This is a genomic window from Microbacterium sp. F1-18 (assembly GCF_052921305.1).
In genome coordinates, this window is record NZ_JBREVD010000001.1 from 447,808 (window position 1) to 563,150 (window position 115,343).

The following is a 115,343-nucleotide window of genomic DNA, read 5'->3' on the forward strand; positions in this document are numbered from 1 at the left end:
GCGTGAGGGTGACCCGCCACCGCGGAACGGACTTCATCTCGCGCGTCCTGGTCGCGCACAGACCGGTGCATGCGGATCTCAGCGACGGCGTGGTGTCCTTCGGCACGCAGGCGCTCGATCGCCGCGACCAGCGTCCGGGTGCTCGTGGGTCCATCGGTTCCGGGGCGGAGGTCCTTCAGGTGCATCCCGACCCGGAGCTCCTCGCTCACGGCCACGACGGAGGGGCTCTTTCCCTCGTGGAGGATCGCCGGGTGCGGCAGCACGAGCGCATCGCGCCCCCAGCGATCCCGCACCTCGGCGGCGGCCCCCGGTGTCAGGGTGACGAGCGCATCGGCCAGCGGCACGAGCTCGTCGAGCTGCGCGGCGTAGGTGCTCTGGTCCGAGAGCTGCGGATGCGTCAGGTCATGAACGGTGAACACGACGGCCCATCCCGCCGCGTGTGCTTCCTCGACGCAGGCCGTCAGATGCTCGGCCGGGAACGACTCGGTGCCGAAGTGGACGTGCAGGATGTCGGCGCGGTCGGCGTTCCGACGGATCCAGTCGGGGTCGAGAGCCACGGGAGGCCACCAGACCCCCTCCGCCGCCCCCGGCACCGGCGGATCGGGCAGCAGATCGATGCCCGCGGCATCCGTCACACGCCGCACATACGGATGCCCGGCGGGCACCGCCACGACACGCACGTCGGGTGCACCGGACATCTCGTCCAGAGGCGCGCTCGCGGTCACGATGGTCACGGTTCTCCTTGCTGGAACCGCCGAAACGAGGCGATCCGAGTCGGACGCTAGCCCAGCGCATCCCCCGGCGCTTCGCACTTGCGCGAACCTCAGACGACCGGTAACGATGACCGGATGCCCGCCGCCGCCCCTCCTCTCTGCCTCGTCTGGGGTCCCGCCGGACACGGGGTCACCGATTACGGCTCCGACGTCGTCGCCGCCGCCCGCCGGCTCGACCCGAGACTGCGCAGCGTCGCTGTGTCCGATCTCGACGGCGCGCTGGGGGCGATCGCGCCGGGAGAGCACGTGCACCTCCACGCGACCGATCGACTGCTCGGCTCGAGCCTCGAGGCCGCCGCCGCGGCGGTCGAGGCGCTCAGCCGCGTCTGCCGGCTGAGTCTCACGCTGCATGATCTGCCGCAACCGTCCGACGGCACGAAGTACGACCGCCGCGTCTCGGCCTACCGCCGCTTCTTCGACGCCGCCGACGCCGTGGCCGTCAACAGCGACCATGAGCGTCTGCTCGTGTCGGAGCACCTCGGCGACGGGCTGCGGCCCCACGTGATTCCGCTCGGAACCCGCGTCGGTGCAGCTCCGGTGGTCGACGTTCCGGCCACCGTGGCCGACCTCGTCGTCCTCATCGCCGGGTTCGTCTACCCCGGAAAGGGCCACGAGCCCGCCCTCCGCGCCGCCGCCGCGGCGGTGGACGCGCTGCGCGCGTCGGGCCGGCCGGTCGGCGACGCCGTCGTCCGCGCCCTGGGCGCCGCTTCGCCGGGTCACGACGACGACGTCGCGGCTCTTCACCGCCTCGCCGCCGACCTCGGCGGCAGATTCGAGATCACCGGGTTCCTCGGCGACGACGACTTCAGCGCTCGGTTGCACGAGCCCGGCATCCCCGTCGCCGCGCATGAGCACGTCTCGGCGTCTCGGTCGATGCTCGACTGGATCGAGGCGGGACGCCGACCACTCGTCGTCCGATCGCGGTACAGCGACGAGATGGACCGGTTGCGGCCCGGCACGTCGATCCTGTTCGATCCGGCCGAACTCGCCGGTCTCCTCGCGGCGGCGTGGGAGGACCCGGCCACGACGCGCCTCGAACCCGGCCACCCGCTGCGTCCCGATCTCGCCGATGCGGCCGGGTCGTACCTCGCCTGGTGGCGGGGGATGTCGCGGTGACTGCGGCCACTCCCGCCGGCACCCCGCTGCCCGGTAACCGGTGGGATCTCCTCGACGGCCGCTGGCCCGACGAGCCGCCGACGGTGTCGGTGATCGTCGCGCACTATCGCCAGCCCGAACAGCTCGCCCGTACTCTCGCCGCCCTGCGGTTGCAGGATCATCCGGCCGACCGGCTGCAGATCATCGTCGCCGACGACGGCTCGCCCGAGCCTCCCGCCGTCCCGGCGGGCGTCGAGCTCGTGCGCCACGAGGACCGGGGCTTCCGGCTCGCCGCCGTCCGCAACCTCGGAGCCGCGGCGGCGCACGGCGACGTGCTCGTGTTCCTCGATGCCGACACCGCCCCCGAGCCCGCCTTCGTACGCGAGCTGACCCGCCTGCCCGCACTCGCACCCGACTGCGTCACGGTCGGGAGGCGGCGGCACGCCGACCTGTCGGGGGTCGATGCCGCCCGACTCGCCGACCAGGCGGAACAGCGGGCGTTGCCCGAACCCGGCTGGCTTGCCGCGGAATATCGCCGCACCGAGAACCTCCTTCTCGCCGACGACCGCAGTTACCGCCACGTCATCGGCGCGGTCATCGCGTGTTCGCGCGTCTTGTTCGACGCGACGGGGGGCTTCGACGAGACCTTCACGACGTACGGCGGCGAGGACTGGGAGTGGACCTATCGCGCGTGGCTGCACGGTGCGCTGCTCGCCCACGTGCCCGCAGCGGTCGCCTGGCACGACGGACCGGATGCGGCCGGGCGCGATGAAGGGGCGGTCGCGCGCCGGAACGCCGAGACGATCCGACTGAGCGATCTCATCCCCGTCGTGGGGTCCGCCGGCCGCGGCCTGCGTCCGACGCACCCCGACATCGCCGTCGTCGCACCGTCTGATGCGAGCGCCGGGCAGCGGTTCCTCGCTCTGGACAGCACGTTGGCGGCACTCGGCGCAGCCTCGGGCCGCGCTGCCGCGCTTCCGCAACGCCCTGATGCGGATGCCGACGCGGATGCCGCGTTCGACCGGGTCCGGGTCGTCATCGAGCTGCTGCGTCCCGTGCGTGTCGCCGCCGACGCCGATGTCCTCGCCGCGTCACTGGCGCGGATCGACGACGAGGTCCTCGGGCAGCTGACGCTGCACTCGCCCGATGGCGAGCCGCTGGTGCGGATGACCTCGGTGCGCGCCCGAGCCCGCGCGGAGCGCTGGCAGCGCTCCGACCTCTTCCCCGCTGCGTCGGCGACCACCTCGGCGATCCGTGTCGTCACCGACGAGCCGGACCTCGCCGCCTACCTCGGCGGCTGGGGCTGAGCGGCGGCGGCATCCCACCAGTGCAGCACGCGTGACGCGATGAACGTCAGCCACGGCGACGGTTCCCCCTCGGCGACGTCGATGTCGAACCAGACGCGCCCGGCCAGAGGCCTCCCCTGGTGCCACGTGCCGTCGGCCGCGCGCGCGGCGCGGACCATCTCGATCGCCTCCGCCATCCGCGGGTCGGGGGCCACACCCTCAACGAGCGCGGCGGCGCGAAAGTGGTCGAGGGCGACGAGCACGCTGTAGCGGTGGCGGTTGGGGTAGACGAACTCCGTCACGAAGTCGCCCACCGGCTCGCCGGTCGAGGCACGGAAGGCCAACCGTCGTGATAGCAGGTACTCCTCGCCCCGGTGCCGGCTCTCGCGGAGGGCCGGATCGCCCGTGATCTGCTCCCACGCGAGCATGCCCCGCAGCGCGTTGAGCGTCGAATGGAACGATCCGCGGGTCGACCGACCCTCCTCCGCCTCGCAGTTCCACCCGCCGTCGGCGAGCTGATGCTCGGGGAACCACCGCGCGAGCCGGCTCACGTCGACGCCCAGCCAGGCACCGGTTGCGAGCGTGTACGAGTTGATGCACACATCGATCTCGCCGTCCCAGTAGGGCAGGTCGTCGTACTCCCACCGGCTGTTGCGCCGGAGCCGTTCCGCGGTGTCGCCGAGGACGGCCGCATCCAGACCCCACTCCCGCAGGTCTTTCAGGGTCCAGGTGGTCGCCGTCCAGGGCTGTCCCGGCGCGCGCACCTCGGGGCTGTCGAAGAACCCCGCGGGGAAGTAGGCGCCGCCCTCCCACTGGCCGTCCTCGCCCTGCTCGCGAAGCAGGCGCGCACCGTTGCCCTCCGTGGCGACGCGGGCACGCGTTGCCTGCCACACCGCAGGTGGAGCGCCGATAAGGTCGCGCTCCACCTGCCAGCGCAGCGACGGGTCGGTGTCCAGAAGCCACGCCAGCGTGCCGTCCGTGTCGGTCATGCGGTCATTGTCGCGCGGCTCAGCCCTCCTGCGCGAGCACCGCGACTCCGCGCGGGGCGATCGTGACCGCGTCCGACGCACCGCGCTCGGCGGCACCGGCGAGCAGGTCACCGGCCGCAGTCACCACGACCTCCGCATCCGTGCGGTTCGCCAGGAACACGTAACGTCCGTCCTCGTGGCGGCGGACGATCACGTCGATGTCTCCGTCGGCCGCGAGCGGGTCTGCCGCGAGCGCCGGGATGTCGCCGGCCAAGCGCCGCATGACGTCAGCGGCCCCTGCGCGCCCGATCGCAGCCGACACGTACGTGGCGCTCCCGGCGCCGCCGTCCTGGCCGCCTCGGCGGCGCGTGACGGCCGGGGCGCCGTCGAGGTCGCCACCGACGTACACGTCGAGCACGTCGACATCCGGCTCGACACGCGCGATGCGCTCGCTCCAGTCGCGGACGACCGCGCCCGACGCGAGGGATGCCGTCTCGCCCGGCAGCATCGGCACGAACTCCTCGATCGTGATGCCGAGCAGGTCGCGCAGCGCACCCGGGTAGCCGCCGAGCCACACCCGGTCGTTCTCGTCGACGACACCCGAGAAGTAGGTGGTCACGAGGTGCCCGCCCGCCGCGACGAAAGCGGTCAGACGCTCGCGCAGCGCCGCCGGGATGACGTGGAGCATCGGGGCGACGACGACCTCGTAGCCGGCGAGGTCGGTCGCGACGGGAACGACGTCGACGCGCACACCGAGGTCGAGGAGCGCCCGGTACCACAGCAGGGTCTCGTCGTCGTACGCGGGCGACTCGGAGGGGTGCGAGTCGCGTCCGCTGACCCACCACGACTCGTAGTCGAACACCAGCGCGACGCGGGCCCGCTCGCGCCGGCTTCCGGTGACGGGAGCGAGGTCGCGCAACTGCGACCCGAGGTCGACGATGTCTCGGAACACCCGGCTCTCGGCGCCCGCGTGCGGGACCATGCCGGAGTGGTAGCGCTCGCCCCCGGCGCGCGACTGCCGCCACTGGAAGTAGCAGACGGCGTCCGCACCGTGCCCGACATGGGTCAGGGCATCGCGCACCAGTTCGCCGGGACGCTTGGGCGGGTTCACTGCACGCCAGTTCACCGCGCTCGGCGCGTGCTCCATGAGGAACCAGGGCCGGCCGCCGGCGATGTTGCCCGTGAGGTTCGACCAGAACGACAGGTCGTCGCGCCCGAGCTCGCCGGGACGCAGGTAGTGGTCGTTCGAGACGAAGTCGACGTCGCCGACCCACGAGGGGTAATCGATGTCGCGGACGTTCTGGGCGACCATGAAGTTCGTCGTGCGCGGGATGCCCGGGGTCACCTCGGCGAGCACCGCGTTCTCGGCGCGGAGGTGGTCGCGCACGGCATCCGACGAGAAGCGCTCGAAGTCGAGCTGCTGCCCGGGGTTGCGCTGCGTCGGGGCGGCGCGCGGGGGCAGGATCTCGTCCCACTCCTCGTAGTGCTGCGACCAGAAGGCCGTGCCCCAGGCCTCGTTGAGCGCGTCGAGGGTCGTGTAACGCTCCTGCAGCCACACCCGGAACGCGCGGGCGGCGTCATCCGAGAAGTCGTAGAGGTTGTGGCAGCCGAGCTCGTTCGAGATGTGCCAGGCCACGACAGCCGGGTGGTCGGCGTAGCGCTCGGCGAGCGCACGGGTCAGCCGCAGTGCGTACTCGCGGAACACCGGCGATGTCGGCCGCCAGTGCTGCCGCGCTCCCGGCCAGAGCGTCGTCCCGTCGATCGTCTGCGGCAGGATCTCGGGGTGCAGCTTGGCGAGCCACGGCGGCGGCGACGCGGTCGCGGTGGCGAGATCGACGTCGATGCCGTTGGTGTGGAGCATCTCGATGACCTCGTCGAGCCAGCCGAAGTCCCACTGGCCGGGGCGCGGTTCGAGCAGCGCCCACGAGAAGATGCCCAGCGAGACGATGTTGACCCCGGCCTCGCGCATCAGCCGGACGTCCTCGTCCCACACCTCGCGGGGCCACTGCTCGGGGTTGTAATCGGCGCCGTAGCGCATGCGTCCCGGGCCGAGCGCCCCGTCCTTCACCCAGCGGTACGTCGTGTCATCCGTTGCCATGCGATCAGCGTAGACCCAAACACGTGCAGATGCACGGGATTGGCGTGTTCTACGCTCAGGTCATGGCATCCGACCCCGCCCACCCTCGCGGGCCGTACGCGAAGAGCGCCGCTCGCCGCGCCGAGATCGTGGCGTCGGCGACCGTCGTGTTCGGCACCCACGGGTACCGCGGCGGGTCGCTCCGCCAGATCGCCAAGCAACTCGACCTGAGCCTGACGACCGTGATGCACCACTTCCCCACGAAGGTCTCGCTGCTGGCGGCGGTACTCGAGCAGGAGGATGCCGCCGACACCGACTTCCCCGCGCGCGCCGCGCGCGACGGGTTCATCCCGAGCGTGCTGGCGATCGTCGAACGCAACCTCGCGCGGCGCGAGCTCGTGCGCATGTTCTCGATCGTGTCGGCCGAGGCCACGCACCCCGAGCACGAGGCGCACGCGTGGCTGCTCGAGCGCTACCGCGCGGTCACCGAGACCTACGCCGCGGCCATCGCCGACGACTGCGCCCGCGGCCGCCTGGAGGCGCGAGACGACCCCCGCGCCCTCGCCGACCTCGTGATCAGCGGATGGGAAGGCATCCAGATCCGCTGGCTGACCGACGACACCGACCCGGTTGCGGCGATGCGCCTGCTGCTCGTCGGCCTGCTGCGTCCGCGCTCGGCCTGAGCCTGAACTCGCCGCGCCCGAGCCGATACATTCGTCGGACTGCCGGGGCTGATGTGGTCTCGGACCCCGCCACAGGCAACACCCGCACCGCCGATCCGACGGCTGTATCGGCTCCGACGGCCGAATCGGCGTCGCTGGGCGCGGCGATCAGCCGCGGTCGGCGATGACCTGTCCGTAGCCCTCGACGAACGTCGGGAACGTGAAGTCGATCATCGCGGCGAGGCGCGAGCCGTCGAGCACCTTGCCGCGGTCGGCGTCGGGGTCCACCTCCGCGCGCCGCGGAGCGTCGACCCCGAGGCGATCCGCGATGAACTCGACCACCTCACCGAGGGTCGCGGGTCGCCGATCGACCCCGTGCAACAACGTCGGCGGCGCATCCGCGTCGAGCAGCCGCACGAGAGCACGGACGAGGTCGACCTCGTGGATGCGGTTCGTGCGACGGTCATAGTCGACCGCCTCGCCCGCGAGCACCTGCCGGATCAGCCGCTCACGTCCGGGGCCGTAGATCCCGGCGGGCCGCACGACGATCGCGTCGAACAGCTCGCGAGCCGCATGCTCGCCGTCGACGAGCTGTTCGCCGCGCGCGCTCGTGGGCCGAGGCTCGTCGGCCTCGTCGAGAGCACGTTCCGGACCCCACCCCTCGAAGACCCGCGTCGACGACACGAAGACGGTGCGCTCGGGCGGCTTCGGCACCGCTCGCGCGATGCGCTCCAGCGCGGCGCGGTAGAAGCCGGGTTCATCCCCCGGCGGAAGCGTGACCACCATCGCGTCGACCGCGGGCAGCGTCGTGTCGAGCGGCGCTGCCAGATCGGCGACGATCGGCGTGAACGCAGGCCGGATGCCGCCGGCGCTCCGCCGGATCGCGACGACCTCCTGGCCCGCATCGACGAGACTCTCGCCGAGGCGAGTGGCGACCTTGCCGGATCCGACCAGGAGCGTGCGTCGAGCAGTCATGCCCCTATCCTCCCAGGGCGCGCCCGGGCGAAGGCCGTCGGGTCAGCGGCAACGCCATCGAGGCGCGCCCGCAGGGCCGCCGACACGTCGCCCCGCTGCGGCCAGGAGCAAAAAAGGCACGAATCCTTGAAGCATTCACATGCGGACGCGGGACCTCATGGCCACTCCAACTGGCCTCAAAGATACCCAGGACTGACCACGAGGTTCGGGGAATATGACACGGATATCTCTTACATAAGAAGCGACTAAGCGCGCGCTGTGCGCGAATCAAGAAGGTGCTCGGACCGGAACACAGTTCGAAATTGCTGATTTCCGAACGTCCGTGGCGCAGCAAGGTCATGTGTGATTGACTGGCACTGCCGCGATACCGAAACGACAACAAATGGAGCGCATTCATGCAAACTAAAAGGAAGAGACCAAGTCGCCTCGCCGCGGCGGTCATCACTGCTGTAACGATCTCAGCATCGCTTTCGGGGATCGGGGCCGGCGCCGCGAACGCCGCAACCATCACTCCAAAGCCGACACAAGAAGCGCAATCCATAGCGCAAGCCTCCACGAATCCCGACTCTGAGGTCATGGCAGCGATCGCGGCAGAGCTCGAGGCGAATGCCCTCTTGATTAGCGAGACGTCCAACCGCAACGAGAAACGCTCTACATACGAGTACAAGGGCGCGACTCTCACCGTGGTGTCCGAGCTCGCCGCGCCTGACCCAACGTCGCCTGGAGTGGCGCCGCGGTTCGGTATCGACACCCGCTTCCTTCCACGGTTGATCATCGTGGACCTCAGCCGGGCCGACCAACAAGCGCTCGCATCCGGCGGACTAGGCGCATTGAACGTCGCGCTCTGTGCCATCCCCGGCATAGGCTGGGTGTCTTGCGGCTTCATAACAGGAGCGATTCAGAGCGCCGGCGAGTACATCAAGAACAATGGGCTATGCCAGAACACGTTCTACATAACTTTCGATCTGCAGTCGAACCCCAAGCCGTGGGTGAGTTACCGCTGCAGTTGAGGACATCGGACAGATGAGATGAGTTTATGACGATCAATAAGCGCGCAAAAGGACTTCTTGCCTCACTGCTCGTCATCGCAGTCGTCTCTGGTGTGGTGCTGGCTGTATCCGCAGCGCTCGCACCGCGCCCCGTCGAGGAGTTGCTGCTGGGTTCGGTCATCCCTTTGGCGACCGTGCTTGCGGCGTTTGCGGTAGGTGTATGCATCTGGTGGGCTGTGCGGCGTCGGGGACAGTAGGCGTCAACGCGCGGCGGGGGTCATGTGCATAGAGCATGACCCCCGCCGCGCGTTGGGGAGCCGCTCCGTGCCCGCAACCCTCGTGACTTGTCACCGGCGTCTCGCTCGCGCAGTCACCGACTACGACGCCGATTCCCCGCCGAGGGCGGACAGATCAGGCACGACCCAGACGCACCCGTCCGGTCAGCGTAAGCACTCCCCTGCGGCTAGTCCGCCGCGGCTACGCGCTCCGCGCCATCCATCCCAACCGAGATCAGCGAAACAACGAGCCGGCCGTCGAGCACCGCCGGGTCGAGCGCGTCCGGGTCGCGACTGAGGAGCGCCAGCACCGCTCCGCGGCCGTCGGCTGAACGGGCGTCGTTCTCCGCCGCCGGGTCCCACAGGGCCAGGACGTGGGTCACGTCCGACTCTGTCGCGGGACGGCACCGCAGTGTCTCGATCTCGGCGCTCACGGCCAAGGTCTGAAGAAGGCACCCCCGCAGCACTGAGCGCCGAGAAAGGAAGAAGCCCCGGCGGACCGGGGCTTCTTTGGTGGCGGAGACGGAGGGATTTGAACCCTCGGTCCCCTTACGGGGACTCCACCTTAGCAGGGTGGTGCACTAGGCCTGACTATGCGACGTCTCCACGGCATCCGACGCGAGACGGCGCGGATGCACCCAGCAATCATAGCCCGCGCCGACGCAGGCTCCGAATCGAGGTCGGAAAGCCCCCGTCTCAGCGCGAGCTGACGGTGCAGGTCACCTGCGCCGCGGTCTGGCCCGTGACCGACTCGGGCAGCACGACCTGCGCACCGGCATCGGGCGCATCTGTCGCGGGCGCATCCGTGGTCGCCTCCGGGTCGGCGGGTGCTGCGGAATCAGTCGGGGCAGGGGCGGGCGGAGCGGCCTCACCAACGACCTCGGTCCCGTACCCGTCGCTCGTCGAGCCGCTCAGCTGCACCGGCTGGTTGGCGGCGAGCGCGTCGAACAGCACCTTCGCGGCGCTCTCGACCGGCTGCACGCGCGACCCCCCGTTGACGTAGGCCGTGGGGTACTGCACGAACACGATGTCCTCGTAGGGTACGCTGCGCATGGCGAGAGCGATCTGCACCATCCGCTGCGGGCTCGACAGCGACGAGCTGAGCTTGATCTGTCCGGTGGCGACCTGGTCGACGGCCGTGGTGGCGAGGTTGAGCAGCGCGGCCGGGTTGCCGAGCACGCCGTCGGACTGCAGCTTGCGCACCATCGAACTCATGAACTGCTGCTGGTTCGAGATGCGACCGAGGTCGGAGCCGTCGCCGATCGCGTATCGCGTGCGCAGGAACTGCAACGCCTCCGTGCCCTGGAGGGTGTGGTTCCCCTTCGCGAGGCTCAGACCCGTGTGCACGTCGTTGACGTCGTCGGAGACGCAGACGTCGACCCCGCCGATAGCGTCGGACATGTTGATGACGCCGGTCCAGCGGGTCGCCGCGGCGAACTGGATGTCGATGCCCGTCAGCTCTTCGATCGTGCTGACCGAGCACGCGAGGCCGCCGTACATGTACGAGACGTTGAGCATCTGCGCGCTCATCGCTGAATACTGGGTGCCGTCCTCGCCGGTGCAGGCCGGGATGGGCACGACCATGTCGCGCGGGAACGAGATGACGGTCACTCGTCGCGGCTCGTCGCTGATGTGCACGAGCATCGTCACATCGTTGCGCTCGCCCTCGGTGTCCTTGTTCTTGCAGGCCGACGAGAGTTCGGCGTTGGCGCCCTCGCACGAGTCCGTTCCGACGACGAGCATGTTCACGCCGCCCTCGATCTCGCCGATGGTCGGGGGCAGCTGCGTGTCGTCGTCACCGATCGAAACGCCGGCGTCGGCCACGACCTGGGTGGCGTTCCACACGTAGAAGCCGCTCACGGCGACACCACTGACGACCACGACGGCGACCATGACACCGAGCACCGCGAGGATCTGCGTCAGCGGATTCGGCGACCGCAGCTGGCCGTGCCGGGCGACGGGACGACGACGGCGCCGCGACGCCTTCGCATCGGAACGTGCGCTCACGGGTGTCCTCTCGACGGGCCGGTGAGGAGTGCGTTCGGGTGGACGCTGCTCGCGTCGTACGGACACTCCCGGGTGACCGACTCATCATAGGGACGGATGTCTGGAAAGTCCGTGAGCGCCCCGGACACGCGAGGCGGCGACGCCCCCCATTTTCAGTCGCCACCGCCTGGCGTGCTGGTCGCTCATGTGCACGCTAACGAGCCGCACGCCGCGTATGGGCCGAAGCGCCTCGAAACTGGTAGCCGCTCCCAGGGGGCGAGACCGCGATGGCGGTCAGGCGGGTTCGAGCAGACCGCGCTCGGCGACCAGCTCGGTGGCCAGCACCTTGTACCCCTGCGATTCGAAGAACACCGTGACGCGGTCGTCCTCCACGGCCATGACCGTCCCCTCGCCCCATTCGTGGTGGCGGACGACGTCGTCGACGTGGAAGGGCGCGTCCGCATAGTCGCGCCCGTCGTCCTCGCGCACGGCGCGGTCGTTCGCGGATGCCGCACACGTGTCGCAGCTCTCGCACGGCTCGACGTAGTCCTGCCCGAAATACCCGAGCAATGTCGCACGCCGGCACCGCCGGGTCTCGGCGTAGCTGCGGAGCATCTCGATACGGGACGCGTCGATGCGCTCCCGCTCCGCGGACCGCTCCAGCGCCGCGTCCACCGCGCGCTCGACCGTCATCCCCCGCCGCAGCGCCACCCCGGCACGACTCGTGCGCACCGCACCCGCGTCGACGAGGACGGTGAGCAGAGCCGTCACGCGACGCGCCGACAGCCCACCGGCCGCCGCGAGCTCGGCGCGCGACTTCTTCGAACCGGCGATCGCCTCCACGAGCCGCGTGAGCTCGCCGCGCTTGGGAGCGGATGCCGCGAAGAAGCGTCGCAGCGACAGATCCTCGGGCCGGTAATGGAGCGTGGCCGTCGCGGGTTCGCCGTCGCGACCGGCGCGACCCAGCTCCTGGTAGTACGCGTCGATGGAATCGGGGATGTCGGCGTGGACGACGAAGCGCACGTCGGCTTTGTCGATCCCCATGCCGAAGGCCGAGGTGGCGACGACCACGTCGACCTCACCGTCGTGGAAGGCCTCGTGCACGCGGTTGCGATCCTTCGACGACAGGCCGGCGTGGTAGGCGACGGCATCGATCCCGCGCTCCTGGAGCGCCTCGGCGTACTCCTCGGCGCCGCGCCGTGTCGCGGTGTACAACAGTCCCGGCGTCGGCAGGCCGGCGACCTCGTCGAGCACCGCGTCGCGTTTGCCCGACTTGTCGGCATGACGCCTGACGTTCAACTCGATGTTCGGACGGTCGACATCCCCGACGAGGATGGCGGGGTCGTCCATGCCGAGCCGCTCAGTGATCTCCGTGCGCACGGGGCTCGTGGCCGTCGCCGTGAGCGCGAGGATCGGCGGTCGCCCCAGACGCTCGGAGACCTCACCGAGCATCAGGTAGTCGGGGCGGAAGTCATGCCCCCACGCGGCGATGCAGTGCGCCTCGTCGACGACGAGAAGTGAGACCCCGGCCTCGGCGAGCTCCGCGACGACATCGTCCTTCGCGAGCTGTTCGGGCGCGAGCAGGACGTAGGAGGCCTCTCCCGACCGGATCGCGTCCCACGCCTCGCGCTGGGCCCGCGCGCCGCGGCTCGAGTTCAGGGCGACGCCGTCGGGGGCGTCGGGCGCTTCCTCGATGCGCGCGAGCTGATCCTCCTGCAGCGCGATGAGGGGCGACACGATCGCGGTGAGGCCGGGGCGGAGGGCCGCAGCCACCTGGTAGACCGCGGACTTCCCGGCGCCGGTCGCCCAGACGACCATCACGTCGCGCCCGGCCACCGCCGCCTCGATCGCATCGAGCTGTTGCGGTCGCAGCTCCTCGATGCCGAAGGACTCACGGGCGACACGGGCGATCTCGTCGGGCTGCACGTCCTCAGTCCATCGCGGAGGCCGCGACCTCGCATGCCGGTTGCGCCGGCGCCTCCGGTGTGGAAGACGCGACGCGGCCTGGCGACGCGTGCCGCTGCACGCGGTCGTACGAGGGCTGCCGCAGGGCGCGCACCCAGGGATAGACCCGGGTTCCGGGCAACACCCGTCGTCCGGCGTCGAATCGGGGCTGATCGCCCGGCCATACGTCACGGCGCAGCCCCAGCAGCGCGAACGGTCGCCAGGGGCCGAGCGGCGAGGCGAACGAGAGCACGAGCCGCCAGCCGTGGGCATCCGGACCGCCGTCGACGGTCGTCGCCGACAGGAGCACGGGCCCGCGGCGCCCCCGGTACGGCAGCAGGATGCCGAAACGCGCGCGCTCGGGTCGGCGCAGGGGCAACAGGGCGTATCGGAGCGGCACCCCGCGCCCCGTCGATGCGAACTCGATGTCGGCCGCATCGGTCTCGGGCGCTGCGGGATCGCCCGGGATGCGGAGGGCGAGCCCGAAGATGTCCGGCACGGCGTCGGGGAACCCGAGCGACCGCGAGAGCCGGGCGATGACGGGTGTCTCGCCCGAGGGTGGCGGATCGTCGATCCAGGAGATGCCGGAGTGACGCACGGGTCCCACCCAGCGCAGCGTTCCGCTGAACATGGTGCCGTGCACGTGGATGGGCCGGGGCCGCCGCACGGCCAGCGACGCGGCGAAGAGCCCGCGGAGCAGCGTCCCGGCGATGCGGGCGACAGGCGCTCGACGAAGAGCAGTCATGACACGATCGAACCCGGTCCGCAGGTTTCTGCGCACAGGGGTTGCGCTGACACGTCGATGCGCTATCGCGGTGGTGAGACCGCTCCCACTACACTCGGGGTCGCCCTTCCGGACGCCATGTGAACAGCCCGACGCTCCCGCACCCGACGCCGCGACGCGACATCCAAGGCCTTCGGGCCCTCGCCGTCCTCGCGGTCATCGGCGCGCACGCGGTCGGGTGGCCGCGCGGCGGGTTCGTGGGCGTCGACGTGTTCTTCGTCGTCTCGGGCTTCCTCATCACCGGAGCGCTGCTGCGCGAGGTGCAGCTGACCGGCGGCATCCGCCTGGCCGCGTTCGCCGGCCGGCGCGCCCGCCGCATCCTGCCGCTCGCCGTCGTCGTGCTCGCCGCCACGACCGCGAGCGCATTCCTCGCCTTCAACCGCCCGCGGGCCGAGCAGACGCTTCTCGACGGGCTGTGGTCGGCGGGCTTCGCGGCGAACTGGCGTTTCGCCGCGGTGGGCACGGACTACTTCCATGCCGACGACGCGGTCTCGCCCCTGCAACACTTCTGGTCGCTCGCGGTCGAGGAGCAGTTCTACCTCGCGTGGCCGCTGCTGCTCCTGCTGGTGGTCTCGCTGCTGCCCGCCGCCCGGCGGCGCAGTAGGGCGGCGGCCGGTGCCGTGGCGACGCTGGCAGCGGTCGTCGTCGCTGTGTCGTTCGCCTGGGCGCTGGTGCAGAGCGCGGATGCCGCCGTCCCGGCCTACTTCTCGACGCTCACCCGCGCCTGGGAGCTGGCGGCCGGGGCGCTCATCGCCGCGGCAGTGCCGCTGCTGCGACGCATCCCGCCCGTCGTCGGCGGGCTCGCGTCGTGGGCCGGTCTCGCGGGACTCGTCGCAGCGTTCGCCGTCATCGATCCCGAGGCGGGCGGTTTCCCGGCTCCGTGGGCAGCCCTCCCGGTCGCCGCGACGGCGCTCGTCCTGGCCGGCGGCGTGCCGGGCGATCCGCGGCACCGGCACCTCTTCCCGCTGACGAACCCCGCGAGCGTCTTCGCCGGCGACGTGTCGTACTCGCTGTACCTGTGGCACTTCCCGGTCATCGTGCTCGCCGCCGTGCTGCTGCCCGCCCGCGACGCGACGACGGCGCTCGTGCTCGCGATCACGGCCGTCCTCGCCGTCGCCTCGTACCACCTGGTCGAACGGCCGTTCCGGTTCGCGCCGTACGGGGGCTCAGCGGTACGAGGGGTGCAGGCGCCGCCCGAGGAGGTCGTGTCGGCCCCCGCGTCCGTTCCGGCTCCCGCTGCCGCGCCGATTCGGGATGCCGTACCCGCCCCGCGCGCGCTCAGCACCCGTCCCGCAGGCTGGACACCCGGGACGCGCTACTACCCGGGAGCGAGCCTGCCCGCATCCCCGAGCCCGTCGAGCCCGCCGAGCCCGGTTCCTGCGCCGCTCGAGGTCGCCGCCTCGCCCGAGACGCGCGAGCTCGCTGCGCCCCAGACTCTGGCAGGCCCCGAGCCGCATACCGTGCCCGCCGCCGCCCCCTGGGCCGCGTGGCGCGCCCGTTTCGGCCCGCCGGCTGTGCTCGCGGCATCCGGTCTCGGCATCGCCGCCCTCGCCGTCGTGCTCGTCGTCCAGAACGTGTTCGGCGGCCTCACGGCATCGCTCGTCGCCTTCCCTCCTGCGGGCGCGGCAGACGCCGCGGGCGACGCCGCCGCAGCCGACCCCGGCGACCCGGTCGCCGCCCTGCAGGCGGAGCTCGCCGAGGCCGCGACCGCGACCACGTGGCCCGAGCTGCACCCCTCCCTCGACGAGGTCATGACCCGGTCGTCGGCGAGCAACCCGGCGCGCGACTGCTTCTCACCCGACACCACTCCGACCGCGGCGGGCTGCAGCACCGGCGATCCGGACGCCCCCACGCACATCTACCTCGTCGGCGACTCGACCGCGATGGCCTACGCGCCCGCGTTCCGCAAGCTCGCCGACGACAGCGACGGCGGCATCCGCGTGACGACCGTGGGCCTCTACGGATGCCGCTTCACCGACGTCGCCGTGCAGAACGACGGCGCCGGCGTCATGACGGCGTGCCCGCAGCGGAAAGCCGACGTGCGCGCCATGATCCGCGCCGACGCGCCGACTCTCGTCGTGATGTCGAACGCGTACACGCTCGGCCACACGCCCGAGGGCGCAGACCTCTCGGCCGATGCCCTGCTGGCCGGCCAGGCGGCCGAGGCCGCCACCTACGGGATGCCCGGGCGCATCGTCCACCTGGCGCCGCCGCCCGAGGGCGCCGATCTCGGGCGCTGCTATTCCCCCGCCGCCTCGCCGTACGGATGCGCCGCAGGTGTCTCGAGCACGTGGGGCCAGATGGAATCCGCCGCCGAACAGGTGGCCGCAGCATCCGGCGACCACGCCGTGAGCTCGCTGCCTCTCACCTGCTGGGAGCTCGTGTGCCCCGCCTTCGCGGGCGACATCCCGACGCGCTACGACCGCACGCACCTGACGGTGGCGTACGCCGAGCACATCGTCCCGGCGCTGCGCGCCGAGCTCGCCGCCCGCGGGCTGCTCTAGCCTGCGGGCGGGGGCTCAGGTGAAAGCGAATCTGGCGGAGGGTGTGGGATTCGAACCCACGGGACATTGCTGCCCACCAGTTTTCAAGACTGGATCCTTCGGCCGCTCGGACAACCCTCCCAGCGGCGCGAACCGCTGAGCTTCGATCCTAGCCGCCCGCGACCGCGGTCAGAGCGAGCGGAGGATGGCCGCGACGCCGCCCTCCTGCACCGACACGGTCGTCTCGGACGCCTCGGCGAGCAGCTCCGTCGCGCCCTGCGCCATCGCGATCGCTCGGCCGCCGCGCTCTCGCGCCCACCGGAACATGCCGATGTCATTGCGACCGTCGCCCATGACGAGCACGTCGGCCGGCTCGATGTCGAGCCACGTGCGCACGCGCTCGAGCGCCGTGGACTTGTCGACGCCCTGCGGCGCGATGTCGAGCCAGGCCGACCAGCCCACGGCGTACGACACCTTGTTGAGCCCGATGCGATCGACGAGCTCGACGAAGTCCGAGTCGGTCTCGTCGGGAGAGACCACGACGACGCGGCACACCTCCTGCTCCGACAGCATCGCGAAGGCGACCTTGTCGGCGTCGTGGAGGTTCCAGTCGTGAAGCTCCTCGGTGTAGCGGCGGCGCCCGTCGGGCAGCTCGACCATGTACCGGGCGTGCGGGAGATGCTGGCGCAGCAGGCCGAGCACCTCGGTCGGGTCGAACGTCTCGATGAAGAAGCGCTCGTACGCGAGCACATCGGCGAAGTCGTCGTCGACCCGCTTGAGGATGACGGCGCCGTTCGAGCACACGACGTAGTCGGGGTTCAGCGCGAGCGAAGCGAGGATGCCGTGCGTGCCCTCCCACGAGCGCCCGGTCGCGAGCATCACCTCGTGGCCCGCGGCGTGGGCCTCGGCGACGGCGTCGACCACACCGGGGCTGAGCGTCTCGTCCTCCAGCAGCACGGTTCCGTCGATGTCGAGCACGATCATCAGTCGCGACGCACCGGCGACGGCCGGCATCCCCTCGGCGACGTCTTCGACGATCTCGACCGCGTCACGCGGGGCGACGACCTCGATGCCGCCCTCGTCCGGAAGCGCGTCGGGAACCGCGGTCATCCCGCCGTCGGCACCACCGGTCATGCGAGCGGCTCCGCGACCTCGAGACCGCCGACGTAGGGGCGCAGCACCTCGGGGATCACGACCGAGCCGTCCTCCCGCTGGTGCGTCTCGAGGAGGGCCACGATCCACCGGGTCGTGGCGAGCGTGCCGTTGAGGGTCGCCACCGGCTCGGTCTTGCCGCCGTCGGGGCGGTGACGGATGTCGAGGCGACGTGCCTGGTAGGTCGTGCAGTTCGAGGTCGATGTGAGTTCGCGGTACGCGCCCTGCGTCGGCACCCACGCCTCGATGTCGTACTTGCGCGCGGCGCTCGACCCGAGGTCACCCGCGGCGACGTCGATGACGCGGTACGACAACCCGAGGTCCTGCAGCATCCGCTCCTGCATCGCGACGAGCCGCAGGTGCTCGGCCTCCGCGTCGCCGGGCGTGGTGTAGACGAACATCTCGAGCTTGTTGAACTGGTGCACCCGGATGATGCCGCGCGTGTCCTTGCCGTACGAGCCGGCCTCGCGCCGGTAGCAGGTCGACCATCCGGCGTAACGCTTGGCGCCGCGCTCGAGGTCGAGGATCTCGTCCATGTGGTACCCGGCGAGGGGAACCTCGCTCGTGCCGACGAGGTAGGCGTCGTCTTCTTCGAGGTGGTAGACCTCGGCGGCGTGCTCGCCGAGGAACCCGGTGCCCCGCATGACCTCGGGGCGCACGAGCGTCGGCGGGATCAGCGGCGTGAACCCGGCGGCGAGCGCACGGTCGAGGCCGAGCATCATGAGCGCGATCTCGAGGCGCGCGCCGATGCCGCTGAGGAAGTAGAAGCGGCTGCCGGCGACCTTCGTGCCGCGCTCCATGTCGATCGCGCCGAGCTTCTCGCCGAGGGCGAGGTGGTCGAGCGGCTCGAAGTCGAACGAGGGCGGCTCGCCGTGCGTGCGCAGGGTGACGAAGTCGTCTTCGCCGCCAGCGGGCACGTCGTCGATGACGATGTTCTCGATGCGGGCGAGCGCGGCCTCAGCGGCCTCCTCGGCGGCGGTGACGGCCTGCTGAGCCTGCTTGACCCGTTCGCTGAGCTGCTTGGCCTCGGCGACCAGCGCCGCCTTCTCGTCCTTCGGCGCCTGTGCGACCTTCTTGCCGTGAGCGTTCTGCTCGGCACGGAGCCGTTCGAAGGTCGTGATGGCCTCCCGGCGCTCGCGATCGGCGGCGATGGCGTCATCCACGCTCTCCGACGAGTTCCCGCGCTTCACCTGCGAGAGTTTGACCAGGTCGGGCTGTTCACGGAGCAATGCGAGGTCGATCACGCGTCAAGTCTAGGGTCGCGCGCATCCGCGCAGCCGGACCAGCGCGCCCCCGTACCCGCAGCGCGCCCCGGCGCAAGAGGCAATCTCGTATCGGCGGGCGCCCCTATGGTGTAGCCATGGCGACCGAATCCGACGACACCTCCTCGCGCGAGCGTTCCGACGGTGCCACTCCCACGGCCCCCGATCCCGCGCAGGCCGCGGCCCCCGACGACGTCATCCGCGAACCCGAGGACGTCGCGCCCGACACCACCGACGGCGAGACCGGCGAAGCACGCCGCGTCGGCCCCGAGGGCGAGACGGAGCCGATGGCGGGCGGATCGGAGAAGCCCAACCCCAAGGCCGCGCTCGTCTACAACCCGATCAAGGTCGACGGCGATGCGCTGCGCGAGCAGGTGCTCCGCGCCGCCGAGGCCGCCGGGTGGGAAGAGCCGCTCTTCTACGAGACGACGGTCGACGACCTCGGCGACGACGTCACACGTCAAGCGCTCGAATCCGGCGTCAACGTCGTCCTCGTGGCGGGCGGCGACGGCACGGTGCGTGCGGTGTCGGGCGAGATGAGCGGCAGCGGCATCCCGCTCGCCATCGTCCCCAGCGGAACCGGCAACTTGCTCGCCCGCAACCTCGGACTGCCTCTCAGCGAGCCCGAGACCATGATCGAGGCGGCCTTCAGCGGGGATCGGACCGCGATCGACGTCGGCTGGGCGCGGATCACCCGCGAGAACGGCGAGGTCGAGAAGCACGCGTTCGTCGTCATGGGCGGCATGGGGCTCGACGCGGCCATGATCGCCAACACCAACCCGCAGCTGAAGAAGTCGGTCGGCTGGGTCGCCTACGTCGACGGCGCGACGCGCTCGCTCGTCAACGCCAAGCCGTTCCGCGTGGTGTACCAGCTCGACGGGCACCGCATGCACGCGGCTCGCGTGCAGAGCGTGCTCTTCGCGAACTGCGGGTCGCTGCAGGCCGGCATCGCACTCATTCCCGAGGCCTCCATCACCGACGGCCAGCTCGACGTCGTGATCATGCAGCCCAAGGGCTTCTGGGGCTGGCTGCTCGTGTGGCGCCGCGTCGCGTGGGACAACAGCTTCCTGAGGAAGTTCCGCGCCGGTCGCCGCGTCCTCGCGCTGCGGACGAAGGACAACGCGGTCGTCTACTCGCGGGGCCGTGGCGTCGCGCTCGCCCCGCAGGAGCCGCACCCCGTGCAGCTCGACGGCGACGAGTTCGGCGAGGCGAAGCACGTGCAGACCCGCATCGATCCGCGGGGCCTTATCGTCGCCGTGCCCGCCGGCCACACGCTGCCCGGCGACTGAGCCGGCCCGGCACACCCTGTCAACCGTTCGCCGTGGACCGGGCGGCCCGACAGGATGACGGGATGAGCTCGCCCTCGATCGTCTGGTTCCGCGACGACCTGCGCCTGGCCGACCACCCCGCGCTCCGAGCCGCGCTCGACCGGGGCGAACCGGTCGTCGGCCTCTACGTGCTCGACGAGGAGTCCGAGGGCATCCGCCCGCTCGGCGGCGCGGCGCGCTGGTGGCTGCACCACTCGCTCGCATCGCTCGCCGACGATCTGCGTCAACGCGGGTCGCACCTCGTGCTGCGGGGCGGAGCCGCGGCATCCGTCGTCCGCTCGCTCGTCGACGACATCGGTGCGGGCGCGGTCTACTGGAACCGCCGCTACGGCGGGCCCGAGCGCGCGGTCGACACCGAGCTGAAGGATGGCCTGCGCTCCGACGGCGTCGAGGTCGAGTCGTTCGCCGCCAACGTGCTGTTCGAGCCCTGGACGGTGAAGACCGGCAGCGGCACCCCCTTCTCGGTATTCACCCCGTTCTGGAACGCCGCACGCAACCTGCCCGCTCCGCGCGAACCGCTCCCCCGGCCCCGCGAGATCCCGGGCCTGCTCACCGCACCCGCGGGCGACGACCTCGACGACTGGGGGCTGCTGCCCACCGCTCCCGACTGGGCCGGCGGTCTGCGCGAGCGTTGGCAGCCCGGCGAAGCGGCGGCGCGTGCCCGCCTCCGCGAGTTCCTCGACGACGACCTCGGCACCTACGACGCCGCCCGCGACGAGCCCGCCGCCGGGGCGACCTCGCTGCTGTCACCGCGGCTGCGCTGGGGCGAGCTGAGCCCGCACACCGTCTGGCATGCGGGTGTCGAGACCGGCGGCGGAACCGGCGCCCACGCCACGTCCGCCTCGCGCTTCCTCTCCGAGCTCGGGTGGCGCGAGTTCGCCTGGCACACGCTGTACCACTTCCCCGACCTCGCGACGAAGAACTGGCGGAGAGGCTTCGACGCCTTCCCCTGGCCGGCCCTCGACCCCGCGCACCTGACGGCGTGGGAGAAGGGCGAGACCGGGGTGCCGATGGTGGATGCCGGGATGCGCGAGCTCTGGCACACCGGATACATGCACAATCGGGTGCGGATGGTCACGGCATCCTTCCTCACCAAGAACCTGCTGATCGACTGGCGGCTGGGTGAGCAGTGGTTCTGGGACACCCTCGTCGACGCCGACGGCGCCAGCAACGCCTTCAACTGGCAATGGGTCGCCGGCTCGGGGGCCGACGCGTCGCCGTTCTTCCGCATCTTCAACCCGGAGCGTCAGGCCGAGAAGTTCGACCCGAAGGGGCTGTATGTCAACCAGTGGGCCCCCGACAGCGCCGCCCGCGAGCCGATCGTCGACCTCGCCGCGACCCGCAAGGCCGCGCTGCAGGCGTACGAGGCGGTGAAGCGGGCGCGGTGAGGGTGGCGCGGTGAGGGTGGCGCGGCGACCTGGGGCCGTGAGGCGGGCGCGGGGAATGCGGACGGATGCCGCGAGGTTGAGCCGAGGGTTATGTCTGATGCATCCCGCCCCGCCCTGTCCGTGCTCGACCTCGTGCCCGTGCGCACGGGACAGACCAGTGCGCAAGCGATCGCCGCATCGCTCACCGTCGCGCAGCGGGCGGACGAGCTCGGATATCGCCGTTACTGGTTCGCGGAGCACCACAACATGCCCGCCGTCGCCTCGACGACCCCGCCGGTGCTGATCGCCGCCGCGGCGGCGCGCACCTCGCGGATCCGGGTCGGCTCGGGCGGCGTCATGCTCCCCAACCACTCGCCGCTCGTCGTCGCCGAGCAGTTCGCCGCGCTCGAGGCCATCGCCCCCGGACGCGTCGACCTGGGCATCGGGCGCGCCCCCGGCAGCGATCCCGTCATCACACAGCTCCTGCGCCAGTCGGGCACGACGAGCGACGTCGACCGCTTCCCCGACAACGTCCGCGACATCCTGGCCCTCGTCACCGGCGACGGCGCGACGGTGCGGTTCACCTCGGGCGGGACGTACGACGTCCACGCGACGCCCGCGGCCACGACGACCCCGGATGTGTGGCTGCTCGGATCGAGCGACTACTCGGCGCAGCTGGCCGCCGCCCTCGGCCTGCCCTACGTGTTCGCAAATCACTTCTCGGGCGAGGGCCTCGACCGAGCGCTCGGGCTCTACCGCGACCAGTTCCGGCCGTCCGAGACGCTCGAGGCGCCGCGGACGTTCCTGACCGCGAACGCCGTCGTCGCCGACAGCGAGGCCGAGGCCGAAGCCCTCATGCTTCCCCAGGCCCGCATGATGGCGCGGCTGCGCGGAAACCGCCCGCTGGTGGCGCTCGAAACCGTCGAGGAGGCCGCGGCCGCCGAGGCATCCGACCACCTCGCCACCCCGATGCTCGACGCCCTGCGTTCGCGCTGGTTCGTCGGCACCGGACCGGATGCGCAGGCCGCGCTCACCGCTTTCGCCGCGCAGCACGGCGTGGACGAGGTCATGATCTCGCCGGTCTCGGCCGCGCACGACGGCGAGCAGCCGGACGCCGCGCCCGCCCGCATCCGCACCCTGGAACTCCTCGCCGCCTGACCGACGCCCACCGCTCCCCCTGACCGCCCCGTCGAGTCGCCACGAACCGCGGACCCCGCACCCCCGCCACCCGCACTTTCTGGCGACTCGACCGCGCGCGGCGCCGGCCGGGGCCGGGCGCCGGCCGCCGGGCGCCGGGACTCGCGCCGGGGACGGACCCCGTGCCGGATACAGGCTGAGCACCGGCTCAAGCCGGCGGCGGGCCCGCATCACGCCGCTCAGCCTGTTGCCGGTACCGGCCGACCAGCTTCCCGAGCTCGCCGGCACCGCTGGACTCCGCGCACGGCCGCCGCTGGGCGGGTCTGTGGTCCGGATGTGCCGGGCACAGGCGGTGCCGGACACAGGCTGAGATCCGGCTCACGCCGCCCATATACCCCTGCGGCCGCGCTCAGCCTGTTCGCGGCACACAGCGCTCAGCTTCCCCAGCCCACCGCAGCAGACGGGGCGTGTCAGGCCTCGGGCTCGCCGGAGATCAGGGCACGCAGCCAGTCGCGCGCCTCGACGAAGACGTCGTCGGAGTACCGCTGCGGGTACCGCACGATAGCCCGGTCGGCGCGCGGGTACGACCCGAGGAACAGCACCTTCGGGCTGAATCGCCGCACGCCCATGAGAGCGTCGGCCATGCGCTCGTCGGCCACGTGCCCGTCGGCGTCGATGACGAACCGGTACCGGCCGAGCGCGTCACCGATCGGCCGCGACTCGATGAGCGAGAGGTTGATGCCGCGGGTCGAGAACTGCTCGAGCAGCTCGAGCAGTGCACCCGGGTGGTCGTCGGGCAGCTCCGCAATGAGCGAGGTCTTGTCGGCCCCGGTCGGCGACGGCGGGGCGACGGTGCGGCTCACGAGGACGAACCGGGTGACGGCGTGCTCGTTGTCGCCGATGTCGGACGCCAGCAGCTCGAGGTCGTGATGCTCGAGGATGCCGGGGGGCGCGATCGCCGCATCGGCGTCGCTGACCCCGTCGAGCAGTCCCACCGCAGCGGCCACGTTGCTCGCGGCCGGCAGATGGGCATGCTCGGGCCGAGCCTTCAGCAGCCACTGCAGGCACTGCGCGTAGGCGACGGGATGCGCGGCGATGAGCGAGACGTCCTCGATCCGCGTGCCGGGGCGCGCCACGAGCACGAAGTTCACGGGCACGAGGTACTCGCCGACGATCCGCAGGCCCGGCATCGTGGCCAGCGCGTCCTGCGCCGTCGAGACCCCGCCGTCGACGGAGTTCTCGATCGCGATCATCGCGGCGTCCGAGCGTCCGTCCACGACGTCCGCGAGGGCTTCGCCGACGTTGCGCACCGAGCGCCAGATCTGGTCGCGCGCCTCGGGCACCTGCGCGAGGGCGGCCTCGGTGAATGTCCCCGCCGGCCCGAGATAGCTGTAGGTGCGGCGGGCGGGCTGGTCGTCGTGCTCGGGCGTCACGCAATGAGCCTAGACCGGCGCACCCGTGGCACGCGCACCGTCGTCACCAGCACGCCGACCACGAGCACGGCTCCGCCGACGGTCTCGGCGGGGGCGGGGATCTGTCCGAGCAGAGCCGCGGCGGCCGCCATCGCCACGACCGGTGCCAGCAGCACCCAGGGAACGACGGCCGCCGAGGGGTTGCGCGCCAGCAGGCCGTTGAAGATGGCGTAGCCGACGAGGGTGCACAGCCCCGCGGTGTAGATGGTCGAGACGAGGGCGCGGATGCCGAAGCCGGCGAGCCCGGCGCCGATCGCCTCGGGCCCCTCGCAGATCATCGCCAGCCCGAGCGCGGGCACCGGCACGACGAGGGCGGACCAGACGGTGAGCGAGAGCGCCCCGAGCGGTCCGCGGCCCGTGACGACGCCCGCTCGGCGCGCGATCACGTTGCCGACGGCCCACGACAGTGCGGCGCCGAGCGCGAGCACGACCGCGAGGGCGGGGGCGTCTCCCCCGCGGCCGGCGGCCACGGTGGCGAGTCCGGCGATGCCGAGGCCGACGCCGATCACCTGTCCCGGCGTGGGGCGTTCTCGCAGTGCTCCGGCCGCGATGACGACGGTGAACACCGCCTGCGCCTGCATCAGCAGAGCCGCGAGCCCCGGCTGGAGCCCGAGGGAGAGGGCGAGGTACAGCAGCGCGAACTGGCCGAGGCTCATGAAGAGCCCGACCCCGACGATCGCCGTCCAGCGGGCCCGGGGAGGCGGCACGACGATCGCGAAGACGGCGACGGCCGCGAACCGGATCGCCACGAAGAGCAGAGGCGGGATGCCGGCCATGCCCCAATCGATGACGAGGAAGTTGAATCCCCAGAGGGTCGCCACCGTGGCTGCCAGGATCATGTCGCGTCGGTTCACGAGGCTCAGTCCACCGCGCGGGATAATGAACGACAAGCGATGTTTTCTCGACTCGAATCAGTAGCATTGCTTCATGATCGATCTGGATGCCGTGCACTCGTTGCGGACCGTCGCGCGGGAAGGCAGTGTCGCGGCCGCGGCATCCGCCCTGGGATTCACGCCCTCGGCGGTGTCGCAGCAGATCAAGCGACTCGAACGCGAGACCGGGGTCGCGCTGCTCGAGCGCGTCGGCCGCGGTGTCGCGCTCACATCGGCCGGCACGCAGCTCGTCGTCGGGTCGACACCGATCCTCGCCGACCTCGAGCGGCTGCGCGCCGATCTGCACGCCGGCGCCGTCGCGGGCGACGACGGCCGCGTCACCGGCGAGCTGCGGATCGCGGCCTTCTCGACCGTGGTGCGCGGCATGCTCGCCGCCGTGCTCGTCGAGCTGGCCGCCGATCACCCCGACCTGCGCCTCCCCGTCCGCGAGAGCGAGCCGTGGGAGACCGTGGCGCTCGTGGCGTCGGGGCAGCGCGACCTCGGCATCGTCCACCAGTGGGGCGGCGTCGCCCTCGCGATCCCTGAGAACGTCGTCGTCACGCCGTTGTTCACCGACGTCGCCGACGTCATCCTCCACCGCGATCACCCGCTCGCGGGGCGCGACGTCGTGCACCCTGCCGACCTGGCGGACGAGCGCTGGGTCGCCACCTTCGACACGACCATCTGCCGGCAGTGGCTGAGACGGCTGTTCGACGGCATCGGCGGAGCACCGCGGGTGCTCTACGAATCGATGGAGTTCGAGAACCACATCGAGCTCGCCCGCACCGGTGCCGTCGTCGCGCTCGTGCCGCGCCTCGGTCGCGGCGACCTGGGGCCCGATCTCGTCGCGGTGCCGACGGCAGCGCCCGCGTCGACGCGCGACATCGCCGCCGTCCACCGGCGCTCGCAGGCCGACTCCCCGGCGTTGCGCGCGGTCCTCGCCGCGCTGCTCACCGCAGCGAACGCGCACGACCGACCGTGAGTGCCGTGTCAATCCGCCACCGCCGAGCCCGGAAGCGGGCAGACTAAGCATCATGAGCCGTGCAGGAGCGCCCGCAGAAGCATCCGACCTCATCGACATCGATGAGCTGATCGCCGCGTACTACGACCGGAAGCCGGATGCCGCGATCCCCGGGCAGCGCGTGGCGTTCGGCACGAGCGGGCACCGGGGTTCGTCGCTGTCGACGAGCTTCAACGAAGACCACATCCTCGCCACGACCCAGGCCATCGTCGATTACCGGCGCGCGCAGGGCATCGAGGGGCCGCTCTTCCTCGGGCGCGACACGCACGGGCTGTCCCTTCCCGCCGAGCGCAGCGCCATCGAGGTTCTCGTTGCGAACGGCGTCGACGTCCGCATCGACTCCCGCGACTCGTGGGTGCCGACACCCGCGCTCAGCCACGCGATCCTGACGTACAACCGCGGTCGCGCGCTCGATGACGCAGGCCGCGCCGACGGCATCGTCGTGACGCCCTCGCACAACCCGCCGCGCGACGGCGGCTTCAAGTACAACCCCCCGCACGGCGGGCCCGCCGACACCGATGCGACTTCGTGGATCGCCGACCGCGCGAACGAGCTGATCGCCGCAGGCCTCGAGGGCGTACATCGCACGCGCCATGCCGACATCGACCTCGACACGCTCGGCCAGTACGACTTCCGCGACGCCTACGTGCGCGACCTCGCCACGATCATCGACGTCGACGCCATCAAAGCGTCGGGCGTGCGCATCGGGGCCGACGCGCTCGGCGGCGCCTCGGTGGAGTACTGGGCGCTCATCGCCGAGGTCTACGGCCTCGATCTCACGGTCGTGAACCCCGAGGTCGACCCGACCTGGAAGTTCATGACGCTCGACTGGGACGAGAAGATCCGCATGGATCCGTCGTCGCCGTCGGCGATGGCCGCGCTTGTCGCCCGTCGCGACGAGTACGACATCCTCACCGGGAACGACGCCGACGCCGACCGTCACGGCATCGTGACGCCCGACGCGGGCCTGATGAACCCGAACCATTTCCTCGCCGTCGCGATCGACTATCTGTTCGCGAACCGTCCGGGATGGCCGACGGATGCCGCGGTCGGCAAGACACTGGTGTCGTCGATGCTCATCGATCGTGTGGCCGAGTCGCTCGGCCGCGCGCTGCTCGAGGTGCCCGTCGGGTTCAAGTGGTTCGTGCCGGGCCTGCTCGACGGTTCGGTCGCCTTCGGCGGCGAAGAGTCGGCGGGGGCCTCGTTCCTCCGCAAGGACGGCAGCGTGTGGACGACCGACAAGGACGGCATCCTGCTGTGCCTGCTCGCCGCCGAGATCCTGGCCGTCACCGGCAAGACCCCCTCGCAGCGGTACGCCGAGCTCGAAGCGCAGTTCGGCTCGTCGGCCTACCAGCGTGTCGACGCCCCGGCCACGCCCGAGCAGAAGGCCGCCCTCGGCAAGCTCTCGGGCGACGCCGTGACGGCCACCGAGCTGGCGGGCGAGCCCATCACGGCGAAGCTCTCGCACGCCCCGGGCAACGGCGCCGCGATCGGCGGTCTCAAGGTGCAGACCGAGCATGCGTGGTTCGCCGCGCGCCCGTCGGGCACCGAGGACGTCTACAAGCTCTACGCCGAGAGCCTGCGCGGCCCGGAGCACCTGGCAGAGGTGCAGGCCGAGGCCCGCGCCGTGGTCGCGGCCGCGCTCGGCGCCTGATCCCCGCTGGGCATCCTCGCATCACCCCCAATGCACGGCTGAGCGCCGAGTGCACGACCTTCGAGCGTGAGTAGGCCGTGCACGCGCGGCGAAGCCGTGCGCTCGGGCGATGCCGCGGTCAGCGACGCCGGGATGCCGAACGCGGCGGCGCCGCGCGCAGGTGCGCCGTCACGCTGCGAAGGATGCGCGCGAGGTCGGCGGCATCCGCATCCGATAGCGGCGCGAACAGCAGCCGATGCACGGTCTCGATGTGACCGGGGAACACGGCGGCCAGAACGTCGCGCCCCGCACCCGTCAGCGCGACCACGGTGCTGCGCTCGTCCTCCGGAGACGGTGACCGCGTGACGTATCCGCGCTGCTCGAGCAGCGTGGCCTGGTAGGTCAGCCCGCTGCGGCTGTACACCACGCCGTCGGCGAGATCGGTCATGCGCAGGGTGCCGCCCGGGGCGTCGTTCAACCGTGCCAGCAGCTGGAACTGCACGTAGCTCAGGCCGCCGGCATCCTTCAGCTGCGCCTCGACGGCGGGACGCAGCAGGCTGCCCACCTCCGTGAAGGCGAGGTAGGCCTCGAGCTGCGTCGACGTCAGGGAGCGTGGCGCGTTGGTCATGGTCTCGATCTTACCCATTGCTTCACATTCGAAGCAGTGCTACGTTCTCCGTATCGCTTCGAATTCGAAGCAATTGAGCAAAGGATCGCATCATGAATGCAGTGCAGTTCTCTCAGACCGGTGGCCCCGAGGTTCTCGAGATCGTCGACATCGACCGCCCCGAGCCGGCCGCGGGGCAGGTCCGTATCCGGGTCGCCGCGTCGGCGTACAACGCGGCGGACGGCGGGATGCGCGCGGGCTTCCTCCCCATCCCGATCGATCTGCCCCACGTGCCCGGGTACGACGTCTCGGGGCGCGTCGACGCGGTCGGTACGGGTGTGACCGGCCTCACGGTGGGCGACGCGGTGGTCGCGTTCCTCCCGATGGAGCACGACGGCGGGGCGGCGGAGTTCGTGCTGGCCCCCGCCGACGCCGTGGTCGCCGCGCCCACGAGCGTTCCCCTCGCCGATGCCGCCGCGCTCCCCTCCGTCGCGCTGACCGCCTGGCAGGCCCTCGTCGACGACGGTCGCCTCGAGTCGGGCCAGCGTGTGCTGATCGTCGGCGCCGGCGGTGTCGTCGGAAAGTACGCCGTCCAGCTCGCCAAGCGCGCCGGCATCCACGTCATCGCCACCGCCAGCCCCCGCAGCGTCGACGCCGTCCGCGCCGCCGGAGCCGACCAGATCATCGACCACACCGCGGCCGACGTGCTGGGCGCGATCGACGGACCGGTCGACGTGCTGCTGAACCTCGCCCCCATCGAACCCGAGCTGTTCGAGACCTACGTCGGGGCCGTCGCGGACGGCGGCGCGGTCGTCAGCACGACGGCGTTCATGGCCACCCCGGGCGACGAGGGGCGCGGCGTCCGCGCCGCGACGGTGTTCGTCCGCCGCGATCGCGACCGGCTCGCCGAGCTGGTCCGCCTGGTCGACGAGGGCGCCCTCACCATCGAGGTCACGCGGCGCATCCCCCTGGCTGAGCTCCCCGCACTGCACGCTGAAGCAACCGAGAGCGGCATCGCGGGCAAGGTCATCGTCGTCCTCTGAGCGACGTCATCCTCGCATCACCCCCAATGCACGGCCGAGCGCCGAGTGCACGACCTTCGAGCGTGAGCAGGCCGTGCACTCGCGGCGAGGCCGTGCGCTCGGGCGAGTCAGCGCGCGAGGAGCTCGGCCAGGCGGGGCAGCTGCGACTCGTCTTCCAGGGCGGAGCCGACCGCGACGACGCGCACGCCGGCGTCGAGGAACGCCTCCGCGTTCGCGGCATCCATCCCGCCGGTCGCGACGAAACGCACACCCGGGAACGGCCCGCGGATGTGCCGGAACCAGTCGACCCCGAGCCAGTGCGCCGGGAACGCCTTGAGCCACGGGAGTCCGAGTGCCACGGCCCGCTGCACCTCACCCGGGGTCGCGACGCCGGGCAGGATCGGGATGCCGTGTCGCTGCGCCGCACGCACGACCTCGGGGTCGAGCCCCGGCGAGACGACGTAGGCCGCGCCGGCGTCGACGGCGAGAGCGACCTGGTCGACGGTGACGACGGTCCCGGCGCCGACCGCCTTGCCGCGCTCGGCCCCCAGACGCACGACCTCGCGGAGCGCCCGCTCGTCTTCGTCGGTCTGCAGCGGCACCTCGACCGAGTCGATACCCAGGTCCCACGCGGTGGTCGCGAGCCGCACGGAGCGTTCGAGACCCATGCCCCGCAGGATCGCCATGAGAGGGGCGCCAGCGAAGATGTCGTCGAGCGCCGTGTTCGCGTCGGTGTGCAGGGTGGTCATGAGGGAGTCCTCTCGCGGGATGGTTCGTTCTGGTCGGGCGCCGGGGCGGGGTCGGGGAAGTCGCCCGTCGTGGCCATCGTGAGTGCCGCACGCTCGTGCCCCGACCGCAGTCGGTCGTGCGGCGCGGCGCCGGCGAGCAGCGCCGCGAGGTAGCCGCCCGCGAACGCATCGCCGGCCCCGACGGGCTCGACGACGTCGACGACGAGAGCCGGCTCGAACACGACGTCATCGCCGGCGAAGAGCGTGGCCCCGACGGCGCCGTCCTTGACGACGAGCTGCGGGACGTCGGGCAGCAGCGCCCGGACGGCGTCAGCATCCGCCGTGGCCCAGAGCGTCTCGGCCTCGTCGCGTCCGACGAAGACGACGTCTGCACGTCGTGCCAGGTCGAGCAGCGGGCCGGATGCCGCGGTCTCGCTCCACAGGGGCGCGCGGTGATTGACGTCGACGCTGACAGGCACCCCCGCCTCTCGCGCGCGGTCGACGAGTCGTCGTACGAACGCCGGCGCCGTGCCGCCGAGCGCGGCCGTGATTCCCGAGACGTGCAGCATCGCCACACCGTTCCACGAGATGGCGTCGGCGTCGGCCTCGGAGAGGTGGGCGGCGGCCGAGCCCGCGCGGTAGTACGCGACGCCGTGGCCGGGGTCCTTCAGGTAGAGCCCGGTCGGGTGCTCGGCGTCGACGACCACGCGCGAGACGTCGACGCCGCGCCGCGCCACCCGCGACACGACGCGCCGGCCGAGGGCGTCGTCGCCGACGCGCGAGAACCACGCGGCGGGCTGACCGGCGGCGGCCGCGTGCGCGGCCACGTTCGACTCCGCTCCCCCGGCGTCGATGCGGAACACCTCGGCGCGCTCGAGCCGCTCGGCAGCGGCGGGCGCGACCATCGCCATCGTCTCGCCCGCCGTCAACAGCACACCGCCCACCGGACCGCTCACTTCAGGGTCGTGACGGGTGCGGCGTCCATGTCGTCGAACGCCTGGTTCTCGCCTGCCATCGCCCAGATGAACGAGTAGGCCGCTGTGCCCACACCCGAGTGCAGCGACCAGCTCGGCGAGATGATCGCCTGACGGTCGGCGACGACGAGGTGCCGCGTCTCCTCGCGCTCACCCAACAGATGGATGACGCGGGCGTCGTCAGGCAGGTCGAAGTACAGGTAGCACTCGGTGCGGCGGTCGTGGGTATGGGCGGGCATCGTGTTCCACATCGACCCCTCGTGCAGGGTCGTGACACCCATCACGATCTGGCAGCTCTTCACGCCGTTCTCGTGGATGTACTGGTTGAGCGTGCGGCGGTTGCTGGTGGCCTGGTCGCCGAGCTCGCGCACGGTGCCCTCGCCGGGCGAGACCAGAGCCGCCGGGTAGGCCGTGTGCGCCGGTGCCGAGAACAGGTAGAACTGCGTACCCCGCTGGCCATCGGCCGCGTCCGCGTCGGCGAACACGATGTCGCGGATGCCGCGACCGAGGTACAGGCACGCGCCCGTCACGAGCGTGTGGACCTCGCCGTCGGCGGTGACCGTGCCGGTGCCGCCGACGTTGATGATGCCGAGCTCGCGGTGCTCCAGGAAGTAGTCGCTGCGGATCTCGGGGTAGCCGGGAAGCGCCAGCTCGCGCCCGGCCGGGACCGCACCGCCGAGCACGATGCGATCGTGGTGGGTGTAGACGACGGTGATCTCACCCGGCACGAACACCTCGGGCACGAGATACTGCTCGCGCAGATCGGCGGTGGTCATGCCGGGGATCTGCGCGGGGTTGGTCGCGTAACGCTGCTGCATGGGGTTCCCTTCTGGGGCGGGCCGGCGGGAGTGCCGGGGGGGGTGAGACGGAGTCGGATCAGCGGACGAGCCAGCCGCCGTCGACGGGCACGATCGCCCCGGTGACGTAGGCGGCGGCATCCGAGGCGAGGAAGACGAAGGCGCCCTGCAGGTCGCCGGGCGTTCCCCACCGGCCGGCGGGGATGCGGGCGAGGATCGACGCCTCGCGGTCGGCGTCGGCGCGGATCGGCGCGGTGTTGTCGGTAGCCATGTAGCCGGGCGCGACCGCGTTGACGGTCACCCCCGACGCGGCCCACTCGTTCGCGAGCGCTTTGGTGAGACCGGCGACCGCATGCTTCGAGGCGGCATAGCCGGGCACGAGGATGCCGCCCTGGAACGACAGCATCGAGGCGACGTTGATGATGCGCCCCGAGCCCTGCGCGATCATGCGGCGCCCGGCCGCCTGCGACAGATGGAACACGGCGTCGAGGTTGACCGCGAGCACGTCGTCCCAGTCGGCGGCCGGGTGGTCGGCGGCCGGGGCACGACGGATGATCCCGGCGTTGTTGACGAGGATGTCGATGCCGCCGAGCTCGGCGACCGTCTCGGCGACCGCGTCGGCGAGCTGCTCCGGCGTCGCGGTGCCGAGATCGAGGCGGATGCGGTGCGCGCGGCGACCGAGGGCGGTGATCGCCTCCGCCGTCTCGGCCGCGTCGCCGCGGTCGAGCAGCGCGACATCCGCGCCGGCCTCGGCGAGCGCGACGGCGGCCCCCTGGCCGAGGCCGCGGGTCGAACCGGTGACGAGCGCGACGCGCCCGTCCAGGCGGAAGGAATCGAGGATCATGCGGGGCCTCCGATGAAGGTGGTGGTCAGTTCGCCGAGACGCTCGATGCGCACGGTGACGGCGTCGCCGCCGCGCAGCGGCCGATGCGCGGCCTGCGCGTCGGGCAGCTTCTGCGGGGTGCCGGTCGAGATGACATCGCCGGGTTCGAGGGTCATGACGCTGCTGAGATACGACACGACGCGCGCGACCGAGAAGATCGTGGTGGCGGTGGACTGCGAGACGGTCACGACACCGTCGCGGACGACCTCGACGAGCATGTCCTGCGGGTCGCCCGCTTCGTCGGGCGTGACGAGCCAGGGCCCGAGCGGCGCGAAACCGTCGAAGCACTTGCCCATCGCCCACTGGCTCTGCCGCCGCTGCCACGAGCGATCGGACACGTCGTTGAGGATCGTGTAGCCGGCGACATGCGCGAGCGCCGTCGCCTCATCGACGTCCTTGGCCTGCTGCCCGATGACGACGGCGATCTCGCCCTCGTAGTCGACGTCGTCCGCGACCGCGGGCACCACGACGGGGTCGGCCGGTCCGCCGAGGGTGTTGGGGGTCTTCACGAAGACATCGGGGAACGCGGGGTCGTCGGCGGTCGGGTCGACGCCGTCGGGCACATGCCCGCGGTAGTTGTAGCCGAGGCACAGGATCTTGCCCGGTCGCACGGGCGCCTCGAGCCGAACCGACGACAGCTCGGGGTCGGTGGCGCCGGCGCGAGCGACGGCCGCGTCGAGGGCCGGTCGACCGGCGAGGATCAGCTCGGGCAACGGAGCCGCGCCCAGGTCGACGACGCGGTCGACGCCGGCCACCGTGACGACGACGCCCGAGCGGATGCCGTCGTCGCCGGCCTCGGCGGCACGGGCAGGGCGGTAGCGGACGAGCCTCACCAGTACGGCTTCCAGTCGGGGCGTGCGGCGCGCACCAGAGCTTCGAGGTAGAAGTAGTCGCCCCACAGCGTGCCCTCGTCGACGCCGACCGACTTCGGCAGGTCGTAGACGCTGTGCAGGAGCACCGCATCGGCGGCTTCGGGACTCTCGGGCGTGTAGTTCTCGATGAGCGACGCGAGGATCTCGTGGGCCGCGGCCCGGTAGCGGGAAGCGGCGTCGGGATCGGCATCCGCCCCCTCGCCGAGCACGCCGGCGAGCTCGAACAGCCCCGACACCGCGATCGCGGCCGACGAGCTGTCGCGCGGCGCGTCGGCGCCGTCGGTGTAGACCATGTCCCAGAACGGCACCCGATCGCTCGGGAGGTGCGACAGGAAGCGTTCGGCGCAGCGCCGCGACGCGTCGAGCAGGGCGGGATCGCCGGTCGCGCGGTGGTTCATCGCGAAGCCGTAGATGCCCCACGCCTGCCCGCGTGCCCAGCACGAGTCGTCGAACGCCCCCTGCTCGGTCGCACCGCGCAGGGGCGCGCCGGTCTCGGGGTCCCAGTAGAACGTGTGGAAGGTCGTGTCGTCGTCGCGCAGGATGTGGGTGCGCAGCTGCGTCGTGTGGCGACGCACGGCATCGGCGAAGCGCTCCTGCCCGGTCTGCTCCCCCGCCCAGGTGAGCAGCGGCATGTTCATGAGGCTGTCGACGATCGTGCGTCCGCGCTGCGCGGGATCGGAGAGGTCTCCCCACGCCTGGATGATGCCCGCGGGCTCGAGGAACCGGCGCATGAGGTGATCGGCCGCCGCCAGGGCCGTCTCGCGCGCGTCCTCGTCGCCGAGCAGCCGGTAGGGCGCGACCGAGGCGAGGCTGTACAGGAACCCCAGGTCGTGCGTGTCGAGGTCGTCCTCTTCGCGGATCCGTCGCGCGAAGTCCGCGGCGTGAGCGAGCCCCGCCTCCCGGAAGAAGGGGTCGCCGGTGATCTCCCACGCGATCCACATCATCCCCGGCCAGAAACTGGTCGTCCACCCGCGGTTCGCCCCGGCGGGAAACCCGTTCGCCGCCGGTCGGATCGGATACCGGTCGTCGCGCGTCGTGTCGTCGGGGTAGCGCAGCCCGAACGTCTCGATGTTGCGGCGCAGCGTGGCCACGACGGCCCCGATGGCCGCCTCGATCGCGGCAGTGTCGGCGGCGGTGTCGGCAGCAGTGTGGGCGCCCGTGGGCGCGCCGAGGTCGGTGCCGGGGAGGGATGTCATGTCGAGGGGTTCCTTCGGGGTTCAGACGGCCTGGGGCTCGGGATCGCCGAGCGCCGGACGGAGGATGTAGCGGGCGTTGGCCCAGGCGAGGTAGAGCGCCGGCGCCGAGGTGAGACCGATCGCGATGGCCGGCATCGCGGCGAAGAGGCCCGCTTGCAGCGCGATGACGGCGAGCGAGACCAGGCTCAGCCACCACCGGCGCACGCTCAGGAGCACCGCGGCCCGCGCGATCGAGCGCAGCGAGGCGTCCGGCTCCTCGGCGAGCGCCGCGAACGCGACGAGACCCGAGGCGAGCAGGACCACGGTCAGCACGCCCAGCAGGGGCACGACCGCTACTCCCGCCTGCAGCGGTGCGAAGAAGCGCACGTCCACGAGCACGACGACGAGGGCGGCCACGACGACCGCGCCGAGCACGAGTGCCTTGCGCCACGAACGCTTCCAGCTGCGGACGAATACGCGGACGACCTGGCTCTCGCCCTCGCCGTGAGCACGGAAGGTCGCGAACGCCGCCGCGATCCCCGGCGCGCACAGCGGCGCGACGACGGCCAGCATCGGCCACGACAGCGCGGGGTCGGTGATCACCAGCAGCACGACGAGCGGCAGGCACGACGCGAGCAGCAGCAGATTCGTCATGAGTCCGAGGTAGACGACGCCGAAGAGGGTCGCGTACGTGTTGTGCGAGATGCGCTTCACGGCCTCAGCCCTTCATCCCGCTCGTCGCGATGCCTTCGACGAAGTACTTCTGCCCGACGAGGAAGATGATCGCGATGGGCACCACCGAGATGACGAGTCCGGCGAACAGCAGGGCGTAGTTGGTGTCGTAGAGGTTGCTGACGAAGCTCTTCAGCCCGAGCTGAATGGTCCACAGGTCGGGGTTGCGCAGGTAGATGAGCGGTCCGAGGTAGTCGTTCCAGGTGTTCACGAACGTCAGGAGCGTGAGGCTGGCGAGGGCGGGCACCGACAGGGGCAGCATGATGCGGCGCCAGATGCCGTACTCGCTCAGGCCGTCCAGACGCGCGGCCTCCGAGAGCTCTTCGGGGATCGTCTCGTAGAACTGCTTCATCAGGAACACCCCGAAGGCGCCGAACGCCTGGATGAGGATGATGGCCCACAGCGTGTTCGAGACCTTGACGTTCGAGAGCAGGATGAACTGCGGGATCATGTACGACTGCCACGGCACGGCGATGGTGCCGATGTAGGCGAGGAAGAGCACGTCGCGTCCGGGGAAGCGGATGCGGGCGAAGCCGTACGCCGCGAACGAGCCCGTCAGCACCTGCAGGAAGGTGACGACGACCGCGAGCACGAGCGTGTTGCGGATCCAGGTCAGCATCCCCGACTGGTTCCAGATGTCGACGTAGTTCTGCCAGACGAACACCTCGGGGATCCACTGGATCGGCACCGAGAAGACCTCGTTCGCCGTCTTGAGCGAGCTCATGATCATCCAGAAGAACGGCAGCAGCAGCGCTGCGGCGGCGATGATGAGCGCGATGTAGCCGGCGATGCGGCCCACGCGGCGCAGCGGCGACACGGTGTCGGGTCGATGGCCGTCGGGCAACCCGTCGGCTGCGATCTTGCGCAGCGCCCGGCGGTCGTCTTGGGGTACGAGAAGATTCGTCATCAGACGTTCCTCCGCTTGTTCCAGATGAACTGGAGGATGGTCACGAGGATGCAGAGGAAGAAGAGCGCCACGGCGGCCGCGGAGGCGTAGCCGAACTGGTTCTCCTCAAATCCTTTGCGGTAGATGAACTGCGAGATCACGAGCGTCGACTGACCCGGCCCGCCCTCGGTCATGACGAGGATCAGGTCGAAGATCTTGAACGAGTTGATCGTGAGCATCACGGTGACGAAGAACATCGTGGGTCGCAGGCACGGCAGGGTGACGTTCACGAAGCGCTCCCACGCGTTCGCGCCGTCCATGCGGGCGGCCTCGTAGAGCTCGCGGGGCACGGTCTGCAGCCCTGCGAGGAACAGGATCATGTAGTAGCCCATGTCGCGCCAGGTGCTGACGATGACGACGGCGGGCATCGCCCACTCCGACGAGGTGAGCCAGCCGGGCGGGTTGGCGATGCCGACGGCGCGGAGGATCTCGTTGATCGGGCCGTACTCGGGGCTGAAGAGCAGGTTCCACACGACCGCGATCGCGACGATCGAGGTGATGTAGGGGAAGAACGCGGCCGTGCGGAAGAACGCGACGCCGCGCAGCTTGTTGTTCAGCAGCAGCGCGAGACCGAGCGACGCGACGATCGTCAACGGGATGTGCAGCGCCGCGTAGTAGAGGGTGTTGACGAACGAGATGCGGAAGCTGCCGTCACCGAGCAGTCGCTCGAAGTTGTCGAGCCCCACCCAGTTCGCCGTGCCGAAGATGTTCCAGTTCGTCAGCGACATGTAGAAGAGGGTGATGACCGGCACGAGGGTCAGCAGGGCGAAACCGACGAAGTTCGGCAGGATGAAGCTCCACCCCAGCAGCGTGTTGCGCAGGGTCAGCTTCGATCTCCTGCGGCGCTGCGCCGGCTCGGGGCGGCGCGCCTTCGGGGAGGCGGCGGTGGTGGTCATGGTGTCTCCTGGGGAGGACGGCGGGGGATGCGGCCGGCGCGGGGGTGCCGCGCCGGCCGCGGGGTGCCGTCGGTCAGGCGACGGCACACGGGATCAGTCGAGACCGACCTCGTTGGCGACACGGTCCTCGGCCTCGGTGATGGCCTGCTCGACCGGGGTCGAGCCCGACAGGATCGCGCTGTGCATGTCGTTGAGGATGTTCTGGATCGCCGCCGTCTTGTTCGACGTCGGGTTCTCGGGGTGGACGTCACCGGTCGACCAGGCGAACTTCGACAGCTCGTCGGTCGGCGCACCCTCGACGGCGAAGTACGCCTCGGTGACGGCGTCGTTCGACGCGGCCGGCGTGATGCCGATCTTCGCCAGCTCCTCGGCGGCTTCCAGGCTCGCGGCGTAAGCGAGGAAGTCCTTCGCCGCCTGCACCTTGGCGCCGTCGATGTTGGCGTTGATCGAGAAGCCGGTCGGGTCGCCGAACGTCACCGGCGTGTTGTCCATGCCCGTCGTCGACGCGTCGAGCTGCGGGATCGGGGCGATGCCCCACTCGAAGTCGTTCGCCTCGCCCGAGGCCTGCTGCGAGATCAGGGTCGCGACGTACCACGTGCCCATCGGCAGCATCGCGGCCTTCTGCGTGCCGAACTCGCCCTGGTAGGTGAGCTGGTTGGCCGTCGAGGTGTTGAAGTCGACCTGAGCGCCGGCGTCCTGGAGCGCGAGCACCCGGTCGTAGTAGTCGGCGAAGTAGCCGTAGTCGCCCGAGAGCACGTCGGTGTCTTCCTGCGCCGAGGCGAAGCCCTGCACGGTCGACTGCCAGCGGTGCTGGTAGGCGCCCTTCGCGACGCCCGCGGTGTTGATCGCCTCGGCGGCGGCGTCGTAGTCCTCCCAGGTCCACGAGCCGTCGGGGTACTCCTGGCCCGCCGCGTCGAAGAGCGCCTTGTTGTAGAACAGCACCCAGCGGTCCTGACGGTAGGGCACGCCGTAGGCGGTTCCGTCGACCTCGTACGACGAGGCGCCGCCGACGCCGTCGGGCAGCTCGACGTCGGAGACGTCCATGAGCTGGCCGCCCTCCTGGAACGTCGTGACGAACTTCACCTCTTTCTGGGTGATGATGTCGGGTCCGACACCGGCCGCGAGGTCGGCGGTGACCAGCGTGTTGTACTCGGCCGCGTCGTACTGCTTGAGCTCGACCGTGACGTCGGGGTTCTTCTCGTGGAAGGCGTCGGCGAGCACCTGGAACTCGGGCGTGGTGTCGAGGCTCCATCCCGAGAGGGTCAGGGTGACGGGGCCGTCGGCGGTCTGGGCGGGCTCGGATCCCCCGCCGCAGGCGGCGAGCGACAGGGTGGCGACGACCGCCATTCCCGCCGCGGCTGCGAACTTGCGCTTCATGCGTGCTGCTCCTTTGCGATTGCGTGCGAGGTCCCACGTCGGACCTCGTGGTGCCGAAGCGCCGGGGCAGGCGATTCGGGGTCGGTGAGTCGGCTCACGGTGCGGGCCCTGTCGGGCCAGGTGACCGTGACCGTGGCGCCATCGATGGCGACGGTCGCGTGCGGCGCGGAGTGCTCGCCGCCGGCGAGATCGAGCAGGGCGACGACGGGCTCGCCGACGCGCACCTCGTGCTCGCTGACGGGCACGAGCGTGCGGACGCCGAGCGGATCGGCGTGCGCACGGGACACGAGCCCGGCGACGCCCGCGGGGAACAGTGCTCGGATGCCGCTGCTGCGGTCCCGCGACGACACCCAGGCTCCGGTGTCGTCGGTGCCGCCGACGACCTCGTCGCCCGAGAGCGGCCAGCCGCCCAGGCGGAGCCGCAGCGACGCGGCATCCTGCCCCGGCGCGAGCGCGTCGACGACGACGATGCGCACCTCCGACGACCCGCGGACGATCGAGGTGGTCGTGATGGTGCCGACGGACGTGGCCTCTCCGGCCAGCCCGGATCCGTGACGGTGCACCGTGGGCGCGGGGTCGACGAGGTGCGCGTCCCAGCGCGATGCCGCGATGCCGACACGTCCGTCCGCGTCGTCCTGCACGCGCACATCCCGCAGGGTCATCGCCGTGCGGTGCGTCGCGCGTCCGTCGGAGTCGACGAGGGCGACCGACTGTTCGAGGGGCTCGAGCCAGCCCCGGTCGTCGACGATCGGCGAGGTGGCGGTCGAGTAGCCCAAGCGCGCGTAGAGCGGCGAGTCGGTCGTGCGGGCGTCCGGGAACGCGTGATCGGTGCCGTGGTTGACGACACGGACGATGCCGTCGCCGGCGGTGCCCGCGACGATCCAGCCGGGCGAGGCGATCGCTCGCAGGACGTCGCCCTCGTCGGTCGGCAGCGGCTCGGCCGGAGCGGTCCACACCGGGTGGTCGGCGGGGAGCAGCAGCCCGAGGAAGCCCTTGACCGCCCAGTAGGGCGAGCCGGGACCCGAGTACGACTGGGCGAGGCCCCGCCAGGGGCCGTGCCATCCCATGGTGAGGATGCCGTCGGCGTCGGGGGCGCCGTGTTCGGCGAAGTGGGTCACGATGCGGTCGGCAGCGTGGCGGAGGCGGCCCGGGGTGTGCGAGGGCACATCCGCGATGACGCCGGCCCAGAACGGCGCCGCGGCGGCGAAGCGGTAGATGAGGCTGCGGCCCTGGATCAGGGGGGAGCCGTCGCCGCCGACGAGAGCGAGGGCGTCGTGGAGAAACGCGTCGAGTCGGGCGACGTCGGCGTCCGTCCGGCCCTCGGCAAGGTCGGCGGCCCCTGCCATCCGCGCCCACAGGATCGGATAGACGTGCAGCGCCCAGCCCACGTAGTGGTCGTACGAACGCTCGGCACCGTCGGAGAGCCAGCCGCCCTCGCGCACGAACGAGTCGTGACGGGCGAGGTCGGCGGCGATGTCGTCGGGCGACCAGGGGCCGCCGACCGAGCGCAGGAAGGTCTGCACGACGATGCGGAACCAGACCCAGTTGGTCTGCGGGTAGGTGTCGTCGCCGACGACGGGAGCGAGGTAGTCGACGACGCGCTGTCGGGTGAGCGCGTCGAGGCGGTCCCAGATCCAGGGACGGGTCAGATCGAGGACGAGGGCGATGGATGCTGCCTCGACCTTGGCCTGCGCGTGCTCCGCCATCCGGACCCACCGGTCGGGCGCGTCAGGATCGACTCCCGAGACGATGCCGCGCGAGTAGTGCGCGATGAGTTCGTCGACTCCCTCGCCTCGCGCCCCCGCGATGCGGAACCCGGCGAGCAGGAACGTGCGCGCGAAGCCCTCGAGTCCGTCGACGGCGTGACCGTAGCCGCCTTCGGCGCCCGGGAAGTGGGTGCGGCCCGCGCCGGGCGTCGCGTGGCGGAGCGCGGCGTCGAGCAGAACGTCGGCGCGGGCGAGCCAGGCGTCACGCGCAGTCGCGCCGTGGGGCGGGTTCGGGTGCTCGGACGTCACCGGTTCTCCTTCGAAGGGCTTCGCGGTCGTCATCGTTGATCCCGACCGATTCGGAGATTAGCAACCTGATTCGATCATTGCAAGATCTTCTTCGTTTCCTTATGATCGTTTCTGATCGATTCATTCGTTGGACCGGCGACATCGCCGTCGCCCGAAGGAGCAGCCGTGCTGTGGAACACCGAGGGATTCGCCGGCCCGCTCGCGGCGGTGTGCAGCGGCATCCCGGCCCGCCTCCGCCCGCCCGCCGATGCTCTGCCCGTGCCGTCCGCGGAGGGCTGGACCCGGCGCATCCAGCCGTCCATCGCGCGACATTTCGTCGACCTCGCACGCGCCGACATCGACGAACCCTGGCCGCAGCCCCGCGCGAGCGCGGCCGCGCGCGTGCATCGTGACGGCGATCGCGACGGCTACGAGCAGCAGGTCTTCGCGCGGCAGCGGCGGCTGAGCCGGGCGGTGGTCGCAGCATTGTCGGACGACGATCCCCGATACCTCGACGAGGTGGCGGACGGCGTCTGGCTGCTGTGCGAGCAGTCGACGTGGTGCTGGCCAGCCCACGACGACACCTTCGCGCGGCATGGGTCGGTGCTGGCCACCGTCACCGATCCCTTCCTCGATCTCGGTGCGGGCGAGGTCGTCGGGCAGCTCGCGTGGATCGACCACGTGCTCGGGCGACGCCTCGACGATCGCTACCCGGGACTGCGGCAGCGCATGCGTCACGAAGCCCGGTCGCGCGTCATCGCCCCCTTCCTCCGGCGCCGCGACTGGCACTGGCTCGGCCTCGACGGGCACGTCCACAACTGGAATCCGTGGATCCACGGAAACGTGCTGGTGGCCGCGCTCGTGCTCTGCGATGACGGCGCCGAACGCGACGCGGTCGTCGCCCTCGTCGCGCAGGGCCTCGATCGCTACGTCGCAGCACTGCCGGCCGACGGCGCGATCGACGAGGGCTACGCGTACTGGTGGAACGGCGCGTGCCGGGCGCTCGAGGCCCTCGACGTGCTCGCCTACGCGACCGACGGCGCGTGGGACCCGATTCCCGCCGTCACGTCGCTGCGCGAGACGGTCGCGTTCCCCCATCGTTCGCATCTCGGCGGGCCCTGGTACGTCAACGCGGCCGACGGCCCCGCCCGTCCCCCCGCGGACCAGCCGTGGCACGCCCTGCACCGAGCGGCTCGCACGGTCGGTGACGACGACGCGCGCCGCCACGCCGCCGCCCAACGACGCCCCGATCTGCCCGCCACCGAGGATGCCGGGCTCGGCCGCCTGCTGCGCGCTCTGACCGACGACGCCTGGCTCGCCGCCGCTCCCGGTCCGGGGCCTCTCCCCGCAGAGGTCTGGCTGCCGTCGACGCAGGTCTGGCTGGCACGCGGACGAGCGGGCAGCGCCGCCGGGCTCACGGTCGTGCTCAAGGGCGGCCACAACGACGAGAACCACAATCACAACGACGTCGGCTCTCTCATCGTCGCCTCCGACGGCGTGCCCGTCATCGTCGACGCCGGGCGGCCGACGTACACGGCGCAGACCTTCGGTCCCGACCGGTACGACATCTGGACGATGCAGAGCGACTGGCACAGCGTGCCTCGTGTCTCCGGGATGGCTCAAGATCACGGCGCGGCCTTCGCGGCATCCGATCCGGTCATCGTCCGATCGGATGAGATGCGCGCACTGGATCTCGAGATCGGCGGCGCCTACCCCGCCGGGTCGGTACGCTCGTGGCGACGCCGGGCTGCTCTTCACCGCTCGGGACACGTCACGATCGACGACCGCTGGGAAGCCGCCGGACCGGATACCGAGGTGCGCCTGCTTCTCGCGGGCTCGGTGACGACAGGCGACGGGTGGGCTCGCGTGAGACCGCTCGACGGAGCGACCCCGGTCCGGATCACATGGCCCGCCGCGGCACCGCACACCCTCGTCGTCCGTGAGCTCGACGATCCGATGCTGACCGACGTCTGGGGTGAGCGCCTCAGCCGGCTCGCCGTCGACGTCGACGGTCGTGCCGAGCTGCGTGTCACGGTAGAACAGGAACGGAACGAGGACGAGCGACCATGACCGACCCCACACCGGCGCTGCTGGCCGCCGAGCGCCGCGCGCACATCCTGGCGACCATGGAGCGCGAGGGCGCCGTGCGCATCTCGCAGCTGACCGACGAGCTCGGCGCCGCCACCGTGACCCTCCGACGCGACCTCGCGCAGATGGAGCAGGAGGGGCTGCTCCAGCGTGTGCACGGCGGTGCCATCCCCGCCACCGGCCAGCACGCGCACCCGCCGGTCGCGGGCAGCGGTTCCGAGGCATCCACGGGGTCGATCGCCGTGCTCGTCCCCTCGCTGAACTTCTACTGGCCCGGGGTCGTGCGCGGGATGGAGGCCGCCGCGCGCCGTCACGGCCTGAAAGTACATCTGCGGGGAGCTTCGTACGAGCTGCAGGACGAGCGCCCCGTGCTCGAGCGCCTCGTCGCCAGCGGCGACATCCGCGGCCTGATCGTCGCGCCGAACACCGACACCCCGCACTCACAGGACGTCGTCCAGTGGCTCGCCGACTGCGGCACGCCGAGCGTGCTCGTCGAGCGCGACGCGATCGTCCAGCCCGCCGGAGTGCCCGTCGAGGCCGTGACGACCGACCACGCCCTGGGGGCCGTGCTCGCGGCCCGCCACCTCGCCTCGCTCGGACACCGCAAGGTCGGGCTGGTGCTCTCACGCAACTCCCCCACCTCGCGCAAGATCGCCGCCGGCTGGCAGGCCGCGTGCGAGGAGCTCGGACTCACCCCCGCCCAGCACATCGAGACGACGCTTCCCGACCGGGCGAGCGCGGAGTTCTCCGCAGCGGTCGACACGACCCTCGACCGGGCGCTCGGAAGCGGTGTCACCGCCCTTCTGGTGCATTCGGATCCCGAGGCGATGGCGTTCGTCGACCTCGCGCTGAACCGCGGGATCTCGGTGCCCGAAGACCTGTCGATCATCGCCTACGACGACGAGGTGGCCGAGCTGTTCACGCCCGCCCTCACCGCCGTCGCTCCGCCCCGCGTCAGCGTCGGCGAGACCGCGGTGGAGCTGCTGGTCTCGCGGATGGCCGACCCCGACCGGCCGACCCGGCGCGTGCTGCTCAATCCCACCCTCGTGGTGCGCGAGTCGACCGTCGCTCCCCGCGCGGCAGGCACGGCGTGATCGACCGCCACGACTACTCGCCCTGGGACTTCTGGTCGACCGCCTCCGGTGAGAGCCGGCGGCGCCAGAGCGAGCACCAGGCGACTCTCGTGGCGGCCCACGCCGACTGGAGGTTCGGCGACGGCTGCTTCGTCTCCGAGCTCGCAGCGCTCGATGCCGAGACCCTGACTCTGGGCGACCGCTCGTATATCGCCGCGGGGGCGTACCTGACCGGCACCGTACGCATCGGCGCGGATTGCTCGGTGAACCCGTCGACCGTCGTCCGCGGCGACGTGGTCTTCGGCGACGGCGTCCGGATGGGCGCGCACAGTTCGGTGCTCGGATTCAACCATTCGATGGAGCCCGGGACACCGGTCTTCCGGCAGCCGCTCACCAGCCGCGGCATTCGCATCGGCGACGACGTGTGGATCGGCTCGCACGTCGTCGTGCTCGACGGGGTCACCGTGGGGGCGTCGGCGGTGCTCGCGGCAGGCGCGGTCGTCACGAAGGACGTGCCCGCCGGTGCGATCGTCGGCGGCAACCCCGCCCGTCTGCTGCGCTGGAGGGTTCCGCCCGAGGACGGGGTCTCGGTGCCGAGCGGCCTGCGCGCGCGTGTGGCCGACTTCGCCGACCGCGCTCGCGCCGAGGCCGGCGAGGTGCTCCGGCGTTCGCTCGACCCCGACACCGGGCTGTACGCCGACCGGCCGGGCGCTGCGCCGACGGTGCGGGCGCAGGGCGATGCCGTCGAGATCGCCGATCTCCTGCTGGGGTCGACGCCGCCCGGCAGCGACCGTTCCGAGCTCGTCGCCCGGCTGCGCGGCTGGCAGGACCCGGCGACGGGCGCCGTGCCGCCGCTCGGCGCGGTCGACGTCCCGGCCTGGGATGACGGCGACGCGGCCTATCACGTGCTCTCCACCGGGTATGCGCTCGACCTGCTGGGGTCGGCGTTCGCTCATCCCCTCGGCATGATCTCCGACGCGACGGCCGACTCCGTCATCGCACGACTCGACGCGCTGCCCTGGGGCACCGACCCCTGGAACGCCGGGCATCACGTCGACGCCATGGGCACGGCGCTGCTCTGGGCGCGGCGCCGGGGCGACCGGATCGCGCCGGGCGTCGCCGAGGCACTGTTCGGGTGGCTCGTCACGCACGCCGACGCCGCGAGCGGCATGTGGGGACGCGCCGGCGCCGACCGCGGCCTGCTGCTCGTCGTCAACGGCTTTTACCGGGCATCGCGCGGGACCTTCGCGCAGCACGGCATCCCGGTTCCCCATCCCGAAGCCGTCATCGACACGGTGCTGCGGCACGCCCGCGACGAGCGGTGGTTCGCCCCGTCACGACTCGACGCCTGCAATGTGCTCGACATCGCGCACCCGCTCTGGCTCACGCGGGCAGCCGGATACCGCCGTGCCGAGGTCGATGACCTCGCAACGCGCCTCCTCGATCAGGTGCTGGGAGGCTGGCAGCCGGGCGCGGGAATGAGCTTCCGGCTCGCCGAGAGGGAACCGGGGCTGCAGGGCACCGAGATGTGGCTCGCGATCGTCTGGTACCTCGCCGACCTGCTCGGCGTCTCGGACGCCCTGGGCTACCGTCCCCGCGGCGTCCACCGGCCTGAGCCCGCGGCATCCTCGCATCACTCACTCAATGCACGGCCAAGCGCCGAATGAACGGCCTTCCTGCGTGAGCAAGTCGTGCGCTCGCGGCGAAGCCGTTCACTCGGGCGAGTCAACGGCCGAGCGCCGCGCCCGCCGCGCGGAGCCAGCGGGCGGGTTCGGCGAGCGAGGCCGCGGCGGATCCTGCGAGGTCAGTGAGCGAGACGGATGACGCGAACGTCGCGGTGTCGGCGTCATCCGCGATCCGTCCCGCGACGAGAGCGACCGGCACCCCGGCTGCGCCAGCCAGTTCGGCGACGAAGGCGGGAACCTTGCCCGCCGCGGACTGCACGTCGAACGACCCTTCACCCGTGATGACGAGATCGGCTCCGGCGATGGCCTCGGCGAGGCCGATGAGCGCTGCGACCTCGCGAGCGCCGGGGCGCAGGCGAGCGCCCCACGCGAGCAGCCCGAACCCGGTGCCGCCGGCGGCTCCGGCCCCCGGTGTGCTCGCGTGCGAGCCGCCCCCGGGCACGAGGCCGGTGAGCCGGCGCAGGGCGGCATCGGCGGCGGCGACCTGAGCCGCGTCGAGGCCCTTCTGCGGTCCGAACACCGCGGCGGCTCCGCCCGCGCCCAGCAAGGGGTTCGACACGTCGCTGAGCACGTCGACGCCGCCCGTGGGGAGAGGCCGGAGCCCCGACAGGTCGGCGTGCGCGATATCGGCGAGGCCGCGGGCGCCGGGAGCGACATCGCGTCCGTCGGCATCCGTGAACCGGGCGCCGAGCGCTCTCAGCATCCCGACGCCGCCGTCGGTCGACGAGCTCGATCCGATGCCGAGCACGAGCCGCTCGACGCCGGCGTCGAGGGCGGCGGCGATCGCCTCGCCGAACCCGGTGGTGTCGGCGTCGAGGCCCCGCCGCCGGTCGCCCAGCAGTTCGATGCCCGACGTCGACGCGAGCTCGACGACGCCCACCGAGCCGCGGCCGGCGGCGATCCCGGGCAGCAGCAGCCACGAGGCTTCGACCCTCGTTCCGGCGGGACCGACGACGCTCACCGGCATCCGTCGCGCCCCGGGGATCGCGGTCGCGAAAGCGTCGAGCGTGCCCTCGCCTCCGTCGGCCATCGGGCGCAGTTCGAGAACGGCGCCGGCGTCGGCGGAGGCCCATCCCGCGGCGAGTTCACGGGCGGCCGCCGCGGCGGCGATGGACCCCTTGAAGCTGTCGATCGCGACGACGACCCGCGTCACGTCACGCGCTCCGTGGCGGGGTGCTCTCGCGCACGAGCACCTCGAGCGGCAACGCGGCCGCGGCCGTGTCGGCGTCGCTGTCGACCGCGGCCTGCAACGCGCTGTACCCGACGTCGGCGAGCGGTACCCGGACGGTCGTCAGAGGCGGGGTCACGTCGCGACCGGTCGGGATGTCGTCGAAGCCGGCGAGGGCGATGTCGGCGCCGGGCTCGCGTCCCGCGGCACGCACCGCGGTGAGGGCTCCGATGGCGACGACGTCGCTGATGCCGAAGACGACCGTTCCCGGTTTCACGCCGTCGGCGAGGGCGGCCGTCATCGCCTCGGCGCCCGCCTCGCGGCTGAAGCCGCCGCGGTAGACGCGCGGCTCTGCTCCGCCACCGTTCGTGAAGCCGTCGGTGAAACCGGCGAGGCGGTCGTCGCTGGTCACGACGCCGTCGGCGGCCGCGAGCACGATCGCCGACCGGTATCCACGCGCGGCGAGCGCGGCCCCGAGCTCGCGGGCGCCGCCGCGGTTGTCGATGGCGATACTGCGGATGCCGGGCGCGCCCGGGCCCAGCGCGACGACGGTTCCGCCGCTCGCGGCGATGAGGTCGAGCTCGGTTCTCAGCTCATCCGACATCTCGCGCGAGGTGCGGGAGGCGGCGAGGATGATGCCGCGGGGACGCTGGCCGCGCAGCGCCCGCACGAGCCGCAGCTCACGCGCGGGATCGCGCTCGGTGATGGCGACGGTGACGACGAGTCCGGCCTCGTCGGCGCCGCGCGCGACGCCGGCCGCGAGCTGCCCGAAGTACGGGTCGGCGATGTCGGCCACCAGCAGCGCCACGATCGCGGCGGTGCCGCGGGCCGTCGCCTGCGCCGACAGGTTGGCGGTGTAGCCGAGCCGGGCCGCGGCCTGCTCGACGCGTTCGCGATAGGCGTCGGCGACCTTGCGGGTCGATCCGTTCAGCGCCCGTGAGGCGGTCGCGAGCGACACCCCGGCTTCTCTCGCCACATCGTGCAGCGTGGCCGAGCCACGCGGCGACATCCCCGTCTGTCCCACGAGCCGAGTCTATGGGGTGGGGGTGCGCGCGCCGGCGAGGTGCGGCGTCACGACGGCGCCGAATGCCTCGGCGGTGCGGCGCACGACGACGGCGGGATCAGCGGCCCAGATGTCGGCGTTGAAGATCTCGACCTCGATATCACGGTCGTATCCCGTCGCCTCGACGGCCCGGGTCAGCGACGCGAAGTCGATGACCCCGTCGCCCGGGTAGTGACGGCTGAGAAGCACGTCCGCGGGCAGCGGCGTCTTCCAGTCGCACACCTGGTAGGTCGTGATACGCCCCTCGCGGCCGGCGCGCTCGATGGCGGACACGACGTCGGGGTCCCAGAAGATGTGGAACGTGTCGACCGTGGCGCCGACGACCTCGGGCTCGAAGTCCGCCGCGATGTCGAGAGCCTGACCGAGGGTGGAGACGACGCAGCGGTCGGAGGCGAACATCGGATGCAGCGGCTCGATCGCCAGCGTCACCCCCGCCGCCTTCGCGTGCGGAGCGAGCTCGCCGATCGCATCGCGGACGCGCTCGCGCGCCCCCGCGATGTCGCGCGAACCCTCGGGCAGCCCACCCGCGACGAGCACGAGGATCGCGGTCGATCCGGGAGCCCCGGCGGCGGCGAGCGCGGCGGCCTCGTCGATCGCGACGCGGTTGTCGTCGATCGACGAGCGCCGGGCGGGCCCCTCCGGCATCGTGAAGAAACCCGCCCGGCAGTGTGTGGTGAACCGCAGGCCCGAGTCGGTCAGCATGGCGGCCGCCGTCGCGAGGCCGACCTCCTGCACGGGCTCGCGCCACAGGCCGATCGCCTCGATCCCGGCCTCCGCCGTGACCCGCAGCGCGGTGGCGAGATCGGCGTACTTGATCGTCGCCTGGTTGATCGACAGGCGCGGGTCGACGCTCATGCCTCGACCCCGTTCAGACGCAGCATCGCGTGCCAGCGGTCGGCGGCGAGCTCCGGCTGCTCGAGTGCGTGCGACGCGTTCGCGAGCTCGACGATGCGCGAGAGGTGCGGGAGGCTGCGCGCCGAGTGCAGTCCGCCGACCATCTGGAACGCCGCCTGGTGACCGTTCAGCCACGACAGGAAGGCCACGCCGGTCTTGTAGTAGAAGGTCGGCGCGGCGAACACCTGCCGGCTGAGCTCTTCGGTCGGTCCGAGAATCGCGAGATACCGGTCGGCATCGCCGTAATCCAGAGCCTGGATGGCCGCGGAGGCGACGGGCGTGATGGCCGCGAACGCGCCGAGCAGCGCGTCCGAGTGCTGGCGCGCCGAGGCCGGGTCGCGGTCGGGCTGGGTCGCTTGCGGCACGTCGGCGCCGCCGATGAGTCCGACGTAGTTGAAGTCGTCGCCGGTGAACATGCGCACGCCCTCGGGCAGGCGCTCGCGCACCGACACCTCGGACGAGGCGTCGAGAAGGCTCATCTTCACGCCCGCGACTCTGTCGGCGTTCTCGCCGATGATCTCGACGAGGACGTCGGATGCCGCGCGCCAGTCGGGCGAGCCGAAGTAGCCCGCGAGGCTGGGATCGAAGGCGGTGCCGAGCCAGTGCAGGACGACGGGGCCGGATGCCGCGGCGAGCACCTCGCGGTACACCCGGCGGTAGTCGTCGGCCGATGACGCCGCTCGGGCGAGGTGCCGCGACGCCATGAGCACGGGCCCAGCGCCCTGCTCCTCGGTGAACGCCAGCTGGCTCTTGTAGGCGTCGATGACCTGGTCGAGCGAGATGTGCTCGTCATCGATGTGGTCGGTGTTGACGCCGACGACGACCGAGCCGCCCTCCTCGCGAGCGACCTCTGCCGAGCGGGCGATGAGCTCGCGCGTGGCGGCGGCGTCGAGGCCCATGTTCCGCTGCGCGGTGTCCATGGCGTCGGCGACGCCGAGCCCCCACGAGTACACGGCGCGGCGGAAGCCGAGGGTGGCGTCCCAATCGATCTGCGCCGGCTGTCCAGGCGTGTTGTCCGCCGAGACGACGGGGACCACATGGGCCGCCGCGTACGCGACACGACTGCGCAGCGCGGTCTTGGGTCGGGCGAAGCCGGGGGCCTCGCCCAGCGGAACGGAGGTGATGGCGCCGTCGGCGCCGAGGAGGGTGAGATCGGTCATCGTGCGGCGCTCAGATGCTGAGGGTCGGCAGCTCGACCTTGCGGCCCTCGCGGCTCGACTGCAGGCCCGCCTCGGCGAGCTGCACGCCCCGGGCGCCGGCGAGCAGGTCGAACTCGTAGGGGGTCTCGGTCACGTACGAGGTGAGGAACTCCTCCCACTGCTGACGGAAGCCGTTGAGGAAGACGTCGTTGGTGGGCACGTTCTGCCAGTCGGCGTCGTAGTCGTGCGTGTCTTCGAGGTCGGGGTTCCACACCGGCTTGGGGGTGGCGTTGCGGGGCTGGATCTTCGCGCCGAACAGACCCACGACGGCGGAGCCGTGCGTGCCGTCGACGTGGAACTCGACGAGCTCGTCGCGGTTGACGCGCACGGTCCACGACGAGTTGATCTGGGCGATCACTCCGCCCTCGAGCTCGAAGACGCCGTAGGCGGCATCCTCTGCCGTCGCGGTGTAGTGCTCGCCTCGCTCGTCCCAGCGGTCGGCGATGTGCACGGCGGCCTGCGCGTAGACGGTCTTGACGTCGCCGAAGAGGTTCTCGAGCACGTAGTTCCAGTGCGGGAACATGTCGACGATGATGCCGCCGCCGTCTTCGGCGCGGTAGTTCCAGCTCGGCCGCTGCGCGGGCTGCCAGTCGCCCTCGAACACCCAGTAGCCGAACTCACCGCGCACCGAGAGGATGCGGCCGAAGAAGCCCGAGTCGATGAGGCGCTTGAGCTTCTGCAGTCCCGGGAGGTAGAGCTTGTCGTGCACGACGCCGGTCTTGACGCCGGCTTCCGCGGCGAGCTTGGCGAGCTCGAGCGCTTCGTCGACGGATTCGGCGGTGGGCTTCTCGGTGTAGATGGTCTTGCCGGCGGCGATCGCCTTGCGCAGCGCCGTCGCGCGGGCCTTCGTGACGAGGAAGTCGGCGTAGATCTCCCACCGGGGATCGGCCAGGGCTGCGTCGAGGTCGGTCGTGTAGTCCTCGATGCCGTGCTTGGCGGCGAGGTCGGCGAGCTTCGCCTCGCTGCGGCCGACGAGGAGCGGCTTGACCGTGACCTTCGTGCCGTCGGGCAGTTCGATGCCGCCCTGGTCTCGGATCGCGAGGATCGAGCGGACGAGGTGCTGGCGGTAGCCCATCCGGCCCGAGACGCCGTTCATGATGATGCCGATCTCGCGGACCTGCGGGGCGGTCGCCGTGGCCGGCGCGGGGCTGAGGGTGGTCGTCTCTGACACGGGCGTTCCTTTTCTTCGTCCGCTCACCGATGAGATGGTAAGCGCTTTCCCATACTGTAGATGGCGGCTTGGTCCGCGCGCAAGCCGCAACGCGTCGCCCCTCCGGAGAGGGGCGCGGGTCAGCCGCCGTCGAGCTCGACGGGGCGGCCGGCGTGGAGCTCGACGCGCGCAGAGCCACCGGGCCACCGCACGAGCCGGCTGCCGACAGCGGCATCCGTCTCCGCCGTCAGGCGCGCGGATGACAGCCGCGCGCCGGTATCCGACATCGCCCACGCGAGGTCGACGACGATTCCCGGCCGGGCGCGCAGGCCCCGGATCCGGCCCCCGCCGATCGAGGCCGGCACCGCGGGCAGCAGCTCGATGTCATCCCGGTGCGACTGCAGCAGGCACTCCGCGATCGCCGCGGTGTAGCCGAGGTTCCCGTCGATCTGGAACGGCGGGTGCGCCGCCAGCAGCGACGGGTACAGCCCGCCCACCTCCGCGTCGCGGGGCAACGTCATGTCGCGGAACACCAGCTTCAGCAGCGCATCGACCCGCTCGGGCTCGCGCAGCCGCGCGCGGAGCGCGAGCTTCCAGGCGAGCGACCATCCGGTCGCGTCGTCGCCCCGCATGTCGAGGAAGCGCGAGGCGGCACGGCGATGCTCCTCGCCGAGATCGTCGGACCCGGGATACACGAACGCGACCGGGGAGACATGCCGATGATGCGGATCGACGGCATCGGGGTCACCGTCCCACTCCGCGATGCTGCCCGAGGCGGTGATGCGGACCGGCGCGAGCACGTCCAGCACCTCGCGGATGCGGCCGGCATCGGCATCCGCCGGGGCGTCGTGCCCGAGCTCCGCGGCGAGCGCGAGGTCGGCCGCGAGGTGCTCGCGGAGCAGCACGAGGTCGAGGGCGGCTCCGGTGGTGACCGCGGCACGTCCCCCGTCCGGGGTGCGGTAGTCGTTCTCGGGGGATGTCGACAGGAGGGTCGTGAACGTGCCGTCAGGAGCACGATGCACCCAGTCGAGCGCGAACAGCGACGCCTGCCGGATGATGCGGTGCGCACGCCGGCGCGAAGCAGCGTCTCCCCCGCCGAACCGGTGCCGCTCCTCGAGGTGTCGGCACAGCCAGAATCCGGCCATCGGCCAGAAGGCCCATTGCGCGTCGTGGACGCCGTTTCCGACCGGCTGCGTGTACGCCCACGCGTCGGTGTTGTGGTGCGCGGCCCAGCCACGAGCCCCGTAGAGGCGACGCGCCGTCTCGCGGCCGTTGTCGGCGAGCGCCTCGATGAGGTCGAGCAGCGGTTCCTCGGTCTCGGCGAGGGCGGTTGTGTGCGCCGCCCAGTAGTTCATCTGCACATTGATGTTGGTCGTGTAGTTCGAACTCCACGGCGGCCGCATCTCGCCGTTCCAGATTCCCTGGAGGGTCGCCGGAAGACCTCCGGGACGTGAGGAGCAGATCAGCAGGTATCGCCCGTAGTGGAAGAGCAGCGCGGCGAGGCCGGGGTCGCGCGCGGGTTCCGCTCCTTCCCCCGCGTCGCCGCCGACATCGATCGCCCGCAGCCGCACGTCGGTGGGAGCATCAGGCGGCGGCGCATCGAGATCGAGCTCGACTCGCCCGTAGAGACGCTCATGGTCACCGAGCTGCGCAGCGCGCACACGGTCGATGCCGTCGGCGAGCGCGCGTTCGATACGGGCGACGGCGCGGTCGGCCACATCCTCCGCCCGCCCCCGCGGTGACACGCCGATGCGGGTGAAGGTCGTCTCGACGGCGATGATGAGCCGGAGCGTGCGGATGCCGCGCAGTGGGCGCTCGGGGTCGCGAGCGTCGGAGACGACCCGCACCACCACGGCCCCCTCGACGACCTCGCTCTCGTCGTACACGATCGGCTCGTCGGACTCGTCGTGGGGCGGAACGACGTCGGAGGGCAGGCGGAAGAGCAGGGTGGTGGCGTCATCGCTCTCGACGCGAGCGAGTTCGCGCAGACCGGTCTCGAGGGCGAGTCCGACGTCGGTCAGGCCGGGAGTATCGATCTCGTGGATCATCACACCGTGCGGCGCGCTGATCCAGGTGCGCTGCGTCGACGGCGCGTCGACGGGTCCGGTGCGGACGGTGTGCGTGGCCGTGCGCAGATCGAGCGAACGCTCGTACCCGGCATGCTCGCGCAGGGCGTCCGCGCCGATGCCGGCGACAGACACGCGCAGGGTCGCCACGGGCAGATAGGCCTGCGTGTGCCGGTGCTGGAGGAGACGGACGGCCTCGTCGGCATCGCCGAACCGCTCGTCCCGCATCGCCTCACGGGCACGCGCGAGGGCCGCGGCGGCCGCGTCGGCGCCGACGGTCGGCGGCATCCGCTCGCTTGCGGGGCTGCCCGACCACGCCGTCTCCTCATTGAGGACGAAGACCGCTTCGGCCGGGTCGCCGAAGCACATCGCCCCCAGGGAGCCGTTGCCGATCGGCAGCGCGTCGGTCCACTCCCGTGCCGGCGCCGCGTATCGCAGGACGTGCTCGCTCACGCACCGCCTCCGGTCCGGTCACGGCGCGACTCGGCGTCGAGATCGGCCCACAGCGCGTCGGGCAGCGGCTCGTCGTCGTCGAACGACCCCGGCACCTGGGAGGGGTCGCCGATGCCGAGGACCACGGAGACGACGGCGGGATGCCGCAGCGCGAACACCCGCGCCGCGCGGGACAGCTCGACGCCGTGGGCGGCGCAGACGTCCGCCAGTCGCGTGGCGCGCGCGATGATCTCGTCCGATGCGGGGGCGTAATCGTAGAAGCTCGTCGGCCCGGGGCGCCGGGTCGCCAGAATGCCGGAGTTGTAGACGCCGGCGGCGACGACGGCGACGCCGTGCTCGAGCGCCGCGGGCAGGAGCCGCTCCGATGCCGTGCGGTCGAGGAGGGTGTAGCGGCCCGCGATCATCACCACATCCGCCAGTCCCGTCTCGACGACCCGCGTCGCTGCAGCGGCATTCGTCGTCCCGATGCCGATCGCGGAGACATGACCGGCCTCGCGCAGCTCGACGAGGGCGGGGAGCGCCTCGTTCACGGCGACGTCGAGCTGGTCGTCGGGATCGTGAAGGTAGAGGATGTCGACCGCATCGAGCCCCAGGCGCTCGAGCGATCGCTCCCACGACTCGCGCACGCCACGAGCGGAGAAGTCCCACCGGCGGGCGAGGTTCGCGGGCACGACGAACCCGCCGGGGTCGCGCTGGGCGGCACCACCGGGATTCGGGACGAGCAGGCGGCCCACCTTCGTCGAGACGACGTACTGCTCGCGCGGTCGGTCGCGCAGCGCGTCGCCCAATCTGCGCTCCGCCAGCCCGAGGCCGTAGTGCGGAGCGGTGTCGAACATGCGCACGCCGCGGTCCCAGCTCGCGTCGACGATCCGGCGAGCGCGGTCGTCATCGATCGCAGCGAAGAGGTTGCCGAGCGGGCCGGTGCCGAGCCCCCATCTCCCCATCGCCGAGAGGAGGTCGGGCCTCGATCGCACATCGGGTGTCATCGTGCCTCCAGGAGCATCGGGGCGGGGTCGTGAGCTTTTTTATCAGTGCGAGATATATTCTGCAATGGTCGGACACCATGAGATCGAGGAACGCATGACGCCGGATGAGGCAGCCCCGAGCCGGGCGACGGCCACGACGCGCACCGTGACGCTGATCAATCAGACCGCGATCCTCGATGCGCTGCGCACCCGCGGCCCGCTGGGCCGCGTCGAGCTCGTCGAGGCCACCGGCCTCGCCACCGCGACCGTCCACCGGCTCTGCACGCGCTTGGTCGACGACGGCGCCATCGTGGTCGAGCGCGACCTCGGCGGCGCGATCGGTCGACCGACCCACCGCTACCGGTACGCCGGCGAGACCCGCAGCGTCATCGCCCTCGACGTGACCGACACCTGCGCCCGCGGTGCGCTCATCGACTTGAACGGCGATGTGCGCCACACCGAAGAGCGATCGCTCATCGGTGCGGACGGGGCCCTCGATCCCGCGTCGCGCCTGGACGGCACGCTCCGACTCGTCGACGACCTCCGCACGGCGGCCGCGCTGCGCGGCATCCCGGCCTACGGGGTCGGCGTGGCCGTCCCCGGCGTCGTCGCCCCCACCGGCCACGTCGGCGACTCCGTCGAACTCGGCTGGGTCGACGTGCCGCTGCGTGACCTCATCGCCGAGCGGACCGGCCTGCCCACCGTCGTCGAGAACGACGCCAACGCCGTCGCGGTCGGGGAATGGTCGCACGGAGCCGGGCGCGGAAGCGCGAACCTGGCCACCTTCGTGCTCGGTGTCGGGCTCGGCGCGGGTATCGTCGCCGACGGCCGGCTGCTCCGCGGCGCACGGGCCGCCGCGGGCGAGATCGGACACCTGATCGCCGATCGATCCGGTTTCACCCGCGCCCCCGCGGCCGGCGGCGACCTCGAGAGCCGCATCCTCGAACTCGGGGCGTCCCGTTCCCCGCTGGCCCGCCGGGAATCGACCCTCGGCATCCTCGACGAGTACGCCGACGGCTCCGACGCCGCGCGGGGGCCGGCCACCGAGCTCCTGGACTACATCGCGATGTCGGTGGCAGCTCTGGCGGTGGTCCTCGACTGCGGCGAGGTCATCCTCACCGGCGCCCTGCCCGAACGCGCCGGCGTGCTCGTCGACGAGATCGACCGGCGGCTCACGGGGCGCATCCCCGCGCCGCCGCGCATCCTCATCGGCGAGCTCGGCGAGCGCGCCGCCGTCGTGGGGATCGGGCAGCTCGCGATCGATCGCGTGAACGGAGCGCTCTACCTTGCCTGATCTTCTCCCCCTCCCCGCATCCGGCCCGGTGGTCGGCGTCGACGTCGGCGGGACCAAGACGCAGATCGTCGCCTCCGGCGGTGGAACCGACGTCAACGTGGTCGTTCCCAGTCCGAGCTGGCGGCGCGGCTCGCTGTTCGACGACGTCGCGAACTTCGACCGGCTGAGCGATGCGGTGCTGTCCGCTGTCGGGACGCCTCCGGCGGTGACGGTCGTCGGCGCCCACGGGGTCGACAACGCCGGCCAGCGGCGGCGCGCGAAAACGCTTCTGGGCGAGCGGCTCCCGGGGCTCGTCGACGTCGTCAACGACGCCCTGCTGCTCGCGCCCGCCATGCGGCGCGACACCGCCATCTGCGTCATCGCCGGCACCGGTTCGATCGTCGTGGGCACCGGGCCGGACGGAGCGCCCATCACCGCAGACGGGCACGGCTGGCTCATCGCCGATGATGCGAGCGCTCCCGGCCTCGCCCGCGGCGCGGTGCTGGCCGTCCTGCGCGCCGTCGACCGCGACGGACCCGTGGCACTCGGCGACCCCCTCGCTCAGTCGTTGCTCGATGCGCTCGGCGCGCACGACACCGTCGAACTGGCGCTGCGCTTCCAGGCCGCGGCGAGCGAAGACGCCTGGGGCCGGCTGGCGCCACGGGTGTTCGAAGCTCTCGGCGCAGGATCGCCACTGGCGCGCGGTGTCGTCGAACGCGCAACGGCGCATCTCGCAGACCTCGTGATGGCGGTGCGCGCTCGCGGCGCCCGAGGCCACGATGTCATCGCCGCCGGTGGGGTGATGACGGCTCAGCCCGCGCTCTCGGCCGGGCTGCGGGCGGCCGTGGCCGCACGCGACGGGGCGCTGAGCGTCACGGTCCTCGACACGGCGCCCGCTTTCGGGGCCCTCGCCCTCGCCCACCGTCTCGCCGCCCGCTCAGCAACGAAAGGCACCCCGTGAGGATCATCGTCTCCCCCGACCCCGTCGCGACCGGCGCGTCCGCCGCGCACGCGGTCGCTTCCGCGGCCGACCACCGCCCGGACCTCGTGCTCGGCGTCGCGACCGGCTCATCGCCCCAGCCGCTCTACCGGTCGCTCGCCATCCTCGTTCGCGCCGGGCTCGACCTGTCGTCGGCCACGGCCTTCGCGCTCGACGAGTACGCCGGCCTCGCTCCGGAGCACCCGCAGAGCTACCACTCCGTCATCGCCCGCGATGTGACCGCCCCGCTGCGCCTCGACCCCGACAGCGTGCACGTACCCGACGGCGCGGCAGCGGATGCCGACGCGGCGGCCGGGGCCTATGAGCGTGCCATCACACGGGCAGGCGGCGTCGACCTGCAGATCCTCGGCATCGGGACCAACGGGCACATCGGGTTCAACGAACCCGGGTCCCCCGCCGACTCCCGGACGCGCATCGTGGATCTGACCGCTCGGACGATCGCCGACAACAGCCGGTTCTTCCCCGACCCGGCTGAGCCGGTACCCACGCGGGCCCTCACGCAGGGGGTCGGGACGATCCTCGCGGCGCGGCGCATCGTCCTCGTCGCGACGGGCGAGCACAAGGCGGAGGCCGTCGCCCGCGCCGTCGCGGGTCCGGTGACCGCCGCCGTCCCGGCATCGTTCCTGCAGCGGCATCCCGACGTGACCTTCTTCCTCGACGAGACCGCGGCCTCCCGCCTCTCGCCGACCGTCCGCGTCCAGCCGGTGAACGCATGAGCGCGCCGGTCTTCGACATCGCTCGCATCGGCCCCGGCGAGGGATCGGAGCCGCCGCGGACACGGCTGCGATCGGACGCTCCCGCGCAACCTCTCGACGGCACGTGGCAGTTCCGTGTGAGCGCCTCGGTTCTCGACATCCCGGATGACACGTGGCTCGACGGAACGGCCGGGGTGTGGTCGGAGCTCGTGGTCCCGGGGCACTGGAACCTCAACGGTTTCGGGCTGCCCGCCTACTCGAACGTGCAGTTCCCGTTCCCGATCGATCCGCCGCATCCCCCCGACCACAACCCGATCGGCGACTACCGCCGCGCGTTCTCGCTCGACCCCGGACTCGCGGCGGCCGCCGCCGTTCCGGGCTCGCGGATCCTGCTGCGGTTCGACGGCATCGAGTCGGCGGCAGACGTGTTCCTCAACGGTGAGCGTCTCGGCTCGACGCGGGGAAGCCGGCTGACGCACGAGTTCGACGTGACGGGCATCGTCCGCCCTGCCGGCAACGTCATCGGAGTGCGCGTGGCGAAGTTCTCGGATGCGACGTACCTCGAGAACCAGGACATGTGGTGGCTGCCGGGCATCTTCCGCAGTGTCGAACTGCTCGCGCGTCCGTCGGGCGGCATCGACGACGCCTTCGTCACGGCCGACTACGACCCCGCCACGGGCCGCGGCGAGCTGGCCGTGCGCGTTGCCGCCGAGGGCGACGTCGGCGTCCGGATCCACGAGCTCGGCATCGACACGGTCGTCCGCGGCACCGGTCCCGGAACCGTCGACACCGCGCTCGCCCCCGCGCTCGTCGAGGCCGGCGAGGTCTCGCCGTGGTCCGCCGAGACGCCGCGCCTGTACGACGTCGTCCTGAGCACCGCCGCCGAACGCGTCTCGCTGCGCGTCGGATTCCGGCGCGTGGCGTCGGCCGACGGCATCCTGACCGTCAACGGTCGCCCCGTCACACTGCGGGGCGTCAATCGGCACGAGCACGATCCGGAGCACGGACGGGTGCACTCCGAAGCACTGGCCCGCCACGACATCGAGCTGATGAAGCAGCACAACATCAACGCGGTACGAACCTCGCACTATCCCCCGCACCCCGACTTCCTCGATCTCGCGGACGAGTACGGGCTCTACCTCATCGACGAGTGCGACCTCGAGACCCACGAGTACGAGTACGTCGAGTGGCGTGGGAACCCCAGCACGGACCCTGCGTGGCGCGAGGCGTTCCTCGACCGCATCCGCCGCACCGTGACCCGCGACCGGAATCACCCCAGCGTCATCCTGTGGTCGCTGGGGAACGAGTCCGGTGCCGGCTCGAACATCACCGCGATGGCCGATTGGGTGCGCGGCCACGATCCGTCGCGGCTCATCCACTACGAGGGCGATTGGTCCAGCCGCGACGTCGACGTCTACTCGCGCATGTACCCCTCGCACGAGGAAGTCCGACGGATCGGCGAGGAGGCGCTGCATCCCGCCGCATTCGACGCGACCGCCGACGAAGTGCGCCGGCGCGGACTGCCGTTCATCCTGTGCGAGTTCGGGCACGCGATGGGCAACAGCCCCGGCGGTGTGAAGGAGTATTGGGAGCTCGTCGAGCGGTACCCCCGCATCGCCGGAGCGTTCGTGTGGGAGTGGGTCGAGCACGGCATCGCCGTTCGCGACGAGACCGGGCGCCGCCTCATCCGATACGGCGGCGACTTCGGCGAGTCGGTGCACGACCACAACTTCGTCATCGACGGGCTCGTCAGCGCCGACCGCGAGCTGCGCCCGGGCCTCGTCGACTATGCGGCGATCATCGCGCCGGTCGTGTTCGAGATCGCCGCCGACCGGCGCGCGGCCGCCGTGATCAATCGCTACGACCACATCGATCTGTCGCACCTGCGTGTGCGCTGGCGACGCGAGCGAGACGGGGTGGTGGTCGCCGAGGGCGAGCTGGAGGTCGCGACCGCCCCGCGTCGACGCACGGAAGTCGCGCTTCCCCCCGCTGCTCGAGACGACCGCGCCGCTCCGGAGGTCGCCGATGTCCTCACCCTCGAAGCGGCGCTGCGCGACGAGACCTCATGGGCGTCGCCCGGCCACGTCGTCGCCCGCGGACAGCACGTGCGCGCCGGCGCACCGGCGCGGGAGGACGGGGTCGCGCCGGCCGCACACCTCTTCGACCGACGCGCCCGGCCGCTCGTCCTCGGCACCGCCCGCGTGGTCGACCCGCCGCGCCTGGGCATCTGGCGCGCACCCACCGACAACGACCGCGCTGCGGGCTGGGACGAGCCCGACCTGCCGCCCTACGCCGAGCGCTGGGCGACCGCACGAATGGACCGGATGCTGACGCGTCTGCGCGGAACGGAGCGCGATGACCTCGCGCTCACCGCGTGGACCCGCGACGGCACGCCGTCGTACGACGCGGCGATCGACGCGGTCTGGGCGTGGCGCGCGGTCGAGGACGGGATGCTGCTGCACCTGGACATCGAGCCGCACGGCCCGTGGGAGATCGACTGGGCACGGCTCGGCATCGACCTCGCCCTGGAGGGGGCGCCGGTCGGTCTCGACTTCGCGGGATACGGGCCGGGGCCGAGCTACCCGGACACCGACTCGGGCGTCCACTTCGGGTGGCATCGCGTGGGCGCGTCCGACCTCGTCACCCCGCACGTCCGCCCGCAGGAGAGCGGCTCGCGACGGGGTGTCCGCGACGCGACGATCCGCACCGAGACGGGAGACGTGCGGGTTCGCGTGCTCCAGGGCGGCAGCACGGATGCCGGCGTCGCCATCACGGTGTCGCCGTGGGATCGGCGCACCCTGGCCGACACGACGCACGCATCCCTTCTGCCCGCGCCCACGGCGACCCACCTCTCGATCGACATCGCGCAGTCGGGTGTCGGCACGGCGACCTGCGGCCCCGGAGTGCTCCCCCGATACCGTGTCCCCGCCTTCGCGGCATCCGTGCGCCTGTTGTTCAGCCCCGCCTGAGCGGTCGCGCTCAGGCCAGCAGCAGGGCGGCCCAGCTCACGGGCGGAAGGGGGATCTCGAGGATGCCGTCGCGGATGACGGCATCCTCGAGCGGCACGACCCCGACCCGCTCCGGGTCGTCGAGGGTGTTCGCGGCGTACATGTCGTCGTCGTGCAGCAGGTGCGACTCGACGATGCGCGGCTCGCGGCCCAGCTCCGCGATCAGCGCGGAGACATCGAGACGGAGGGTCGCCGCCTCGCCGACGGAACGGTTGACGACGAAGACGCTCGTCCCCTGCTCGCCGACCGTGGCGACGGCGTTGAGCGCGGGGATCTCCCCGAAGCGCGAGCTCGTCACGGTCGCACCGTCGAGCGGAACACGCACCACCCGCTCGCCCGTGAGGCGCGAGGTGATCGAGAACGGGAAGAACGTCGTCTGGCGCCAGGCCGGCCCGCCGGGCTCCGTCATGATCGGCGCGATGACGTTGACGAGCTGCGCGAGGGACGCCGAGCGCACCCGGTCGGAGTGCTGCAGCAGCGTGATCAGCAGGTCACCGAAGACGACGGCATCCAGCGCGTGGTACCGGTCTTCGAGCAGACGGGGCGCGACGGGCCAGCCCGCCTCCTCCGGCTTGTCGTCCTGCTCGCCGTTCTCGTCGAAGAGGTACCAGACATTCCACTCGTCGAACGAGATCATGATGCGCTTGTCGCTGCGCTTGGTCGCGGCGACCGAGTCGGCGATCGCGACGACCGACTCGATGAAGCGCGCCATGTCGACGCCGGAGGCGAGGAACTCCTGGGCGTCGCCGCCGCGCTCCTGGTAGTAGGAGTGGCAGGAGATGAAGTCGACGTCCTCGAAGGTGTGCTCGAGCACCGTGCGCTCCCACGACCCGAAGGTCGGCATTCCGCTCCCCGACGAGCCGCAGACGACCAGCTCGAGGTCGGGCTGCATCATCCGCATCGCCTTGGCGGTGCGGGAAGCGAGCTTGCCGTAGTCGTCGGCGTTGCGGTGACCGAGCTGCCACGGCCCGTCCATCTCGTTGCCCAGGCACCACATCCGCACGCCGAGGGGTTCGGGGCGACCGTGCTCCGCCCGCTTCCGGGTCCAAGCGGTGTCGGCGTCGACGTTGGCGTATTCGAGGAGATCCAGCGCCTCCTGGGTACCGCGCGTGCCGAGGTTCACCGCGAGCATGAGGTCGCTGCCGACGAGCTCGAGCCAGTCCGAGAACTCGTGGAGCCCGACCTCGTTGGTCTCGGTCGAGTGCCACGCGAGGTCGAGGCGCCGCGGACGCTCTTCGCGTGGACCGACGCCGTCTTCCCAGCGATAGCCCGAGACGAAGTTGCCACCGGGATACCGGATCGTCGAGACCCCGAGTTCGCGCACGAGATCGACCACGTCGCGGCGGAAGCCGTCGGGGCCCGCGGTCGGGTGACCGGGCTCGTGGATGCCGTCGTAGATGTGGCGCCCGAGGTGCTCGACGAAGCCCCCGAAGATGCGCCGATCGACGACGGTGAGGACGGCTTGGGGATCGAGGGATCCGTGGGTGCTCATGAGGACCTTTCCGGCGTTGGCGAAGGACGTTGATCTGTCACGTTACCGGTAACATTCATCCCTCACTCAGCTTTTACACCGCCGAAACGGGAAGCGCTTGCCGGATGGGCGGCGGGGGGCTACCGTATGTCTCACCCACATTGTCATGACATGCCGACAATTGCACCACGGCCTGACGCGACACGATCGAGCGCTCACCGCAGAGCGCGTGTGAAGGAGAAGCAGTGAAGAGTTCCCGCACCATTCGCACCACCGTCCTCGTCGGAGCAACGATCGGCGCCCTCGCGCTCGCCGGCTGCTCGTCTCAGGGCGGCGGAGAGGGCGATCAGGTCGTCCTCCAGTTCGTGCAGTCGGGTGATGCCGCGCAGGGCGGCGGCTACGCGATGCTCGCCGAGAAGTACGAGGAGGAGACCGGCGTCAAGGTCAACGTCGTCGAGGTCCCCAACGACGACCTGCGCACGCGCCTGCGCACGGCGTCGCAGGCCAACGACCTCCCGGCCCTCGCCGCGGCACCCGACGCCGACCCCGCCTGGACCGCGCGCATGCTCGACCTGACCGACATCGCCGAAGAGGCGAAGGTCATCCCGGCCCTGCGCGTCGAAGACCCGGGCGACGGCAAAGTGAAGGCCCTCCCGACGACACTGACCGGCGTCGGTATGTTCATCAACAAGTCGCTGTGGGATGCCGCCGGCGTGGAGTACCCGACATCCCTCGACCAGCAGTGGACGTGGGACGAGTACGTCCAGCGCGCGAACGAGGTCGTCGAGAAGACCGATGCCGAGTTCGGCGCCGTCATGGACAGCTCCGCGCACCGCCTGCGCGCCTTCCTGTTCGAATTCGGCAGCCAGGGCGTCACCGAGCAGAGCGACGGCACCTGGGCCCTCGACGCCGAGGGCGAGAAGGCCCTCGAGTACTTCAAGAAGCTCAACGACGACGGGTTCATGCCCAAGGCGGTCTGGGCTGCTGGCGACGACCCCAGCGCGACCTTCAAGAGCGGTCGCGTCGCGGGCTACATGTCGGGCGTCTGGCAGATCGCCGACTTCCAGTCGAACATCACCGACTTCGAGTGGCTGTCGGTGCCGCTGCCCCAGCAGCCGGTCCGCTCGACCAACTACGGCGCCGCCTCGTGGATCGTCGCGTACGACGGCACGGGCGTCGAGAAGGAGACGCTCGACTTCGTGAAGTGGATGTACCAGCCCGAGAACTACCGCGCATACTGCGAGGTCTCCGGCTGCCTGCCCGCCCTCGAAGGGCTCGAGGTGACCTACCAGGACGACGCGTACGCGTTCGACCTCTACAACGGCGAGATCGCCGAGTCGCCCGAGATCGCCGCCCGTCAGACCGTCGACGGTCTGAAGAACAGCTACACCGGCCTCGCGATCGACAGCGAGCCGCTGAAGGACGAGACGGTCAAGTACCTCAGTGGCGAGCAGACGCTCGAGCAGACCGTGGCGAACATCAACTCCATCTCCACCGAACAGATGAACTGACCTCCCCAGGGGAGCCCATCGCATGACTGCAACCATCACGCCGGACGCCTCCGCCCCCACGGCGGGGGCGCCCGGCGCGCCCCGTCCCCGCAAGCGCGTCTTCGGGCGCTACCGGCTCGCGCCGTTCATCTTCACGGTGGGAACCGCCGCGCTGTTCGCGCTGTTCTTCCTGTGGCCGGGTGTGCTCGGGCTCTCGTACTCGCTGACGGACTTCCGCGGCTGGGGCGACGCCGAGTTCGTCGGCCTCGCCAACTACGTCGAGCTGATGACCGATCCGGGCTTCTACGGCGCGCTGGCCCGCACGTTCGTCTTCACGCTGTTCGCGGTTCCCCTCAGCTACGCGCTCTCGCTCGCGATGGCGGTCGCCATCAACGCGGTGTGGGCACGAGGCAAGACGGCCGCCCGCATCATCTTCTTCCTGCCCTGGCTCGTCTCCCCCATCGTCACCGGTGTCATCTGGCGCTGGATGTTCGGCGAGAGCTTCGGCTTCGTGAACTTCATCATCCGCGCCCTCGGCGGCGAAGGCGTGCCGTGGTCGTCGAACGCCGACCTGTCGCTGCTCGTCGTGATCGTGGCGTCTTCCTGGGGCGGAGCGGCCTTCAACATGCTCCTGTTCGTCGCCGCGCTCAACAACGTGCCGAAGTCGTACTACGAGGCGGCGGAGCTCGACGGCGCGAACGGGTGGCAGCGGTTCCGCAACATCACCCTGCCCTCGATCGCCCCGACCTCGGTGCTCGTGATCCTCCTGTCGACCCTCGGGCACATGAAGGAGTTCGCGCTCATCCAATCCCTCAACGGCGGCGGCCCCGGCACCCAGAACCGCCTGATCGTGCAGTACATCTACGAGACCGGCTTCAAGCAATCCGAGATCGGCTACGCCAGCGCGGCGTCCATGGTCCTCCTGGTGATCCTCATGATCATCGCCGTGATCCAGCTGCGCATCAGCCGGAGGAGCAACAACGCATGGTGACCACCTACGCCATCACCGTCCCCGACGACAAGCGGACCAAGCGCTACGAGCGCCGCCGCCGCACGCAGGGCCGCATCCGCAAGTCGATCCTCCCCACGACGATGCTCTGGGTGCTCGCGGTTCTCATGCTCTTCCCGCTGCTGTGGTTCCTGCTCTCGTCGTTCAAGCCCGGCAGCGAGCTCTTCAGCTACCCGCTGTCGTTCTTCCCGCGGGAGTGGACGCTCGACGGCTACGCTGCGGCGCTCGAGCGCATCGACTTCGCGCGCTACTTCCTCAACACCGCGATCGTGGCGACGGTCACCACCGTCCTGACCGTCGCGCTCTGCGCGATGACCGGTTACGCCCTGGCGAAGTACAAGAACCCGTGGCTGAGCGTGCTCGGGCTCTGCATCCTGTCGATGACGATGCTGCCGGGCGAGGTCATCCTCAACCCGCTGTTCATCGTCATCCGTGACCTGGGGCTCTACAACTCGCTCGCCGGTGTGATCATCCCGTCGATCATCACGCCGACCGGAGTGTTCATGTTCCGGCAGTTCTTCATCACGATCCCCGACGAGCTCATGCAGGCGGCACGCATCGACGGTGCGAGCGAGTTCGGCATCTTCTTCCGCATCATGATGCCGTTGGCCCGCCCCATCGCACTGACGCTCGCCATCATGTCGTTCCAGTGGCGCTGGAACGACTACATCTTCCCGCTCATCATCCTCGGCAACCCCGATCAGTTCACGCTGCAGATCGCCCTGCGCGCCCTCGTCGGCGCCGAGAACATCGAGTGGACGATCCTGTTGTCGGCCTCCGTGCTCTCGATGCTCCCCCTGATCGCGCTGTACCTCGTTTTCCAGCGGTACATCACGTCGTCGAACATCAATGCGGGGCTGAAGGACTGATGCCCGCGCGGGACGACCTGATCCTCGAACGCGTCGATCGTTTCGTCGGCGACCACCTCGCACGCGCGGTGGTCGCCGATCGGCGCCCCCTGACGGTCTCGGCCTGGCAGGTGCCCGACGAGGGCGATCTGCCGGGCGAGCCGGTGTCGGTCGAGCGGATGCGGCGCGATGCCGACTTCACTCCGATCGACCCCGGCTCCGCCTGGGGCCGGGCGTGGGGCACGACGTGGTTCCTCGTCGAGGGTCGGGTTCCCGCGGAGTGGGCCGGATGCGACGGCCGCGTCGAGCTGTCGCTCGACCTCGGGTTCTCACAGGCCAAGCCCGGCTTCCAGTGCGAGGGGCTGGTGCGCACGACCGCGGGGTCGGTCGTCAAGGGCCTCGAGCCGCGCAACCATCACGTCCCGGTCGTCGCCGGCGCGGGCGAGGAGTTCTCGTTCACCGTCGAGGCGGCCGCCAACCCCGACCTCTCCGGCGGCGACGACTTCCGCAGCCCGCTCGCCTTCGCCCCCACGGCGCTCGGCGACAAAGCGACCGCCGGCGCCGCCCCGCTCTACCGTCTCGGCGACATGGAGGTGCGACTCGTCGACGAGACGGTCGAACGCCTGCGTCGCGAGGTCATCGTCCTGGTGGGTCTCGTACGCGAGCTGTCGCCGACGGATCCGCGCCGAGCCCGCATCCTCGACGGTCTCGAGCGCGCGCTGTACGCGGTCGACCCCGACGATCCGTCCCACGGGGCGAACGCGGCCCGAGACATGCTCGCGCCGCTGCTGGCGTCGCCGGCCGTGGCATCCGCGCACCGCATCACGGCGACGGGGCACGCGCACATCGACTCGGCCTGGCTGTGGCCGACGCGCGAGACGGTGCGGAAGGTCACCCGGACCTTCGCCAACGTCCTCGACCTCATGGCCGCCGACCCCGATGCGGTCTTCGTGAGCTCGTCGGCACAGCATTTCGACTGGGTGCGCCGCAGCGATCCCGAGCTGTTCGCCCGCGTCGCCGAGCGCGTCGCCGAGGGGCGGTTCGTGCCGGTCGGCAACATGTGGGTCGAATCCGACGTCAACATGCCCTCCGGCGAATCGGTCGCGCGCCAGCTGCTCTTCGGCACCCGGTTCTTCGAGGAGCATTTCGGGGCACGGAGCGACGTCGGCTGGCTGCCCGACTCGTTCGGCTTTCCCGCATCGCTTCCCCAGCTGCTGCGCGGCGCCGGGCTGCGCTGGTTCTTCACGCAGAAGATGTGCTGGAACGACGGCGACACGATGCCCCACCACTCGTTCGTGTGGGAGGGCCTCGACGGTTCTCGGATCTTCACGCACTTCCCGCCGAACAACACCTACAGCGGCGATATGCGTCCGACCGAGCTCGCCCGCAGCGTGCGGAACTTCGCCGATCACGCCGCGAGCTCGCGATCGCTCATGCCGTTCGGATACGGCGACGGCGGCGGCGGCCCCACCCGCGAGATGATGACCGATGCGCGACTGCAGGCCGATCTCGAAGGATCGCCCACCGTGACCTTCGGCACTCCGCGCGAGTTCTTCGTCGAGGCCGCCGACGAACCAGCGGCCCCGCCGGTGTGGGCGGGCGAGATGTACCTGCAGTTCCACCGCGGTATCTACACGTCGCAGATGCGCACCAAGCGCGGCAACCGGCGCAACGAGGCTCTCCTCGTCGAGGCGGAGCTGTGGAGCGCCGCGGCCCACGTCCGGCGCGGCACGCCCTACCCCGCCGCAGATTTCGACGAGCTCTGGCGCGAAGTGCTGCTGCTGCAGTTCCACGACATCCTGCCCGGCAGCGCCATCGCGTGGGTCCATCGCGAAGCAGAGCGGTCCCACGCTGAGACGACCGCGCGTCTCGAGGCGATCATCGCTGCCGCGATCGCCGCTCTGGTCGGGTCGGGCTCGACCCGGCTCGCGCTGAACCCCGCGTCCTCGCGCATCGGAGCGATCTCCCCCGGGGCCGCAGGACCTGCCCCGGCCGCGGCACCGTTCTCGGCCGAACCGGTCGCGGACGGCTTCCGGCTGCGCTCGGAGAGCATCGACGTCCTCGTCGGTCCCGACGGCACGCTGCGCAGCGTCCGCGCCCTGCCGGACGGCCGGGAGCTCATCCCGGCGGGGCATCGAGGCGGGCTGCTCCAGCTGCATGTCGATGCTCCCGCGAAATGGGACGCCTGGGAGCTCGACGCCTCGTACCGCCTCACGACGACCGACGTCGACGGCGGCGCGGCCCGGCTCACCGAGAGCGGAGCCGTGCACGTCGTCCACCCCCTCCCCCACGGCCAGGTGGAGCAGTGGGTCGACATCCACCCCGTCGGCGGCGCCGTGCGCATCCGCACGCGCGTCGACTGGCATGAGCGGCATCGCCTGCTCAAACTCGCCTTCCCCGTCGCCGTGCACGCGCAGGACGCCGCTTACGAGACGCAGTTCGGACACGTGCGTCGTGCACTGCACGCGAACACGTCGTGGGATGCCGCACGCTACGAGGTCTGCGCACATCGGTGGGTGCACGTCGCGGAGCCGGGTACCGGAGCTGCGATCGTCAACGACGGCCTGTACGGACACGACGCGACGCGCACGACGGACGAACAGGGAACCGTGACGACCGTTCGACAGTCTCTGCTGCGTGCGCCCACATTCCCCGATCCGGATGCAGACCAGGGCACGCACGAGTTCGTCTCGATCTTCGCGCCGGCCGAGACGACGACCGATGCGGCCCACTGGGGCACGATCGTGGGCTCGCCGCTGCGCGAGGTCGACGGGTCCGGTCCCGTCGCGCCGCTCGTCGCGAGCGACGGGACCGACGTGGTCGTCTCGGCCGTCAAGCTCGCCGCCGACGGCAGCGGCGACCTGATCGTCCGGGTGTTCGAGCAGCGCGGCGCGCGGTCGTCCGGCGCCCTCCGGTTCGACGTGCCGCTCGCCTCGCTCGAGGTCTGCGATCTCGTCGAGACCGTCGGCGGCGGCCGAGCCGGCGCCGCCACGTTGCGCGACGATCGCACGGTCGCCCTCGACCTGCGAGCTTTCGAGGTCGCGACCCTGCGCGCCCGCCTGCTGACCCCGGAGACCCCATGAGCCGCGACACCGAGATCTTCCCGCCCGACACGTTCCCCACCGATGTCGTGGCCGCCGCCGACGCCGCGGCCGCTGCCCTGATGGATGAGCCCGTCGACGTCGCGGAAGCGCCGCTCGGTCCGCACCGGGAGTCCATGCGACGCGCGAAGCTCCTGGTGGCCGTCTACCTCTCCCCGACGTCGGCGTTCGCCGGCGACCCCGCCGCCGTGGCGCGCGCGGAGCGGTACGCCTCAGTCCTCGCGGAGCTGCAGTCACCGACGGGCTTGTTCCTCGGCGGCGACAACGTCGAGTCGCCGCCCGACAGCGGCTTCACGATCAACGACGTCGGCGACATCCTCGAGCTCATCCGGCGTTCGGGCGACGATCGGTTGAGCGCCCTCGGCACGATGCTGGGGGCCATCGCCGACCGCGCAGCACCCGCGATGCTCGCCGGCGGTGTGCACACCCCGAACCACCGGTGGGAGCTCACGGCGGCGCTCGCCCGCCTGCACCGGCACCGGCCCGACGAACGGCTGGTCCAGCGTGCCCGGCACTGGCTCGCCGAGGGCATCGACATCGCTCCCGACGGCCAGTACTCCGAGCGCAGCGCGAACTACGCCGTCTACGTCTCGAACCCGTCGCTGCTCGCCGTCGCCGACATCCTCGACCTGCCCGCGCTGCGTGCCGTCGTGGAACGCAACCTCGCGTCCACGCTCGGCCTGATCCAGCCCGATGGATCGGTCGAGACCGTGCACTCCCGCCGCCAGGACCAGCGCGAGACGCGGTTCCCGCTCGCCCCCTTCGCGACGCTCTACCGCCGGCTCGCGATCGAGACCGGCCGCGCCGATCTCGCGTGGGCGGCCCGGGTCGCGGCATCCGAGCCGGTCATCGACCCCCAGACGGCACTGGCGGACGTGCTGCTGCACCCGGCCATCGCGGGACCGCTCCCCGACACCGCGGCCCCCGCGGCACGGTTGCGGAGTGTGTGGCCGTCGTCCGGGCTCGTCGTCGATCGCACGCCCGAGCGCACGATCACCGTGTTCGGCGGTTCCGACTATGCCGCGGCCGGCCGCATCCGTTCGGGTCTCGCCACGAACCCGACGTTCCTGCGTCTGTTCGCGGGCGCGGCCGTGCTCGAATCGGCGCGCCTGTCGCGTCACTTCTTCGGGCTCGGCCCGTTCCGAGCCGACTCGCTGACCGTCTCCGACGACGAGTTCGTCCTCGACGAGCGGCTCTCTCCCGCTTACTTCGGCCCGCTCGCCACCGAGCGCCACCGAGCGGGTGGCGACTACCGCCTGGTCGACGAAGGCCGGTTCTCGGCGGCGATGTCGTTCGACGTGCGCCCCCGCGACGAGGTCGCGCTGCACACGCGCATCGCGGTGCTTCCCTCCGAAAGCGGTGCCGACCTCGTGATCGACACCGAAGGGCCGCTGTGCACGTGGAGCCTGGAACTCGCCTTCCGGCCCGGCGGGACCTTCGAGGGCGTCGAGCCGGCGCCCGACGGGACCGCCGTCCTGGCTGCGGGCACCGCGCGTTACCGCGTCGGCGACGACGCCATCGAGTTCGGCATTTCAGCCGGAGCGGATCGCGGGGTGCCCGGCGCCGCCGGTTACCTTCCGGGTGAGGACTACACCTATCTCGGCGGCACGGACGCCCTCGGCGGGCCGCGCGTCTACCTCACCGGCACGACGCCCGGTCGCGCCGAGGTGGTCCTGCGCCGCGTACGCTGACGCGCCTCGCCCGGCTTCAGTCGAACGAGACCGCGACGGCGACGCGCTCGGCGAGCGAACGTTGCGCGGCATCGGCGAGCACGAGCGCGGCACGACCGTCCTCGAACGACGGGCTCGTCGACGCCTCGCCGCGGACGGCCTTGACGAACTCCGCCAGCTCGGCGGCGTACGACGCGGCGTAACGCTCGAGGAAGAAGTCCTGGTACGGCGGACGGGCCTCGACGCTCGCCGCCGTCGAGGCGCTGACGAGACTCGTCCCGGCGTTGGCCACCTGCAGCGAGCCGCGAGCGCCGAACGCCTCGAGGCGCTGGTCGTATCCGCTCGCGCTGTGGCGCGAGTTGATGATCGTGACGATCGCACCGGATGCCGCGCGAAGCACGGTGACCGCGGTGTCGACGTCGCCGTGCTCGCGGGCCCCGGCGTCGAACGTCGTCGTGGCCGTCGCGGAGACCTCGACGATGTCGGACACGAAGAAGCGCGCCATGTCGAAGTCGTGGATCGTCATGTCGCGGAAGATGCCGCCGGAGACCGCGATGTACGACGCGGGAGGCGCGGCGGGGTCGCGGCTGATGATCGTGAGCTGCTCGAGCTCGCCCACCTCGCCGGCGCCGACGCGCGCGTGGACCTCGGCGAACGCCGGGTCGAAGCGGCGGTTGAAACCGAGGGCCACCGGCACGCCGCTGGCCGCGACGCGGGGGCGGAGAGCATCGACGCGAGCCAGGTCGAGATCGATCGGCTTCTCGCACAGCACCGGGATGCCGCGGTCCAGGGCCGCCGCGATGAGGTCCACGTGCGTCGGGGTGGGCGACGCGATGATGACCGCGTCCACGTCGCCCGAGGCGAGCATCTCGTCGGCCGACTCCGTCGCGCGGCCGCCGAAGCGCTCGGCGACGCCCGTGGCGCCGGCGATGAACGGGTCGGCGACCCAGGTGAGCGTGGTGTCGGGCGACGCGGCGATGTTGACGGCATGGACCTGGCCGATGCGACCGGTGCCGATGAGTCCGAAGCGGATGGGGGAAGTGGTCACGGTTCTCTCCGTCTGTCGTGGGTCACAGCCAGTCGCGCAGCGCGTCGCGGTTGGTCTGCTGGTCGGCGGTGCGCTCGCGCAGGAAGGCGTCGATCGCGGTCTCGGGGCCGTTCAGGACGTCCTGCTCCACGACGACCCAGCCATCGAAGTCGCGCTCGGCCATCGCGGCCATGACGGGGACGACGTCGAGGTCGCCGTGCCCGAACGCGACGAAGACGCCCGATGACCAGACCTCGCGCATCCCCCCGCCCGCGGCGAGGACCGCGCGCAGGCGGCCGAGGTCGACGTCCTTCAGGTGCAGGTGGTTGATGCGATCGCCCCAACGGCGCACCGCGTCGACCGGGTCGCCGCCGCCGAGGGCGAGATGCCCCGTGTCGAGGGTCAGGCCGATGTCGACGCGTCCGAGGAAGCGGTCGATCTCGGCGGGTGACTCGACGAACGTGCCGGCGTGGTGGTGGAAGGTCGGCTCGAGTCCGGCGGCGCGCACGAGCGCGACCGCGCGTTCGGCGTTGCGTGCGAGGCGATCCCACGCGGCATCGTCGAGCCGGTCGACCTCTGCGCCGCGTCCGGGAGCGGCGCGGCGCGCGGCCGAGCCGTCGTCGGCGAGCGTCGGCAACGGCAGCCGGCTGCCCGCAGCCTCGCCCGCGGCGACGAAGCTGCGCAGCGCCGACTCGAGCTCGGGCAGGGCGGCGGCGAACGCCTCGTCGTCCGAGAACGGCAGCTGCACCCACCCGCCGGCGAGGCCGAGCCCGAACCGCCGGAGACGCTCGGCGAGGGCGTCGCCTTCGCCGAGGAACCCGGCCGGCCCGAGGTCGACGCCGTCGTAACCCGTCGCGACGAGGGCCTCGAGCATCTCGTCCGCCGTGACGGTCTCGGCTCCGTCGGGGGTGAGCTCGAACACCCCGAAGCTCACGGGCGCTCCGGCGACCGTCGCTTTCATGCTTCTTCCTGTCCCAGCAGGGGCCGCTGCGTGCCGCGCTGCCGCTCGTAATCCTCACGGGCACGCGCCGTCGTCTCGAGTTCGGCGACCTCGGCCACGGGCACATCCCACCAGCCCGAGCCGTCCGGGGCGTAGATGAGGGGGTCGGACTCGACGTGGATGACGGTGGCGGTGTCGGCGGCCTTCGCGCGCGTCACCGCGGCGGTGAGCTGCGCCGCGGCATCCGGTCCGGGCGCGATCTCGATGACGTCGACGCCGTAGCTGCGGGCGTTGGCGGCGAGGTCGACGGGCAGCGTCTGCCCGCTCTCGAAGTTGCGCGCCTCGTCGTCGAGCATGCGGTAGCGCGTGCCGAAGCGCGCGGATCCGACCGTCTCGGAGAGATGCCCGATCGAGGCGTAGCCGTGATTCTGGACGATCACGACGATGATCTTGATGCGTTCGGCGACGGCGGTCGCGAGCTCCGAGTGCAGCATCAGGTACGACCCGTCGCCCACCATCGTGATGACGTCGCGGTCGTCGCCGGCGGCGAGCAGCGCACGCTTCGCGCCGAGAGCACCGGCGATCTCGTACCCCATGGTCGAGAAGGCGTACTCCACGTGGTAGCCGAGCGGATCGCGAACACGCCAGAGCTTGTGGAGGTCGCCCGGCAGGGATCCGGCGGCCTGCACCATGACATCGGCGGGGTCGGTGGCGGCGTGCACCGCGCCGATCAGCTCGGGCTGTCCGGGCCGGTCGAGGTGCGAGGCGACGAAGGCCGCGTCGACCGCGGCGTCCCACCTCGCCTTGTGCTCGGCGATGCGTGCGGCGTACTCCCGCGACACGTGGTGGCGGGCCAGGTCGCGCAGGGCCGCCACGAGCGTCTCGCGGGCGTCGGCGATGACCGGCAGATCGGTGCCGTGCTTGTGCGCGTCGAACGATGCGACGTTGACGTTGACGAAGCGCACCGACGGGTGCTGGAAGGCCGTGCGCGACGCCGTGGTGAAGTCGCTGTAGCGCGTGCCGATCCCGATGACGACATCCGCGTCTGCGGCCAGGGAGTTCGCCGCTGTCGTACCGGTGGAGCCCACCGCCCCGACGTACTGCGGGTGGTCCCAGGGCATCGACCCGCCGCCGGCCTGCGTCGTGGCGACCGGGATGCCGGTGCGGCTCGCGAACTCGGCGAGCGCCTCTTCGGCGCCGGAGTAGATCACGCCGCCCCCGGCGACGATCAACGGGCGTTCCGCGGCCGCGATCGCCTCCAGAGCCCGGGCGAGTGGGCCTGCCTCGGGCACCGGGCGACGCATGTGCCATTCGCGGTCGGCCAGGAATTCCAGCGGCACGTCGATCGCCTCGGCCTGCACGTCCTCGGGGAGCGCGATCGTCACGGCGCCCGTCTCGACCGGGTCGGTCAGCACGCGCATCGCCGCCAGCGCGATCGAGAAGAGCTGTTCGGGACGCTGGACTCGATCGAAGAACCGCGAGAGCGGCCGGAAGGCGTCGTTGACGGTGAGGCCGATGTCGCCGGGCTGCTCCAGCTGCTGGAGCACCGGGTCGGCGACGCGGGTGGCGAAGGTGTCGCTCGGAAGCAGGAGCGCCGGCAGCCGGTTGGTCGTCGCGAGCGCGGCGCCCGTGAGCATGTTGGTGGCGCCCGGGCCGACGGATGCCGCTGCCGCGAACGTCGCCCGCCGCCGCCGCATCCGGGCGTAGCCGACTGCCTGGTGGACCATCGCCTGCTCGTTGCGCGCCTGATGGTACGGCATGAGGTCGGGGGCGCTCGCGTTCAGCTGAGCGAGGGCCTGTCCGATCCCGGCGACGTTGCCGTGGCCGAAGATGCCGAGCACTCCGGGGATCGTGCGTTCGCGGATGTCGCCGTCGACCGTCCACTGGTGCGCGAGGAACTCCACCAGCGCCTGGCTGACCGTCATCCGTCTCGTGCGGGTCATCATCTCTCCTCGTCGGCGCCGCCGTAGGGCAGGCGCGGATCGATCAGCTCGGTGCGCCAGGTCTCGCGCACCCAGGCGTGGGCGGGGTCGTCGCTGATGAGCCAGGCCCGCTCGGGCCCCGGGCCGGCCATGACGTTCAGGTAGTAGAGGTCGTAGCCGGGGGCTGCCACGGCGGGACCGTGATAACCGTAGGGCACGAGAGCGATGTCCCCCGTGCGCACCTGCTCGTCGATCGCGATCTCGCCGACGGGCGAGGAGGTCGTCGAGAACAGCCCGAATGCCGCATCGGGGTCCGCCGCCGGGCCAGCACCGGCGACGGGCGCGCTCTCGAAGTAGTAGATCTCCTCGAGGCGGCTCTCGTGGCCGGGCACGTGCTCGTCGTGCTTGTGGGCTGGATACGACGACCAGTTCCCCGCCGGGGTCACCACCTCGCAGACGATGAGACGGGCCGCATCGAGCGAGCCCGGGGTGCCGAAGTTGTGCACCTGACGGCTCGATGCTCCCGCGCCGCGCAGTTCGACAGCCACTTCGTCGGCGGTGATGTGACGGCTGGGGTGCCGCTCGTCGGTGGGCGACGAGGCGACGGCGACCCGACCGACGCCGGTGATGCGAAGCGTCGACCCCGCCGAGACGTACAGGACGTCCGTCGGGCCGGCGAACACCGAGGGACGTCCGCGGAGGACCGTCGTCCGCGGCTCGAGACCCTCGCGGTGCTCGACGGTGAAGCTGCCGCGCAGGGGCACGACGATCCGCTCCGCGCCGTCGTCGTCGAGCGCGACCTCGTCACCCTCCGCGAGCTCGGCCACGTGCAACCCGGTGTGCTGCCACCCGGGAAGAGCCGCGTCGACGACGCTCTCCCAGACGCCGTGCGCGAGCGCGCCGCGCCGGTGGAACCAGGTGGCGCTCATCAGGAGTTCTGCGGGAAGCCGAGGTTGATCCCGCCGTGCTCGGATGAGCCCCGGGTCGCCGGGTCGAGCCACCGGCTCGTCACCGCCTTCTCGCGCGTGAAGAACTCGAAACCGTGCACGCCGTACGCCTTCGCATCACCGAAGAGCGACTGCTTCCAGCCGCCGAACGAGTGGTAGGCCACCGGCACCGGGATCGGCACGTTGATGCCGATCATCCCGACTTCGACCTCGTTCTGGAACCGGCGTGCGGCCCCGCCGTCGTTCGTGAAGATCGCGGTTCCGTTGCCGAAGCGACCGGAGTTGATGAGCGCGACGCCTTCCTCGAAGGTCGCGACGCGGACGACCGCGAGCACGGGTCCGAAGATCTCCTCCTGGTAGGCGCGTGACGAGGTCGGGATGCCGTCGATCAGCGTGGGCCCGAAGAAGAACCCGTCCTCGTGCCCGGCCACCGAGAACCGGCGCCCGTCGACGACGATGCGGGCGCCATCGGCTTCGGCGATGTCGACGTATTCCGAGACCTTGTCGCGGTGGGCCCGGGAGATGAGCGGCCCCATGTCGGGCTCGGTGTCGGCCGAGCCGTCGCCGACGCGCAACGCCGCGATGCGGTCACCGATCCTCGCGATGAGCGCGTCGGCGACGGGCTCGACGGCGAGCACCACGCTGATGGCCATGCAGCGCTCCCCCGCCGCACCGTACCCGGCGTTGACGGCCTGATCGGCGACGAGGTCGAGGTCGGCGTCGGGCAGCACGAGCATGTGGTTCTTCGCGCCGCCGAGCGCCTGCACGCGCTTGCCGTGGCGGGAGGCTGTCTCGTAGATGTACTGCGCGATGGGAGTCGAGCCGACGAACGAGATCGATGCGACGTCGGGGCTCTCCAGCAGGCCATCGACGGCGAGCTTGTCTCCCTGCAGCACCGTGAACGCGCCGTCGGGGAGTCCGGCCTCCTGCCAGAGACGCGCGAGCCACAGCGCCGCGGAGGGGTCCTTCTCGCTCGGCTTGAGCACGACCGCGTTGCCTGCGGCCAGCGCGACGGGGAAGAACCACATGGGGACCATCGCCGGGAAGTTGAACGGCGACACGATGCCGACGACTCCGAGAGGCTGCTTGATGGAGTAGACGTCGATGCCCGTCGATGCGTTCTCGCTGAACGCGCCCTTGATCAGGTGCGGGAACCCGGTCGCCAGCTCGACGACCTCCTGGCCGCGCAGGATCTCGCCCATCGCGTCCGAGACGACCTTGCCGTGCTCGGCGGTGATGATGCGGGCGAGCTCGGGCTTGCGGGCGTTCAGCAGCTCACGGAACGCGAACAGCACGCTCTGGCGACGTGCGACGGAGTACCGGGACCAGACCTCGAACCCTCGCCGCGCAGACGCGATGGCCCGCTCGATCGTCTGCTCGTCGGCGAGCGCCACCTCGGCGCTGACCCGCCCGGTCGCCGGGTTGAAGACCGGTGCGGTCCGGGTGCCGTCGGGCGCGTATTCGGCTCCGTCGATCCAGTGCGGGATGACGGGGACGTCGCCGGTCGGGCCGGCGGTCGCGGATGCAGCCATGATGGGGGTCCTCTCGGAATCGGGCGTCAGGGGTGGACGAGCCGCGCGGCGATGTCGATCGCCGTTTCGACGTCGTCGTCGTGCGGGTACAGGAGGGTGCGGCCAACGGTGAGCCCTCGTACGCCCGGCAGGGCGAGCGCGTTCTCCCACGAGCGGTAGGTCTCATCGGGCGATGCGCCGTTGTCGCCGCCGAGCAGCAACGTCGGAAGGGTCGTCGCGGCCATGACCCGCTCCATCTCCTCGACCACCGGCAGCTTCATCCAGGTGTAGGCACTGCTGGCGCCGAGCCCCGACGCGATCGCGACCGAGTGGATGACGGCCTCGGTGGAGAGGTCGTTCACCACCGTCCCGTCCACGCGGCGGCTCAGGAAGGGCTCGAGCATGATGGGGAGCTTGGCGGCTGCGGCCTGCGTCACGGCCCGCGCTGTCGCTTCGAGAGTGTCCGCCGTCGCGGCGTCGGCGAGGTCGATGCGCATCAGCGTCTTGGCGAAGTCGATCCCGCTCGCCGTCATCGTCGGAACGTCGTAGGCCGTGAAGCGGTCGTCCATCTCGAAGCTCGCACCCCGCAGCCCGCCGCGGTTCATCGAGCCGACGACGATCTTGTCATCGAGCAACCCGAGGAGGGCGAGGTCGTCGATGATGTCGGGGGTTCCGAGCACCCCGTCGACGCCCGGGCGCGACAGCGCGATCGCCAGGCGCTCCAGGAGGCCGTCACGGTCGGCCATCGCGAGCGGATTGCCCCCCACCCCGAGAGCCCCGCGGGCGGGGTGGTCCGCGGCGACGATGAACAGACGTCCGTCGCCGCGCGTGAGCGGCCTCCGCCGCCGTTCCGCGAAGGCGCGGGCGATCCGCTCGGGTCGCTCCGCACGCGCTTCGCGGACGGCTTCGATATCGACGCGGCTCAACGACCGACCTCCGTCAGTGCGCCCTCGACCTCTGCTGTGGTGGGCATGGCGGTGGAGCATTCCAGACGCGATGCCACGATGGCGCCGGCGGCGTTCGCGAAGCGCAGCATCCGTTCCAGCCCCCACCCTTCGAGAAGGCCGTGGCACAGCGCGCCGCCGAACGCGTCGCCCGCACCGAGTCCGTTCACGACCTCGACGGGATGCGGCGGCACGATGACGCTCTCGTCAGCCGTGCGCGCGAGCACGCCTCGCGGTCCGAGTTTGACGATCGCGAGAGAGACGCCCCGTGCGAGCAGCGCTTCTGCGGCCCGATCGGGATCGGTCTCACCGACGGCGACCTCGCATTCCTCGCGATTGCCGACGACGATATCCACGTGACCGATGGCGTGTTTCGCGAACGCGGTCGCATCGGCCCGGTCGTCCCAGAACATGGGCCGGAAGTCCAGGTCGAGGACAGTGTGGGAACGGCGCTGGCGCGCGTCGAGCGCGGCCAGGTGGGCGGCGCGGCTCGGTTCGCGGCTGAAGCCCGTGAGGGTGACCCACAGGATGCGCGCGCGCCGGATCGACTCCGCATCGAGGTCGGACGCCTCGATGTTGAGGTCGGGCGCCGAAGGCTCGCGGTAGAAGTACAGGGGGAAGTCGTCGGGAGGGAAGATCTCGCAGAACGTGATCGGCGTCTTCAGGACGGGGTCGACCCCGACCCCGGAGGCATCGACACCGAGGCGTTCGAGCTCGGCGAGCAGGTAGCGGCCGAACGGGTCATCGCCCACACGCGATACGAGACCGCTCGCGCGACCATGGCGCGCCGCTGCGACCGTGACATTCGCGGCGGAACCGCCCAGGAACTTCCCGAAGGTCGACACGTCCTCCAGTCCGACACCGTGCTGCAACGGATAGAGGTCCACCCCCAATCGGCCGAGCGCGAGGAGATCTGCGCCCGGACCGGTCTCAACGCTGTCGTGCACGGGCTACCGTTCTCTCCGTTGCGGCGGTCATGTCCTAACAATAGCTCAATAGCAAACGGGGAGACAAGGGTGACTGCCGCCCAGGGCGAAAAAGATATATTGTCGGCACATTCGCGCTTCCGCACCCGGCGCGTCGAGGGGATGACACGACGATGACCACCGCCGACACCGTCTGGCCCGAGAGCATCGGCGCCGAACTCGATCGGACCGGCCCCGTTCCGCTGTACTTCCAGGTCTCGACGCGGCTCGAGCACGAGATCCGCACGGGGAACATCGCGCCGGGCGCGCGCCTCGAGAACGAGATCGCCATCGCCGAGCGACTCGGCCTCTCCCGGCCCACGATCCGTCGCGCCATCCAGGAGCTGGTCGACAAGGGGCTCCTGGTCCGCCGCCGCGGCGTCGGCACGCAGGTCGTGCAGGGCCAGGTCACGCGCCAGGTCGAACTGACGAGCCTGTACGAAGACCTCGACAACGCCCAGCAGGGTCCGGCGACACGGGTCCTCGAGCACGAGGTGCGCGCTGCCGACGCGGCGAGCGCGATCGCCCTCGGAGTGGCGGAAGGCTCCGACATCCTCTACCTGCGCCGACAGCGGCTCACCGGCTCGACGCCGATCGCGATCCTCGAGAACTACCTTCCCGCCGACCTCGCCGACCTCGGTCGCGACGAGCTCGAAGAGCGCGGGCTCTACCAGCTCCTCCGCGCCCGCGGCATCGCGATCCGCATCGCGAAGCAGAAGATCGGCGCCCGCCGCGCCCAGGGCGATGAGCACACGCTGCTGGGAACCGAGCGCGGCGGACCGGTGTTGACGATGGAGCGCATCGCTTTCGACAACACCGGCCGCGCGATCGAGTTCGGCCACCACTGCTACCGACCCGACATGTACACCTTCGAGACGACGGTCGTCGCCCGCTGACGGGTGCTCAGCCGAGCACGACCTCGGCTTCGGAGAAGAACTGATCCACAGCCTGGTCCACCGAGGTGGTCCCGAGGCCGAGCGACTTGCCGAGCTCCCAGAACGTCTGCTCGAGCGAGCCGTACCCGGCGACGGGCACGGGCGGAGCATCGCCGATGCGGTCGGCGGCCGACTCGATGTAATCGGCGACCTGCTTGTCGGCGCCCTCGAGGGTGGCGCCGGCGAGCTTCGACGTCGACGCCGGGAACCCGAGCGTCGTGCCGAAGACCTGACCCGCCGCCTCGGAGTTCACGACGAAGTCGAGGAACAGCGCTGCCGCCTGCGGGTGCTCGGTCTTGGCCGCGATCGCAACCTGGAGGCCCGCCTGACGGTAGAGGTCCTTCGAGCCCTCCTTGGCCGTGGGCGGGGCGACGATCGAGATCGACGAAGCGCCCGAGTCGGCGAGGTAGCCGCCGAGGAAGTTGCTCCAGCTCATCTCGCTGGCTGTCAGAGCCGCCCCGAAGCCCGACTTGGGCGAGAGCTCCTCGAGACGCTGCTGCGGCACGGTGACGCCGTCGCGCAGGCCTGCCCCACTCTCCCAGAACTCGCGCAGCTGATCCTTGGTGAAACCGAGCTCGCCGTCGTCGGTGTACAGGTTGCCGCCGTCGGCGCGAAGCGCCAGCTCGAACACCTGGATGCGCTGGGTGTAGTCGGTGCCGCCGTAGATCGAGCCGCCGGTCGTGTCGGTGACCTCGGCCATCCACTCGTCGAATGCGGCGAAGTCGGTGCCGCCGTCGGGGGCCGCGACGCCGGCCTGGGCGACGAGGTCGTCGTTGACGAAGTTGGCCCACAGGCTGTAGCCGGTCGGCAGCGAGTACTGCGTGCCGTTCAGCGCTCCGGTGCCGAGGAGCCCGTCGTCGAAGGTGGTCATGTCGATCTGGTCGGCGACCTCGGCGAGGTCGAGCAGGTTGCCCGATTCGCCGTACTGCCGCAGGTAGCTGTCGGAGAACTGGAAGACATCCGGCAGTCCCCCGCCTGCGGCCTCGGTCTGCCGCTTCTCCCAGTAGCTCGGGAAGTCGGTGAAGCTGACGTTGACGGTGATGTTCGGGTACTCCTCGTTGAACGCCGCGATCAGCTCGTCGTAGCGCTTCGCGCGGTCGTCGTTGCCCCAGAACGCATAGGTCAGCGTGACCTTCTCGTCGGGATCGAACGCGGCTGCGGGAGGCGTCTGCGCGCCGCCGCATCCGGTCAGTGCCAGCGCGCCGGCGGCGACGATGCCGACGGTTGCGAGCAGGCGGTTGGCCTTCATGGGAGTCCTTTCATCGGGAGCGGGCCCGGGGGGACGGGTCTCAGGTGCGGCGCGGTCGCGCCGGGATCGCGACGACGGCGAGCGCCGCGCATCCGATGCCGGCCACGAACAGCGGCGGCAGCGCCCAGGTGACCACCACGACGAAGGCCGCCGTGGCGAGGAGGTAGAGCGTTCCGGCGAGGTCGCCGCGTGCGGCATCCGGGATCGATCGGATCGCGCCCCGCCAGCCGAGCTCGGGGCTCCATGCCCCGGCGGCGAGGAGCAGGGCGACGGCGAGAGCGGCGAGCCCCGCCCAGCCGACCGCTTCGACGACGGCGCCACCGGGGAGGAACCCCGACCGGGCCAGGTCGATGTCGAGCAGCAGGACGAGCGTCACGACCAGCGCCACGAGACCGACGGCCGCGCCCGGCAGCAGCCCCGCGCGGACATCGGCCCAGAACAGTGAGAGCCGTGAATCGTCGGCGGCGACGTAGCGACGCAGATGCCGCACCCCCGCCGCGAGCGCGACCGGAAGCGTGACGACCGCGAGCGAGACGACGCCGATGAGCAGCCCGATCAGCAGCACCTCGCCGAGCAGGGCGAACGCCCCTGCCGCGCCGGGATGCCGCAGCTGCGGCCGCGCCTCGAGGGTCGGTCCGCTGCCGGAGCGGTCGGCCCGCACCGCGGCACGCTGTGCGCGCCGCGTGCGGGGACGCTCGTCGGTCGACATCGCTAGCCCTTCAGACCCTGCGTGGCGACGCCGTCGACCAGGAACTTCTGGAAGACGATGAAGAAGAGCAGGATCGGGACCAACGCGATGAACGACGCCGTCACGGTCGCGCCGTAGTCGCTCGACGAGGTCTGGTCGTTGTAGAGGCGCAGCGCGATCGGCAGCGGGTAGTTCTCGGGGCTCGTGAGGTAGAGCAGCGGGCCGAGGAAGTCGTTCCACGCCCAGATGAAGCTGAAGATCGCGCACGTGATGAGAGCCGGCTTGATGAGCGGCAGGATGATCGACCAGAAGATGCGCAGGTGTCCCGCGCCGTCGATCTTCGCGGCCTCGTCCATATCGCGCGGCATCTGCCGGATGAACTGCACGAGGAGGAACACGAAGAACGCCTCGGTCGCGAGGAACTTCGGCAGCAGCAGCGGCCAGTACGTGTCCACCATCCCCAGATTGTTGAAGATGATGTACTGCGGGATGATCACGACGTGGAACGGCAGCAGCAGCGTGCCGATCATCGCGGCGAACAGGATGCCGAGTCCCTTGAACTGCAGGCGGGCGAAGGCGTAGGCCGCGAGCGCCGACGACAGCACGGTCCCGATCACCGAGACACCGGCGATGAGCAGCGAGTTGGCGAAGAAGCGCCACATCGGCACGCCCGCGATGCCCTCGGCGACCTTGATGTAGTTCTCGATCGTCGGCGCGTTGGGCAGTAGCCCCATGTTCTGGCCGAACTCGCTGTTGGGCTTGAACGTCGACAGCAGCAGCCAGACCAGCGGGTAGAGCACGACGGCGGTGATGACGATCAGCACGGCGAACCAGATGATCGTCTGCCAGGTCTTGCGCTTGACCCTGCGTCGCGCGGGCGGCATCGGCGTGGTCTGCTGCTCGGCGAAGATGGCTTCGCTCGTGAGCGGTGAGGTGGGTGACGTGGTCATCGGTTGTCTCCCGAGTAGTGCACCCACGACTTCTGGGTGCGGAAGAGGATGAGGGCGATGATGGCGACGACGACGAGGAGCACCCACGCGATCGCGGCGGCGTATCCCATGCGGCCGTCGGCGAATCCGGTCTTGTAGAGGTAGACCGTGATGAAGTTCGTCATCCCGGCGGGGCCGCCGGTGCCGTTGGAGATGATGTAGGCCGACCCGAACACCTGGAACGCGCCGATGAGGCCGAGCAGCAGGTTGAAGAAGATGACGGGCGAGAGCATCGGCACCGTCACGGCGCGGAAGCGGCGGACGGCGTTCGCCCCGTCCATCTCGGCCGCCTCGTACAGCTCCTTCGGGATCTGCTTGAGACCGGCGAGGAAGATCACCATCGTCGCGCCGAACTGCCAGACGGCCAGCAGGATCATCATCGGCAGGATGAGCCCGGGGTTTCCGATCCATCCGCCGAGGTCGATGCCGAACACGTTCAGGCCGTTGTCGACGGGGCCGTCGGTGGCGAACATCGCACGCCACACGATTGCGACCGAGACCGAGGCGCCGATGAGCGAGGGGGCGTAGAACGCCGAGCGGAAGAACGCCGCACCACGGTCGCGGTAGTTCAGCAGCAGCGCGATCAGGAGAGCGGCGATCAGCGAGATCGGCGTTCCCACGAGCACGTAGATCAGGGTGATCTGCGCCGACTGCATGAAGCTCGGGTCGTTGGTGAAGAGCCGGATGTAGTTGTCGAAGCCGATCCACTTCGGCGGCGAGAAGATGTTGTAGCTCGTGAAGGACAGGTACAGCGAGTACGCCATCGGAACGAGCGTGAGCCCGAAGAACCCGACGAGCCACGGCAGGAGGAAGCCGTACCCCGCGATGTTCTCGCGGACGGCGCGCTTGCGGGCGCCGGGGCGGTCGAGGTGTTCGGGCCGCTGCTTGCGGACGAGGCCGCGGCGCGACGAGTCCTTGGTGACGATCACCCGTGTGGCGGTAGTGGTCACGATGCTCCTGAGGATGCGGGGAGGATGCGGGGCCCGCGGGCCGGCGCAGAGCGCCGGCCCGCGGGAGCGGGTCATCCGTTGAGGGTGATGTCCATCTGCGAGAAGAAGCGATCGACGGCTTCGTCGACGGTGATCGTGCCGAAGGCGAGCTCGGTGCCGAGCTTGCGGAACTCCTCCTCGATCGTGCCGTAGCCGACGATCGGAACGGGCGGCGCGTCGCCGAGGCGGTCGGCGATCGACTCCTCGTACTCCTTGACCTGCTGGCTCAGCGGGTCGAGGTCGGCCGCGTCGAGAGCGGTCTGCGAGGCCGGCAGGCCACGGTTCGTGCCGAAGATCTCGCCCGACTCGGGCGAGTTCACGAGGAAGTTGACGAGCGTCGCCGCGGCGGCGGGGTGCTCGGTCTTCGCCGAGATCGTGTGGAGCATCGAGGGCTTGAGGTACAGGTCCTTCGCGCCCTCCTTCGTGACCGGCGGGGCGACGAGTCCGAGCTCGGTGTATCCCTCGCCCAGGTTGCCCAGGTAGCCGCCGCCGAAGTTGTCCCACGTCAGCTCGCTCGCCGTGAGAGCGGCGTCGAAGCCCGAGAGCGGCAGGGCCTCCTCGAGGCGCTGCTGGCCGATGACGGCCCCGCTCTCGCGGAGCTCGGCGCCGTCCTCCCAGAACTGGGTCAGTCGCGCCTCGTCGAAGCCGGGCTCGCCGTTCTCGTCGAACAGCTGCGACCCTTCGGCGCGAAGCTGGAGCTCGAAGTTCTGGATGCGCCCGGTGTAGTCGGTGCCGCCCCAGTACGCTCCCCCGGACGCGTCGGTGACGCTGGCGATCCAGTCCGAGTAGTCGTCCCACGAACCGCCGTCGAACTCCTCGACACCGGCCTGCTCGATCAGCTTCGGGTTGGTGAACATGCCCCAGGCGTTCGTCGACGTCGCGATGCCGTAGGTCGTGTCGCCCACGACACCGATATCGAGGATGTTCTGCGGCAGCGCGTCGGTCTCGATGATGTCGCCGAGGTACGGCTCGAGGTCGAGCAGGAGGTTGTTCTCGGAGTACTGGCGCAGGTACGAGTAGTCGAACTGCATGACGTCGGGGAGCCCGCCGCCGGCGGCCTCGGTCTGACGCTTCTCCCAGAACTCGGGGAAGGTCAGGAACGTCGCGTTGACCGTGATGTTCGGGTATTCCTCGTTGAAGGCCGCGATCGCCTCGTTGTAGAGCTCCGCGCGAACGTCGTTGCCCCAGAACGCGAGGTTGAGGGTGACCTTCTCGTCGGGGTCGAAGGTCGCGTCCGCGGCGGGGGTGTCGCCGCCGGCGCAGCCCGCCAGGGTGAGCGCGGCGCCCGTCGCGATGGCGACCGTGGCCAGTGCCCGCTTTCTGCTGAACATCATTGTCCTCTCTGCCGAACGTCGTCGTCTCGGTGCGCGCGAACGTCCATTGTCCGTGTGTGCAGGTGCGCGCCGCCCCGCTGTCGGGAAAGCGCTTGCCGGCAACGGTACTACGCCGTGAAACGTTTCGCAAGAAACTCGGGCCAACCGATTCGCACCCGTGATCTCGCGGCTGTGACCGGTCTCAGTCCGCCGGTTCAGCCTCGCACATCAGACGACCCCCGTCGACACGCAGCCGCACCCGGTACACCGCGCACCGGCGGCCCTCGACGTCGTCCGCATAGGCCCCGTCGCCACCGGCATCCGGAGTCGTGGCCGGCTGCGCGAAGAAGTAGTACCAGAGGGCGTCTCCGTCGCGGACCGGGGCTCCGTGGTGCCCGAACCCCTGGCCGGGCACGGTTCCGGCTCCGAGCACGACCTCGTCGGCACCGCCCTGGCGCACCCAATGGACGGTGTCGTCCGAGACGAAGACCCCCATCCCCCGCCACTCGTCGACGATCATCCACCACCGCCCATCGAGCTCGAAGACACTGGGTCCCTCGTGCGGACGCCCGCCGATCGCGACGCCGCCGTCGACCCACGACGCGAGGTCGTCCGAGACGGCGACCCGCGTGATCGAGTCGGCGGCCTCGTCCTTGTACCAGAGCCGCCACCTCCCGTCGGGGCCGCGCGCGACCCCGGCATCGATGACGCGGTCGCTCGCGAGATCGAGCGGGCCTGTGCGATGCCACGAGACGAGGTCGGTCGAGCGGTACTCCACGATCGCGCGGGCGTGACCCGGCCAGCGATCGGGAACACCGTCGATCTCGGTCAGGTACATCCGCCATCCGCTGCCGTCGAACACGACCTCGGGCGCCCAGTGCGTGCGGTCGACCATCGCCGGGGGCGCCCCGGCGACGAGAGTGAGGCCGCCGGCATCCGGTTCGAGCGTGCCCGCGTATGTCCAGTCGACGCCGTCGCGCGAGCGTGCGACTCCGATGCGCGAGCCGTGCACCCAGGCGACTCCCGGTCCGGGGTCGGGGTGCGTCGCGCGGCGCTGCGTGTAGAACATCCACCACGCACCCCGGTCGATGACGACGACCGGATCGGTCGCCCCGTCGTACACCGGATCCCGGTAGATCTCTCTGAGCACGGGTTCTCCTCTCTTCCCCGTCGACTCGCCACGTATCGCGGGTGCGGGGGCGCCGACATCCGCGCTTTCTGGCGAGTCGACGGGTGGGGGTGGGGGGTCAGGACTGGGTGGCGTGCAGGTGGGCGTAGCGGCCGGAGGCGGCCAGAAGATCGTCGTGCGAGCCCTGCTCGACGATGCGGCCCCGCTCGAGCACGACGATGCGGTCCGCCTGGCGGATCGTCGAGAGGCGGTGGGCGACGACGAGGGTGGTGCGACCGGTCATGAGCCTGCCCAGCGCCTCCTTCACGAGCTCCTCCGATTCGGGGTCGAGCGCCGAGGTCGCCTCGTCGAGCAGCAGGATGCGGGGGTCGCGGACCAGCGCACGGGCGATCGCGAGCCGCTGACGCTGCCCTCCCGACAGACGCGCTCCCCGCTCGCCGACCACCGTGTCCCAGCCGTCCGGCTGGCCGCTGACGAACTCCCACGCGTTGGCATCGCGCAGCGCCTGCTCGATGCGCTCGTCTGCGACGTCGGGCAGCCCGTAGGCGATGTTCTCGCGGATCGTGCCTTCGAACAGCACCGACTCCTGCGGCACGACCGAGACCGAGCGCCGCACGGTGCGCAGGTCGAGTTCCTGCACGTCGGCTCCGTCGATCGTCAGTCGCCCGCTCGTGGCCCGCACGAAACCGAGGACGAGGTTGAGCAGCGTCGACTTACCCGATCCCGACGAGCCGACGAACGCGTACGTGCACCCCGCGGGGATGTGCAGGTCGATCTCGTGGAGCGCGTCCTCGCTCGCCCCCGCGTAACGGTGGCTCGCTCTCTCGAGGCGGATGTCGCCGATGACGCGGTCGACGCGGCGCTTGCCTTCGTTCTGCTCGAGGTCGGGCTCCTGCAGCACTTCGGCGATCGAGCGCACGGACTCGAGTCCGCGAGCGCCCACCGGGATGAGCATCAGCAGTTGCGTGAGCCCCTGCGTGAGCAGAGTGAAGTAGGTCGAGAGCAGCACGACCTCGCCGGGAGATATCGGCAGGATGCCGGTGAGCGAGAAGATCGCGGCGAGAACGAGGCATCCGACGCCGAGCAGCTGCATCGCCACCCACGAGATCGACGCGACGTGACCGTTGAGCATGTCGAGGTGTAGCCCTGCGCGCCGCACCCCCTCGGCGCCGTGCGAGACGCGGGTGACCGCCGTCTCCTCCAGGCCGTGGGCGCGGGTGACCGGCATGAGCGACGCCATCTCTCCCACCCGCGCCGAGAGCACCTCGACCTCGCGGCGGAAGACGGCGTTGCGCTCTCGCGAGCGGTTGCGCATGCCGTACCGGATGCCGATCGCGATCGGCACCGCGAGAGCGTAGACCGGCAGGAACTGGGGCACCGCGATCGCGGTCATCGTGAGGGCGCCGATCATCACCATCGTCGCCGAGAGCAGCGGGTGGGTGACCTGTTGCAGCATCAGCTCGACGTTCTCGACGTCGCGCACGACTTTCGTCTGGACGATCGACGAGCTCACCCGCGAGTGATAGCCGATCGACAGGCTCTGCAGCCGCGCGGCGAGCGCGTTGCGCAGGTCGGCGCCGGTGTCGCGCACGACGGTCATGAAGCTGCGCGTGTAGAGGATGTGGTTCGGGTAGTTCTGCAGCAGCAACGCGGCCGCGACGAGGAACCACCCGACGACCGCGGTCACCTCTCCCCCGCCCGCGACGATGTCGATGATCGCCGCCGTGATGACCGGGAGGAACCACATCGGGATCTCTTTCAGCGCGAAGGCGCCGATCGCGATGCTCATGCGTCCGGGCCGACGGGCGAGCAGCCGCAGGACGGATCGAGCCGGACGAGCGCCGTCGATCAGGTCCGCGGGACGGGAAAGCGGTTTCCGAGCCACGTGACCATGCTAAGCGCACACCGCGCGGCGGCACACCCCTCGGCGCCAATCAGTTCGCGGTCGCGCTCGCGATGCGATCGACGAACAGCTGCGTCGCCTGCGGCACGTAGTCCGCGCTCGTCTCGGGGTCCCAGCCCACGAGGGCGAGCACGTTCTGCCCCGTGCGCACGGTCGCGCCGACGAGGGTGAACGGCGAGCCGCCGACGTCTCCCGTCACGCGCCACCCCTGCACGTCGTCCGCTCCGGTCACGGCGACGTCGAAGGGCTCGACCGCGGTCGTCACGGGCACGCCCTGCATGGCGAACAGCTCCTGCCCGTTCGCGCAACGTGCGATCGCCTCCTCGGCCTGGGCGACGAGATCCTCGGCGGCTCCGTCATCGGCCACCGATGCCACGACCGCCGTCATCGACCGATCGTTGCTCGCGCCCCATTCCACGGCGTCGCCCGCCGACTCCCACCCGGCGCCGAAGGGCGCGAGGCACGCGGCATCCGACACCGTCAGCCCGGGATAGATCGACTCGAGCATCGCCGCGATCGAGTCGTATTCGGCGGCGCGGAACTGGATGCCGCTGAAAAGATCGGCGAGTTCATCACGATCGAGGGCACCGGATGCCGCCGCGGGCGCCGTCGCCGTGGTCGAGGGCGCGGTCGTCGCGGTGGCCGCCGCGCTCGGCGACTCGCCGCCCTGCTCGGCGGACGGAGTGCAGCCCGTCAACGCCGCGAGACCCAGGGCTGCGACGACCAGACCGGCGCGCAGCCGAGCGTGCGGAATGCGGGATGCGGGTGATGCCATGGCGGTCTCCTCGGATCGATGTGCCTCGACGCTAACGCGCGCGGGTCCGCCGCGTCGTGGGCAGCCCTCCCCATCGACCGTCCGCGCCGACTGCCGTATGGTGTCGCTTCGCCGCCTCCGACCAGAGCGCCGAGCCACGCACCGGAACACACGCCGCAATGGCGCGGGATGGGGCGACGGAAAGCGCTTGCTGACATGATGGGAGCGACGTCAGGAGAATCGGATGCCACGCACCACCACCATCGCCCTCGTCGGTGTCCACGGCTACGGAACCGTGCACCTCGACAACCTCCGCCGCCTGGGCGATCGGGTGCGGCTCGTCGCGGCAGCCGACCCCCGTCCGCCGGCACCGGGCGCCCTGCCTGCCGAGACGCGCGTCTTCCCCGACCTCACCTCGCTGCTCGCGGCGACCGACGACATCGACGTCGTCATCGTCGCCACCCCGTTGCACACGCACCTCGAACTCGCGCGCACGGTCGTGAGCCGCGGCATCGACCTGTACCTCGAGAAGCCCCCCGTCCTGACGCTCGCCGACCTGCGCGTGCTCGAGGACGCCGCCGCACATTCGGGGGCGCGCATCCAGGTCGGCTTCCAGAGCCTCGGATCACGGGCGCTCCGAGCCTTCGCTGAAGACCGCTTCGACCTCGGTCCGGTCCGCGCCATCGGGGCAGTGGGCCTCTGGGCGCGCGATCGCGCGTACTGGGAGCGCAGCCGCTGGGCCGGACGCCGCGAGCTCGACGGCGTCGCCGTCGTCGACGGCGTCACGACCAACCCGCTCGCCCACGCCACCGCCACCGCGCTCGCGATCGCCGGCACGACCGCCGTCGCCGACATCACCCAGGTCGCCGCCGACCTCTACCGCGCCAACGCCATCGAGGGCGACGACACGAGCCTGCTGCGCGTGTCGACCACCCGCGGCATCCGCGTCACCGCCGGACTCACGCTGTGCGCGGACGAACAGGTCGACCCGTACGTCGAGGTGCACGGACGCCGCCGCACGGCACGCTTCTTCTACACGGAGGACGTCGTCGAGGTCGACGGCCGCAGCGAGCACTTCGAGCGCGACGACCTCTTCGAAAACCTCCTCGATCACCGCGACGATGGCGTCGCCCTGCTGTCTCCCCTGTCGGCATCGGGCGCCTTCGTCGCCGTCATCGACGCCGTGGGACGCACCGCGCCGCACGAGATCGACCCCGCGTTCGTGACGGCGCGCGGCGAGGGCCCCGCGCGCCGGCTCGTCGTGGACGGCATCGAGGACACGATCATCCGCGCCGTCGACGCCGAGGCGACCTTCGGCGAGCTGCACCTGCCGTGGGCGCGTCGCACGGCCCCCGAGGTCGTGCTGACCCTGCCCGGTACCGGTTCGCCGCTCGCCGAGCTGGTCGACGGTGCCGACGCAGCGCGTTCGTCGAGCCCGCGCCCCTACCTGCATCCGCTGCGCACACCGGGCGGCGTCGTCGTGACCGATCATCATCCCGCCGACCACGACTGGCATCTCGGGGTCAGCGTCGCGTTGCAGGATGTCGACGGCACCAACTTCTGGGGCGGCCGCACCTACACGCCGGGCGAGGACTACATCTGGCGAGGCGATCACGGACGCATCGAGATCGCCCGCGTCGAGCAGCTCGACGATGGCGCGGTCCTCGACCTGCGCTGGATCGGTCCCGACGGCAGCGTCGTCGTCCGCGAACGGCGAGAGCTGCGGGTGACCCACCGCGACGATCGCGCCGCCGTCATCGGCCTGTCGTTCGAGCTGTCGCCGGCGGGCGATCGCACCGTGATGCTGGGCGGGCCGGGCAGCAACGGACGCGTCGGGGGCGGCTACGGCGGTCTCGCCTGGCGCCTCCCCGCCTGCGGCGACGTCGACGTGCGTACGCCCTCGGCTCGCGGCGAAGAGGCGGTGCACGGGACGATCGCTCCCTGGCTCGCGTGGTCGGCAGCCTTCGCCGGACCGACCGGTGGCGCACCCGCCGAAGCCACCGTGGCGCTCGCGGCCGCCGACGAGGTGTCTGCCGCGGATCCGTGGTTCGTCCGCGTCGCGGGCTACCCCGGCATCGGCGCAGCGCTCGCGTGGGACCGCGCGGTGGCGGCATCCCCCGACGCCCCGGTCCGGCGCGCCTACCGCCTGCTCGTGGCCGACGGCCGTGTGACCGACGCGGAGGTCGGCGCGCTCCTCGCCTGACCCCGCGCGACCGGCAGCTACTTGATGCCGGTCGTCGCGATGCCTCGGATGAGGAAGCGCTGGCCGAACAGGAACGCCAGGAACACCGGCACGAGCGAGACCACCGACATCGCGAACATGCCGCCGAAGTTCGAGGCCCCCTGCGCCGACATGAACTGGCGGAGCGCGAGCGGCACGGTGAACAGGTCGGGGTTGTTGAGGTAGATCAGTGCCCCGAAGAAGTCGTTCCACACCCACACGAACGTGAAGATGGCGGTCGTCGCGAGCGCCGGGGTCATCATCGGCAGCAGGATCTGCAGGAAGATGCGGGCATGGCCGGCGCCGTCGATGCGGGCCGCTTCGTCGAGCTCACGCGGGATGCCGCGGATGAACTGCACCATCAGGAAGACGAAGAACGCGTCGGTCGCGAGGGCCTTCGGCAGGATCAGCGGCCAGAAGGTGTTCACGAGCCCGAGCTGACTGAACATGATGTATTGCGGCACGATGACGATGTGCACGGGCAGCATGATCGTGACGAGCATGATCGCGAAGAGCGTGCGCTTGAAGTGGAAGTTCAGCCGGGCGAACGCATAGGCGGCCATCGCGCACGACACGAGGTTTCCCACGATCGACCCCGCGACCACGACGAGCGAGTTCCACAGGTAGGTGCCGAACGAGGGCGAGAGCGCGTTCCATCCCTGGATGTAGTTGTCGACCTCGAACGACAGCGGCCACAGGCCCGGGAGGCGGAAGATCTCGTCGTTGGGCCGTAGCGAACTGACGATCATCCACAGCAGCGGGTAGAGCATCAGCAGCGACGTCGCGATGAGGAAGATGTGCCGCGCGAGCGCGCCCGCCCGGCTCCGACGTCCGAGGCCGAGCTCCTCGCGCCGACGCGCACGCTGACGCTCGCGGGCGTTCCTGCGATCGGCGGTCGTGATCAGTTCAGTCGTCATAGAACACCCACAGCTTGGAGAGAGCGAAGTTCACGGCGGTGAAGCCCGCGATGATGGCCACCAGCAGCCAGGCCATGGCCGAGGCGTAGCCCATGTCGAACGCCGTGAACCCCTTCTGGTAGAGGTACAGCGTGTAGAAGAGCGTCGAGTCGGACGGCCCACCCGATCCGTTCGAGATGATGAACGCCTGGGTGAAGGCCTGGAAGGCGCCGATCATCGACAGCACGAGGTTGAAGAAGACGATCGGGCTCAACAGCGGCAGCGTGATCGAGAAGAACTGCCGGGCGGACCCCGCACCGTCCATCGCCGCGGCCTCGTAGTACATCACCGGGATCTGGCGCAGGCCCGCGAGGAAGATGACCATCGGCGCGCCGAATCCCCAGACGCTCAGCAGGATGATCGTCGACAGTGCCGTGTCGGGGTTGGAGATCCACCCCGGGCCTTCGATGCCGAAGATCGCGAGGAACTGGTTGACGAGTCCGTCGACGCCGAAGATCTGCTTCCACAGGATCGCCACCGCGACCGAGGAGCCGAGCAGGGAAGGGAGGTAGAACATCGAGCGGTAGAACGCCAGGCCGCGCAGCCCCTTGTCGAGCAGCAGTGCGATGCCGAGGGCCGCACCCATGGCGAGCGGGACGCCGACGAGGACGTACACGAAGGTGACGCCGAGGGATGCCGCCAGGCGCGGGTCCTGGGCCATGCGGACGTAGTTGTCGATCCCGATGAACTCGGGGGCGTTGAACAGGTCGTACTTGGTGAACGACAGGTACAGCGACGCCGCGATCGGGAGCACGGTCACGAGCACGAGACCGAGGAGCCACGGTGCGAGGAAGACCATCGCCGCCTTCGTGTCGCGCGGTTTCTCCCGCGCAGCCCGCCCTGCGGGACGCCGCAGCCGGGACAGCTCGCCGATGGCGCTCATCCGGTCCTCCTCGACACATCCATCGCTTCGTCGTCGAGCGATGCCGAGCGCTCAGAAAGCGCTTTCTGCGAAGATACACTATCGACGTGGACACACAAGCGTCCCTCGATCGGAGCCACGATGACGTCGCCTGACCCCTCGCCCGACCTCGCCGACGGCGGCGCCGCACACGCCGCATCCCACCCCGCCGGGCCCCTGACCGGTTACACCGACTGGCCCGCATACCTCGAGCGCACTGCACCGCATCGGCCCGGCGATGAGCGCGGCGACACGCTCGCCCACGTCCTCGGCGTGCGGCGCCCGGTCGCCGACGGTATCCGCGTCGAGCGCACCTGGTCGAGCGGCGGTGTCGACGGCTCGGAGGTGAGCTGGCAGCTCCCGTACGGGCCGCGGACCCGAGCTTGGCTGCTGCGCCCGGCCGGCATCCGCTCCCCCCTCCCCGGCCTGCTCGGGCTGCACTGCCACGGCGGGGTCCGATCGGTCGGGGCGGAACAGCTGGTCGAGACCGACCGCCCCGCACACCCGACCGCCGCCAGGCTGAGACGCGACATCTACGACGGTCGGGCGCCCGCGAACGACCTCGCCCGCGCCGGGTTCGCCGTGCTCGTGCACGACACGTTCTCGTGGGGCAGCCGCGCATTCGATCTCTCGCAGCCGACGCCGCGCCTGGCCGAGCACATCGCGGCCCGCGAAGCGCTCTGGCGCGAACGCGGTGAGGACCCGAGCGCCGACGACCGGTTCGATGCGATCTCGACACTGCACGAGGACTCGCTCGCCAAGGCCGCCGGGATGCTCGGGGCGAGCCTCGCCGGAGCCGTCGCGAGCGACGACCTCGCGGCGCTCGACGTCCTGGCCGCGATGCCGGGGGTCGACCCCGGCCGACTCGGAGTGTTCGGCCTGTCGGGTGGCGGCGGACGGGCGGTGCTCGCGGCCGCCCTCGACCGGCGCATCTCCGCGACCGTCGTCACCTGCATGATGGCCACCTTCGCCTCGCTCGTCCCCGCCGAGATCGACACCCATTCATGGCTGCTGCACAGCCCCGGCATCCGGGTGGCCGGAGACTGGCCGGATCTTGCTCGACCGCGCGAGGGACAAGCTGTGCTCGTGCAGTACGGACGGCACGACCCGCTGTTCCCCGCCGCGGGGATGCGCGCCGCCGACGCTGCTCTGGTCGGGTCGGCGGGGTACGCCGGTTCGTTCCACGATGCGGGGCACGTCTCTTCGCGGGAGATGCAGGACGAGGCCCGCGCTTTCCTGGCCGACCGGCTCGGCGCCTGAGATCGCCTCGGGGCACATCGTTGACATTGCGGTGGGCGAGCGTTAACGTCCGTCAGTAAGCGTTTTCTCACGGTCGAGGGACGCTGACGAGAAAACGCTTCCCGCGAACGTCGACGCCGACGCCGCGGCGCACCCGCCCGAGAGGACCTCCCATGAACAACCGACGACTCCTCGCCCTCGCCGCCGCCGGCGTCGCGATCGCGGTCTCGCTGTCCGGCTGCGCCGCAAGCACCGGCGGTGGCGACGACGAGAAGATCACCCTGCGCTTCGCCTGGTGGGGCAGCGACGAGCTCAACGCCATCAAGGACGAGCAGATCGCGCTCTTCGAGAAGGCCCACCCGAACATCACCGTCGCGGGCGAGCCGAGCGAGTACAACGGCTACTACGACAAGCTCGCGACCCAGGTCGCCGGCGGCGGCGCCCCGGATGCCCTGCAGATCACCTACGACGCCCTCCCGCTCTACGTCGCGAAGAACGCGATCGCCGACATCTCATCCGACGTCGATCAGGACTCGTTCACACCCGGATCACTCGACGCGGGCATCATCGACGGCAAGCTCTACGCCTTACCGACCGGCGTCGGCTCACGCGGCATCATCGTCAACCCTGCGGTGTTCGAAGCGGCGGGCGTCCCCCTGCCCGACGACACGACGTGGACGTGGGACGACTACATCGATATCGCCACGCAGATCTCCGAGAAGAGCGGCGACGGGGTCTACGGGTCGGCGCAGATCGCGAACGACCAGTCACTCATGGCCTTCGCCCGCCAGAACGGCGAAGACCTCTACACCGCCGACGGCGAGTTCGGAGTCAGCGAGAAGACGGCGAACGCGTTCTTCACGTTCGCGAAGGAACTCCAGGCCAGCGGAGGGTCGCCCGACGCGTCGACTGCGGCCGAGGATGCGTCGGCCTCCCTCGAGCAGAGCCTCATGGGCCAGGGGAAGATCGGCATGGCGTTCGCCCCGCTCAACTTCACCGGCATCTACGCCACGGCATCCGGTCAGGATCTTCAGATCCTCAACGTGCCGGGCGACAAGGCCGGCAAGGTCGGCCTCGTCATCCAGCCCACCGTCCAGTACGCCGTCTCGTCGAAGTCGAAGCACCCGCGCGAAGCGGCGATGCTCATCGACTTCCTCCTCAACAGCGACGAGGCCGGGCCCCTCAACAAGCTCACCCTCGGCATCCCCGCGACGCCCGCTGTGCTCGAGGCGATCACCCCCGAGTTCACGGACTCCGAGAAGGCCCAGGTCGCCTTCATCGATCGCCTCTCCGCTGCCGGCGGGGCGGCGCAGAACCCGCTGGCGCTGCCCACCTCGCAGCTCGGCCCGATCATCACGAAGCTGCTCGACGACGTCACCTTCGACAAGGCGACCCCCGCCGAGGCGGCCTCGGAGCTCGTCTCGCAGGTGCAGACCGCGCTCGACGCGAGCTGACGAGCACCACTCGCCCCCCCCCCCCCCCCCGTCCGACATCCCGGCGCGCGAGCCGACGCGAACGGCGCCGAACCCGACGCGGAAACGACTATTCGCGTCGGGTCAGCGTCAGGCGGGGGCGGCGATGCGGATCGTACTGAACGAGTCCGCGGGCAGGACCACGTCGAACGCCGCACCGTCGAGGGCGATCGTCACCGGCATCTCGTCCGCGAGGTCGTTCTGCATGACGATGACGATCGAGCCGTCCGGGTTCTCGAACGCGAGCTGGTTCTCGTGACCCGTCCAGCTGAATGCATCGATGCGCGTCGCGCCGACCTGCACGTGGTGCGCGAGGTGCTTCATCACGAAGAACTCGTGGGTGTAACGGAATCCGTTGGTCGCGGGATCGACGACGACCAGGGAGTTCTGCGCCCATCCCCACCGGCTGACTCCTCCCTCGTCGAGAGCGAGGTTCCAGTAGGTGTACGCGTTGGCGCCGGCCTCGAAGAAGCGCCTCATGAGAGACCAGGTGTAACGCGCGAAACGCCAGTCGTTCCGGCCATCCCCGCACTCCTGCTCGGTCTGGTAGAGCGACAGGTGAGGCGCGATCCGATGGGCATCGGCGATGGCGCCCTTGCCTGCCCACTGGAATCCCGCGCCCGAGATGAACGGCCCGGCATCCGGTTCGGCGAGCACGGTCGCGAGGTGCTCCGGCGCCGGACGCTCCTGCGTTCCGAAGAACACGTCGACGCCCAGCTCCCGCATCCGGGGCCCGAGAACGGCGATGAATCGGGCCAGCCCCTCGGGCGTCCACGTGCAGCTCGGAAACACCTGTGGCGAGTTGAACTCGTTCTGCGGCATGACCATCGAGATGTCGATGCCCTCCGCACGGTAGGCCTTGACGAATCGGGCGAAGTACTCCGCGTACGCGTCCAGATAGCGCGGCTCCTGGATCATCATGTCCGTGCCCTCGACACCGACCTGGTCGGGCCGCAGGCCGTTGTCGACGTCGCTTCCCCGCCACGGCAGCGCGGCGGCGTAATGACCGTTCGTCTTCATCCACGACGGCGGGCTCCACGGCGATGCCCAGAGCTTCAGATCCGACCGCCGCCGCAGCGCCTCATGGATGTACGGGATGAGCGACGCGCGATCGTGCTCGATCGAGAAGTGCTCGAGCCCGAAGTCTCCCGCGACCTCGTCGTAGGAGTACCAATCGGTCGAGAAGTCGTTCGCGCCCACCGGCATCCGGCACACCGAGAAGCCCGTGCCCCGACCCGGCGTGAACAGCTCATCGAAGATCTCGGCCCGATCGGCCTCGCCCAGACGTGACAGCGCCCGCCAGCCGAGCTCGTTGAAGCAGACACCGAACCCCTCGACGGTCTGGTACCGGCGGTCCGTGCGCAACAGCAGGTTGGGCATCCCCGTCAACGGCGCGAACTGCGGCGCGGGCATCTCGACCCACGCATGCTCGCGATCGGTGCTGACCCAGCTGATGCTGCGGTCGAGGGCTGCGGCGGTCTCGGACATGCGGGCCTTTCGGGTGGAGGCGAACGCCCCGCGTCATGACGACGCGACACTGCGTTCTCCCGCCATCATGGCAGCCCCGCAACCCGACGGGCGCCGGACGCCAGACGCGCCGTCAGCCGAACGGACGCGCCACGGGCCGGGCGAGGCCACCGACGGTGGTGGTGGGCCAGCGCGGATCGACCGTCAGAACCTCGACACCCGCGTCCGACACGAGCACCGTGTCTTCGACCTTCGCACCGGGCGCGCTCGGGTTCCAGGCGAACGCGTGCGGCGACCGGACGATGTCGCGCGTCTCGTCGGTCGCCCGGGGATCGCGCCCCGCGTAGCCCGTCGGACCGCCCTGGTGGTGTCGCTCCCACTCGTCCGGCGCGAACCCCGCCTGCGCATAACCCCGGCACCCCGCGCGGAACGCCTCGTCGAGCCGCGTCCCGGGACGCGTCGCCGAGAAGAACGCTGCCTCGACCGCGAGGATGCGGTCGTCGTCGGCGCCGGCTGCGCCGACCCAACGGGTCGCGTTGGCGATCAGCCCGTGCCGCCGGCCGCACACGACCAGCATCGCCCGGTCACCGAGGGCCGCCTCGGTCGGCAGCGGGTGCCGGTGCGGAAGCCTCGCGTGCCCGGCGACGAGGAGCACGAGCGGGTCGATCCCACGCTCGACGAGCTCGGCGGCGAGCGCGGATGCCGCGGTGCGCTCCGATGTCGCCGACGAGAGCCCGGCAGCGACATCCGTCAGCGTCTCGGCCACGTCGCGACCGAGCGCGCGATAGCGATCGACCTCCTCCGGAACCAGCTCGGCTCGCGCCGCTCGCAGCTGCACCCCGACCTCCGCCTCACCGACCACACGGTCGTCGCCGGCGCCGGCGCCGGCTCGCGCGACGACCGACTCGTACCAGGGCACCCGGACGACCCGTGCGGCACCGGCCGCGTCGAGCTCCTCGGCGATCAGACGGTCGGCCTCGTTCGCCGAGACGAAGAGCGTGTCGCCGTCCTCGGCGACACGCACGGCCAGAACGGGCGGGCCCGCGAGCGAGACGTGCGTACGCGCTCCGCCGAGGTACCACGACAGCGCCTCGTGCGACGTGAGCACGAGCGCTGCCGCGCCGGCATCCTCCCGCACCGCGACGAGGCGGCGGCGTTTCACCTCGCGTTCTGCCGTCGACACCGGGGGAACCGCTCGCGCGGCGGTCGTCGCAGACATCATCGTCTCCTGTCATAAAACGTTTCCTCGCATAGTATGGCCGGACCGGAGAGGGCGGGGGCACGATGGCCGGAGCGAAGCAGACCACGATCACCGACGTCGCCGCGCACGCGGGCGTGTCGCTGGCCACCGTCTCGCGCGTCATGAACGGCAACGCCACCGTCGACCCAGCCCTTGCCGAGCGGGTACGGGCCTCGGCGGCCCAGCTCGGGTACTCGGCCAATCCGCTCGCCCGCAGCCTCGTGCTCGGGCGCACCCAGACCATCTCGGTCGTGGTGCCCGACCTCGCGAACCCGACGTTCCAGGGGATGCTGCGCGGCCTCAGCCGGGCAGCGGTCGCCGACGGGTACCACGTGCTCATCGCCGACTCCGACGAGCACGTCGACGAAGAGCGTCTGCTCGCGCTCGAGTCTCGTCGACGCTCGGACGGACTGATCCTGTGCGCGCCGCGTATGAGCGATGAGCAGCTCGCCGAGGTCGTCGCCGACGTCGCACCCGTCGTGCTGGTCAACCGCACCGGCGATGCCCCGAGCGTCGCCGCCGACTACCGGACGCCGCTGCGCGCGATCATCGATCATCTCTACGCACAGGGCCACCGCCGATTCGCCTACCTCGCCGGCGCAGCACGCAGCGCCTCGAGCGGGCAGCGACTCTCCGCGCTCGAGGACGCGCGGCGGGAGCTGCCGGACTGCGAGATCGTCGAGATCCCCGCCGGCGTCGACTTCGCCAGCGGAGCGGGCGCCCTCGATGACGTGCTGTCATCCGGGGCGACGGCGGTGCTGGCCTTCAACGACCTGTCGGCGATGGGCCTGCTGAGCGCGGCGACCGAGCGCGGCATCCCCGTTCCCGGCCGGCTCTCGATCGCCGGCTTCGACGACATCCCCTTCGCCCGCTACACCTCCCCCGCGCTCACGACGGCCGCCGTGCCGATGGGAGAGCTCGGCGCTCGAGCCTGGTCGGCGCTCCACGATCTCCTCGCGGGCCGCACGCCCGACCCGGCTGTCACGGTCTCGCCCGAGGTCATCGTGCGCGGCAGCACCGGAGCCCCGGCCGCCTGAGCTCCGCGCCCTCGCGCTGCGCATCGCACCCTCGCGCCTGCGACGCGGCTCGTGCTACGCTGAGAAAACGTTTCCTGAGAGCGCTTTCCCATATCGGCGGCGTCTCAGCTCTTGGCACGAAGGAGAGCCATGACCCGCACGCGTTACGCCCTGATCGGCGCGGGACACCGCGCCCAGATGTACGTCGACGCCATCACCGGGACGCACGCCGATCGGGCGGAGCTCGTCGCGATCTGCGAGCCGAACCCGGTGCGGGCCGAGCATTACCGCGACCAGCTGATCGCGCGCGGCCTGCCGGCCCCGACGCTGTGGTCGCCTGACGACCTCGAGCGGATGATCCGCGATTCCGAGACCGAGCGAGTGATCATCACCGCGCGTGACGACCTGCACGCCTCGCTCATCGTCCGCTCGCTCGACGCCGGCGCCGACGTGGTCGTCGAGAAGCCACTCACGATCGACGCGCCGAGCGCCGCCGCGATCGAGGATGCCGTCGAGCGCACGGGCCGCTCGGTCGTGCTGACCTTCAACTACCGCTACTCGCCGCGCAACAGCGCGCTCCGCCAGGTGATCCAGGACGGCCGCATCGGACGGGTGACCTCGGTCGACTTCTCGTGGATGCTCGACACGAAGCACGGCGCCGACTACTTCCGCCGCTGGCACCGCGAGAAGGTGCACTCGGGCGGGCTGCTCGTCCACAAGGCGAGCCACCACTTCGACCTCGTCAACTGGTGGATCCGCGACGAGCCGCGCCGCGTCTTCGCCTCCGGCGGCCTGCGCTTCTACGGGGCCGAGAACGCCCGCGCCCGCGAACTCGGCGAGCGCCCCCTGCGCGGCACGCACGACGGACGCCACGACCCGTTCGAGCTCGACCTGCGCGACGACGATCGCCTGCGCGCCCTGTACCTCGAGGCCGAGAGCCATGACGGCTACCTGCGCGATCGCGACGTCTTCGGCGCGGGCATCACGATCGAGGACAACCTCGCACTCGTCGTCGACTACGCCGGCGGTGCGACGATGTCGTACTCGCTCAACGCCCACGCCCCGTGGGAGGGATACCGCGTCGCCGTCAACGGCACCGAGGGCCGCGCCGAGCTCGAGGTCGTCGAGCGCGGCGCCGTCCTCGAGGACGAGGGTCTGCACCCCGTGCTCGACCCTTCGGCGGTCGAGGCCGGGGGCCCGGTCTCGCTCCGCCCGCAGGGCGAGCGGCTGATCGTCCAGCGACACTGGGAGGACGCCGTCGAGATCCCGATCGAGTCGGGCGAGGGCGGCCACGGGGGCGGAGACGAGCTGCTGCTCGCCGACGTCTTCGTCGGCCCCGGCGACGACCCGCTGGCCCGGCCCGCCGGGTGGGCCGACGGCGTGCGGTCGATCGCGGTGGGCATCGCGGGCAACCTGTCGCTGGCCTCGGGGCTTCCCGTGCACACCTCCGAGCTCGGCATCCGCCTGCTCGACCGCCGCCCATGAGCCGGGTCGTCGTCACCGGCGGCGCGGGCCGCCTCGGTCGCAGCCTCGTCGGCGGCCTCGTCGCCGCGGGCCATCGCGTGGTGTCCTTCGACCGCGCGGTCTCCGACGCCCCCGAGCTCCAGGGCGCCGATCAGCTCGCGATCGACCTGCTCGACGCCGAGGCCACCGCCGCCGCACTCCGCGCGCAGCGCGCGACCGCGGTCATCCACCTCGCCGCCATCGCGGTTCCCTTCAGCGCCCCCGAAGACGTCATCATGCGCACGAACGCCGCGCTGGCCGTCTCGGTGCTCGGCGGGGCGGTCACCGCCGGGATCCCCCGGGTCGTGGCCGCCTCCAGCCCCACCGTGCTGGGTTACGGCGCGCCGCGCGGCTGGGTGCCCGACCGCTTCCCCCTCGACGAAGACACCCCGCCCCGCCCGTGGAACAGCTACGCGCTGTCGAAGCTCGTCATCGAGCAGACGATGCGGATGCTGCACCGGCAGACCGGTGACGCCGTGCGCTTCGCCGCGTTCCGCCCCTGTTATGTCATCGCGCCCGAAGAGTGGCGCGGAGCGCCGACGCAGCAGGGCCACACCGTCCGTGAACGCCTCGACGACCCGGCCCTCGCCGCGCCTGCGCTGTTCAACTACGTCGACGCACGTGACGTAGCCTCGTTCGCCGACACTCTCCTGGCCGCCCTGCCGACGATCCCGAATGCCGAGACGTTCTTCGTCGGGGCCGACGACGCCCTCGCACGCCACCCGCTCGCCGAGCTCATCCCCCGCTTCCACCCCGGCACGCACGAGGTCGCCGCCGTTCTCACCGGCACGACTCCCGCCTTCTCCAACGAGAAGGCGCGGCGTCTGCTCGGCTGGGCGCCGCGTCATTCGTGGCGTGACGCCCTGGCCGATGACCCCTCCCTCACCGACACCCGAAAGGACGTGCCGGCATGAACTTCGACGGCATCCTCTTCTTCCCCGTCACCCCCTTCGACGCTTCCGGCGCCGTCGACCACGACCTGCTGGCGTCGCACGTGGGCCGAGGCGTCCGCCACGGCGCCGGCGGCGTGTTCCCGGCCTGCGGGACGGGCGAGTTCCACGCGCTCTCGACCGCCGAGGCGGCCGCCGTGGTCCGCACCGCGGTCGCGAGCGTCGCGGGCGCCGTTCCCGTCGTCGCCGGAACCGGCGGTCCGCTCGGCCACGCCCTCGAGACGGCTCGCGCAGCCGCCGACGCCGGGGCCGACGCCCTGCTCGCCCTGCCGCCGTACCTCGTCGGCGGACCGCAGGCGGGACTCGTCGCCTACATCGAGGCGATCGCTGCGGCATCCGATCTGCCCGTGATCGTGTACCACCGCGCCAACGCGCAGTTCACCCCCGAGTCGATGCGCCGCCTCGCCGAGAACCCGCGGGTCGTCGGCTTCAAGGACGGCACGGGCGACATCGGCGCGACGCAGCTCATCGTCCGCGCGATCGCCGCCACCGGTCGCGACGACTTCGCCTTCTTCAACGGGCTGCTCACCGCCGAGCTCACCCAGGCCGCGTACCGCGGCATCGGCGTACCGCTGTACTCGTCCGCTGCTTTCGCCATGGTCCCCGAGGTCGCGAACGCGTACTACCGGGCCTACATCGAGCACGACGAAGAGCGCCGCCTGGCACTGCTCGACGCGTTCTACGCCCCGCTCGTGGCGCTGCGCGACGAGACGCCCGGCTTCGGCGTCTCGCTCATCAAGGCGGGGCTGCGTCTGAGCGGCCAGGCCGTCGGCGGCGTGCGCGCCCCGCTCGTCGACCCCACCGCCGATCAGGAACGCCGCCTCGCGGCCGTCCTCGACGCCGGACGCGCCCTGCTGTGACGACGATCGCAGCCCTCGACGCGCGTCTGATCCGGATCCCGCTCACCCGGCCGTGGGCCGCCGATGTGACCTCGGTCGGCGTCATCGCGACCCACCTGCGCCGCAGCGACGGCGCCGAGGGCTGGGGCTTCGCCTGGACACCCCAGATCGGCGCCGAGGCGGTGCTCGCGCTCCTGCGCCACGACATCGCCCCCGCCGCGGTCGGCCGATCCGCCGACCCCGGTGACGCGTGGCAGGGGCTCTGGGAGCACGTGCACGAGGCCGGCGGCGGTGGCGTGACCACGATCGCGCTCGCGGGCCTCGACCTGGCGCTGTGGGATGCCGCGGCACGCGCAGCGGGTTCGTCGGTCTCCACGCTGATCGGGCGGCGGCGCGAGAGCGCGCGCGTGTACGGCAGCGGCGTCAACCTGCATTACTCGATCGATGAACTCGTCGCCCAGGTCGAGCGATGGGTCGACCGGGGATTCAGCGCGGTGAAGATCAAGGTCGGCAAGGCGGACGTCGCCGAAGACCTCGACCGGCTCCGCGCCGTGCGCTCGGTGCTGGGACCCGACCGCGGCCTGATGATCGACGCCAATCAGCGCTGGGAGCTCGACCGCGCGACGCGGTCGATCGAGGTCCTCGCGGAGGTTCAGCCCGGCTGGATCGAGGAGCCCCTGCGCGCCGACGACATCGACGGTCACGCCGAGCTCGCACGTCGGCTCGGCGGCGGGCCGCGCATTCCGATCGCCGTCGGGGAGAACCTGCACACCGCCTACCGCTTCGCCGAGATGCTGCGGCGGGGCGCCGCGCAGATCGTCCAGCCCAACGTCGTGCGCGTCGGCGGGATCACGCCGCTGCAGCGCATCGCCGCGGTCGCCGAGGATGCCGGCGCCGAACTGCACCCGCACCTGCTGCCGGAGCTCTCGGGTCAGCTGGCGCTGACCCTCCCCGGCGGTGCTGCCGAGCCCTGGGTGGAGGACGTCGAGGACGCCGGTTTCGCCGAACTCGGCGCCCTGCGCGACCCCTGTCCTGTCGTGATCGTCGGCGGCCGACTGCGCGAAGCCGACCATCTCGGCCTGGGCCTGCGCTTCACCGATCCGTCGATCACCGATCCGTCGATCACCGACGCCTGACCACCGAACACGACGAGGAACAGCGATGACCACGACCCCCGATCGCATCGACGAACTGACCGCCGCCGCGGCAGCGGCAGCCCCGATCTGGCGCGATTCGGATGCCGCGACCCGCGCCGCCTGGCTGCGCGCCCTGGCCGACGCCCTCGACGGGGCCGCCGACGAGCTCGTCGCGATCGCCGATCGCGAGACCCGCCTCGGCGAGACGCGCCTGCGGGGCGAGGTCGGCCGCACGTCGGGACAGCTTCGGCTTTTCGCCGCTGTCGTGACAGAGGGGTCCTTCCGCGAGATCACGATCGACGACGCCGACCCCGCCGCGACGCCGCCCCGCCCCGAGCTGCGCCGCATGCTCGTGGGGGTCGGACCCGTCGCGGTGTTCTCGGCGTCGAACTTCCCCTTCGCCTTCTCGGTGTGCGGCGGCGACACGGCCTCGGCCCTCGCCGCCGGCAACCCCGTGATCGTCAAGGCGCACTCCGGGCACCCCGAGCTCTCGCGCCGCACGGCCGAGATCGCCGCCGAAGCGCTCCGCGGTGCGGGCGCCCCGGAAGGCTCGTTCGCGCTCGTCGAGGGCCGCGAGGCCGGCAACGCGCTCGTGCAGCATCCTCTCGTCCGAGCAGCGGGGTTCACCGGCTCGGTATCGGGCGGACGCGCCCTGTTCGACCTCGCGTCGGGGCGCCCCGATCCGATCCCGTTCTACGGCGAGCTCGGCAGCGTGAACCCCGTGGTCGTCACGCCCGCGGCCGTCGCGGCCCGCGGCGACGAGCTCGCCCGCGGACTCGTGTCCTCGTTCACGCTCGGCGCGGGCCAGTTCTGCACCAAGCCGGGCGTCGTGTTCGTGCCCCGCGGCAGTGGATTCGTCGAGGCCGTCGCCGGCGCAGCCGCCGGCGCGACCGGCGGCCCGCTGCTGACCGACCGCATCACCGAGGCCTTCCCGTCCGGGATCTCAGCGCTCGAGGCCGACGCGTCGGTGCGCGTGGCGGCGGAGGGCGTCGCGGGCGAAGGGGCACGCCCCGTCGTGCTCGTGTCGGACGTGTCGGCCGTCGCAGCCCGCCCGGAGGTCCTCCTCGAGGAGTGCTTCGGCCCCGTCACCCTCCTCGTCGAGTACACCGGAGAGGACGACCTCCGCGCAGCCCTCGCCGCCGTGCCCGGAAGCCTCACAGCCACCCTGCACTCCGAGCCGGCCGACGATGTCGCCGCGACCCTCGCTCTGCTGCAGGAGCGTGCCGGCCGTGTGCTGTTCGCCGGGTGGCCGACCGGTGTCGCGGTGACCTGGTCGCAGCACCACGGCGGGCCGTGGCCCGCGACCACCTCCCTGCACACGTCGGTCGGAGCCACCGCCATCCGTCGCTTCCTGCGCCCGCTCGTCTTCCAGGACGCGCCCTCCGCCCTGCTGCCGCGCGAGCTGCGCGACGACGCACTGCCCGGCATCCCGCACCGTCGCAACGGCGTGCTCGCGCTCCCGTAGCCGGTCGGGCTCCTCGCGGACGGAAAACGCTTCCCGTAGGCTGGCGCGATGACCTCGAGCTTCACCGCTGCGTTCGATTGGGCCCGTCGACATGTGGGAGACGGCCGGCTGCCGTCCGCGGTCGTCGGCATCGCGGACGCGCGCGGCATCCTCGCCCTCGACGCCGTCGCCGCCGACGTCGACGACCGGTACGCGCTCTTCTCGATCACGAAGCCGCTGCTCGGCATCTCCGCCGCGCGCGCCATCGAGCGCGGCCGGCTCACCCTGCAGACGCCGCTGACCCGCGCCCTGCCCGACTTCGGCCAGGATCGGGACGACACCGTTCGCCTCTCGCACCTGGTGAGCCACACGAGCGGCATCAGCGAACCGCCGCTCGACACCCGCGTGCCGCTGCGCACCGAGCTCCTGACCCGCGGCCGCGACTTCTCCGCGGGCACGGCCTCGCGGTACTCCACACTCGCGTTCGAGGGTGTCGCGGCGCTCGTCGAGAGCGTGAACGGCCACACGTGGCACGATGACATCGCCGATTGGGCGTCGGGCATCGGTGCCGACGGCCTGTCCGTCGACCTCGACGGCACGGCACCGATCGCGGATGCCGCCCGAGCGGGCGCAGACATGGCGGCCTTCGCCGCGCAGCGCAACCCCGGGGCCGGCCTCGCCGGACGGGCGCACGACCTGCTCGCCCTCGGAACCGAACTGCTGCGGATCCACGCCGGCGCCCGCGACGGCATCCTCTCACCCGCGACCCTCGCGATGATGCTGCGACCCCTCACCGGCGACATCCCGCGCTTGGAGCCCTACCCGGCCGAGCGCGGCCAGGACTGGGGGCTCGCCTGGAACCTCCGCACCCGGGCTCCCGGGCTGATCGATCGCGACGCCTACGGCCACGGCGGCTGGGCGGGAACGGAGTTCTGGGTCCACCCGGGCGCGGGCATCGCGTGGGTGCTGCTGACCAACCGCGCGATGCGCCCGGGCGTCGACATCGACGAACTCGACAACGCGATCATCGGAGCACGGTGATCGAGCCCGTGACCGCGCCCGTGACCGCGCCGCTGACCGTCCGCCACGTCGCCTGGCCCCACCCCGAGCGGCCCGCGCCGCTGCCCGCTCCCCACGAGCGCGCCCGCGGCATCTCCGTCACCGATCGCGCCCTGTACCGCCACGGCGAGGGATGGGTGCCGGTGTCGGGTGAGGTGCACTACAGCAGGCTGCCGAGGCGTCGCTGGCCCGAACGGATGCGGCAGCTGCGCGCCGCCGGCGTCTCGGTCGCCTCGACCTACGCCTTCTGGAACCACCACGTCGCCGAGCGCGGACGGCCCCGCTTCGACGGCCACCTCGACATCGGCGCGTTCATCGACGACGCGGCCGCGGCCGGACTCGACGTCATGCTGCGGATCGGGCCATGGGCGCACGGCGAGGCACGCCACGGCGGCTTCCCCGACTGGGTGCAGGAGATGCCGGTCGCCCACCGCAGCGACGACCCCGCGTACCTCGAGCTCGTCCGCGAGTGGTTCGGTCAGCTCGCCACGGCCCTCGACGGCCGCGCTCAGCCGGGTGGCCCGGTCATCGGCATCCAGCTCGAGAACGAGCTCTACGACCGACCCGAGCACCTCGTGACCCTTCAGCGCCTCGCCCGCGAGGCGGGCATGTCGGCACCCCTGTGGACGGCGACGGCCTGGGGCGGGGCGATGCTCCCCGACGGCGACGTGCTGCCCGTCTTCGGCGGTTACGCCGACGGCTTCTGGGTCGATCCCGGCGCACCGTGGGACCCGACGTTCCGGGCGCACTACTTCCCCTCGCACGACTGGGACGACCCGGGCGTGGGCGCGGACGTCCGTGCCAGCCAGGGCTTCGCCGCGGCGAGCGCCACGACCGATCTGCACGGCTTTCCACCGGCCACGTGCGAGCTGGGCGGAGGCATGGCCACGGCGTATCACCGGCGTCCGGTCCTGGCCGGGCGCGACGTGGCCGCCCTCGCGCACGTGAAGATCGGCAACGGCTCCGCATGGCAGGGGTACTACATGTTCGTCGGCGGCCGGAACCCGGGTCCCGGCCTGCAGGAGACGATCGACACCGGATATCCCAACGACATGCCGGAGTTCGGGTACGACTTCCACGCGCCCATCGGGCAGTCGGGCGACCTCGCCGAATCGGCTCCGCTGCTGCGCGCTCAGCACGCCTTCCTCTCGGCGTTCGGCGACCGCCTGTCCGGCATGTCGTCGTCGCTTCCCGACGTCCGCCCCGCGTCGCTCGACGACGGGACGACCTTGCGGTGGGCGCTCCGTTCTGCGGCCGACGAGGGCATCGTCGTGATCTCGCACCACCAACCGTTCGACCAGGTCACGGACGCGACCGACGTGCAGCTGCGCGTGGTCCGCGGCGACACCGAGACGGTCTTCCCGTCCCGGCCGGTCACGGTGCCTGCCGGAACTCTCGCGCGATGGCCCGTCGGGCTCGCGGTCGGGCGGGCGCGCATCGCCTGGGCGACGGCGTCCCTCGTCACGGTCCTCACCGGAGCGCCACGCCCCACGCTGGTGCTCATCGAAGACCACGGCATCCCCGTCGAGATCGCGGTCGGCGGGGATGCGCCGCTTGATGTCACGCCCGGGCACCGCCCGATCCGCTTCGATGACGTCGACGTCGTGGTGCTGCCCGCGTCCGATGCCGACCGCCTCTGGGTGCGACCGGGCGCACACCCCGAGCTGTGGCTGACCGACGGTGAGCTCGCCTGGGATGCCGACGGCACCCTCGGGCGCGGCACCGTCGAGGCCCAGCGGTACGACCCGCACGCCCGGGAGTGGTCGACCGCCACGGTCGCGGCCGACGCATCGGCCCCGCCCGCGGCGGGGAGCGAGCGCGCGTCGGTCGAGCTGCTGCGCGAGCCGCACGCGCCACCCGCGGACTACGGCTTCGGCGGACCGCGCCACCGCGCCCCGTCGGCCGAGGCGTTCCGCGAGCGGGCGGCCCGCTACCGGGTGCACCTCCCCGCGGCGTCGCTCGATCCCGAAGCCGATGCCGCGCTCGACCTCGACTGGGCAGGCGACGTCGGACGGGTCGTGGTCGACGGCCGCGTGGTCGACGATCGTTTCTGGGACGGCACGCGCTGGTCGCTGTCGCTGCGGGATGCCGGAGCGACCGCGACCAGCGAGATCATGGTCGATGTGCTGGCGTTGTCTCCCGCCTCGACGATCGCCCTCGCCGCCGGTGCGGTGTCACGGCGAGCCGACGCTGCGGCGACATCCCTCCGAGCCACGGTGCGACTGCGCCCCTGGCAACGGCTCGCCTGAGGGTCCGGCAGCGCCCGGCAGCGCCCGGCGAGGTAGGCGAGGTACGCGAGCTCGGAGAATGACGCGAAAACCGGATGCTGCGCGGGCTGAGGCTCCAAGAAGCGTGCGATTCTCCGAAGACGGCGACACCGGGGGGCTGCGTCGCGACGAAGCGGAGGCCGTGCCGATCGGCACGACCTCCGCCGTCAGGCCCTCAGGCGCTCAGGCGTCTCGGGCTCCGACGCGACGGCGACGGAGCACGAGCGCTCCGGCGCCGAGCATGAGCAGCGCGAGCGCGCCGAACACCGTCGCGGCGATGTCGGCATCGCCTCCCGTGCGCGCGAGGTCGCGGGCGTCCCTCGAGGCAGCGGAGCCGTTCGCGCCCGCCGACACACCACCCGAGCCTGAGCTCGAGCCCGGCGTTCCCGCACCGCCGTCGGTGCCGCCGTCCGTGCCGCCGCCCGTTCCGGGATCGACGACGGGGGCGGTCGGAACGATCGCCGCCGAGCGAGCGCTGCCGTCGATGAAGCCGGGCGCCTCGGCGATCACCTCGACGGAGATCTCGCGCCCCTCGTCGGCGGTGGCCAGCGCGTAGCTGTCGCCGACGGCGCCGTCGATCGCGACTCCGTCCCGCATCCAGACGTACCCGGATGCCGCGTCCGCCGGATCGGTGGCGGCCACGGCACGCACGGTCGAACCCACGCGGGGCTCTCCCGACACCACCGGCGTCTCGACGCCGACCGCGCGACTCACCGTCACCGAGTACGTGCGCGAGGCACCGTCGGGAGCCGTCACGGTCACCGTCCCGGCACTGCTGACCACGTCATCGGCCGCTGCCGCGGCATCCGCCGCCATCAGCTGCGCGTCGCCGGCCCCCTCCTCGCCGGGCTGGGTCACGACGATCGTGGCGTCCTCGTCGACCGCGACCGCATGGAGCACAGGCCACGCCGACCCCGTCGAGGTGACGGCGTACTCGAGCGTGTCGGGCGAGAAGCCGTCGACGGGCTCGTCACCGACCGTGAGGCGTGCCAGATCCGCGACTCCGGCCGGCGCGGGCGCTGCGGCGAAGATCTCGACCTCCGACACGATCATGTGCGTGTCGGGGCGAGCGTTCATCACGACGCGGACCTCGTCTGCGGCGCCCGCGACCGGGACCTCGACGCGAGGCGCACCCGTCGCGAGCTCGGGCACCGTGACGAGATCACCCTCGATCCAGTCGCCGCCGCTCACACGGTGGTCGACCCGGATGGTCGCGGGCCAGCTCAGGGAGCTGCCGTCACGGTAGAACTGCACGGCGACACGCGTGAGGGTCTCGCGCTGCGCGAGGACGTAGCTCAGTGCGTCCTGCGGGTTCTTCGTGCCAGACCGCCAGTTCGACCAGCCCTTGTCGGTCGAGCTGCCGTTGATCGTGTTGCGCACGTCGTACTGCGCGCTCTCGGTGAACGTCGCGCTCGGGGTGCTCTCCGGGGCGACGTTCCGCTCGGACGCCACCGTGACGATCACCGTCAGGCGAGCATCCAGCTTCTCACCGCTCGGGCCGGTCGCGACGCCGGGAACCGACACCGTTCCGGGCCCCGCGAACGCGTCGTCGGCGATGCCGTCCCACGTCCACTCGACCGGGACCGAGAAGCCAGCTCCCGAGGGGCGCAGCTCAGCCTGCACCGTGGTGTCGGCCATGCTCCTGACGGTGTCGAGGGCACTCCCCGCGGGCACCGTGATGGATGCCGGCCGCGTCGCGGTGTATGCGCCGATCTCGACCGTCGCGGTGGCGTCGAACGAGCCGCCGAACAGCTCGGTTCCCGTGCCGCGAACCTCCACCGAACCGGCGCGCGAGAAGTCGACCCCATCGAGCTGCCAGGTCACCGGCGCCGTGCGAACGATCCCTCCCGTGTACCGCACATCGACGGTCGCGGGCAGAGTCGGGGCGACGCCGACCGCGGTGGCGACCGTGACGGGCTCGGTGCCCACCACGCTCGTGCTCGCGATGCGCCACTGCTGGTTCCCGCCGCCGTTCGAGGTCCACAGGCCCACTGCGGCGCCCGACGTCGTGCTGCCGCCGTTCACGTCGAGGACGCGCTCCGCGGCGACGTTCAGCACCGAGTAGTACGTACCGTCCGTCGTCGAGGCCATCCATTGCAGTGCGGGATCGGCCGCGGCTGCCGCCGGGTCGGCATCCACGAGCGCCGTGGCCGTGCCGCGCGAAGCGAGGAACTGCCCCGAACCGTTCTGCAACGTGAAGCGGTGGCGGTTGGTGCCCGCGCCCTCGATCGTGCGGGCGGTCCAGGCCTGTCCGCGGGCGGCCTCGGCCGTGGTGGCGAGCGAACGGACCGCGAGAGTCGAGCTGCCGTCGAGGGCGAGCCCGCTCTGCAGGCCCGTGAGCTGCACCGTCTCGCCGTCGCGGAAGGCGGCGGCATCCGATGAGACGCCCGAGACGCCGTCGATCACGAAGGTCACGACCGACTTGGCGGGAACCGTGAGGGTGGCGGTGCGGGATGCCGCATCCACGGCGACCGGCTGCCCCTGCTGGAGTGCGTTGACCGAGGGCTCCGCCGCCGTCGACTGCGTCGTGACGATCGGGGTCACCGTCGCCCCGGGGGCCACCGTGCCGAAGTCGCTCAGGTCGATCTCGACGGTGCGGTCGGCGGCCTCGGCGTTGACGTGCACGATCGTGGCGCCCTCACCGTCAGCGTCGATCGCCGCGGTCGACTGCGCGTCGTCGGTGGCGATCAGCCGGTCGCCGGGGGTGATGTAGTGGGTGAAGTTGCGGACGGTGTTGAACTTCTCGTTCGTCAGCACCTTGCAGGAGGGGTCGGCGTCACCGTCGCGGAGCCGACGCTCGGACTGCCCGTCGGCGTTGCAGTCGAAGTCGATGAAGACGCTGCCCCAGTTGAGCTTCTCGACCTTCTCCATGTTGTAGAGGTCCTCCACCGGCTGCCAGAACACCCAGGCATCCGGCTCGAGCTCGCGCAGGTCGCCGACGATGTGCTGAGCCATGCCGAGGCCGTTCTCGATGTCGTCGGTGACGAAGCCCTTGCTGCGATCGGTCCAGTTGCCCTCGACCTCGCTCATCCACAGCGGCTTGTCGGCGGCCTTCGCGATGTCGCGGACGACCTGGCGCCCACCGGTGCCGTAGGTGTGCACGTTCAACTGGTCGACGAGGTCCTTCGCCTGCGCCGACCACGTGTTCCAGTTGGTCGCGAAGATGCCGGGGTTGGTCTCGTCCATCGCGGAGATCACGGCATCCGTGTTCGTCCCGGGCTGCGCGAGGCGCTCGGCGAGGGCCGTGATCATCGCGTCCTGCGCCTGCGGACCGATGTGCGCACCCTCCTGACGTCCGCCGGTGGGCCAGGTCGCGCCGTCGGGGATCTGGGTGGACCAGTAGTTGGTGTTGGGCTCGTTGAACGGGTCGATCGTGTCGAACGAAATGCCGTGGGCACGCTCGAGCTCATCGACGACGTTCACCAGGTAGCCGGCGAACTTGTCCATGTCGGCAGGGGCGAGCTGCTCGCTCGTCGCGTCGTTGATGCCGCCCGAGACGTAGCCGCTCTGCGTGAGGAAGTACGGCGGAGAGTTGCTGAACGCCTCCCAGTGCGTGACCTTGTCCTTGAGGGCTTCGAGCCACCAGCGCTGCGCCGCGTCCTGCGAGAAGTCGTAGGCGTCCGGGTCGTCGGGATCCCAGGCATCCCGGTAGCGGTCACGGTCCGCGAAGGTCGACGTGATCGCACCTTCGTCGTCGGTCGCCTGCAGGTCGGGGTTCCAGAACCCGGGCACGGCACCGCCCGGTCGCAGGTAGGGCGGGACGTCGGAGGCGTTGCCGCCGCCGATGTTGTACCGCGCGATGTTCAGATTCAGCCCGTCGTCGCCGAACACGGCGTCGAAGAGGTCCTGCCGGACGTCCTCGGGATAGTCGCCGGTCGCGTTGGCGAACCAGACGAGGCTCGTCCCCCACCCCTCGAAGGGCTTCTCGGAGGCGGTGGCGGGATTCGGGGTGATGCGCACGGCGGCGGGACCCGCCGCCTGCGCCGGCGGGGGCGTGGCAGCCGCCGCGGCGGTGAGTCCGCCGGCCGCGAGCGCAGCGGCACAGGTCATCGACAACAGTCGAGCTGACTTCATCGTCATTCCTATCCGGTCGCTCCGATGCGACCTCAGGGGGTGATGTTGACGTAAACATGTTGACGTCAACAGCGAGCCTAAGCGACTCCTGTGCGCGGGTGCAATGGTGCGTTCCTCACGACGAAACTCGGACGATCACGCAAAAGTCGGAGCGAATGTCGCGAACGGCCCGAGGAAGGCGCGATTCTCCGAGCTTGGCGGGCCGGGCAGTCCGGCCCGAGCTAAGCGCGGGTGCCGGAGCTCGCGCGCACGACGAGCTCGGTCGGGACGAGCGTGCGCTCGGCCGGCACCTCTCCCCCGTCGATCTCGGTGAGCAGCGAGCGCACGGCCGCCGCACCGATGCGATCGAAGTGCTGGCGCACGGTCGTCAGCGGCGGCCAGAAGTTCGCCGACTCGGGAGCGTCGTCGTATCCGACCACGCTGATGCTCGCCGGAACCGGGCGGTCGGCCTCGTGCATCGCCCGGAGCAGCCCGAGCGCCATGCGGTCGTTGGCGGCGAAGACCGCCGTGACCGCATCGTCCGCCGCGAGGGCGCGGCCGATCTCGTAGCCCGACTCCGCCGTCCAGTCCCCGACGTGCACCTCGGGCACCCGCGCTCCGCGCGCGACGAGCGTGTCATGCCAGGCGGCGCGCCGGCGCTCTGCGGCGAACGACTCGCGCGGCCCCGAGATGTGGTTCACGGTGTCGTGGCCGAGGTCGAGCAGGTGCTCCGTCGCGAGGCGCGCCCCCAGAGCCTGATCGTTGTCGACGACGGGATAGGGGTAGTCGGCGCTCGAGTCGACCACGACGACGGGCAGACCCGTCGGCAGCGCGAGCTCGCGCTCGCCGAGCCGATGGGTCTCGATCAGGATGATGACGCCGTCGACCGCATGCTCGGCCAGGCGCACGAAGGCTCCCGAGACGTCGGACTGCGTCGCCGACTGCACGGTGATGACGGTGAGCGAGTACCCCGCCTCGGCGGCGACGGATGCCACGGCGTCGAGCGTGCGCGTGTTGCCGTAGCTCGCCAGCGAGAACATGATCACGCCGATGCTGCGGAAGCGCCCCGAGCGCAGCGCGCGGGCCGCACTGTTGGGGCGGTATCCCAGCTTCGCCATCGCATCCTGGACGCGGGCGCGGGTGTCGGGGTCGACATTCTCGCGGCCGTTCGCGACGCGCGACACCGTCTGGCCCGACACCCCGGCCATCGCGGCCACGTCTGCCATCGACACCTCGCGACGCCGCGGCCGTGTGTCCGGGCCTGCGGCTGGTCGTGCTTCACCCATGCCCGGATCCTCCTCGATGTTGACGTTGACATGCTAGCGTGCCCGAGTTATGTTTACGTCAACATCCGCGCTCAATCGGCGAGCGCCTGCATCACAGAAGAGGCACGGACGATGACGACCACTACGGCACCCCCTCCGGCCGTGCGCACCGCGCGGAAGCGGCGGCGGATCAGCGTCGAACAACGCGGATGGCTCTTCGTCGGCCCGTTCGCCGTCGTCTTCGCCCTCGTCTTCCTGGCTCCCCTCGCATACGCGCTCTACCTCAGCTTCTTCCGCGAGCAGATCGTGGGCGGCAACGCCTTCGTCGGCTTCGAGAACTACCTGACGGCGTTCGCCGACCCGAAGCTGTGGGACGGCTTCCTCCGCGTGCTGCTGTTCCTGCTCATCCAGGTGCCGATCATGCTCGTGCTCGCCCTCGGCGCGGCCCTCGCGATCGACAGCGCGCGCCTGCACGCCTCGGGCTTCTACCGCATCATCATCTTCCTGCCCTACGCCGTGCCGGCCGTCGTCGCCGTGCTCATGTGGGGCTACATCTACGGCGACCAGTTCGGTCTGGCCGGGAACATCAACGACCTCCTCGGCGCCCAGGTCCTGCGGCCCTTCCTGCCCGAATGGATGATGGTCTCGATCGGCAACATCGTGACGTGGCAGTTCGTCGGCTACAACATGCTGATCTTCTACTCGTCGCTCAAGACCATCCCCGGCGAGCTGTACGAGGCGGCATCCCTCGACGGCGCCGGCGCGTGGCGCACGATCCTCTCGATCAAGATCCCGGCCCTGCGCGGCTCGATCGTCATCGCCACGATCTTCTCGATCATCGGCAGCTTCCAGCTCTTCAACGAGCCGAACATCCTCAAGCCCCTGGCCCCGAACACCATCACGACGTTCTTCACGCCGAACATGTACGCGTACAACCTCTCGTTCGCCGGCCAGCAGTACAACTACGCCGCAACCGTCGCGATCATCATGGGCGTCATCACGGCGGTCATCGCCTACGTCGTCCAGTTGCGCGGATCCCGTCAGGAGATGCGATGACCGCCCCCGCCCTCGCCCGCAGCACGCCGTTCGCCCGGCGGAAGTCGGTCGTGCTCACCATCGTGATGAGCCTGTTCATCCTCTACACGCTCCTGCCGCTGTTCTGGCTGGTCATCAACGCCACCAAGACCCAGGGCGATCTCTTCACGACCTTCGGGCTGTGGTTCGGCGACAGCTTCAACCTGTGGAACAACATCGTCGAGACGTTCACCTACCGCGACGGCATCTTCCTGCGGTGGCTGGGCAACACGCTGCTGTATGTCGTCGTCGGCGCGGGCGGGGCCACGGTCCTCGCGACGATGGCGGGCTACGGGCTGGCGAAGTACAACTTCCGCGGTCGCAAGGCGGTCTTCGCCGTCGTCATCGGCGCCGTCGCCGTTCCCGGCACCGCCCTCGCGGTCCCCACGTTCCTCATGTTCAGCCAGCTGGGCCTGACGAACACCCCGTGGGCGATCATCATCCCCTCGCTCATCAGCCCGTTCGGCCTGTACCTGATGTGGGTGTTCGCGAGCGACGCGGTGCCCACCGAGCTGCTCGAGGCCGCTCGCATGGACGGAGCGAGCGAGATGCGGACCTTCTTCACCATCTCGACGAAGCTCCTCATGCCCGGCATCGTCACGGTGCTGCTGTTCGCCGTCGTGGCGACGTGGAACAACTACTTCCTCCCGCTCATCATGCTGAGCGATCCCGCCTGGTACCCGCTCACGGTCGGCCTCAACCAGTGGAACGCGCAGGCCACGGGAGCCGCGGCGCAGCCGATCTACAACCTCGTGATCACCGGATCGCTGCTGTCGATCATCCCCATCGTCGTCGCCTTCCTCATGCTGCAGCGCTTCTGGCAGTCCGGCCTCAGCGCCGGCAGCGTCAAGCAGTGATCACAACCGAGACCCTGTATCCCGCACCACCCCCATCCACAACGACCCGAATCCACAACAACGAAGTGAAGGAACTCCCATGACACCCATGCGCAAGGGATCGGCGCTGCGTCGCGCCGCATCCGTCGTGGCCCTGACCGCAGCCGCCGGCCTCGTGCTGGCCGCCTGCTCGTCCTCCGGCCCGGCCGCAGGCAGCGGCAACCCCGACGACCTCGACGCCGCGCTGAAGGCCGGCGGCGAGATCACGTACTGGTCGTGGACCCCGT

At 71.1% G+C, this 115,343-nt stretch carries 90 protein-coding genes, 2 tRNA genes and 1 pseudogene (2 of these 93 only partly in view); 38 read left to right on the plus strand and 55 right to left on the minus strand.

The genetic code is table 11. From position 1 onward, the window contains the following. Positions 1–734: the 5' portion of a hypothetical protein gene (locus tag ACU6RU_RS02195; protein ID WP_446725786.1), read on the minus strand. Its footprint begins 394 nt before the window's first position; only the first 734 of its 1,128 coding nucleotides appear in the window; its start codon is at positions 732–734; the stop codon falls past the left edge of the window. Between the two features lie 114 nt (positions 735–848). Here ACU6RU_RS02195 and ACU6RU_RS02200 point away from each other — a divergent pair, with 114 nt between their 5' ends. Continuing rightward, positions 849–1,889 carry a hypothetical protein gene (locus ACU6RU_RS02200; protein ID WP_289330909.1) on the plus strand — a complete coding sequence of 347 codons (1,041 nt, stop codon included), beginning with the start codon at positions 849–851 and terminating at the stop codon, positions 1,887–1,889. Next, positions 1,886–3,175, plus strand: a complete 1,290-nt coding sequence (locus ACU6RU_RS02205; protein ID WP_446725787.1) for a glycosyltransferase — start codon at positions 1,886–1,888, stop codon at positions 3,173–3,175. Before ACU6RU_RS02200 ends, ACU6RU_RS02205 begins: the two co-directional genes overlap by 4 nt. Here ACU6RU_RS02205 and ACU6RU_RS02210 read toward each other — a convergent pair. Continuing rightward, positions 3,154–4,143, minus strand: coding sequence for a squalene cyclase (locus ACU6RU_RS02210; protein ID WP_289330907.1), 990 nt, complete (start codon positions 4,141–4,143; stop codon positions 3,154–3,156). The genes ACU6RU_RS02205 and ACU6RU_RS02210 overlap by 22 nt on opposite strands. A 19-nt stretch (positions 4,144–4,162) precedes the next feature. Continuing rightward, positions 4,163–6,220, minus strand: coding sequence for a beta-galactosidase (locus ACU6RU_RS02215; protein WP_446725788.1), 2,058 nt, complete (start codon positions 6,218–6,220; stop codon positions 4,163–4,165). Positions 6,221–6,282: 62 nt separating this feature from the next. Between ACU6RU_RS02215 and ACU6RU_RS02220 the strand changes: the two genes are divergently transcribed. After that, positions 6,283–6,882 carry a TetR/AcrR family transcriptional regulator gene (locus ACU6RU_RS02220; protein WP_289330905.1) on the plus strand — a complete coding sequence of 200 codons (600 nt, stop codon included), beginning with the start codon at positions 6,283–6,285 and terminating at the stop codon, positions 6,880–6,882. A gap of 147 nt (positions 6,883–7,029) precedes the next feature. Here the strand turns inward: ACU6RU_RS02220 and ACU6RU_RS02225 are convergent, their stop codons facing one another. After that, the gene (locus ACU6RU_RS02225) at positions 7,030–7,836 is read right to left on the minus strand and encodes a sugar nucleotide-binding protein (protein ID WP_446725789.1); all 807 of its coding nucleotides are present in this window, start codon (positions 7,834–7,836) and stop codon (positions 7,030–7,032) included. 575 nt (positions 7,837–8,411) lie between these two features. Here ACU6RU_RS02225 and ACU6RU_RS02230 point away from each other — a divergent pair. Further along, a complete protein-coding gene (locus tag ACU6RU_RS02230; protein ID WP_446725790.1) occupies positions 8,412–8,846 on the plus strand; it encodes a hypothetical protein in 435 nt (144 codons plus the stop codon). A gap of 442 nt (positions 8,847–9,288) precedes the next feature. Here ACU6RU_RS02230 and ACU6RU_RS02235 read toward each other — a convergent pair whose 3' ends face one another. The 5 genes from ACU6RU_RS02235 to ACU6RU_RS02255 all read right to left on the minus strand — a co-directional run bounded on the left by ACU6RU_RS02235 (position 9,289) and on the right by ACU6RU_RS02255 (position 13,775). Beyond that, positions 9,289–9,534, minus strand: coding sequence for a hypothetical protein (locus ACU6RU_RS02235; RefSeq protein ID WP_446725791.1), 246 nt, complete (start codon positions 9,532–9,534; stop codon positions 9,289–9,291). Between the two features lie 80 nt (positions 9,535–9,614). Then, positions 9,615–9,706: transfer RNA gene (locus tag ACU6RU_RS02240), tRNA-Ser, on the minus strand. Positions 9,707–9,796: 90 nt separating this feature from the next. Next, positions 9,797–11,107: an LCP family protein gene (locus ACU6RU_RS02245; protein ID WP_446725792.1), complete on the minus strand. Its 1,311-nt coding sequence runs from the start codon at positions 11,105–11,107 to the stop codon at positions 9,797–9,799. Between the two features lie 273 nt (positions 11,108–11,380). Next, positions 11,381–13,012, minus strand: coding sequence for a RecQ family ATP-dependent DNA helicase (locus ACU6RU_RS02250; RefSeq protein ID WP_446725793.1), 1,632 nt, complete (start codon positions 13,010–13,012; stop codon positions 11,381–11,383). A 4-nt stretch (positions 13,013–13,016) separates the two neighbouring features. Next, positions 13,017–13,775 carry a hypothetical protein gene (locus ACU6RU_RS02255; protein ID WP_446725794.1) on the minus strand — a complete coding sequence of 253 codons (759 nt, stop codon included), beginning with the start codon at positions 13,773–13,775 and terminating at the stop codon, positions 13,017–13,019. A gap of 119 nt (positions 13,776–13,894) precedes the next feature. Here ACU6RU_RS02255 and ACU6RU_RS02260 point away from each other — a divergent pair, with 119 nt between their 5' ends. Beyond that, positions 13,895–16,318 (plus strand): acyltransferase family protein, encoded by a 2,424-nt coding sequence (locus ACU6RU_RS02260; RefSeq protein WP_446725795.1) that lies wholly within the window; start codon positions 13,895–13,897, stop codon positions 16,316–16,318. 32 nt (positions 16,319–16,350) lie between these two features. Here the strand turns inward: ACU6RU_RS02260 and ACU6RU_RS02265 are convergent. From ACU6RU_RS02265 to serS, 3 genes are all read right to left on the minus strand, one after another. Then, a tRNA-Ser gene (locus ACU6RU_RS02265) sits at positions 16,351–16,438 on the minus strand. Positions 16,439–16,486: 48 nt separating this feature from the next. Further along, positions 16,487–17,431, minus strand: coding sequence for an HAD family hydrolase (locus tag ACU6RU_RS02270; RefSeq protein ID WP_289330898.1), 945 nt, complete (start codon positions 17,429–17,431; stop codon positions 16,487–16,489). After that, positions 17,428–18,693 carry a serine--tRNA ligase gene (serS, locus tag ACU6RU_RS02275; protein WP_446725796.1) on the minus strand — a complete coding sequence of 422 codons (1,266 nt, stop codon included), beginning with the start codon at positions 18,691–18,693 and terminating at the stop codon, positions 17,428–17,430. Before serS ends, ACU6RU_RS02270 begins: the two co-directional genes overlap by 4 nt. A 116-nt stretch (positions 18,694–18,809) precedes the next feature. Here serS and ACU6RU_RS02280 point away from each other — a divergent pair, with 116 nt between their 5' ends. The 3 genes from ACU6RU_RS02280 to ACU6RU_RS02290 all read left to right on the plus strand — a co-directional run bounded on the left by ACU6RU_RS02280 (position 18,810) and on the right by ACU6RU_RS02290 (position 22,564). Then, positions 18,810–20,000, plus strand: a complete 1,191-nt coding sequence (locus ACU6RU_RS02280; RefSeq protein WP_446725797.1) for a diacylglycerol/lipid kinase family protein — start codon at positions 18,810–18,812, stop codon at positions 19,998–20,000. Between the two features lie 62 nt (positions 20,001–20,062). Further along, positions 20,063–21,427 (plus strand): cryptochrome/photolyase family protein, encoded by a 1,365-nt coding sequence (locus ACU6RU_RS02285; protein WP_446725798.1) that lies wholly within the window; start codon positions 20,063–20,065, stop codon positions 21,425–21,427. Positions 21,428–21,517: 90 nt separating this feature from the next. Continuing rightward, positions 21,518–22,564 (plus strand): LLM class flavin-dependent oxidoreductase, encoded by a 1,047-nt coding sequence (locus tag ACU6RU_RS02290; RefSeq protein WP_120263446.1) that lies wholly within the window; start codon positions 21,518–21,520, stop codon positions 22,562–22,564. Between the two features lie 449 nt (positions 22,565–23,013). On the opposite strand, the gene pheA is transcribed toward ACU6RU_RS02290, so the two are convergent. Beyond that, on the minus strand, positions 23,014–23,976 hold the full coding sequence (gene pheA / locus ACU6RU_RS02295; protein WP_120263447.1) for a prephenate dehydratase: 963 nt from the start codon (positions 23,974–23,976) through the stop codon (positions 23,014–23,016). Then, complete coding sequence (locus ACU6RU_RS02300) at positions 23,973–24,869, minus strand: EamA family transporter (RefSeq protein WP_446725799.1); 897 nt, start codon at positions 24,867–24,869, stop codon at positions 23,973–23,975. The genes pheA and ACU6RU_RS02300 overlap by 4 nt, the downstream gene beginning before the upstream one ends. A gap of 73 nt (positions 24,870–24,942) precedes the next feature. Here ACU6RU_RS02300 and ACU6RU_RS02305 point away from each other — a divergent pair, with 73 nt between their 5' ends. Continuing rightward, positions 24,943–25,869 (plus strand): LysR family transcriptional regulator, encoded by a 927-nt coding sequence (locus ACU6RU_RS02305; RefSeq protein ID WP_120263448.1) that lies wholly within the window; start codon positions 24,943–24,945, stop codon positions 25,867–25,869. A gap of 52 nt (positions 25,870–25,921) precedes the next feature. Then, positions 25,922–27,562: a phosphoglucomutase (alpha-D-glucose-1,6-bisphosphate-dependent) gene (gene pgm, locus ACU6RU_RS02310; protein WP_446725800.1), complete on the plus strand. Its 1,641-nt coding sequence runs from the start codon at positions 25,922–25,924 to the stop codon at positions 27,560–27,562. 118 nt (positions 27,563–27,680) lie between these two features. On the opposite strand, the gene ACU6RU_RS02315 is transcribed toward pgm, so the two are convergent. Then, positions 27,681–28,169, minus strand: coding sequence for a MarR family winged helix-turn-helix transcriptional regulator (locus tag ACU6RU_RS02315; protein ID WP_120263450.1), 489 nt, complete (start codon positions 28,167–28,169; stop codon positions 27,681–27,683). Positions 28,170–28,261: 92 nt separating this feature from the next. Here ACU6RU_RS02315 and ACU6RU_RS02320 point away from each other — a divergent pair, with 92 nt between their 5' ends. Then, on the plus strand, positions 28,262–29,191 hold the full coding sequence (locus ACU6RU_RS02320; protein ID WP_446725801.1) for an NADP-dependent oxidoreductase: 930 nt from the start codon (positions 28,262–28,264) through the stop codon (positions 29,189–29,191). A 107-nt stretch (positions 29,192–29,298) separates the two neighbouring features. On the opposite strand, the gene ACU6RU_RS02325 is transcribed toward ACU6RU_RS02320, so the two are convergent. The 11 genes from ACU6RU_RS02325 to ACU6RU_RS02375 form a co-directional block, all read right to left on the minus strand. After that, complete coding sequence (locus tag ACU6RU_RS02325; RefSeq protein ID WP_120263452.1) at positions 29,299–29,919, minus strand: bifunctional 4-hydroxy-2-oxoglutarate aldolase/2-dehydro-3-deoxy-phosphogluconate aldolase; 621 nt, start codon at positions 29,917–29,919, stop codon at positions 29,299–29,301. Further along, on the minus strand, positions 29,916–30,854 hold the full coding sequence (locus ACU6RU_RS02330) for a sugar kinase (protein WP_446725802.1): 939 nt from the start codon (positions 30,852–30,854) through the stop codon (positions 29,916–29,918). Before ACU6RU_RS02330 ends, ACU6RU_RS02325 begins: the two co-directional genes overlap by 4 nt. Next, complete coding sequence (gene kduI, locus ACU6RU_RS02335; RefSeq protein WP_446725803.1) at positions 30,851–31,690, minus strand: 5-dehydro-4-deoxy-D-glucuronate isomerase; 840 nt, start codon at positions 31,688–31,690, stop codon at positions 30,851–30,853. Before kduI ends, ACU6RU_RS02330 begins: the two co-directional genes overlap by 4 nt. A gap of 58 nt (positions 31,691–31,748) precedes the next feature. After that, complete coding sequence (gene kduD, locus ACU6RU_RS02340) at positions 31,749–32,513, minus strand: 2-dehydro-3-deoxy-D-gluconate 5-dehydrogenase KduD (RefSeq protein WP_120263454.1); 765 nt, start codon at positions 32,511–32,513, stop codon at positions 31,749–31,751. Further along, entirely contained in the window at positions 32,510–33,385 is an 876-nt protein-coding gene (locus ACU6RU_RS02345) for a fumarylacetoacetate hydrolase family protein (protein ID WP_259455249.1), read from the minus strand. The genes kduD and ACU6RU_RS02345 overlap by 4 nt, the downstream gene beginning before the upstream one ends. Then, positions 33,382–34,620, minus strand: a complete 1,239-nt coding sequence (locus ACU6RU_RS02350; RefSeq protein ID WP_120263455.1) for a glycoside hydrolase family 88 protein — start codon at positions 34,618–34,620, stop codon at positions 33,382–33,384. Before ACU6RU_RS02350 ends, ACU6RU_RS02345 begins: the two co-directional genes overlap by 4 nt. A 21-nt stretch (positions 34,621–34,641) precedes the next feature. Continuing rightward, entirely contained in the window at positions 34,642–35,313 is a 672-nt protein-coding gene (locus ACU6RU_RS02355) for a DUF624 domain-containing protein (protein ID WP_259455250.1), read from the minus strand. Between the two features lie 4 nt (positions 35,314–35,317). After that, complete coding sequence (locus ACU6RU_RS02360) at positions 35,318–36,238, minus strand: carbohydrate ABC transporter permease (protein WP_120263456.1); 921 nt, start codon at positions 36,236–36,238, stop codon at positions 35,318–35,320. Beyond that, positions 36,238–37,173, minus strand: coding sequence for a carbohydrate ABC transporter permease (locus ACU6RU_RS02365; protein WP_120263457.1), 936 nt, complete (start codon positions 37,171–37,173; stop codon positions 36,238–36,240). The genes ACU6RU_RS02360 and ACU6RU_RS02365 overlap by 1 nt, the downstream gene beginning before the upstream one ends. Before the next feature lie 93 nt (positions 37,174–37,266). Beyond that, positions 37,267–38,550: an ABC transporter substrate-binding protein gene (locus ACU6RU_RS02370; RefSeq protein ID WP_446725804.1), complete on the minus strand. Its 1,284-nt coding sequence runs from the start codon at positions 38,548–38,550 to the stop codon at positions 37,267–37,269. Continuing rightward, positions 38,547–40,565 (minus strand): DUF2264 domain-containing protein, encoded by a 2,019-nt coding sequence (locus ACU6RU_RS02375; protein WP_446725805.1) that lies wholly within the window; start codon positions 40,563–40,565, stop codon positions 38,547–38,549. The genes ACU6RU_RS02370 and ACU6RU_RS02375 overlap by 4 nt, the downstream gene beginning before the upstream one ends. Positions 40,566–40,730: 165 nt before the next feature. Here ACU6RU_RS02375 and ACU6RU_RS02380 point away from each other — a divergent pair, with 165 nt between their 5' ends. The 3 genes and pseudogenes from ACU6RU_RS02380 to ACU6RU_RS02390 form a co-directional block, all read left to right on the plus strand. Then, positions 40,731–42,614 (plus strand): heparinase II/III domain-containing protein, encoded by a 1,884-nt coding sequence (locus tag ACU6RU_RS02380; protein ID WP_446725806.1) that lies wholly within the window; start codon positions 40,731–40,733, stop codon positions 42,612–42,614. Next, on the plus strand, positions 42,611–43,726 hold the full coding sequence (locus ACU6RU_RS02385) for a substrate-binding domain-containing protein (RefSeq protein ID WP_120263461.1): 1,116 nt from the start codon (positions 42,611–42,613) through the stop codon (positions 43,724–43,726). The genes ACU6RU_RS02380 and ACU6RU_RS02385 overlap by 4 nt, the downstream gene beginning before the upstream one ends. Positions 43,727–44,061: 335 nt before the next feature. Continuing rightward, a pseudogene (locus ACU6RU_RS02390) lies at positions 44,062–44,202 on the plus strand (DapH/DapD/GlmU-related protein); the annotation flags it as partial. A gap of 1,228 nt (positions 44,203–45,430) precedes the next feature. Here ACU6RU_RS02390 and ACU6RU_RS02395 read toward each other — a convergent pair. The 7 genes from ACU6RU_RS02395 to ACU6RU_RS02425 form a co-directional block, all read right to left on the minus strand. Beyond that, positions 45,431–46,543 (minus strand): glycerate kinase, encoded by a 1,113-nt coding sequence (locus ACU6RU_RS02395; protein WP_289330886.1) that lies wholly within the window; start codon positions 46,541–46,543, stop codon positions 45,431–45,433. Position 46,544: 1 nt separating this feature from the next. Then, positions 46,545–47,582, minus strand: coding sequence for a LacI family DNA-binding transcriptional regulator (locus ACU6RU_RS02400; protein ID WP_289330885.1), 1,038 nt, complete (start codon positions 47,580–47,582; stop codon positions 46,545–46,547). 9 nt (positions 47,583–47,591) lie between these two features. Then, the gene (locus ACU6RU_RS02405) at positions 47,592–48,476 is read right to left on the minus strand and encodes a sugar phosphate isomerase/epimerase family protein (RefSeq protein ID WP_446725807.1); all 885 of its coding nucleotides are present in this window, start codon (positions 48,474–48,476) and stop codon (positions 47,592–47,594) included. Further along, complete coding sequence (locus ACU6RU_RS02410) at positions 48,473–49,675, minus strand: dihydrodipicolinate synthase family protein (protein WP_289330884.1); 1,203 nt, start codon at positions 49,673–49,675, stop codon at positions 48,473–48,475. Before ACU6RU_RS02410 ends, ACU6RU_RS02405 begins: the two co-directional genes overlap by 4 nt. Before the next feature lie 10 nt (positions 49,676–49,685). Beyond that, the gene (locus ACU6RU_RS02415) at positions 49,686–50,810 is read right to left on the minus strand and encodes a Gfo/Idh/MocA family protein (protein ID WP_289331459.1); all 1,125 of its coding nucleotides are present in this window, start codon (positions 50,808–50,810) and stop codon (positions 49,686–49,688) included. 194 nt (positions 50,811–51,004) lie between these two features. Then, positions 51,005–53,383 (minus strand): glycosyl hydrolase family 95 catalytic domain-containing protein, encoded by a 2,379-nt coding sequence (locus ACU6RU_RS02420; RefSeq protein ID WP_289330883.1) that lies wholly within the window; start codon positions 53,381–53,383, stop codon positions 51,005–51,007. After that, positions 53,380–54,369 (minus strand): aldo/keto reductase, encoded by a 990-nt coding sequence (locus tag ACU6RU_RS02425; RefSeq protein ID WP_289330882.1) that lies wholly within the window; start codon positions 54,367–54,369, stop codon positions 53,380–53,382. Before ACU6RU_RS02425 ends, ACU6RU_RS02420 begins: the two co-directional genes overlap by 4 nt. Before the next feature lie 64 nt (positions 54,370–54,433). On the opposite strand from ACU6RU_RS02425, the gene ACU6RU_RS02430 reads away from it, so the two are divergent. Genes ACU6RU_RS02430 through ACU6RU_RS02445 form a run of 4 tightly spaced genes read left to right on the plus strand, consistent with a single transcriptional unit; the run spans position 54,434 to position 60,285 of the window. After that, on the plus strand, positions 54,434–55,642 hold the full coding sequence (locus tag ACU6RU_RS02430; protein ID WP_289330881.1) for an ROK family transcriptional regulator: 1,209 nt from the start codon (positions 54,434–54,436) through the stop codon (positions 55,640–55,642). Beyond that, a complete protein-coding gene (locus tag ACU6RU_RS02435; RefSeq protein ID WP_289330880.1) occupies positions 55,635–56,582 on the plus strand; it encodes a BadF/BadG/BcrA/BcrD ATPase family protein in 948 nt (315 codons plus the stop codon). Before ACU6RU_RS02430 ends, ACU6RU_RS02435 begins: the two co-directional genes overlap by 8 nt. Continuing rightward, positions 56,579–57,337, plus strand: coding sequence for a glucosamine-6-phosphate deaminase (locus ACU6RU_RS02440; RefSeq protein WP_289330879.1), 759 nt, complete (start codon positions 56,579–56,581; stop codon positions 57,335–57,337). The genes ACU6RU_RS02435 and ACU6RU_RS02440 overlap by 4 nt, the downstream gene beginning before the upstream one ends. Then, positions 57,334–60,285, plus strand: a complete 2,952-nt coding sequence (locus ACU6RU_RS02445) for a glycoside hydrolase family 2 TIM barrel-domain containing protein (RefSeq protein WP_446725808.1) — start codon at positions 57,334–57,336, stop codon at positions 60,283–60,285. Before ACU6RU_RS02440 ends, ACU6RU_RS02445 begins: the two co-directional genes overlap by 4 nt. A gap of 10 nt (positions 60,286–60,295) precedes the next feature. Here the strand turns inward: ACU6RU_RS02445 and arfA are convergent, their stop codons facing one another. Beyond that, positions 60,296–61,816 (minus strand): arabinosylfuranosidase ArfA, encoded by a 1,521-nt coding sequence (arfA, locus tag ACU6RU_RS02450; protein ID WP_446725809.1) that lies wholly within the window; start codon positions 61,814–61,816, stop codon positions 60,296–60,298. Between the two features lie 224 nt (positions 61,817–62,040). Between arfA and ACU6RU_RS02455 the strand changes: the two genes are divergently transcribed. From ACU6RU_RS02455 to ACU6RU_RS02475, 5 genes are read left to right on the plus strand one after another with little or no spacing between them, the layout of a single operon-like run. Then, positions 62,041–63,306, plus strand: a complete 1,266-nt coding sequence (locus ACU6RU_RS02455) for an ABC transporter substrate-binding protein (protein ID WP_120263472.1) — start codon at positions 62,041–62,043, stop codon at positions 63,304–63,306. Between the two features lie 22 nt (positions 63,307–63,328). Then, positions 63,329–64,276, plus strand: a complete 948-nt coding sequence (locus tag ACU6RU_RS02460) for a carbohydrate ABC transporter permease (RefSeq protein WP_446725810.1) — start codon at positions 63,329–63,331, stop codon at positions 64,274–64,276. Next, complete coding sequence (locus ACU6RU_RS02465; RefSeq protein WP_120263473.1) at positions 64,270–65,163, plus strand: carbohydrate ABC transporter permease; 894 nt, start codon at positions 64,270–64,272, stop codon at positions 65,161–65,163. The genes ACU6RU_RS02460 and ACU6RU_RS02465 overlap by 7 nt, the downstream gene beginning before the upstream one ends. After that, on the plus strand, positions 65,163–68,225 hold the full coding sequence (locus tag ACU6RU_RS02470) for an alpha-mannosidase (protein WP_446725811.1): 3,063 nt from the start codon (positions 65,163–65,165) through the stop codon (positions 68,223–68,225). The genes ACU6RU_RS02465 and ACU6RU_RS02470 overlap by 1 nt, the downstream gene beginning before the upstream one ends. Then, positions 68,222–69,934: a hypothetical protein gene (locus tag ACU6RU_RS02475; RefSeq protein WP_446725812.1), complete on the plus strand. Its 1,713-nt coding sequence runs from the start codon at positions 68,222–68,224 to the stop codon at positions 69,932–69,934. The genes ACU6RU_RS02470 and ACU6RU_RS02475 overlap by 4 nt, the downstream gene beginning before the upstream one ends. 16 nt (positions 69,935–69,950) lie before the next feature. On the opposite strand, the gene iolG is transcribed toward ACU6RU_RS02475, so the two are convergent. Genes iolG through iolC form a run of 7 tightly spaced genes read right to left on the minus strand, consistent with a single transcriptional unit; the run spans position 69,951 to position 78,151 of the window. Next, the gene (gene iolG, locus ACU6RU_RS02480; RefSeq protein ID WP_120263476.1) at positions 69,951–70,961 is read right to left on the minus strand and encodes an inositol 2-dehydrogenase; all 1,011 of its coding nucleotides are present in this window, start codon (positions 70,959–70,961) and stop codon (positions 69,951–69,953) included. A gap of 22 nt (positions 70,962–70,983) precedes the next feature. Further along, a complete protein-coding gene (locus tag ACU6RU_RS02485) occupies positions 70,984–71,901 on the minus strand; it encodes a sugar phosphate isomerase/epimerase family protein (protein ID WP_446725813.1) in 918 nt (305 codons plus the stop codon). Further along, on the minus strand, positions 71,898–73,826 hold the full coding sequence (iolD, locus tag ACU6RU_RS02490; protein WP_446725814.1) for a 3D-(3,5/4)-trihydroxycyclohexane-1,2-dione acylhydrolase (decyclizing): 1,929 nt from the start codon (positions 73,824–73,826) through the stop codon (positions 71,898–71,900). The genes ACU6RU_RS02485 and iolD overlap by 4 nt, the downstream gene beginning before the upstream one ends. Then, positions 73,823–74,731, minus strand: a complete 909-nt coding sequence (iolB, locus tag ACU6RU_RS02495; protein WP_446725815.1) for a 5-deoxy-glucuronate isomerase — start codon at positions 74,729–74,731, stop codon at positions 73,823–73,825. Before iolB ends, iolD begins: the two co-directional genes overlap by 4 nt. After that, complete coding sequence (locus tag ACU6RU_RS02500) at positions 74,731–76,281, minus strand: CoA-acylating methylmalonate-semialdehyde dehydrogenase (protein WP_289330871.1); 1,551 nt, start codon at positions 76,279–76,281, stop codon at positions 74,731–74,733. The genes iolB and ACU6RU_RS02500 overlap by 1 nt, the downstream gene beginning before the upstream one ends. Before the next feature lie 26 nt (positions 76,282–76,307). Beyond that, on the minus strand, positions 76,308–77,246 hold the full coding sequence (locus tag ACU6RU_RS02505) for a Cgl0159 family (beta/alpha)8-fold protein (protein WP_434543650.1): 939 nt from the start codon (positions 77,244–77,246) through the stop codon (positions 76,308–76,310). Further along, entirely contained in the window at positions 77,183–78,151 is a 969-nt protein-coding gene (iolC, locus tag ACU6RU_RS02510; protein WP_446725816.1) for a 5-dehydro-2-deoxygluconokinase, read from the minus strand. The genes ACU6RU_RS02505 and iolC overlap by 64 nt, the downstream gene beginning before the upstream one ends. 152 nt (positions 78,152–78,303) lie before the next feature. Between iolC and ACU6RU_RS02515 the strand changes: the two genes are divergently transcribed. Continuing rightward, positions 78,304–79,065, plus strand: a complete 762-nt coding sequence (locus tag ACU6RU_RS02515; RefSeq protein WP_289330869.1) for a GntR family transcriptional regulator — start codon at positions 78,304–78,306, stop codon at positions 79,063–79,065. Between the two features lie 7 nt (positions 79,066–79,072). Here the strand turns inward: ACU6RU_RS02515 and ACU6RU_RS02520 are convergent, their stop codons facing one another. From ACU6RU_RS02520 to ACU6RU_RS02555, 8 genes are all read right to left on the minus strand, one after another. Then, positions 79,073–80,353: an ABC transporter substrate-binding protein gene (locus ACU6RU_RS02520; RefSeq protein WP_446725817.1), complete on the minus strand. Its 1,281-nt coding sequence runs from the start codon at positions 80,351–80,353 to the stop codon at positions 79,073–79,075. Positions 80,354–80,393: 40 nt separating this feature from the next. Further along, positions 80,394–81,062, minus strand: a complete 669-nt coding sequence (locus ACU6RU_RS02525; protein WP_289330867.1) for a hypothetical protein — start codon at positions 81,060–81,062, stop codon at positions 80,394–80,396. 2 nt (positions 81,063–81,064) lie between these two features. After that, complete coding sequence (locus ACU6RU_RS02530) at positions 81,065–81,991, minus strand: carbohydrate ABC transporter permease (protein ID WP_120263486.1); 927 nt, start codon at positions 81,989–81,991, stop codon at positions 81,065–81,067. Then, positions 81,988–82,980, minus strand: coding sequence for a carbohydrate ABC transporter permease (locus ACU6RU_RS02535; RefSeq protein ID WP_120263487.1), 993 nt, complete (start codon positions 82,978–82,980; stop codon positions 81,988–81,990). The genes ACU6RU_RS02530 and ACU6RU_RS02535 overlap by 4 nt, the downstream gene beginning before the upstream one ends. A gap of 71 nt (positions 82,981–83,051) precedes the next feature. Then, positions 83,052–84,350: an ABC transporter substrate-binding protein gene (locus ACU6RU_RS02540; protein WP_120264409.1), complete on the minus strand. Its 1,299-nt coding sequence runs from the start codon at positions 84,348–84,350 to the stop codon at positions 83,052–83,054. Positions 84,351–84,534: 184 nt separating this feature from the next. Continuing rightward, positions 84,535–85,482, minus strand: coding sequence for a family 43 glycosylhydrolase (locus tag ACU6RU_RS02545; protein ID WP_446725818.1), 948 nt, complete (start codon positions 85,480–85,482; stop codon positions 84,535–84,537). A 97-nt stretch (positions 85,483–85,579) separates the two neighbouring features. Continuing rightward, positions 85,580–87,346: an ABC transporter ATP-binding protein gene (locus tag ACU6RU_RS02550; protein WP_120263489.1), complete on the minus strand. Its 1,767-nt coding sequence runs from the start codon at positions 87,344–87,346 to the stop codon at positions 85,580–85,582. Between the two features lie 49 nt (positions 87,347–87,395). Next, complete coding sequence (locus ACU6RU_RS02555; protein ID WP_446725819.1) at positions 87,396–88,139, minus strand: hypothetical protein; 744 nt, start codon at positions 88,137–88,139, stop codon at positions 87,396–87,398. A 223-nt stretch (positions 88,140–88,362) separates the two neighbouring features. On the opposite strand from ACU6RU_RS02555, the gene ACU6RU_RS02560 reads away from it, so the two are divergent. Continuing rightward, positions 88,363–90,321 (plus strand): DUF6807 family protein, encoded by a 1,959-nt coding sequence (locus tag ACU6RU_RS02560; RefSeq protein WP_446725820.1) that lies wholly within the window; start codon positions 88,363–88,365, stop codon positions 90,319–90,321. 17 nt (positions 90,322–90,338) lie between these two features. Here the strand turns inward: ACU6RU_RS02560 and ACU6RU_RS02565 are convergent, their stop codons facing one another. Both ACU6RU_RS02565 and ACU6RU_RS02570 read right to left on the minus strand, forming a co-directional pair. After that, entirely contained in the window at positions 90,339–91,256 is a 918-nt protein-coding gene (locus ACU6RU_RS02565; RefSeq protein WP_120263492.1) for a carbohydrate ABC transporter permease, read from the minus strand. Next, on the minus strand, positions 91,246–92,178 hold the full coding sequence (locus ACU6RU_RS02570; protein ID WP_120263493.1) for a carbohydrate ABC transporter permease: 933 nt from the start codon (positions 92,176–92,178) through the stop codon (positions 91,246–91,248). The genes ACU6RU_RS02565 and ACU6RU_RS02570 overlap by 11 nt, the downstream gene beginning before the upstream one ends. A 120-nt stretch (positions 92,179–92,298) precedes the next feature. On the opposite strand from ACU6RU_RS02570, the gene ACU6RU_RS02575 reads away from it, so the two are divergent. Then, positions 92,299–93,456 carry an acetylxylan esterase gene (locus ACU6RU_RS02575; protein ID WP_446725821.1) on the plus strand — a complete coding sequence of 386 codons (1,158 nt, stop codon included), beginning with the start codon at positions 92,299–92,301 and terminating at the stop codon, positions 93,454–93,456. A gap of 152 nt (positions 93,457–93,608) precedes the next feature. Further along, on the plus strand, positions 93,609–94,889 hold the full coding sequence (locus ACU6RU_RS02580) for an ABC transporter substrate-binding protein (RefSeq protein ID WP_446725822.1): 1,281 nt from the start codon (positions 93,609–93,611) through the stop codon (positions 94,887–94,889). Between the two features lie 108 nt (positions 94,890–94,997). Here ACU6RU_RS02580 and ACU6RU_RS02585 read toward each other — a convergent pair whose 3' ends face one another. Next, positions 94,998–96,395: a glycoside hydrolase family 30 protein gene (locus ACU6RU_RS02585; protein WP_446725823.1), complete on the minus strand. Its 1,398-nt coding sequence runs from the start codon at positions 96,393–96,395 to the stop codon at positions 94,998–95,000. A gap of 112 nt (positions 96,396–96,507) precedes the next feature. Then, complete coding sequence (locus tag ACU6RU_RS02590; RefSeq protein ID WP_446725824.1) at positions 96,508–97,593, minus strand: M24 family metallopeptidase; 1,086 nt, start codon at positions 97,591–97,593, stop codon at positions 96,508–96,510. Positions 97,594–97,658: 65 nt separating this feature from the next. Between ACU6RU_RS02590 and ACU6RU_RS02595 the strand changes: the two genes are divergently transcribed. From ACU6RU_RS02595 to ACU6RU_RS02630, 8 genes are all read left to right on the plus strand, one after another. Continuing rightward, on the plus strand, positions 97,659–98,651 hold the full coding sequence (locus ACU6RU_RS02595) for a LacI family DNA-binding transcriptional regulator (protein ID WP_446725825.1): 993 nt from the start codon (positions 97,659–97,661) through the stop codon (positions 98,649–98,651). Positions 98,652–98,780: 129 nt separating this feature from the next. Then, a complete protein-coding gene (locus ACU6RU_RS02600; protein ID WP_446725826.1) occupies positions 98,781–100,115 on the plus strand; it encodes a Gfo/Idh/MocA family protein in 1,335 nt (444 codons plus the stop codon). Further along, complete coding sequence (locus tag ACU6RU_RS02605) at positions 100,112–101,047, plus strand: NAD-dependent epimerase/dehydratase family protein (RefSeq protein ID WP_120263498.1); 936 nt, start codon at positions 100,112–100,114, stop codon at positions 101,045–101,047. The genes ACU6RU_RS02600 and ACU6RU_RS02605 overlap by 4 nt, the downstream gene beginning before the upstream one ends. Beyond that, positions 101,044–101,943 carry a 5-dehydro-4-deoxyglucarate dehydratase gene (locus tag ACU6RU_RS02610; RefSeq protein WP_446725827.1) on the plus strand — a complete coding sequence of 300 codons (900 nt, stop codon included), beginning with the start codon at positions 101,044–101,046 and terminating at the stop codon, positions 101,941–101,943. Before ACU6RU_RS02605 ends, ACU6RU_RS02610 begins: the two co-directional genes overlap by 4 nt. Continuing rightward, positions 101,940–103,058, plus strand: a complete 1,119-nt coding sequence (locus ACU6RU_RS02615; protein ID WP_289330853.1) for a mandelate racemase/muconate lactonizing enzyme family protein — start codon at positions 101,940–101,942, stop codon at positions 103,056–103,058. Before ACU6RU_RS02610 ends, ACU6RU_RS02615 begins: the two co-directional genes overlap by 4 nt. 25 nt (positions 103,059–103,083) lie before the next feature. Beyond that, complete coding sequence (locus ACU6RU_RS02620) at positions 103,084–104,523, plus strand: aldehyde dehydrogenase (NADP(+)) (RefSeq protein ID WP_446725828.1); 1,440 nt, start codon at positions 103,084–103,086, stop codon at positions 104,521–104,523. A gap of 48 nt (positions 104,524–104,571) precedes the next feature. Continuing rightward, positions 104,572–105,543, plus strand: coding sequence for a serine hydrolase domain-containing protein (locus ACU6RU_RS02625; RefSeq protein WP_120263501.1), 972 nt, complete (start codon positions 104,572–104,574; stop codon positions 105,541–105,543). A gap of 8 nt (positions 105,544–105,551) precedes the next feature. After that, positions 105,552–107,810, plus strand: coding sequence for a beta-galactosidase (locus ACU6RU_RS02630; RefSeq protein WP_446725829.1), 2,259 nt, complete (start codon positions 105,552–105,554; stop codon positions 107,808–107,810). Positions 107,811–108,011: 201 nt separating this feature from the next. Here ACU6RU_RS02630 and ACU6RU_RS02635 read toward each other — a convergent pair whose 3' ends face one another. Together ACU6RU_RS02635 and ACU6RU_RS02640 are read right to left on the minus strand one after the other, a co-directional pair. Next, entirely contained in the window at positions 108,012–111,902 is a 3,891-nt protein-coding gene (locus tag ACU6RU_RS02635; RefSeq protein WP_446725830.1) for a glycoside hydrolase, read from the minus strand. 221 nt (positions 111,903–112,123) lie between these two features. Further along, positions 112,124–113,167 carry a LacI family DNA-binding transcriptional regulator gene (locus ACU6RU_RS02640; protein WP_446725831.1) on the minus strand — a complete coding sequence of 348 codons (1,044 nt, stop codon included), beginning with the start codon at positions 113,165–113,167 and terminating at the stop codon, positions 112,124–112,126. Positions 113,168–113,278: 111 nt separating this feature from the next. Here ACU6RU_RS02640 and ACU6RU_RS02645 point away from each other — a divergent pair, with 111 nt between their 5' ends. The 3 genes from ACU6RU_RS02645 to ACU6RU_RS02655 all read left to right on the plus strand — a co-directional run. After that, entirely contained in the window at positions 113,279–114,202 is a 924-nt protein-coding gene (locus ACU6RU_RS02645) for a carbohydrate ABC transporter permease (RefSeq protein WP_289330849.1), read from the plus strand. Then, entirely contained in the window at positions 114,199–115,077 is an 879-nt protein-coding gene (locus tag ACU6RU_RS02650) for a carbohydrate ABC transporter permease (RefSeq protein WP_120263506.1), read from the plus strand. Before ACU6RU_RS02645 ends, ACU6RU_RS02650 begins: the two co-directional genes overlap by 4 nt. Positions 115,078–115,165: 88 nt before the next feature. Then, positions 115,166–115,343, plus strand: partial view of an ABC transporter substrate-binding protein gene (locus tag ACU6RU_RS02655; RefSeq protein ID WP_120264413.1) — the beginning only. It continues 1,160 nt past the right edge of the window; only the first 178 of its 1,338 coding nucleotides appear in the window; it begins with the start codon at positions 115,166–115,168; the stop codon falls past the right edge of the window.

Excerpts from the sequence above, each read along its gene's own strand:
- iolD (WP_446725814.1), bottom strand. The coding sequence starts at position 73,826 with ATGATGACCCGCACGAGACGGATGACGGTCAGCCAGGCGCTGGTGGAG.
- ACU6RU_RS02520 (WP_446725817.1), bottom strand. The coding sequence starts at position 80,353 with ATGAAGGCCAACCGCCTGCTCGCAACCGTCGGCATCGTCGCCGCCGGC.
- ACU6RU_RS02405 (WP_446725807.1), bottom strand. The coding sequence starts at position 48,476 with ATGAGCGTCGACCCGCGCCTGTCGATCAACCAGGCGACGATCAAGTAC.
- ACU6RU_RS02445 (WP_446725808.1), top strand. The coding sequence starts at position 57,334 with ATGAGCGCGCCGGTCTTCGACATCGCTCGCATCGGCCCCGGCGAGGGA.
- ACU6RU_RS02575 (WP_446725821.1), top strand. The coding sequence starts at position 92,299 with ATGACGTCGCCTGACCCCTCGCCCGACCTCGCCGACGGCGGCGCCGCA.
- ACU6RU_RS02410 (WP_289330884.1), bottom strand. The coding sequence starts at position 49,675 with ATGACCGATCTCACCCTCCTCGGCGCCGACGGCGCCATCACCTCCGTT.
- ACU6RU_RS02325 (WP_120263452.1), bottom strand. The coding sequence starts at position 29,919 with ATGACCACCCTGCACACCGACGCGAACACGGCGCTCGACGACATCTTC.
- ACU6RU_RS02320 (WP_446725801.1), top strand. The coding sequence starts at position 28,262 with ATGAATGCAGTGCAGTTCTCTCAGACCGGTGGCCCCGAGGTTCTCGAG.
- ACU6RU_RS02570 (WP_120263493.1), bottom strand. The coding sequence starts at position 92,178 with ATGAGCGCCATCGGCGAGCTGTCCCGGCTGCGGCGTCCCGCAGGGCGG.
- ACU6RU_RS02370 (WP_446725804.1), bottom strand. The coding sequence starts at position 38,550 with ATGAAGCGCAAGTTCGCAGCCGCGGCGGGAATGGCGGTCGTCGCCACC.
- ACU6RU_RS02350 (WP_120263455.1), bottom strand. The coding sequence starts at position 34,620 with ATGACATCCCTCCCCGGCACCGACCTCGGCGCGCCCACGGGCGCCCAC.
- ACU6RU_RS02270 (WP_289330898.1), bottom strand. The coding sequence starts at position 17,431 with ATGACCGGTGGTGCCGACGGCGGGATGACCGCGGTTCCCGACGCGCTT.
- ACU6RU_RS02220 (WP_289330905.1), top strand. The coding sequence starts at position 6,283 with ATGGCATCCGACCCCGCCCACCCTCGCGGGCCGTACGCGAAGAGCGCC.
- ACU6RU_RS02280 (WP_446725797.1), top strand. The coding sequence starts at position 18,810 with ATGGCGACCGAATCCGACGACACCTCCTCGCGCGAGCGTTCCGACGGT.
- ACU6RU_RS02595 (WP_446725825.1), top strand. The coding sequence starts at position 97,659 with ATGGCCGGAGCGAAGCAGACCACGATCACCGACGTCGCCGCGCACGCG.
- ACU6RU_RS02580 (WP_446725822.1), top strand. The coding sequence starts at position 93,609 with ATGAACAACCGACGACTCCTCGCCCTCGCCGCCGCCGGCGTCGCGATC.
- ACU6RU_RS02290 (WP_120263446.1), top strand. The coding sequence starts at position 21,518 with ATGTCTGATGCATCCCGCCCCGCCCTGTCCGTGCTCGACCTCGTGCCC.
- ACU6RU_RS02540 (WP_120264409.1), bottom strand. The coding sequence starts at position 84,350 with ATGTTCAGCAGAAAGCGGGCACTGGCCACGGTCGCCATCGCGACGGGC.
- iolB (WP_446725815.1), bottom strand. The coding sequence starts at position 74,731 with ATGAGCGCCACCTGGTTCCACCGGCGCGGCGCGCTCGCGCACGGCGTC.
- ACU6RU_RS02460 (WP_446725810.1), top strand. The coding sequence starts at position 63,329 with ATGACTGCAACCATCACGCCGGACGCCTCCGCCCCCACGGCGGGGGCG.
- ACU6RU_RS02285 (WP_446725798.1), top strand. The coding sequence starts at position 20,063 with ATGAGCTCGCCCTCGATCGTCTGGTTCCGCGACGACCTGCGCCTGGCC.
- ACU6RU_RS02315 (WP_120263450.1), bottom strand. The coding sequence starts at position 28,169 with ATGACCAACGCGCCACGCTCCCTGACGTCGACGCAGCTCGAGGCCTAC.
- ACU6RU_RS02645 (WP_289330849.1), top strand. The coding sequence starts at position 113,279 with ATGACGACCACTACGGCACCCCCTCCGGCCGTGCGCACCGCGCGGAAG.
- ACU6RU_RS02425 (WP_289330882.1), bottom strand. The coding sequence starts at position 54,369 with ATGACACCCGATGTGCGATCGAGGCCCGACCTCCTCTCGGCGATGGGG.
- pgm (WP_446725800.1), top strand. The coding sequence starts at position 25,922 with ATGAGCCGTGCAGGAGCGCCCGCAGAAGCATCCGACCTCATCGACATC.
- ACU6RU_RS02605 (WP_120263498.1), top strand. The coding sequence starts at position 100,112 with ATGAGCCGGGTCGTCGTCACCGGCGGCGCGGGCCGCCTCGGTCGCAGC.
- arfA (WP_446725809.1), bottom strand. The coding sequence starts at position 61,816 with ATGAGCACCCACGGATCCCTCGATCCCCAAGCCGTCCTCACCGTCGTC.
- ACU6RU_RS02475 (WP_446725812.1), top strand. The coding sequence starts at position 68,222 with ATGAGCCGCGACACCGAGATCTTCCCGCCCGACACGTTCCCCACCGAT.
- ACU6RU_RS02640 (WP_446725831.1), bottom strand. The coding sequence starts at position 113,167 with ATGGGTGAAGCACGACCAGCCGCAGGCCCGGACACACGGCCGCGGCGT.
- ACU6RU_RS02585 (WP_446725823.1), bottom strand. The coding sequence starts at position 96,395 with ATGTCCGAGACCGCCGCAGCCCTCGACCGCAGCATCAGCTGGGTCAGC.
- kduD (WP_120263454.1), bottom strand. The coding sequence starts at position 32,513 with ATGATCCTCGATTCCTTCCGCCTGGACGGGCGCGTCGCGCTCGTCACC.
- ACU6RU_RS02555 (WP_446725819.1), bottom strand. The coding sequence starts at position 88,139 with ATGGCATCACCCGCATCCCGCATTCCGCACGCTCGGCTGCGCGCCGGT.
- ACU6RU_RS02305 (WP_120263448.1), top strand. The coding sequence starts at position 24,943 with ATGATCGATCTGGATGCCGTGCACTCGTTGCGGACCGTCGCGCGGGAA.
- ACU6RU_RS02470 (WP_446725811.1), top strand. The coding sequence starts at position 65,163 with ATGCCCGCGCGGGACGACCTGATCCTCGAACGCGTCGATCGTTTCGTC.
- ACU6RU_RS02625 (WP_120263501.1), top strand. The coding sequence starts at position 104,572 with ATGACCTCGAGCTTCACCGCTGCGTTCGATTGGGCCCGTCGACATGTG.
- ACU6RU_RS02200 (WP_289330909.1), top strand. The coding sequence starts at position 849 with ATGCCCGCCGCCGCCCCTCCTCTCTGCCTCGTCTGGGGTCCCGCCGGA.
- ACU6RU_RS02610 (WP_446725827.1), top strand. The coding sequence starts at position 101,044 with ATGAACTTCGACGGCATCCTCTTCTTCCCCGTCACCCCCTTCGACGCT.
- ACU6RU_RS02230 (WP_446725790.1), top strand. The coding sequence starts at position 8,412 with ATGGCAGCGATCGCGGCAGAGCTCGAGGCGAATGCCCTCTTGATTAGC.
- ACU6RU_RS02465 (WP_120263473.1), top strand. The coding sequence starts at position 64,270 with ATGGTGACCACCTACGCCATCACCGTCCCCGACGACAAGCGGACCAAG.
- ACU6RU_RS02590 (WP_446725824.1), bottom strand. The coding sequence starts at position 97,593 with ATGTCTGCGACGACCGCCGCGCGAGCGGTTCCCCCGGTGTCGACGGCA.
- ACU6RU_RS02635 (WP_446725830.1), bottom strand. The coding sequence starts at position 111,902 with ATGAAGTCAGCTCGACTGTTGTCGATGACCTGTGCCGCTGCGCTCGCG.
- ACU6RU_RS02565 (WP_120263492.1), bottom strand. The coding sequence starts at position 91,256 with ATGACGACTGAACTGATCACGACCGCCGATCGCAGGAACGCCCGCGAG.
- ACU6RU_RS02430 (WP_289330881.1), top strand. The coding sequence starts at position 54,434 with ATGGTCGGACACCATGAGATCGAGGAACGCATGACGCCGGATGAGGCA.
- ACU6RU_RS02515 (WP_289330869.1), top strand. The coding sequence starts at position 78,304 with ATGACCACCGCCGACACCGTCTGGCCCGAGAGCATCGGCGCCGAACTC.
- ACU6RU_RS02650 (WP_120263506.1), top strand. The coding sequence starts at position 114,199 with ATGACCGCCCCCGCCCTCGCCCGCAGCACGCCGTTCGCCCGGCGGAAG.
- ACU6RU_RS02215 (WP_446725788.1), bottom strand. The coding sequence starts at position 6,220 with ATGGCAACGGATGACACGACGTACCGCTGGGTGAAGGACGGGGCGCTC.
- ACU6RU_RS02385 (WP_120263461.1), top strand. The coding sequence starts at position 42,611 with ATGACCGACCCCACACCGGCGCTGCTGGCCGCCGAGCGCCGCGCGCAC.
- ACU6RU_RS02225 (WP_446725789.1), bottom strand. The coding sequence starts at position 7,836 with ATGACTGCTCGACGCACGCTCCTGGTCGGATCCGGCAAGGTCGCCACT.
- ACU6RU_RS02505 (WP_434543650.1), bottom strand. The coding sequence starts at position 77,246 with ATGCTCCACCGCCATGCCCACCACAGCAGAGGTCGAGGGCGCACTGAC.
- ACU6RU_RS02560 (WP_446725820.1), top strand. The coding sequence starts at position 88,363 with ATGCCACGCACCACCACCATCGCCCTCGTCGGTGTCCACGGCTACGGA.
- ACU6RU_RS02360 (WP_120263456.1), bottom strand. The coding sequence starts at position 36,238 with ATGACGAATCTTCTCGTACCCCAAGACGACCGCCGGGCGCTGCGCAAG.
- ACU6RU_RS02415 (WP_289331459.1), bottom strand. The coding sequence starts at position 50,810 with ATGAACGGCGTCTCGGGCCGGATGGGCTACCGCCAGCACCTCGTCCGC.
- ACU6RU_RS02210 (WP_289330907.1), bottom strand. The coding sequence starts at position 4,143 with ATGACCGACACGGACGGCACGCTGGCGTGGCTTCTGGACACCGACCCG.
- ACU6RU_RS02500 (WP_289330871.1), bottom strand. The coding sequence starts at position 76,281 with ATGGCTGCATCCGCGACCGCCGGCCCGACCGGCGACGTCCCCGTCATC.
- ACU6RU_RS02600 (WP_446725826.1), top strand. The coding sequence starts at position 98,781 with ATGACCCGCACGCGTTACGCCCTGATCGGCGCGGGACACCGCGCCCAG.
- ACU6RU_RS02255 (WP_446725794.1), bottom strand. The coding sequence starts at position 13,775 with ATGACTGCTCTTCGTCGAGCGCCTGTCGCCCGCATCGCCGGGACGCTG.
- ACU6RU_RS02365 (WP_120263457.1), bottom strand. The coding sequence starts at position 37,173 with ATGACCACCACCGCCGCCTCCCCGAAGGCGCGCCGCCCCGAGCCGGCG.
- ACU6RU_RS02485 (WP_446725813.1), bottom strand. The coding sequence starts at position 71,901 with ATGAAAGCGACGGTCGCCGGAGCGCCCGTGAGCTTCGGGGTGTTCGAG.
- ACU6RU_RS02530 (WP_120263486.1), bottom strand. The coding sequence starts at position 81,991 with ATGACCACGTCACCCACCTCACCGCTCACGAGCGAAGCCATCTTCGCC.
- kduI (WP_446725803.1), bottom strand. The coding sequence starts at position 31,690 with ATGCAGCAGCGTTACGCGACCAACCCCGCGCAGATCCCCGGCATGACC.
- ACU6RU_RS02525 (WP_289330867.1), bottom strand. The coding sequence starts at position 81,062 with ATGTCGACCGACGAGCGTCCCCGCACGCGGCGCGCACAGCGTGCCGCG.
- ACU6RU_RS02620 (WP_446725828.1), top strand. The coding sequence starts at position 103,084 with ATGACCACGACCCCCGATCGCATCGACGAACTGACCGCCGCCGCGGCA.